Source organism: Mesocricetibacter intestinalis (genome assembly GCF_004363295.1).
Taxonomy (GTDB): Bacteria; Pseudomonadota; Gammaproteobacteria; order Enterobacterales; family Pasteurellaceae; genus Mesocricetibacter; species Mesocricetibacter intestinalis.
Window position 1 is genome coordinate 1 of record NZ_SNYQ01000004.1, and the last position, 115,343, is coordinate 115,343.

Consider the following 115,343-nt stretch of genomic DNA (forward strand, 5'->3'; position numbering starts at 1 on the left):
GATTGCTGCGGTTAAAGTTGTTTTACCATGGTCAACGTGGCCGATTGTTCCCACGTTTACGTGCGGTTTTGTACGTTCAAATTTTTCTTTAGACACGATTAAGTTTCCTTGTTGTAAACCCCGAGAGAATATTCTCGCGGGGATTGTTTGTTAAACAGAATTATTTTTTACGCGCTTCGATAATAGCGTCGGCAATATTTTTCGGCGCTTCTGCGTATTTTAACGGTTCCATTGAGTAGGAAGCACGACCCTGAGTCTGTGAACGCAGGTCTGTCGCATAACCGAACATTTCGGATAACGGAACCTGAGCACGAATCGCTTTACCCATACCCACATCGTCCATACCTTCAACAATACCGCGACGACGGTTTAAATCACCGATAACATCACCCATGTATTCTTCAGGGGTTTCCACTTCCACTTTCATAATCGGCTCAAGCAACACCGGATTGGCTTTGTTAAACGCCGCTTTAAATGCGATGGAAGCCGCAAGTTTAAAGGCTAACTCGGAAGAGTCCACATCATGGTATGAACCGAAGTGTAAACGAACACCGATATCCACTACCGGATAACCAGCCAACGGACCGGATTTAAGCTGTTCTTGAATACCTTTGTCAACGGCAGGAATATATTCGCCCGGAATCACACCGCCTTTGATTTCGTTTACGAACTCATAACCAGGACCTTCCGGCTCTAACGGATATAAGTCGATAACCACATGACCATACTGACCGCGACCACCGGATTGTTTCGCATGTTTACCTTCCACGTCGTTAGCACGAGTACGGATGGTTTCGCGATAAGATACCTGAGGTTTACCTACGTTGGCTTCCACTTTGAATTCGCGACGCATACGGTCAACGATAATATCTAAGTGTAATTCACCCATACCGGAAATAATGGTTTCGCCGGATTCTTCATCGGTGTGAACACGGAATGAAGGGTCTTCCTGAGCAAGACGACCTAATGCGATACCCATTTTTTCTTGGTCTGCTTTAGTTTTAGGTTCTACCGCTACGGAAATTACCGGCTCAGGGAATTCCATACGCTCAAGGATAATAGGTGCGCTCTGATCACAAAGGGTATCACCGGTACCTACATCTTTCAAGCCGATAGCAGCGGCGATATCGCCGGCGCGGACTTCTTTGATTTCTTCACGTTTGTTAGCGTGCATCTGTACGATACGACCGAAACGTTCACGTTTTTGTTTAACGGAGTTCATCACCGTATCACCGGAATTAATCACACCGGAATAAACACGGAAGAAGGTTAAGTTACCTACAAACGGGTCGGTGGCGATTTTGAACGCAAGAGCAGAGAAAGGTTCATCATCGCTGGCATGACGTTCGCCTTCGGTTTCGTCCAGATTGATCCCTTTAATTGCCGGAATATCTGTCGGGGCAGGCAAGTAGTCGATTACAGCGTCAAGCATCGCCTGAACACCTTTGTTTTTAAAGGCTGAACCGCAAGTTACCAGAATAACTTCTGTCGCTAACACGCGCTGACGTAAACCGGCTTTGATTTCTTCCTCGGTTAATTCTTCACCACCAAGGTATTTTTCCATTAATTCTTCGGAAGCTTCGGCTGCGGCTTCAATCAGATTCTGACGCCATTCTTCGCAGTCCGCCTGCATATCCGCCGGGATATCTTCATAAGTGAAAGTCATACCCTGGTCCGCTTCGTTCCAGTTAATGGCTTTCATTTTGATTAGGTCGACAACGCCTTTGAAGTTATCTTCCGCACCTACAGGAAGTTGAAGAGGAACAGCATTTCCGCCTAAACGGGTTTTAATCTGTTCTACTACGCGCAGGAAGTTAGCACCGGTACGGTCCATTTTGTTCACGAACGCAATACGCGGAACCTGATATTTGTTAGCCTGACGCCATACGGTTTCGGACTGAGGCTGAACGCCGCCCACCGCACAATAAACCATTACCGCACCGTCAAGTACGCGCATGGAACGTTCAACTTCGATAGTGAAGTCAACGTGTCCCGGGGTGTCGATAACGTTGATACGGTGTTGTGGATATTGCTGCGACATACCAGACCAGAATGCAGTGGTTGCTGCGGAGGTAATAGTGATACCGCGTTCTTGTTCTTGTTCCATCCAGTCCATGGTGGCTGCACCATCGTGCACTTCACCGATTTTATGACTTACACCTGTATAGAATAAGATACGCTCAGAGGTAGTTGTTTTACCTGCATCGATGTGAGCACTGATACCGATATTACGATAGCGCTCAATAGGAGTTACGCGAGCCATTAGTATATTTCCTTGTTTGGAATGCTAAATAAATATGAAATTTTAAATATGGATAAGGCTCCACCGCATAAATATGAGATGAAGCCTGAAAAACCTATCGCTAACCTATTACCAACGGTAATGAGCAAATGCTTTGTTAGCTTCGGCCATACGGTGAACGTCTTCACGTTTTTTCACCGCCGCACCTTTGTTTTCAGACGCATCTGACAGCTCGTTGGCTAAACGTAAAGCCATGGATTTATCACCGCGTTTACGGGCGGCTTCAACAATCCAGCGCATGCCCAGTGCGTTACGACGGGTCGGACGAACTTCGACCGGTACCTGATAAGTGGAACCACCGACGCGACGGGATTTAACCTCAACGGTCGGACGCACGTTTTCCAGTGCGGCTTCAAAGGCTTCCAAAGCTTCTTTACCGGTACGCTGAGACAGGGTTTCTAATGCGCCGTAAACGATAGATTCGGCGATAGATTTTTTACCGTCAACCATTAAGACATTAATAAATTTCGCAAGTAATTCTGAGCCGAATTTCGGATCTGGAAGAATCTTACGAGGTTCAATACTACGACGACGTGGCATTGCAATTTCTCCGTTTTTATAATTCAGGATATTCCAAAACTCATCTTGTGCGATAAAATCGCCGTTGACTGGAGTTTAGGTTTAAATATTAATTTAGACGTTTGGCCTTACTTAACGGAGAACCATTAAGCCTTAGGACGTTTAACGCCGTATTTAGAACGACCTTGTTTACGATCTTTAACGCCCGCGCAGTCTAATGCGCCGCGTACGGTGTGATAACGCACACCCGGTAAGTCTTTTACACGACCGCCGCGGATAAGCACAACGCTGTGCTCCTGAAGGTTATGTCCTTCTCCGCCGATATAAGAGGTTACTTCGTAACCGTTGGTTAAACGAATACGGCATACTTTACGTAATGCTGAGTTCGGTTTTTTAGGTGTAGTTGTGTATACACGAGTACACACGCCACGTTTCTGCGGGCAAGCCTCTAATGCAGGAACGTTACTTTTTACAACCTTTTTCACACGCGGTTTGCGTACTAGCTGGTTGATTGTTGCCATTAAATAAGCTCCAGTTCTGAAATGATATTATTCAATAATAATGTTATTAAAGCCCGTCCTATACAAGGACAGACAGCGCATTTTAGAGAGTTAAAGGGATTGTGTCAAGGATTGAAGGGGGATCTTTTAGCCGGATCCGGCAGGGATCCCGGGAGAAATAATGCGAATGACGGATCAATATCCGCTTAATAAGCGAGCTGCGGAAAATATCGTTCAGTCAGTAACACCATCTCTTCTATGGAAATTAAACGCGACTTTGCGGAAGGCGGCAGCAATGGGAGCAGATTACGGGCCGCCACATCTTCTGCCAAAATGTAGCAATGGGAAAACAGTTCGGGATATTTCAGCGCCAGTAACACGCCGTCCTGCCAGAGCAGCAGGGCGTCATTTTCACCGCGGGCATTTAGGCAGTCGGTTAATAAATGCGGCGGGTAATCCGCTCGGGAAAAGGTATAGAGCATAGTAAAAGTGCGGTCAAAAAGTTAAAAGTTTTTCACTGTGCTGCAAACGGCGGCATAATTCTTCCCGCCTAACCGTCTCGCAGTCAATAATCAGATCCCGCGCTTCCAAGCCGTAGCGCTCTAAGCTGTTGCAACAGATATAGCGCTGCTTAATTTCATACAGATCCAACAGTTTAAACGCAGCAATAAAATCTTTTTGTAAAATCAGCGCGGGATTCTGCCCTTTGAGCAGATTGAATACGCCGTCGTCGATAAAATATACGGCAATATCCTCTTCATTACAGAACGCAGTAGCCGCCAGCAGCGCATCTAAGCCCTCGCGGCTGTCGGAAGTGCCATAGGGCGACGAACGGAAAACAAAAGCCAGTTTAGTCATAGGGTTATTACTCGATCGGCACCGGCAACGGCGCTGATAAACTCACCCAAGCCGGCAATAATAAAGCCTGCGGCAAGGTTACAATGCTGCTTATCCGCCGCACTGCTCGTATCTACGACGCCGCGGCGTTGCGAGGCGGCGACGCACAAATGCAGAGGAACATGATATTCCCGCTGCAGTTTTTGCCAGGCGGCGAGCAGATTAAATTCGTCATTGGCGGGGTAAACATAGGCGTTAGCATTACTGACGCCGTTCTGAAAAAAGAAAATCTGGCTAATCTCATGCCCTTTGCGTAACAACGCCGAAGCAAACTGATAAGCCAAATAAGCCCCCTGAGAACCGTAAACCGGTTGTTTTACCGCAAGCACATAACGCATTATTTATGTTCGTCCTGCTTGATCTGACGGATATATAAATAAACCGTATGCCGGGAAATATCCAAACGAGCAGCCACCAGGTTAATGGCATCCTTAATATCAAAGATTCCCTTTTCAAACAGAGATACCACAATCTGACGATTTTTGTTGTTATTGGCGACAAAGCGATCGGCGGAAACTTCCTCAATGGTATTTTCCACCGTCTGTGCCACCAGTTCTTCGACGGAACTGGCAAAATTAACCGCGGAAGTTTCTTCGTGCTGCGGCGGCGGGATCAAGCTCTGTACAAACTGAGAAAGGGGAACGTCAAGATTAATATTAATACAGAGTAAACCAATAATGCGCTGATTTTTATTACGAATCGCAATGGTAACGGATTTCATCAGGCCATTGGTTTTCGCTCGGGTAAAATAGGGCTTAGATACGCTTTCGGTTTTCATGCCGTGCAGGGATTTAAGCGCCAGATCGGTAATCGGCGAACCTTCCTGACGATTGGTATTATGACCGTTAGCAATACAAATGGCGGAACGTTCCAAATCTTCCAGCGAATGCAATACGATTTCGCAATGAGTTCCGATTAAAGCGCTGACCCCTTCAACCACGGCGCGATAAGAATTCAGTATGGTGCGATCTTCTTCAGTAAAGGGGCGTTTATCAGTTAACATGAATTTCTTCCGGAATTAAAGACCGCACTTTTCTCTTGTTTCAAGCAAGATAAAAGTGCGGTAAATTTTTTAATTATTTTTTCGCCTGAGGCATAACGTCCAACACCTCTACCTCAAAATAGAGCGTAGAATTCGCCGGAATTTCACCCATTTCCTGTTCGCCGTAGGCCAGTTTCGGCGGGATTACCAATTCGATCTTGCCGCCTTTCTTCACCAACTGCAATCCTTCGCTCCAGCCCGGAATCACCTGATCCAGACGAAATTCCGCCGGCAGGTTACGCTGACGCGAGCTGTCGAACACTTTGCCGTTCGGAAGTTTACCGGTGTAATGCACCTTCACCTTATCGGTGGCCTTGATGTTTTCACCTTCGCCGGCTTTATCGATGCGGTACAACAAGCCGGAATCGGTTTTCTTCACCCCGGATTTCTTATTGAATTCGGCAGTTAACTTAGCCCCGTCTTCCTGCGCTTGTTTCGCCTGTTCCGCGGCCTTAGCCAAACTTGCCGCCTTTAATTTTTCATCGACGCCTTGTAAGGTTTCCACCAACTGTTTATCTTTACTTAAATCCGCTTTTCCTTTCAGCCCGTCAGCCACTCCGGCCAGCAATTTTTCCTGATCATATTTAATCACCTCTTGCTGCGCTTCGGTCATACCTTTTAAATCCATACCGACCAGAACGCCCAGAGCATAGGAAGGATCTTTCGCTAATGTATTTTCAGATTGAGCCGCCTGTAACGCCGAAACGCTAAAAAAAGCACCCACCGCTAATGCAACCGCCGTCATTTTTTTCATTTTTAACATTATAATTTCCTTTAAAATGGTTGAGAATATTTTAGATCAGTCCGATTCTAACAATCCTTGTTTAAGATAAAATAAACGAAAAAGGGTTTTCAATATACACTTTGTGTGCGATAAGTTAAAGCCAATTTAATAAATCTCCCCCTGTTATTTAGGATTATTATGCAAAAAACGGAAATGCGTCTTGCCGAACTAGAAATGAAAGTAACCTTTCAGGAAAATACTATTGAAGAATTGAACCAAGCCTTGGTGGCTCAGCAGTTCGAACTGGAGAAAATCCAACTGCAGCTGCGCTATCTGGCGCGCAAGCTAAAAGATATGCAGCCCTCGAATATCGCAACCCAAGCGGAAGAAACGCCGCCGCCGCATTATTGATAAGCACATTTATTGCGCGCCCTGAATGCGGCGGCTCGCCGCAATAAAAAAACCGCACCTTGGCGCCCTTTCAACGGGCGGAAAAGTGCGGTCGTTTTTAGCCGAAATTTATTTTGCTGCGAAGTAGGCTTCTAAATCTTCGCTACCGCCCACATACTGGCCGCCGATAAAGACCTGCGGAACAGAAGTTTTACCGGTAATCGCACGCACCGAGATGGTACTTGCATCACGGCCTAGGACGATTTCTTCAAAGGTATAACCCTTAGCTTTTAACAGCGCTTTCGCTTTGGCGCAATAAGGGCAGCCCAGTTTAGTGATAATGGATACGGAAGGTTTGGCACTCCAGTCCGGTTTCAGATATTTAATCATGGTATCCGCATCGGAAACTTTAAACGGATCGCCCGGCTCGTTCGGTTCGATAAACATTTTTTCAACGACACCGTTTTTAACTAACATGGAATAACGCCATGAACGTTTACCAAAGCCCAGATCCTCTTTATCCACCAGCATACCCATACCTTCGGTGAACTCGCCGTTACCGTCCGGAATCACGGTGATATTTTCCGATTCCTGATCCGCCTTCCAAGCATTCATAACGAAAGTATCGTTTACCGACATACAAATGATATCGTCTACGCCCAGCGCTTTAAATTCGCAGGCCAGTTCATTGTAGCGCGGCAGATGGCTTGAAGAACAGGTCGGGGTGAAAGCACCCGGTAATGAGAAAAGTACCACGGTTTTGTTATCGAATAACTGTGCGGAAGTAACATCAACCCAGGCATCGCCCTGACGGGTATGAAACGTAACTTGCGGAACCTTTTTTCCTTCCATATTTGCAGACATAATTTTCCTCTCTTTTTTAACGGGTTGGTTTGTTTTACGGGTTTATTATAGGGAGATTTATGCTATAGTTACAATCAATTAATTCTATGCTTTTAATCGCCTTTTTCTATAATGAGGTAAATATGAATATCCGTGACTTAGAATATCTAGCCGCCCTTGCAGAATATAAACACTTTCGCCGTGCCGCCGATGCTTGTCATGTCAGCCAGCCCACCCTCAGCGGCCAAATCCGCAAACTGGAAGACGAACTGGGGATCACCCTGCTGGAACGTACCAGTCGTAAAGTGTTGTTTACGCAATCGGGTCTTATTTTAGTCGAGCAGGCAAAAAAAGTTTTGCGGGAAGTCAAAGTATTGAAAGAAATGGCCAGTAATCAAGGCAAAGAAATGACCGGCCCCCTGCACCTGGGCGTTATCCCTACCGTAGGCCCCTATTTACTGCCTTACATCATGCCGATGATAAAAGAATCCTTTCCGGAACTGGAATTGTTCTTGTACGAAGCCCAAACTTCACAGTTATTGGATCAATTGGAAAGCGGCCGTATCGATTGCGCCATTCTGGCCAGCGTACCGGAAGCGGAAGCCTTTATCGAAGTACCTATTTTCCATGAAGAAATGCTGTTGGCGGTTTCCGAGCAACACCCTTGGGCCGATAGCCGCCAAATAGAAATGGAACGCCTGAAAGGTTGTGAAGTACTTATGCTGGACGACGGCCATTGTCTGCGGGATCAGGCGTTGGGCTATTGTTTTACCGCCGGCGCTTCGGAAAATCCGCACTTTCAAGCCACCAGTTTGGAAACTCTGCGTAATATGGTAGCGGCCAACGCCGGTTTAACGCTAATGCCGCAACTGGCCGTACTGAACGAAGGCTCCCGCGGCGGGGTAAAATACATTCCCTGTATCCACCCGGTTCCACAGCGTACCATCGCCCTGGTCTATCGTCCCGGCTCGCCTTTACGCAGCCGCTATGAACGCATTGCCGGCGCAGTAGCGAATATGGTGCAACCTATTTTAACGGCGCAAGGAAAATAATATGGCGGGCATTCGTGCGATTCAGAAAGAAAAAACCCGCCGCGCCCTGGTGGATGCGGCCTTTAATCAATTAACCGCAGAAAAAAGCTTTTCCGGTTTAAGTCTGCGCGAAGTCGCCAGAGAAGCGGGAATTGCGCCGACTTCATTCTACCGGCATTTCCGCGATATGGACGAACTCGGCCTTACCATGGTGGACGAAGCGGGACTCACCTTGCGCCAGCTAATGCGCCAGGCGCGTAAACGCATTGAAAAAGGCGGCAGCGTCATCGCCATTTCCGTCGAAACCTTTTTTGAATTTATCGCCGGCAGCCCGAACGTTTTCCGCCTGCTGCTGCGCGAAAGTTCCGGCACCTCACAGGCCTTTCGTACCGCAGCGGCACGGGAGATCAAACATTTTGTCGACGAGTTGGCGGAATATATCGCCTATAAAAACGACTATTCGCCTTATGTGGCCTACGTTCAGGCGGAAGGCATGGTTACCATTGTGTTTACCGCCGGTGCCAATGCGCTGGATATGAATAATAAGGAACGGGAGCAGCTAAAAGAGCGCTTAATTCTACAGTTGCGTATGCTGGCAAAAGGGGCGCTGACCTATGCCAATGCCGTTAGCGCTTTTGATCGCCTGTAATCGAAAGGGGCGGTGAAACAATGTTTTTGCCGCACCGGATTTACCCTGCTTCCAGCCGACAATCAATCGCTTAAACACCGGGGCAGCCCGCTGCCGAAATCCTCCGGCAAGCCCTGATCACAAATCAATAAATCGAACTGCGCCAACTCGGCGATATAAGCCTGACGCACCTGATTCAACTTGGAATGATCGAACACCAAAATATTCTGTCGACTTTTCGCCATGGCTTTCTGCTTAGTTCTGGCCTCATCCAAATTAAAGCAGGTGGCGCCCTGTTTAGGATCTACGCCGGCGGCGGAGATAAAAGCCTTATCGGTACAGAGCGCATCCAATTCGGTACTGAGCTGAATCGGCGTAATAAAAGAGTTGTTGCGTGAATAATGCCCGCCGCACAGAATCACCTCGCACTGCGGTTTTTCCTGCAACAGCATAAAAGTATTAATCGAGCAGCAAAGTGCGGTAAATTTCAAAGCATTATCAATCTGCGAAGCGATAAAAGGAATGGTGGAACCGCAGTCGAAAAAAACAATATCGTTCTCTCTGATCAAATCGGCAGCCAGTTTGCCGATATGCATTTTTTGCGCAATATTTTTACTTTCCTGCTCAAAAATCTGATAAACGTTTTCAGCGCTTTTCGGCGCCTCTCTAACAATATAACCCCCTAGCAGAATCACCGAACCCGTATGGGCGTTTAAATCCCGTCGTATGGTCATTTCAGATACATTCAGAATTTCCGCCGCATCGCGCAGATGAATTTTATCCATTTGCTTCAGCAAAAATTCCAGTTTTTGAATACGTGATTGAGCTTTTTTGTCCATACTGAGTCCGGTGTGAGGCTTTGTTTAATAACCGCCGTTAGTATCTTGTAAACCGTTAATAATTGCAATCCCGGCACTGGCGCCGATACGGTTGGCTCCGGCTTCAATCATCGCCAGTGCGCTTGCGGTATCACGAACGCCGCCGGAAGCCTTAACCCCGATATCCGGGCCGACGCTACGGCGCATCAAAGCGATATCTTCAACGGTGGCGCCGCCTTTATTAAAACCAGTGGAGGTTTTAACAAAACCTACTTTTAATTCGCGACAGATTTCACAAGCCTTAACAATTTCTTCTTTAGTCAGCAGGCAGGTTTCCAGAATCACTTTCAGGGTAGCGCCGGCAGCGGCATTCAATACCGCTTGAATATCCGCCTTAACAGCCTCCCAGCGCCCGGATTTAATCCAACCCACATTAATCACCATATCCACTTCACCTGCGCCGGCAGCAATCGCCTGTTCGGTTTCGAACACCTTAACGGCTGTCATATTGGCCCCTAACGGAAAACCAATCACTGTGCAAATTTTAACATCGCTGCCCTGAAGCTGCCGCTGTGCCAAAGGAATATGGCAAGGATTGATACAAACCGAAAAAAAATGATGCTGCTTTGCTTCTTCACAAAGCTGAATAATATCTTGTTCGGTTTTTTCCGCAGTCAGTGCCGTATGATCGATAAATTTCGCAATATCTTTAGATTCCATAATGCTAGCCTCTCTGTTAAATAAAAATGAATGAAAATGGTTGATAAACTTTTTGCATTATACATCAATTAATTTCAAAAATTGTGATCTGTGTAACTTTTTTAACATTTTTATTTGTTTATACTCATAACCATAAAATTATGTAACTATTTTAACATTTGTCAGCCTAGGAGATATGTGTATGAGTATTGCTGTAATAGGTTCAAATATGGTGGATTTAATCACCTATATTGAAACAATGCCAAAAATGGGGGAAACCCTGGAAGCGCCGGATTTCAGTATCGGCTGTGGCGGTAAAGGTGCGAATCAAGCTGTTGCCGCCGCTAAATTAGGCGCCAAGGTAATGATGCTGTCAAAAGTCGGTGATGATATCTTTGCCGATAACACCATTGCCAATCTGCAAAAATTCGGGGTAAATACGGATTATGTTGAAAAAGTAACAGGCGTATCCAGCGGCGTAGCCCCGATTTTTGTCGATCCAAGCTCGCAAAACCGTATTCTGATTATTAAAGGGGCGAATAATTATCTGAAACCTGCGGATATCGATCGTGCCGAAGCCGAATTGAAAAAATGTAAATTAATTATTCTACAGCTGGAAATTCCGCTGGAAACCGTATATTACGCCATTGATTTTGCGAACAAACATAATATTCCGCTGATTTTAAACCCGGCGCCCGCCAGCAAAGCGCTGGATATCGATTACGCCTGTAAATGCGATTTCTTCGTGCCGAATGAAACCGAGCTGGAAATTTTAACCGGCCTACCGGTAACTTCCATGCAGGAAATCCGCACCGCCGCCGATACTTTACTGGCCAAGGGCTTAAAAAATCTTATTGTAACCCTCGGCGATAAGGGAGCGGTTTGGCTACGTGGCAACGAAATCACTCATATTGAGCCTTACCGCGTCAATGCAATAGATACCAGCGGCGCAGGCGACGCCTTTATCGGTTGTTTCGCCCATTATTACGTGCAAACCAAAGATGTGGAACATTCAATGCAAATGGCCTCGCTGTTTGCCGCTTACAGTGTAACCGGACAGGGTACCCAGTCTTCTTACCCCGACAAACAGGCTTTTGAAAACTTTCAGCAACAATTTAAAAAATGAGGGACGGAACAATGAAAAATATTCAGCAAATGCCGGACGGCTATCTTAATCGCACGCCGCTGTTTCAGTTTATTCTGCTTTCCTGCCTGTTTCCGCTCTGGGGAGCGGCGGCAAGCCTGAATGATATTCTGATCACGCAATTTAAAAGCGTATTTACCCTAAGTGATTTCGCCAGTGCATTGGTACAGAGCGCATTCTATGGCGGTTATTTTCTGATTGCGATCCCCGCTTCCTTGGTAATCAAGAAAACCAGTTATAAAGTGGCCATCTTAATAGGTCTTACCTTATATATCGTGGGCTGTTCCATGTTCTACCCGGCTTCTCATATGGCGACCTACACCATGTTTCTGGCCGCTATCTTCTCCATTGCTATAGGTCTGAGCTTTTTGGAAACTTCGGCAAATACCTACAGTTCCATGATCGGGCATAAAGACTACGCGACCTTACGCTTAAATATCAGCCAGACCTTTTATCCCATCGGCGCCATCGCCGGCATCCTATTGGGTAAATATCTGATTTTCCAAGAAGGTGCAAGTCTGACCGAACAAATGAGCGGCATGACCCCGGAACAGGTTCACGACTTCAAACTGGCGATGCTACAGCATACGTTGCAACCTTATAAGTATATGATTTTCGTACTTATTGCGGTAACAATCCTCTTCCTGCTCACCCAATTCCCGAAATGTAAAGCGGTAACCAGCGATAACCGTCCGTCGGAGGTAAAATTCAGCGATACCCTGAAATATCTCGCCGCCAACAAAGAATTCAAAAAAGGTATCGTCGCCCAATTCCTGTATGTGGGTATGCAAGTGGCGGTTTGGTCTTTCACTATTCGTTTAGCTCTGAACCTGAGTAATATGAACGAACGGGACGCCTCTAACTTTATGGTTTACAGCTTTATCGGCTTCTTTGTGGGTAAATTCGTCGCCAACTTCCTGATGACTAAATTTAAATCGGATTTGGTTCTGGTTTGGTATTCGGTATTAGGCGTTATTACGCTGGCTTATACCGCCTTCGTACATGATTTCTCCGCCGTATATGCGGCAATTTTCGCCAGCGTACTGTTCGGCCCTTGTTGGGCGACCATCTATGCTTCCGTTCTGGGTACCGTTGCGCAGGAACATCGTGAAGTGGGCGGAGCTGTTGTTGTAATGTCCATTATCGGCGCAGCCGTAGTACCGGCCATTCACGGTTACGTTTCCGATATGGTCGGCTCCCTACAATTCGCCTTTGTAGTGCCGTTACTCTGCTTCGCCTATGTGGGCTATTATTTCTTCGACAAAATGAAAAAGAATAAATAACGGGAGAATTCTATGAAAAGCTATATTTACCTTGATAAAGGGCAGTTCGGCGCAAAAGAACGGGTAATCTGTCAAAACGAAAAATTTAGTGCCGTCGCATTTAAATACGACTCCGGCATCGAAGCGGTTAAACTAAGTAATAGCAAAGGTTCCGTTACCGTATTACCCTTTTACGGACAGATTATCTGGGACGCGGAATTTAACGGCCATAATCTGAAAATGAAAAATATGTTCTCCCAACCGAAACAGGGCGACAATATTATCGACACCTACGGCTGTTTCGCCTTTCACTCCGGGCTGATCCGCAACGGTTGCCCCGCTCCCCAAGACGATCATCCGCTTCATGGTGAAATGCCCTGCGCCCAAATGGATAAGGCCTGGTTGATCATCGATGACAACCTGTTAGGCATCGGCGGACAAACGGAGTACGTTAAAGGCTTCGGCGATCATTATCTGGCCGAACCGGAAGTCGTTTTACGCGCCGACAGTTCATTATTCGATATTAATATGCGGGTAACCAATTTAGCCGGTGTGGAAATGCCTTTGCAATATATGTGCCACATGAATTACTGTTACGAACATGGCGCGGAACTGAGCCAGAATATCCCCGAAAGCGCGGTGCAATTGCGCCGTACCATTCCCGCCCATGTTAAACCGACCCCGGAATGGCTGGACTTTAACCAACGGATCCAACAGGGAGAATATCGCCTGAACAGACTGGAAAACGACGAAATGTACAATCCGGAAATCGTTTTCTTTATGGATAAGCTGAATCAATACCGGGAAATGGCCGAATATCGTATGCAATCGCCGCAAGGACATACTTACCTGACCCGCTTCAGTACCGAACAGTTCAACTATGCTACGCGTTGGATTCTGTATAATCAGGATCAACAGGTCGGCGCCTTCGTACTGCCGGCCACCTGCCGTCCTGAAGGTCATTGTGCGGCGAAGGAAAACGGTAGCCTGATTATTATGGCGCCCCATGAAAGCCGCTATTTCTCGGTAACCACGGGCATCGAAGAATAAATATATAAAAATCAAGCGCCGTATATTATTGACGGCGCTTTTTTTATATTCGGAGCCGTCCTTCGCTATCCGACCCTAAGGGCGACTCTAAGTCGAGCCCCCATAAAAAAACTTAGCGATTTTTCACCGCACTTTTAGCACATCCTTTTAAAATCCATTACAATAGCTCAATCTTTTTAACCAACATAAGGACGGTATTATGATTATTGTAACCGGCGGTGCGGGATTTATCGGCAGTAATATTGTAAAAGCGCTGAATGATATGGGGCGCAAAGACATTCTGGTGGTAGATAACCTGAAAGACGGTACTAAATTCGTTAATTTAGTGGATCTGGATATTGCAGATTATTGCGACAAGGAAGATTTTATCGCTTCAATAATTGCCGGCGACGAATTAGGCGAAATCGATGCGGTATTTCATGAAGGCGCCTGTTCCTCCACCACGGAATGGGACGGCAAATACATTATGCATAACAATTACGAGTATTCAAAAGAATTGCTGCATTATTGTCTGGATCGCCAAATTCCTTTTCTGTATGCCTCCAGCGCCGCAACCTACGGCGATAAAACCGAATTTATCGAAGAACGTCAATACGAAGCGCCGTTAAACGTTTACGGCTATTCAAAATTTCTGTTCGATCAATATGTGCGTGAAATTCTTCCTCATGCGGATTCGCCGGTATGCGGTTTCCGTTATTTCAATGTTTATGGCCCGCGCGAGCAGCACAAAGGCAGTATGGCGAGCGTCGCCTTCCATTTAAACCGGCAGATTTTAAACGGAGAAAGTCCGAAACTCTTTGCCGGCAGCGAAAGCTTCCGTCGTGATTTCGTTTATGTGGGCGATGTCGCCGCAGTCAATATCTGGAGCTGGCAGAATAAGATTTCCGGTATTTATAACCTGGGTACCGGCCGAGCGGAAAGCTTTGAAGAAGTGGGTAAAGCGGTTATTAAATTCCATGGCCGAGGCCATCTGGAAACCATTCCGTTCCCGGCCCATCTGAAAAACCGTTATCAGGAATTTACTCAGGCCAATCTGAGCAAATTACGTGCCGCCGGTTATGACAAAGCCTTTAAAACCGTAGCGGAAGGCGTGGCGGAATATATGGCCTGGCTGAATCGTAAATAAGCCGATAGAATAACAAGTGCGGTGGCTAATCCGCACTTTTATTTTCTCTCTATTAGGGATAATGGGCGGCACAACCCGGATTAAACCGCCTGCATATTGACACAACATATTCTGTATTATAATAAAAGGTCAAAATCTCACAGCGAGCGGATACTCCCTTATGAATATTCTGATTATCGGCCCTTCGTGGGTCGGCGATATGGTAATGTCGCACAGCCTGTACCAAACTCTGAAGCAAGGCTATCCCGATGCGAATATCGACGTACTGGCACCGGAATGGTGTAAGCCGTTGTTGGCACGGATGCCCGAAGTACGTCAGGGATTAAGTATGCCGATCGGACACGGCAGCCTTGCCCTGAGCGAACGCTATGGCATAGGTAAATCCCTGCGCCACCGCTATGATATGGCGATAGTATTGCCGAATTCCCTGAAATCCGCCTTAATCCCGCTTTTCGCCCGTATTCCTCTGCGCCGCGGCTGGAAAGGAGAAAGCCGCTACCTCCTGCTAAACGATCTGCGTACCAATAAAAGGGATTACCCGATGATGGTACAGCGTTATACGGCGCTGGGCTACGAACGCGGCCATATTCCCGACGCACAAAATCTGCCGATTCCTAAGCCTTATTTAAACACTCAGGCGGCGCAAATCGCACAGACTAAACAGTTATTCGCTGCTCAGTTAGCGGCGGCGGAACAGCGTCCCGCCATCGGTTTTTGCCCGGGGGCGGAATTTGGCCCGGCAAAGCGCTGGCCCCATTATCATTACGCGGAACTGGCACGGCGCTTAATCGATATCGGCTATAGCATACGCCTGTTCGGTTCGGCTAAGGATCAGGCCTGCGGCGAACAAATTCGCCAGGCCTTATCCGATGCTCAACAACCCTATTGCCTGAATCTGGCCGGCCAAACCACATTGAATCAGGCGGTGGATTTAATCGCCGACTGCCATGCCGTAGTCAGCAACGACAGCGGATTAATGCACATTGCCGCCGCCCTGGATCGCCCGTTGGTCGCGCTCTACGGCCCCACCAGTCCGCAATATACGCCGCCCCTGTCCGATAAAGCGGAGATTATCCGTTTAATTGAAGGCGATTTAATTAAAATCCGTACCTCTTCCGACAGTAAAGAAGGCTATCATCAGAGCCTGATCGATATTAATCCGGAAAAAGTGCTGGATAAACTGAGCATATTGCTAACCGAGGCCTAGGCGGAGCCGCACCGGTCATCGCCGCTGCGCTCCCTGAAATTTATCTCCATATAACGAATAACATAATATGAAAGTCTGCCTGGTAAAAACCTCTTCCATGGGCGATATACTGCATAGTCTGCCCGCCTTGACCGATGCTCGACGGGCGCTGCCCGAAATTCGTTTCGATTGGGTAGTGGAAGAAAATTTTGCTGAAATCCCGCGCTGGCATTCTGCGGTAGAGCGGGTGATTCCGGTGGCAATTCGACGTTGGCGTAAACAGCCCTTTTGCTCTCAAACCCAAAAAGAATGGAAAAACTACCGCACTTTACTACAGGCTGAAAATTATGCGGCGGTTATTGATGCTCAGGGACTGATTAAAAGCGCCTTACTGGCAACCCGTTTGGCGAAGGGCGAAAAATACGGTTATGATCGTCATTGCGCCCGCGAACCGCTGGCGGCATTCTTTTACCAGCACCGCTTTTATATTGATTATCAGCAACATGCCGTAGAGCGAATCCGCCGCCTATTCGCCCTCAGCTTAAACTATCCCCTGCCGCAGGAACAGGGCGATTATGCTATCGCCTCACATTTCCCGCCTCCAAATACAGAGTCCGACTATATTATTTTTATCCATGCGACCACCCGAGCCGACAAACACTGGCCGCCGCAAGAATGGAAAAAACTAGCGCAAGAACTGACCGCTCTTTTCGGCCGCAGACTACAGATACGTCTACCCTGGGGCAATGCACGGGAAAAAAGCCGGGCGCAATATATTGCCGAGGGTATACCCGATGCAATAGTACTGCCCAAACTATCGCTGACCGAACTGGCCGCTCAGATCGCAGGCTGCCGGGCGGTGGTTTCGGTAGATACCGGACTGGCTCATCTCAGCGCCGCCCTGGATAAACCCAATATCACCCTGTATGGTCCGACCGATCCGAAACTTATAGGTTGCTACGGAAAAAATCAATTTCAGCTGAAACGGGAACAAATGGCGCAGATATCGGCACAACAGGTACTGGATTTACTGCTGCCGCAGCTAGGAATGCTGTAAGGCCCGCCCCAGATGTCCCCTATTATGCGCCAGAATGCTAGCGGCCTGTTGTTTATCCAGCCCGCTTAAAATCATCATAATAGCTAATTTTGCCTGATTATCCGCCAGCCGCAGCGCTTGTTGCGCACAATCCTGATCGCATTCCGTCGCCTGCATCACAATACGCACCGCACGGGCACGCAATTTTTCATTTGTGGCCTGCACGTCCACCATCAGGTTCTGATAGCATTTTCCGGATAAAGCCATACTCGCCGTACTTAACATATTCAACACCATTTTCTGCGCACTGCCCGATTTCATTCGGCTTGAACCTGTCAATACTTCCGGTCCCACCGGCGTTTCAATGGCAATATCCGCCAGCCGGCTCATGGCGGAGCCGGGATTGGAAGCCAGGGATACGGTAACCGCCCCCAGCCCCCGCGCATATTCCAATGCGCCCAGTACATAGGGCGTACGCCCGCTGGCGGCAATCCCCACCAGTACATCAAGGGCATTAAAATCAATCTCCCGTAAATCCCGTATTCCCGCCTGCGGATCATCTTCCGCACCTTCCACCGCATGACGCAAAGCCCCCTCTCCGCCGGCAATAATCCCCTTAACCTGCTGTGCGGAAACACCGAAAGTCGGCGGACATTCGGAGGCATCCAATACCCCCAAACGACCGCTGGTACCTGCACCTATATAAATCAGGCGACCGCCTGCGGCAAAAGCCGCACTGATTTTTTCAACCGCCTGCGCCACCTGCGGCAAACATTGTTCCAGCACTTTAGCCACCTTCTGATCCTCCGCATTAATCAGGCGTACCAGTTCAAAGGCGGAAAGACTATCCATTTGCAAAGAAGCGGGATTGCGCTGTTCCGTAATTAAGGTATTTAATGTGGTAAGCAAATTTGGTTCTGTCATAAAGGTTCTCAGTTCGGATAAATAACCCCTAAACTGACCGCGCGTTGCGCACCGGTAACGCCGGGCAGATTAGAAGGAAGATTGTGAATCCGGCAGTAAGCCAACCAAGCAAAAGCGGCCGCCTCCATATAATCGCCGTCAAAGCCGTATTCATCGGTGGCGGCGACCCGCCATTGCGGCAACAGTTCGCTCAAACGCCGCATTATCAGCGGATTTTTGGCCCCGCCGCCGCAAACCAGCAACAGATTCTCACCTTTATCCCGTTGCAACCGATGCAGCTGCTCCCGGATACAATGGACGCTGAATTCAATCAGGGTGCGCTGTACGTCTGCGGCAGAAAGTGCGGCGAAGTTTTGCAGCTTTTTATCCAACCAGTCAAGATTAAACAATTCCCGCCCGGTGCTTTTCGGCGCCTTAAGACGCAGGAAAGGCTCCTCTAACAGATGGCGCAACAAGGGTTCGCACACCTTTCCGCTCTGCGCCCAACAGGCATTTTTATCATAATTCAAGCCGAGATGACGCCGGATCCAGAGATCGGAAAGGGTATTCCCCGGACCCACATCATAACCCAGCGTATCTCGGGGCGGATGCAAAATCGAAATATTACTGATACCGCCGATATTCAGCACCACGGTAAGACGCCCTTCGCAGCTAAATAGCGCCTGATGAAAAGCCGGAACCAAGGGAGCGCCCTGCCCGCCGTAGGCCATATCCTTGCGTCGGAAATCCGCAATCACCTGAATACCGGTTTTAGCCGCAATAAGGTTAGCATCGCCGATTTGCATGCTGAAAGGGAAGTCTCCCCGCGGCGCATGCCACAGCGTCTGCCCGTGGCAGCCTACAGCAACGATTTGATTTGCCTGCAGCCCGATTTTACCCAAAAAATTCTTAATACAGTCGGCATATAGCAGCCCCAAACGATGATCCAGTTCGCCGAGCTGCGATAATGAGGTTTCACCGCTGCATAAAAGTGCGGTCAGTTTTTGCCGGAGTTTTTCCGGCATCGGAGTAAAATCGGCGGCAACCAGTTGCCAGGGGCGACGAGAAAAGTCCATCAGAGCCAAATCCACCCCGTCTAAACTGGTTCCCGACATAACGCCGATATAATATTGCGCGCTCATTCTAATTTCCTGTTCCAACGAAAAAATAAAGCCCGTTCATTGTAACAGAGGAACAGGGGCGCTTGACAATTCATTCTTAGCCTAAGCGGGCAAGCTTGGGAGAGAAAAAACGGTATTTTATCAGACCGATTCAGGCTAAAATAACAAAGTTTTGTTAGATGCGCCGAATACTCCGGCGTATCCGAGCCTAAGCAGCATATTTTCAACGGGATTTTATATGACCAAACTAAGCGTAGTAATTCTTGCCGCCGGCAAGGGAACCCGAATGTATTCCGATTTACCTAAAGTACTGCATCCCATCGCCGGAAAAGCGATGGTAAAACATGTGATAGATACGGCCAATGCCCTAAATGCACAACATATTCACCTGATTTACGGCCATGGTGCGGATTTACTCAAAAAACATCTGGCCGACGAGAGCCTCAACTGGGTTTTCCAAGCCGAGCAACTGGGCACCGGGCATGCGATGCAGCAAGCCGCCCCTTTCTTTGCAGAAGACGAAAACATTCTAATGCTATACGGTGATGCGCCTTTAATCACGGCGGAAACCCTACAAAAGCTCATCGCCGCTAAGCCGGAAAAAGGTATCGCTCTGCTCACCGCCAAACCCAACAACCCGACGGGTTACGGTCGCATCATTCGGGAAAAGGGTAATGTTGTCGCTACTGTCGAACAAAAAGATGCCGACCCGCAGCAATTAAAAATCGATGAAGTAAATACCGGCGTACTGGTCGCCGACGGCGGCAGTCTGCGTAAATGGCTGGCGCAGCTGGACAATAACAATGCTCAGGGCGAATACTATATGACCGATGTTATCGCCTTGGCCAACCGGGACGGTTGCATGGTAAGGGCGGTACAGATTGAGGATCCGATGGAAGCGGAGGGTGCCAATAACCGTCTGCAACTGGCGGCATTGGAACGCTACTATCAGAATAAGCAGGCGGAAAAACTGCTGTTGGCGGGACTGAGCCTAAGGGATCCGGCCCGTTTCGATCTGCGCGGCGAATTAATTCACGGTAAAGACGTCAGTATAGATATCAACACCCTAATCGAAGGCAAAGTCAAACTGGGGAACCGCGTACGCATCGGCGCCGGCTGCATACTGAAAAACTGCGAAATCGGCGACGATACGGAAATTAAACCCTATTCCGTAATCGAAGATGCGGTGATTGGCGCAAGTGCGGCGGTAGGGCCTTTCTCCCGCTTACGTCCGGGAGCGGAGCTAGGGCCGCAAACTCATGTGGGAAATTTTGTCGAAATTAAAAAATCCCGTCTGGGGCAAGGTTCCAAAGTTAATCATCTGACCTATATCGGTGATGCGGAAATCGGGCGCGACTGTAATATAGGCGCGGGGGTAATTACCTGTAATTACGACGGTGCCAATAAATTTAAAACCTTGATCGGCGATAATGTTTTTGTGGGTTCCGATACCCAACTGGTAGCGCCCGTTGAGGTGGCGGACGGTGCAACTATAGGCGCGGGCACCACGGTTACCCGCAATGTGGAAAAAGACCAATTGGTCATCAGTCGGGTAGCGCAGCGACATATTCCCAACTGGCAACGGCCGAGCAAGAAAAAATAACCCAATGCGCCCCTAAGGGCGCATTTTTATCTCCTTAAACTCAGCCGCACGCACTATTCAAATTCCAGCCCCAATCCGGCTTCCTGTAATTGAAAGCGCTCCGCCGCCAAATCGTTTTCCAACAGCGGATTATCGCGTAAATAATCCTTTTCGAAGCATAGTCGCCATTCGCCGCCTTGCTCCGCATTCAGGCGGATATCCTCGGTACTGTCCGTCGCCTGACGGGATTTATTCAGTAATACGGCCAGACGCAGTAACCGGATCAAACTCAATACGTCGCGGCTGTCATAACGGGAAAAGGAAGGAATATCCTCGGCACGGAAAGCGCGAATCTGGTATCTTACCAATGCGGATAACAAATGTTGTTGCTCTCTATCAAACCCCGGTAGCTCAATATGCTGCAGAATATAAGCGGAATGGCGTTGCATTCCGTTATGATTAATAACGATCCCCACTTCGTGCAGCAATGCCGCCCAAAGTAAAATTTCCTGCATTTCCTCCGCCGTTCCCTTATTGCGCCAGGCCTTAAACTGGCGAGCCAGCAACAAGGCGCTTTTCCCCACCCGCTCGGCCTGTGAAGGATCGATATTAAACTGCTCCGCCAATCCCTCCGCCGTACGTTGACGAATATTGGCCACCTGAAAGTTATCTTCCAGACTGTACATCACCCCTTCTCGCAAAGCGCCGTCGGAATAGCGCATATTCTGAATTGAGAAAGTTTCGAATACGGCACTTAAAATCGCCAAACCGGAAACAAAAACATCAGCCCGTTCGGGGGGTAATCCCGCCAGGCGCAGCTCGTTAAAATGAGCGGCCTTTAAAGTGCGTTCGATAAGAGTTTCCAATCGTTGTGTATTGATAATACCGTTGGCATCAATTGCGGCGCAGATAACCTGATGGACGGTTTTAATCGTGCCGGAAGAACCGAGTACGGACTCCCAGCCCAGCGCAAGGTAAGAGTCGGCCAAATCTTCAATCCGGCTCAATGCGGCGGCCCGCGCCTGACGAAATCTGGCTTCCGAAATAATACCGCCGGGAAAAAAAGTTTTGGCAAAGCTAACGCAGCCCATATCACGACTGTTCGCCACTAAGGGCTGAAAATTATCACCGATAATCATCTCGGTGGAACCGCCGCCGATATCAATTACCAGCTTACGTCCCTGCTCCGGCTGAGTATGGGCGACACCGGCATAAATCATACGGGCTTCGGTTTCACCGGAAATAATCCGAATCGGATAGGGGAATACCCGATGGGCCTGAGCCAAAAACTCCTCTTTATTCACCGCACTGCGTAAGGTATAGGTTCCGACCACATTAACGTCTTGCGGCGCAAAGCCCTGTAAACGTTCGGCAAACAGCGCCAAACAGTTTACTCCGCGCGTAATCGCCTCCTGACTGAGAACATTGTTCTGATCTAACCCGGCCGCCAGCTGTACCTTTTGTTTCAGACGGGACAAAATCTGAATGGAGCCGTTAACGATACGGGCGATAATCATATGGAAGCTATTCGAACCTAAATCAATCGCAGCGATTTCCCTGATTTCGCCGTGCTTTCTATGCTCTCCCTGCCGATTAAGTGCGGTCGCTTTTTCGCGAAGATTTTCGTTATTCATAACCTACTCTTAAAATTCAAATTGGTATAAAAGATCCACCGCCTGATTCACTCCGGTAACGGACTGCAGATACAACTGCGGAAATAATTTATAACGTACGGTAAATTCCGCCAGCCCGTCAAATAAGCCCACCCCGTATTTTACCTGTAAGCGCGGGGTAATATTACCGCTGACAACCACCTTAGAGCTATCTCCCACGCCGGCGGTACCCAGATTCAGATCCTGAATACCGAAAGCCTGTCCGATACCGCCCACGGCCTTACCGCTTTTCGCCAATCCCATTCCCAGCAATGCGGCACCGATAGAGCCGCCGGAACCGGCTTCGCCGCTGTTTTCCAAGGAGCGCCCGGTCAGAATATAGGATAGCGCCTGATCCTGCGGCATTCCCGGTTCGGAGAATACGGTAACCTCCGGCGCCTCCGCCACACCTATTACCTTCACACCGGCCACTACCGAAGTGTCTTCCATGGCTTCAGGGTTACGAATCGCTTCAATATTCAGCATAGGCTGCGAAGGCAGACCGGAAAAACTGATTTGCCCTTTACGGATAATCAGATCCTGACCGAAGGAAGCATAACGACCGTTCTTCAAATCGATTTGACCGAACAAGCCTAAATCCCCGTTATCCTGGCGCACTGAAAGCAAACCCTGCAGATGCGTATTCAAACCGTAGGCATTCAGCGTAACATCATTACCGATATGGATTTTTAAATCGGATTTAATCGCCATCCCTGAGGATTGCGGTAATTTCTGCGGAACCGCACTTCTTCCCCGATTAGCCTCCAGAATCACTTCATCGCTGCTGACCGATACCGCACTTTCCGGCAGATTATCAATTTCCAATCTTGCCCAAGGAATCTCCGCCAAACCGGAAAGTTCCAGCAGTTTCGGCGAAGCTTTCATTTCTACGTTCGGGCTGATTTTAAGCTTTCCGATAGAAGGAATATCCAGTCTGAACTGATCGGCACGGGCATGAACCCGGGTATTCCAGTTCTCTACGTCCTTCCAGTTTGCTTCACCGCTAAGTTCCAGACGACTGTCGTCATTACGCAGTTCTCCGCGCAAAGAGGAGCTGTTACCCTGAAATTGCAGGGTCAGGCTGCTGTTTTTCAACTCAAAGGGCATAGACTGAATGGATGCGCCGAGGGAAGCGATATCTACAGAACCCTTGAGTAAAGGTTTATTCAGATCACCGCCCAGCGTCAACGCGGAACGGATTTCGCCGGAAACGGACTCCCCGCTTCTGAGCAACTGATTGAGTAACGACAAATTCAGCCGTTCAATTTTAAAGGTACCACCTAATTTACGCCCGCCGGCCAGATCCTGCAGCTTCAAATCGGCGCTGATATTTCCGTTATTGCGAATCCGGATATCGGATTTTACGCCCAGATTGTTATCGGCAAGCTGAGTATTAAGATTGAGTTCGGCAACCTCGAATCTGAAGGTTCGATAATCGACTTTCTGCGCAAAACCGAGATTGCTGCCCTGAACCTGCATATCAAAACGCAGCGGCTTATCGCTAAACCATTGAACCTTACCTTTACTTTGTAAACGGCCTTTTAGCGTTTCCTGTTCGATAAGCTTATTTACCAGCGCCAAATCCGCCTTTTTAATTTCAAAGGGAACACTGCCCTCCAAACCGGCGTTAAAGGACTGCGGGAAGCAAAATTCGACATCGGGATTCGTCCAACAATGGGCGGATACTTCGGCGTTAATCGCTTTGTGGTCGTAATTGATACTAACCTCATTGTTTTTAAAACTTCCGGCGGGAGAAAAAATCTCCGTTTGGCTTAACTTACCTTTCCAGCGCTGACTCGCACGATCAAAACTGCCGTTTAAATCAAGGCGGGCGGCCACAGGTTCGCCCTCGGAACGCAAATGCAGTTCATGTTGCCCTTCATTTCCCTTTGCGCTCAATTTAGCGCTGTTCAGTCGGATATTTTCGCCATAATTCAGCGCCTCCAGAGCAATATCCAGATTACCCTGAATCTGCCCCGCCGAGCTGATATTCCCCTTTGCGGTAAAGGCATTCAGACGCAGATCTTGAAAACGAATATTCGTCCCCTTAAGATCAACGGCCAGATCCGGAGCGCTCAACTCTCCGTTCAGAGAAGCCTTACCGTACAAGGAAGCATTCAGGGTCGGTAGCAATCCTTGCAGATTCGGCGCATCCACATTTAGGTTAAAGGCGGATGCCCGTCCCAGCACACCGCCGGCACTGAGTTTATTATTGCCATAGTTCAGCACAAATTCGGGGACATTTAACAGGGTTTCGCTGCCGCTGCTGAGGGCGCCTTTCAGATTCAGGGGTTTACCGCTGACACTGCCCTGAATATCAATCAGCGGAAAATCCGCCTGCCATCTATTATTAGCCTGCATACCGGAAGAAATAATCCGACCTGACAGCAACGCCGGGAAATCCTTTACATAAGCGCTTAAATTCAGTTTGTTCAAATCTGCCTGCGCCTGCCAGCCTACGCCTTCCCGCCATTGCACCTCGCCTTTCAGATCAATACTGCCCTTCAGTGCATTAAGCCGGAGCTTTTCCAGCTCGGCACGATAAAGTTTTCCCGTTGCGGTTAAATCCAGCTGCGAAGGTGAAATCCCCATACCCTGCGCCTTGCCCTGCAAAGCAAGACGATAATCGATTAAATCGCCCTCAATATCCAGTTTCAGATCATTGATTTTCAGGGGATCGACGGAATCGAAAGGATAACTGGCGCGTTCCACCCTAAGTTCGAGCTTTAACGGCATTTTCTCTTCGGCCAGCTTCACCTGCGCATTTAATTGCGCCTGCAAAGCACCCGTTATATGGAGCTTCAATTCGGTTTGTCGGCGTAATTGCCCGGCCAGATCCAGTTCAAGCCGGGTTGCCGGCAAGAGTAGTTCATCGGCATATTTCAGCTCCCGAATATCCGCATCAAGTCTGAATGCTAGCGGTGATTCGCTATCCAGCCGCCAATTTCCGACGGCGCTAATATCGCCCGCAGAACTGTTCAGGCTCAACTCATTCAGGCGTACCTGATTATCCGCCGCATCGGCCTGAATTTTGAGCTTGTTCAGATGAATTTTCTGTACCGTTTTTTCATTAACAATATTCTCGTACAACCAATCCTTGGCCTGTAAATCACGGATATGTATATCCAGCGGTAAAATCAGTTCTCTTTCTTGAGTAAGGAACGGCTTAGTTAAATTCCGTTCCAGCAAATCCCAGTCAATCGGAGCGGCGGCTTGTTCCTGCACAGGAAGAGATTCCGCTTCCTTATTGTGAGTAACCGCTTCCTTCTCGCTATCCGAACTCAACTGCTCAATTTCCTGCTTGATCTGCCGGGCCTTCGCCTCTATTTGCGCCGCACTCATTTGATTTTTTCCCGCGGCATCGCTCTGCTCGAGCATCAGTTCCTCATCTGTTTCCCGACGGACGAAATGCAGCTTATCAATGGTCGTCGGCAACAGGGTCAGACCCTTTTGATTATCTAAGGTCAGTGCGGTTTTAAACTGTGCCAGTGCGATTTGATTATTGTCGATATCGAGATGGAGATTTTCCACCGCAAGATTATCCAGACCAACGGCAATAGGTAAAGAAATGCGCCGTAACGGGCCGCTATCTTGAGTTTCCGCTTCATCGGAAGGGGGAATTTGGGTGGTATCGATTGAAATTACCGGCTGATTCAGGCTGAAATCCCCGATACAGAGGCGAGCCCGCCATAAACAGGAAAAATCCAGTTGCAAACGGGTATTTTCCACCAGAACATCAATACCCGGCGATTGAAAACGCAGATTATGCAGCTGCAACCCCCGACCTAAGTTACCGCTAACCTGTTCGATTGAAAGCGCCTCGCTGAATTTATCCGCCAGACGGATCAGCCCCTGCTGTCCGCTCTGGGTACTCAGCGTTAGGACTAAGGTTAGGACGGGAATAATAACCAATACCGCCACACCCCATAAAATGCGGCCATATAGTTTCTTCTTCGGTTTGCGCGTTTGTGTTGTCTGTTCCGTACTCTGTTGCTTTTCAGTCATTATCCAATCGTATTCCTGTCTTTTTACGCCAAGCCGCTAACCTGAACTAACGGCAAAATATAAAATTATAATTCCGAACCCAGGCCGATATAAAACTGTAGGTTTTTACTGTTATCCTTATCCCGAACCGGCGTGGCGACATCCAATTTCACCGCACCTACCGGCGATGCCCAACGAACGCCGATACCCGCACCGTAACGTAGCTGATCGGTAGAATAACTGTCGGCGGCAAGTCCGCTATCGACAAAAGTCGCCAACCACCAGTCGGGAATCACCTGGTACTGGTATTCCAGAGTCGCCGTAGCCAAACGTGAAGCGCCGACATATTTTCCCTTATGATCCTTAGGCGAGATTTTTTTGTAGCCATAACCTCGTACGCTGCGATCCCCCCCGGCAAAGAAACGCAGGGCCGGCGGAATACGCTTTAATTCATTCGTATGCAAATAACCGATTTCGGCACGGGTAAGAATGCGATGATTGTCGGCAAAGGTTTTAAGCCAGCCGGCGTTGACCCGAATGCGGTAAAAATCCACATCGGAAATAAAAAACTTTTTCGCATAATCAAAGGTAGCGGAAACAGTGTCCGCCCGGCGCGGGAACAGCCCGCCGGATAAACGGGAACGGGTTACCGAAGCTGTAGGATAAAACAGCAGGGTCTTATCTTCCACGTCCGCCTGGGTAAATTTATCATAGCGTACGCGCGCACCGAAAGAATACTGCCAGCCGGTAGGATGATTCCAGTAACGCAATGCGGCGCCCGTAGCCGCTAAAGATTTGGTATCGTTTTTATTTTCGTTTTCCACCCCGGCCGCATATTCATAATAATAACGGGTCGGGTTTTTCAGCAGGGGAATTTTATAGGTCGCTTCAAAGGTTTGTTTCGGTGAAGATAAATACAGGTCGGAACGCAAACTATGTCCGCGGCTGTTAATCCAGGGGCGCACCCAACCGAGTTGTAAACGGGGGCCCACATCGGAGGAATAACCTATCCCCACTTCCATGCTGTTTTTCTTTTTCGGATAAGTCAGCAGTTTTAAATCCACGGTTTTGCTTTCAGCATTCAGCTTCGGCTCCACCAGCACCGACTGAAACCAGCCGCTGGAGGTATAAATATTGGTCATAGCCGAAACCTCATTAATCAAATAAGGCTGCCCGGATTGGATATTCAGCATATTACGCAAATAATCCGTGCGGATTTGAGAATGGCCGAAACTGATTTCGCCGTAACGGTAGCGTGTTCCGCTATCGAAACCGATTCGCCACCAACCCTGATTGGTGGAAGGCATCACTTCCAGCTGATGGAGGAAAAAATCCGCATCGAAATAACCGCGCTGAGCCGCCAGCTTTTGTAAACCGCTTTTATAATCCTCGTATTCCTGATGGGTTAAAATAGCCCCGGATTGAGGAATTTTCTTATTTAGCTGATGAAAGGCTTCGTCTTTTTCGGCATCGCCGCGGATTTCCACATCCGTCGCTTCGATTCTGACCGGCTGACCGGCGGCCACATCGGCAATCAACAGTCCCTTACCCTTACCGCCGGGCTGTAAATTAAAATTCACGCGAATATTATAGTAGCCGTAAACCCGCAAGGCTTTATCGATAGCCTCGCCGACCAGTCGCTGGTAACGCTCGGATCCGTCCGCTTCTTCTTTATCTATGGCAGCCAGATAAAGGCGAACGTTTTTATTCGCATTTTCACCTTTAATCCCGGTAACTTTTAATTCGACCTGTTGTGCGGCAAAACCATTGGTGGCAATAAGACTCAGTGAACATAATATGCCCAGGTTTGCAGCTAAGCGGATTATTTTATCGCTGAAAGTTTTCACACCTGTTTCCTTAATTAAAATGGCTTTAGTTTACCTGTTAAAAGCGGGTTTTAGCAATGCAACGGACAATAAAATTTAGCGGGAAAAAACAGGCTTGCGGTCGAAAAAAAATGCAAAAGAAAATTTCAACTCCGCCGCCCGCCGTAAAAAAGTGCGGTACTTTTTTACGGATTTTTTCAGCCGGCTCTTCGTGCTTGATTTAAATAGAAAAAAACCGCACCCTTAGGCACGGTTTTCCGCTGTTATAGCCGCAATATCTCCGCTTTACCCCTTGTATTCCAGATACAATACGGTAGCGGCGACGCGGGAATGAACATTCAGCTTACGCAATAAATTCCGGATATGTACCTTCACGGTTTCTTCCGAAATAAATAACTGTGCGGCAATTTGTTTATTCGATAAACCGGTAGCAATAAGCTGCAATACATCCATTTCGCGATCGGTCAGACTATGAATCGGATTTTCGCAGGCGTGCTGCTGTAACAGCAGGTTTTTAATCGAATCGCTTAAAATAACTTCCCCTTGTGCCACACTGCGGATTTGCTCCAGCAGCGTATCGGGTTCCGTATCTTTTAACAGGTAGCCGTCCGCACCTGCATCTATTAATGCGTAAACATCGGCTTTCGAATCCGATACGGTCAGGATCAGGATTCGCGCGTCCACTCCCTCGCGGCGTAAGGCTTTCAAGGTGTCCAAACCGGACAACCCTTTCATATTCAGATCAAGAATTATCAGATCGGGCGACATCCGCAACGCCAGTGCAATACCTTCATTACCGTTACCGGCATCGCCGATGGTTTCAAAACTATCGTCCAGTTCTATCAGTTGCTTAATGCCGCGCCGCATCAAAGGATGATCATCAATGATTAAAACTTTTGTTTTTTCTGTCATGACATTGACTCCCTATAGCCTTTACCCCTGCTCAGGGGAAAAATAGTCGGAACGGTGGGTAATTTTAAGCAATAATGCAAGCTAAGACAAATGATTCGCTGCACTTATTCCGTTCCATTACTTTGAAATAAGCTAATCCGAGTTTCCCGCCCTTCTTCCGTCAGGCGGTAAAACTGCGGATAATTGAAATCTCGCTGGATAATTTTATAGGGATTATTGTTCCTATCAATACCCGAAGCATTATAAATACGATTGATTTCGCGGATTTTCTGCTCTTTCACCCCATCGCAGTTACGATAGATCTCTATGCGATTCGCCTCGTCCAGTAAATACACATTAAAAGAACCGTCGGGATTATCTTCAAAGAAAAACTGCAGAAAACCTTCGCTGGCAAAGCTGTCAATTTCCGCCGGATAGCGCTTGGAAGCGGAGTCCGTGCTTGTTGTCGGCGGCGGAGATTGCGGCGGTTGCGGCGTTTTTTCCTCAATGTTACGATGCAAAGCGGAATCCAGGGCGCGTTCCTGCGGCGCGCTGACCTCATCGATTTCCTGCAAGCTGATCCCCCGTTCCTCAAAGAAAAACGCCCAGTTTTTACCCGCCACCCGCAGCAAATTATTCGTATGCGAAGGCTGGCTGGTACCCAATTGAATACTGATACATTTATTCACCAAAATCGCCACAATATTACGCAATGCCCGCCGATAATGCTGGCTGTAGCAAACTACATGCACGGACTTCGGCGATGCCGCCCCCTGATAGATCTTATTGGACAACACTTTCAGCGCAAGCAAAATAGCATTCTGCCCGGTAAAATGCAGGGTACGCACCTCATTCCATAAATTCCGGTAAATCAGATCAATGCTGCCCACCAAATTTTCCTCTTCCGGACCGAAATTAAACAGATCCCTCTGTTGCAGAGAGCCTTTCTGCTGGAGCAGATTTTTGGTCGGATCCGAAACCAGATTAACCGCCACAATCAGCTGACGGATTTCACAGGGGTGATTTAATTCTTCATTGGTAGCGGGCGGTACGCTGACCGGAAAGAACAAACGTAAGTCCGTTACAAATTCCCGTAGGGTTTCTTGGCTGATATTGGCGCTGAAAATATGCAATTCGGTATTGGCGGTAAGCAAACCGTTAAAATAAGCCCAAGCAACCAGTTTGTGCAAATTGGGATTATATTCGGTATAACGACTTTGCCCCATTTCATCTATGCTCGGCGCACGATTAACCACATACCAGCCCGGCTTCAAGGCCGAAGAACCGCCCTTTTCCACTTCGATAAAGGTAAGATGGGGTTCGGAAAGATCGATGGAAATCTGCGGATTCAGTAGGGTAACCTTCCCCGGCAGTTCTTCAAAGGCAATGTAGAGTTTTCGGGTCAGAATGCTGATATCTTTCGGCGCGATGCTGGCATTGACTTTATGTTTACGCGCAAACTGCACCAGATGACGGTAGCTCAGCATCATTACGCGTACCAAACTATCATAGGCGGCCTTCACCTGCTTTATTTTCCACAAGGGCCGGTGATTCAGCTCCTCAACCAGCGCCGGCGACCATTGCCAGCTGCGCACAAGATCCGCCAACATATCCAGACGCCAGCTCGGCTTCGGGTTATACCATAAATCTTCGGTGGCTTTAATGTAAAAACAGCGTCGGATAAATTCCAGACGCTTAAAATCCTTCTGGTGCAGCAAATAGGCGGTCGTTCTTTCCAGCATGGCCAGATAAGGATCGAATAAATGATTTTCAGTACGATCGGTAAGCAGATGATATTTGAAATCACAGGCGATCAAATGGGTATTCGGATATTCCCAGGAATAGGACTCAAGTAACAGAATCTTTATCGCCGCCTTATAGGGAGCGTCTATCCCCTTGTACAGTTGCCAAAGGCTGGCACCGAAATATTCATTGGCGGAAAAAGAGCCTAGCCCGCCGAAGTCGACCCATTGTTCGGGATCTATAATTTTTTCCCCTATTAGGCGGGTCACCTCCGCTTCGTAATCCTTTTCATTTGTTACCAACAGGTGCATCCATAGCAGGGGTTTCCCCGCCAGGCGAATAACGGAACGATAAAACTCGTCCAGCAACAGCATATATTGTGCCGAACCGCAGTTTTCCGCACTCATTTGATCCGCATAGCGGAAGCAACGAAAGCGGTTTTGATCCATCGGGAAAAAATTAATTTCAACATCCTGACCTTTAGCCCAGGCTTTTAAAGCCTCGGCTTTCTGTTCCAACAGCTGTAATTGAACTGCGCTTAAATCCGCGCGATGGCAAATCCAGATATCGATATCCGAAGAGGCGGTCTGAGTAATGGAAGAAATACTGCCCATACTGTACACCCCGTGAATATCCGCTTGCCGCTCGGATAAAAGCAAACTCGCCGCCTTATCCATAGGGAGAGAATTCAGATAATTCTGATGATAAGGGGATAATTCAAAGTTACAAATACCCGTAGGCGCATCAGGGATATAACCCGGTAAATGCGGCGTATTGAAATGTAAAAGCAAGCTGATCAGCTGAAATACATGCTGAAATTCTTCCGATGCGCCCGATAACGCGCGAATAGTGCGAAACCGGTCGAGATCCGACACTTGCTGTTTGGCGAATTCAAGGTCGTACTTCAAAAAATATTCCAAAAAGATGAGGCACTCAAAGGGCATACTCTACCACTAGCACCGGGTGAAAGCAAACCCGAAGCGCCGCCGCCTTTTCCCTGCAGCAAAGGATAAAAATAAGCCACGGAAAAGAGATTAGAAAGAACGCGGACAGAAAAAATCGGGCATAAAACGACCGCACTTCCGCCCCCATATTACCTAGGATTCCATGCAATTAGCGCCTGACATTCAAAACCAATAATGATAGGATAAGCCTATTTAACGAAAATCAAGGGCTTACCCCATATGAAGAATAACAGCCTGAAAATCGCAACCCGTCGCAGCCCGCTGGCACTGTGGCAGGCAAATCACATCCGCGAACTTTTGCTCCGACATTATCCGAGTTTAAAGGTAGAACTGGTTCCTATGGTTACCAAGGGCGATATCATTTTAGATACCCCCCTAGCTAAAATCGGCGGCAAAGGCCTGTTTGTCAAAGAACTGGAACAGGCATTATTAAACGAAGAAGCGGATATCGCCGTACATTCCATGAAAGACGTACCTATGCAGTTTCCCGACGGGCTTGGCCTAGGCGTTATCTGTCGGCGCGAAGATCCGCGCGATGCCTTTGTGTCCAATCAATACCGCAGTTTTGAACACTTACCTCAGGGGGCGGTAGTGGGAACCTCCAGTCTGCGCCGTCAGTGTCAGCTAAAACAATACCGCCCCGACTTGGATATCCGCTCTTTGCGCGGTAACGTAGGCTCCCGTTTAAATAAACTGGATCAAGGGGATTATGACGCCGTTATTCTGGCCGCCGCCGGGCTTATTCGCTTAGGTATGGCGGAACGTATCGCCGATTTTATCGCCCCGGAAGTTTCCTTACCCGCAGCGGGGCAGGGCGCAATAGGGATTGAATGTCGCAGCGATGATCAAGAAGTACGGCAACTACTGGCTCCCCTGGCGGATGCCGAAACCGCCGCCTGCGTTAGCGCCGAACGAGCAATGAATAATCATCTTCAGGGCGGTTGTCAGGTACCTATCGGTGGTTACGCCCAGTTGCATAATAATGAAATCTATCTGCGCGCATTGGTGGGAACCACAGAGGGTTCACTTATCCTTCGGGCCGAAGGGCGCAGCCCGATACAGGATGCGGAAGGCTTAGGAATCCGCATTGCGGAACAGTTATTACAGCAGGGGGCCGATAAAATTCTGCAAGCCCTTTATCAGGATTAATTATGGCTGTATTGGTTACCCGTCCCGGTGAACAAGGTGAAACGCTGGTAAAAATGCTGAATAATATCGGCATTGCCGCTCTGCACCTGCCATTGTTCAACATCAACAGCGGCGAGCAACTAAACCAATTACCAAATAAAATCAGTGCGCTGAACGCCGGGGATTATGTGTTTGCGGTATCTAGAAATGCGGCGGATTATGCCGCTCAAACCCTAACCAATGCAGGGTTCCGCTGGCGCGAAGATTTAGTCTATTTCAGTGTCGGACGGCAAAGCGCCGCCCATTTATCCGCCCTTAGCGAACAACCGGTACATTATCCCTGCGGGCAGGAAAGCAGCGAAGGATTACTGGCTTTAAGCGCCATGCAACGGCTAGAGGGTAAACGCATTCTTATCCTGCGCGGTAACGGCGGACGAGAATATTTTGCCGAACAAGCCGCTTTACGCGGCGCACAAACGGAAACACTGGAATGTTATCGTCGCCAACCGATAGAATATGATAATATTCAGCAGACCAGTATTTGCAAACGTGCCGGTATTCAAACCCTGATCGTTACCAGCGGCGAAATTTTAAACTCACTGATAGCCTTTGTACCCGAAAGCGAATACGATTGGCTGAAACAATGCCGGTTGATTACCGTCAGCCGCAGAATCGAACGTGAAGCAATCGCTTTCGGCTGGCATAATACGATTATCGCCGCAGGCGCGGATAATAACAGTCTGCTGCAAGCCGTTTTAACGGCAAGCTAAACTATTTTCCGGCCATTGCGGGAATAATCACTTAACAGATCCTATTTCAGAAGGTTATGAACATGACAGACAAGCAAACAGAAAATGCGGATATCCTGCCAGATGAACAAGGGCAGACCCCCGAAGTTCCTGAAACCGGCACGGCAACCGCAACGGAAAAGGTGGTGGTGAAACGTAGCGGTACGGGATTAAGCCTGCTGGCATTATTAGTCGCCTTAGGTATCGGCGGCGCAGGTTTTTACCTCGGGCAGCAACAAGTAACGAAAATCGAGCAAAAACTGACCGCACTTGAAAGCGGCAACCACTCTAGCGGCGATATCGATTTAACCCAGGAACGCGAGCAGCTCGCCCGTTTACTGGAAGAAAACCGTGCCGGTAACGCCAAAATTGAAAATTTTGAACGCCAACTGGCAGAAAAAGAACAAACCTTGGCGGAGCTACGTACTCAAATCGACAAGATACGTAATAGGGTCAAAGCCGAACAACCGAGCGACTGGTTATTATCCGAAGCGGATTTTCTGCTGACCAGCGCCCTGCGTAAAATCGTACTGGATAACGACGTAGATACCGGTATTTCGCTGCTAAAAGTTGCTGACGAAGTGTTGGAAAAAGTTTCCGATTCCCGTGTGGTTCCGGTGCGTGCGGCAATTAATAACGATTTAAAACAGCTGCTGTCGGTAAATAACGTGGATCAGAATGCCATTATGCAGCGTCTTTCCCAGCTTGCTAACACAGTGGACGAACTGGCGGTAATGAATGTAAACTTCGCCGAATCGACCCAAGAGGACAGCCAAGTATCCGACTCGGTTACCGACTGGCAGTCAAACCTGAAAAAAAGCGCGGCTTCATTCCTCGATCATTTTATTCGCATTAGTCCGAAAACGGCGGACAGTAAAGAATTACTGGCGCCGAATCAGGATATTTATTTGCGCGAAAATATCCGTCTGCGCTTGCAAATCGCTATTCTGGCGGTGCCGCGTCAGCAAAATGAATTGTATAAACAGTCGCTGGAAACCGTGGCTTCTTGGGTCAGAACCTATTTCGACACCAATACCGAAGTGGCGCAGGGCTTTCTGAAAAGTATCGACGAACTGGCGGAACAGTCCGTCTATATTGACGTACCGGAAAAACTAACCAGCCTGAGCGCACTGGATAAGGTATTAAACAAACCGGAAACGGAAGTGAAAAAAATATCATTGTCGGCGGACAAAGGATTAAGCGAAGAACATCCGGCTCCTGCTGCGGCGGAACAACCGGCCGAAGAACAGCTGCCTGCTCCGGCAGAACAACAGCCTGCCGACACTAAAGCGCAATAATAAGGAATAAACCATGTTTAGAACATTATTTCTGATGCTGGTGTTATTAGCCGGCTTGGTCGCCGGCCCCTATCTTGCGGGCAAACAGGGCTACGTATTAATTGATACCGGCTCCTATAAAATTGAAATGGCAATTACCACATTGGTAATTCTGTTCGTAGCGGCAATGGCACTGGTTTATGCGGTCGAATGGATTGTAGTGCGTTTTTGTCGGTTAAGTAACAATACCTATAGTTTTTTCTCGCGCAGAAAACGTAGCCGCGCTCAGAAACAAACATTGGAAGGTCTGATGCGAATGAACGAAGGAGATTATTCCAAAGCGGAAAAACTCATAGGTAAAAACGCCAAACATTCGGACAAACCAATCCTGAACTTTATTAAAGCGGCGGAAGCCGCACAGCAGCGCGGCGATGAATTCAGCGCCAACCGCTACCTTATCGAGGCCACCGAACTGGCCGGCAGCGATAATCTGTTGGTGGAACTGGCCAGAACCCGCATTTTATTACTGCAAAATAAATTACCTGCCGCACGCAGTTCCGTTGACAGCTTGCTGGAAATGGCAGCGAAAAATATCGAAGTGCTGAAACTGGCGGTAGAAATTTATTTAAAATCAAAAGCCTATGCGGCACTGGATAAAATTCTGGACAATGTTGAACGTAGCGGTCTGTATTCCGGCAAAGAATTTCAGGCTCTGCAGCGCCAGGTTGAAGACGGGCTACAAGATGAGGTGATGAATGAAGAAGGCGCCGACGGTCTGCTTAACTGGTGGGAAAATCAACCCCGTAAACGCCGTAACGACGCCTATGCTAAAGTCGGACTGATCCGTCGTCTGATCGATTGTAACGATCATGAATCCGCCTACGAACTGGTACTTGAAACAATGAAAAAAGCGCCGGAAGAACAGGCGGTCAGCCAGGTACTGTTCGCACAGATTACTCGCTTGCAGCCTACCGACAGCAGCAAACTGGTAAAACTACTGGAAAAACGTGCCGCATCCGCTGCGGCGGACAGTCAATGCTGTATTTACCGCGCACTGGGATACTTGTTTGTACGCGCCGACAATTTCAATAAGGCCAGTGAAGCCTTTAAAAAAGTTCTGCAAAATAAAGAACAATTATCTCCAAACGACGCTACCATGGCAGCCTATGTATTCGAACAGGTAAATGACCACGAAGCGGCGCAGCAAGTGCGGGAAGAAAGTCTACAGAAAGCGATGGAAATCAGCAAAGCGCCGTCGGAGGAAAAGGATACCGACCCGATTCAGCCCCTTGGCTTGGAAGATAAATCCAATTAAACTTTGCTTAGCTATCTTATCAATACCGGTCTGCTTTATCAGGCCGGTATTTTTTGCCCGTTTTATTTAGAAAGGCAAATATTGCCCCCCTATCGAATTAAATTTTTGCGCGGGAAAAACCTTATTGTAGAGGCGCCATACCTCCCTATTGAGGAAAACCCAATCCCCTTTAAAGCATAAAAGTGCGGTGGTTTTCAAGCGAGTTTTTTTGGCAAAAAAGAAAGACGCTATATTAGCGCCGATTTATTTTTACCTCCGTTAGTTTGGAAGGCTATGCCGACATCCTTATTAAAATCCAATCCCCTTTAAGGTATAAAAGTGCGGTGGTTTTTAAGCGAGTTTTTTTGGCAAAAAATATAGGGGCGTCGATATTAATCGGCGCCCCTGCTTTATTAAGATCAGAGAATAAAGCGGCTTAAATCTTCATTCTCAACAACATCGCCCAAGGCTTTATTAACATAAGCCTCATCAATCAGAATTTTCTGACCGCTCATTTCACTGGCATCGAAAGAAATCTGATCCATCAGGCGTTCCATTACGGTATGTAAACGACGGGCGCCGATATTTTCGGTTTTTTCATTTACCCGGAAAGCCGCCTCGGCGATTTTGCCGATAGCCTGTTGGTTAAATTCGATTTCTACCCCTTCCGTTGCCATCAGCGCCTTATATTGCTCGGTTAGCGAAGCGTGCGGTTCGGTTAGAATCCGTTTAAAATCTTCCGTACTCAGCGCGGACAATTCTACTCGGATCGGTAAACGTCCTTGCAGTTCAGGAATCAGATCCGAAGGGCGGGCCACCTGAAAGGCGCCGGAGGCGATAAATAAAATATGGTCGGTTTTCACCATACCATGTTTAGTATTTACGGTAGAACCTTCCACCAGAGGCAGTAAATCGCGCTGCACGCCTTCGCGCGAAACATCGGCGCCGCTGTATTCGCCTTTTTTACAGATTTTATCAATCTCGTCGATAAATACGATACCGTTCTGCTCCACCGCATCAATGGCTTTTTGTTTCAGCTCCTCGGGATTGATCAGCTTCGCCGCTTCATCTTCAATCAGCGCCTTCAGCGCCTCTTTTACCTTCAGCTTGCGCCGTTTGGTCTGCCCACTGGAAAGATTCTGGAACATGGACTGTAACTGGTTGGTCATTTCTTCCATACCCGGCGGTGCCATAATCTCTACGCCCATGGATACGCCCGCAACATCGATTTCAATTTCTTTATCGTCAAGCTGACCTTCACGCAATTTTTTACGGAAAACCTGGCGGGTATGGCTCTGGCTGTCGCTTGATTCCGTCTGTCCCCACTGGTTTTTCGCCGGCGGTAACAATGCGTCTAGAATCCGTTCCTCCGCCGCTTCTTCCGCACGGAAACGATTTTTTTCAATTTCATTCTGGCGAACCAGCTTCATAGCGCTATCGGTCAGATCACGGATAATGGAATCCACTTCCTTGCCCACATAGCCCACTTCCGTAAACTTGGTGGCTTCCACTTTAATAAAGGGCGCATTGGCCAATTTGGCCAAACGACGCGCAATCTCGGTTTTACCGACCCCGGTCGGGCCGATCATCAGAATATTTTTCGGCGTTACCTCATGACGTAAAGGTTCCTGCAACTGCATTCTTCTCCAGCGGTTTCTTAATGCAATGGCAACCGCTCTTTTCGCACCGGATTGGCCGATAATATGCCGATCCAGTTCGGAAACAATTTCGCGAGGGGTCATTTCTGACATAATTTATTCCTTATTGAGCCGCGCGAAGCTAACCCCGGCGGCCTATATTGATTATAGGGGGATTATAGTTCTTCGATAGTATGATTCAGATTGGTGAACACACAGATATCACCGGCGATTTTCAGCGATTTGCTCACAATTTCGCGAGCCGAGAGTTCGGTATTTTCAATTAATGCGCGCGCCGCGGATAAAGCATAGTTACCGCCGGAACCTATGGCTAAAATCTGATCTTCCTCCGGCTGCACCACATCACCGTTACCGGTGATAATCAGGGATTCGGTTTTATCCGCCACAATAAGCATGGCTTCAAGCTTGCGCAATGCGCGGTCGGTACGCCATTCTTTGGCCAATTCCACCGCACTTTTCAGCAAATGTCCCTGGTGCATTTCAAGCTTACGTTCAAATAATTCAAATAGGGTGAAGGCATCCGCCGTACCGCCGGCAAAACCGGCCAGCACCTGATCCTTATACAAACGGCGGACTTTACGCGCATTACCTTTCATTACCGTATTACCGAGGGATACCTGCCCGTCTCCGCCCACAACCACTTTTCCGTTGCGGCGTACGCTTACAATCGTAGTCATAACGCTTTCCTTTGTTTAATCGAGATAGTGCAATAGATTGGGATAAAAAAGCGATTTTCAAGTAAAAGGGGAGATAAAAATCCGCCGCCCGGAAGGACGGCGGAGAGAAAACTAGGGGACAGGATTATTTACTGATCAAAAGCTGTAGCGCCTGATAAACCGCCTGTGCCTGTTCACCGCTCAAGGCTTCTTTATCCTCGTCGGTAATCACCACAGAACTGTATTTACCGCCGTAGGTACTCAGCTGCATATGATATTCGCCTTCTTCCAGCGCCGGTGCGCTGAGGCCTAAGCGTAACCAAACCTGAGGATCGGCGGCTTTATACTCCAAACCGCGATAACCGCGGCCGGGATTTTCCTCTTCAATCTCGAATCCGATCGCCGGCAACGCATCCGCCAGCTTTTGCCAAGACAGATTAAAATCACTGCTCATCGCCAGTGCGGTATGGCCGTTCGCATCGGTAACCAAGGCGGTTTCCACCAAGGTTCCCTGCGGCAATGTCGCCACTTGCTGCAACTGGGTACGATAACTCTGATTCAGCTTGCCGATTAGGCTGTTTAACCGATCGGAAGTATAGCGCTGCTTATCCGTTGACTTTGGAGTAAACACAATATCGTTACGTTTGGCCTGCAGTACGGATACCACCAAAGCATTGGCTTTAGCGGTATTTATTTCTTCAATCAGATAACGGATTTGCAGATCGCCGACCTCATCGCTACGTCCGCTGGCGGCCCAGTCGGTTTCGATTTGCTTACCCTGTGTGCGGAAGGAAATATTTTCCTCGCCCAATAGACGTCCGATTTGGGTTAAATTATACACGCCGCTTTTTTCCGCCGGATAAACGATTGAAGCGCGTTCGCCGTCAAACTGAGCGACGGAATTACCGATAATCGACATGGGAATCGAAGGGGGACGAATATCGACGGCGGGTCCTTTACTGATCTGATCGCTGCTCGGCAACTGGTAAGTGTTATCCTGGCCAAAAATAGTAACGCCGCCGGTATTAAGCGGCGCGAAATTCGGGGTGTCTCCGTGTTTTTGGTAACTGTCATTGGCGACCTGGCGGCTTTCGTTACTGGCGGAACAGGCGGTCAATGCAGTCAAAAGAGCAAAGGGGACAAACCATTTTTTCATAAATTATCCTTGACGACTTTGAAGTAAAAAAATATGCGCATAATAATACCGCACTTTTAGCGCCCATGCAGGAAAACCAAAAGTGCGGTCAAAAATTACAGTAAACCGGCGGCGCTCAGCGCTTCCGTAATCTTAGGTTGAGCCTGTTCGCTTAAGGTGGTGAGCGGCAAACGTAACACCGGCTCTTTAATAAATCCGAGTTTATAAGCCGCCCATTTAACCGGAATCGGATTGGATTCCACAAACAGATTAAGGTGCAACGCCATTAAACGCTGATTAATAACTTCCGCCTCATCGAATTTACCCGCTAATGCCAGGCGGCACATTTCCGCCATATCCGCCGCCGCAATATTATTGGTTACGGAAATCACACCCTGTGCGCCGGCTTTCATGGCTTCCAGTCCGGTTGCATCATCACCGCTGAGAACGATAAAATCATCGCCCGCCAGGGATTTAATTTGCTGTACCCGTTCCACTTCGCCGGTGGCCTCTTTAATACCGACGATATTCTCGATTTCGGCCAAACGCGCTACGGTCTGCGGCTTCATATCACTGCCGGTACGTCCGGGAACATTATACAGAATCTGCGGCAATTCGGTGCAGGCGGCAATGGCTTTAAAATGCTGATACATTCCTTCCTGAGTCGGTTTATTGTAATAAGGTACTACGGAAAGAAAACCGGCCACCCCGCTGTCATTCAGTAATTTCGTCATGGTAACCGCTTCGCTGGTGGCATTGGCACCGGCGCCGGCAATCACCGGAATGCGCCCGTCGGCAAATTCCACCGTTTTTAAGATGGTTTTAACATTTTCCTCAATGCTCAGAGTCGCCGCCTCGCCGGTGGTTCCCACCGATACGATGGCATTGGTGCCTGCGGCAATATGGTATTCCACCAGTCGCTTCAGTTCGTCGTAATTCACTTCGCCGTGGTTATCCATCGGAGTAATAAGCGCCACAATGCTACCGTAGAATAAAGGATGACTGGAAGACATAGAAACCTCTCTTATTTATTATCATTATGTGTCTGCTTGGAAAATATTCATTAGGATTGCTAAAATACCCCTAATTTGCAAGAAGTTTTTTTAATTTTATTGATGAAAAATGATTTTACGAGGAAATCTTATGGAAACCTTAAAGAAAGGGGTAGCGGCCCCTCAATTCAACCTGCCGGATCAGAATGGAGAAAGCGTAGCGCTCAGCGATTTTAAAGGTCGCAAAGTACTGGTTTACTTTTACCCGAAAGCGCTAACGCCGGGCTGCACTACGCAAGCCTGCCATTTACGCGACAGCAAAAGCGAACTGGAAGAAATGGGCGTAACCGTTCTCGGCATCAGCCCCGACAGCCCGAAAAAGCTACAGAATTTCATCCAGAAAAAACAGCTGAATTTTACCCTGCTGGCGGACGAGGATCATCAGGTGGCGGAAGCCTTCGGCGTTTGGGGAGAGAAAAAATTTATGGGGCGCACCTTCGAAGGTATTCACCGCATCAGCTTTCTAATTGATGAAAAGGGGAATATCGAACAGGTTTTCGATAAATTCAAAACCGGCGAACATCATCTGCGGGTACTGGAATATTTACAACAACAGGCAAAATAATCCCCCCCTTAACGGAAGTTGGTTTTAAGCCTAGCAGTCGCGCTCTCTTTGCATGGCAGCTCAAAAAACTCGGTCGAAAATAACCGCACTTTTATACCCTTTACGAGATGGCATCGCTCCGCCGCGATAAGGTTAAATAAGCGGGAAACAAAAATACCGCAGAAATCCATATGGCGTCTTTGTCTGTAGTGGCGAAAGGATTTCCATTGCCCATATGTAAAAGCCCCCTTTGTCAGGGGGCTTTAGCTTTAAGGTTAATGGGTGCTGGTACTGGTCGTGGTACGGTTGGCACGTTTACGATCGGTTTCGGTCAGCAGTTTTTTCCGCACTCGAATAGACTGCGGCGTAACCTCTACCAATTCGTCGTCATCAATAAACTCAATGGCCTGTTCAAGGGTCAGTTTCACCGGTGTAGTCAGCGCAATGGCGTCGTCTTTTCCGGAAGCGCGCATATTGGTAAGTTTTTTACCCTGCAAACAGTTTACGGTTAAATCGTTGGAACGGCTGTGAATACCGATAATCTGTCCTTCATACACTTCGGTTCCGTGATCGATCATCAATTTACCGCGTTCCTGTAAGCCCCATAAGGCGTAAGCCAGCGCCTTACCTGTGGCGTTGGAAATCAATACGCCGTTTTTACGCTGCCCGATTTCACCCGGTTTTACGTCGTCATAATGACTGAAGCTGGAATAAAGCAGCCCCGTTCCCGAGGTCATGGTCATAAATTCGTTACGGAAGCCGATTAAACCGCGGCTCGGAATAACATATTCCAGTCGGGTGCGGCCTTTGCCGTCCGGTACCATATCCTTAACTTCGCCTTTACGGATCCCCAGTGCTTCCATTACCGCACCCTGGTGCTGTTCTTCAATATCTATGGTTACCTGCTCAAAAGGTTCCTGTTTGCGACCATTAACTTCTTTGTAAATAACCTTAGGACGGGATACCGCCAGTTCATAGCCTTCGCGCCGCATATTTTCAATCAGTACGGATAAATGCAGTTCGCCGCGGCCGGAAACACGAAATTCGTCCGGGTTCGGGGTTTCTTCCACACGCAGGGCCACATTATGCACCAGTTCTTTATTCAAACGTTCCAGAATCTGACGCGAAGTAACGAATTTACCCTCTTTACCGCAGAATGGGGAAGTATTAACGCAGAAGAACATGGTTACGGTAGGTTCGTCTACGCTCAGCGCAGGAAGCGCTTCCGCATTATTAATATCACATAGGGTATCGGAAATATTCAGTTCCCCCAAGCCGGTCAGCGCAACAATATCGCCGGCCTGCGCCAAATCTTCTTCATAGCGCTGTAATCCCAGATGGCCGAGCACCTGACCGATTTTACCGTTACGGGTTTTACCCTGGCTGTCGATAATAGTTATGCTCTGATTCGGTTTAACGGTACCGCGTTTAATCCGTCCGATACCTATAACACCGACGTAATTATTGTAATCCAACTGAGAAATCTGCATTTGGAAAGGGGCGTCCAGTTCTACTTTCGGCGCCGCCACATATTTAACGATGGCTTCGAACAAGGGGGTCATATCCGCCGCCAGTTCTTCGTGTTCCAAGCCCGCAACCCCCATCAGCGCGGAAGCATAAATAATCGGGAAATCCAGCTGTTCGTCGGTAGCGCCGAGATTTACAAACAGATCGAAAACCTGATCCACCACCCAGTCCGGACGAGCGCCGGGACGATCCACTTTATTAATGACAACAATAGGTTTTAAACCGTGCGCAAAGGCTTTCTGAGTAACAAAACGAGTCTGCGGCATAGGGCCGTCAAAGGCGTCCACCACCAGCAATACCGAATCCACCATGGACAGTACGCGTTCCACTTCGCCGCCGAAATCCGCATGCCCCGGAGTATCAACGATGTTAATGCGATAGCCGTTCCAGTTAATGGCGGTATTTTTCGCCAAAATGGTAATGCCGCGTTCTCTCTCCAGATCGTTTGAATCCATGACGCGCTCGTCGGAATCGCCGTTGCGAGCCGCTTCTAAAGTACCGGATTGCTGTAACAGTTTATCAACCAATGTGGTTTTACCATGGTCAACGTGCGCGATAATAGCGATATTGCGTAGTTTATTAATATCTAATTCTGCCATTTAAAGTATCTTAACGTTATAAAATATAAAGGAATGATGATTTCGGAAATTTCGTATAACGATGATGCGGTGTACGAAAGGTCGCCGATTATACAACTTTTTATATGAGCGAGCTATTAAATAATGGGTAAAAATAGGATAAAATCCCCTCTTTGAACCCCAACCCAATAAAATTCGACTTTATTTACGCCCATTTAAGAGGATTTACTCAATGACAAATGCAAACGCCATCGCGAAGGTTTCCGAATTGATTGAGGAAAACGATATCAAATTCGTTCTCCTACGCTTTACCGATATAAAAGGCAAGGAACACGGAGTTTCCTTACCGGTCAGCTTAGTGGGAGAAGATCTGGAAGAATTATTTGAAGAAGGAAAAATGTTCGACGGCTCTTCCGTAGAAGGCTGGAAAAGCATCAGTAAAGCGGATATGCTGCTGATGCCTATTGCCGAAACCGCCGTTGTAGATCCTTTCGCTCAAATTCCCACCCTTTCCATTCGCTGCAGTATTTATGATCCCAACACCATGCAAAGCTATGATCGCGATCCGCGTTCAATAGCTATTCGTGCAGAAAACTATCTGAAATCCACAGGGATTGCGGATAGCGTACTGTTTGGGCCGGAGCCGGAATTCTTCCTGTTTGACGATGTGCGTTTCAGTACCGATATGAATAACGTCTCCTACAAAATTGATGATGTGGAAGCCGCCTGGAATACTAACCGCCGTTACGAAGACGGCAACAACGGCTACCGTCCGTTGAAAAAAGGCGGTTATTGCGCAGTGGCGCCTATTGATACCGCTCATGATATCCGCTCCGAAATGTGCTTGATTCTGGAGCAAATGGGACTGGTTATCGAAGCTCACCACCATGAAGTGGCGACCGCCGGTCAGAATGAAATCGCCACCCGTTTCAATAGCCTCACCTTAAAAGCGGATGAAACCCAGATTTATAAATATGTGGTACAAAACGTGGCGTTGGAACATGGTAAAACCGCTTGCTTTATGCCAAAACCTTTTGCCGGCGATAACGGTTCCGGTATGCACTGTAATATGTCCCTGAGCAAAGAGGGTAAAAACGTATTTATGGGCGATAAATATGCGGGCTTATCCGAAACCGCATTATATTATATCGGCGGTATCATCAAACATGCGAAAGCGCTGAACGCCTTTACCAACCCGACCACCAACTCCTATAAACGTCTGGTGCCAGGTTTTGAAGCGCCGGTATTATTGGCTTATTCCGCCGGAAACCGTTCCGCCTCCATTCGTATTCCTGCGGTAACCAGCCCGAAAGCGACCCGTATCGAAGCACGTTTCCCGGACCCGCTGGCCAACCCTTATCTGGCGTTCGCCGCACTGTTAATGGCGGGGATCGACGGTATCCTGAATAAGATTCACCCGGGCGACGCCATGGATAAAAACCTGTACGATTTACCGCCGGAAGAATTGAAAGATATTCCTGCCGTATCCTCCTCCTTGGGCGAAGCTTTGGACGCACTGGAAGCGGATTACGACTTTTTAACCCAAGGCGGCGTATTCAGTAAAGAATTTGTCGATGCTTTTGTGGCCATAAAACGTAAAGAAGTGGAACGCGTTAATATGGTGCCACATCCGGTAGAATTCGAAATGTACTATGCCTAAGCGCGCTACAAAATCATATTAAATCCATAGAGCGGTTGTTTTACAACCGCTTTTTTATTCCTCATATTCAGTGTAATCGCTGCCGTTCCGACCTTCTACCCTTTATTAAGTAGCTGTTTTCGATTGGATCAATAAAGTTGCAGTTAATTTTAACTAAGGCTTTTTCCTCCTTTGTAAACATATTACTATGCTCGCAGATTTTCCTACCATTTTGGTCGGATATTTTTCTTCTTTTTATATCAGGAGTGATTATTATGTACTGCGTTCAATGCGAACAAACCATGCGTACCCCGGTGGGTAACGGTTGCAACTATAGTCAGGGAATGTGCGGAAAAACCGCAGAAACTTCCGATTTACAGGATTTATTGATTGCCACGCTGCACAGCCTTTCCGCCTGGGCGTTGCAAGCCAGAGATCTCGGCATTGTAGAACATGAAATCGACGCTTTCAGCGCCAAGGCTTTTTTCGCCACGCTAACCAACGTTAATTTCGACTCTCAGCGCATTATTGATTATGCCAAACAAACCTTGAACTACCGCGATCAGCTGATCCAACGTTGCCGTGCGCTAAATTTCAGTATTGATGCAGACCACCCCTTGGCACATCTTACACTTAACGGCGACAGTATCGCCGCATTAACCGAACAGGCGGCAGAATTCGCACTAAATACGGATCGCGCCGAAAGCGGAGAAGAAGTACATGGGGTTCGTATGCTCTGTCTGTACGGCTTAAAAGGGGCGGCGGCCTATATGGAACATGCTCATGTTCTGGGCAAATACGATAACGAAATCTATCGTCAATTCCATCAGTTTATGGCCTGGTTGGGTACCCGCCCGACGGATTTAAACCAACTGCTGGAAACGGCATTAGCCATAGGTAATATGAACTTCCAAGTAATGGCATTATTGGATCAGGGCGAAACCGAAGCCTTCGGTAATCCGACCCCGGCAACGGTGAATGTTAAGCCGGTCGCAGGTAAATGTATCCTGATTTCCGGTCATGATCTGAAGGATCTGAAAGCGCTGCTGGAACAAACCGAAGGTACGGGTATTAATATTTATACCCATGGCGAAATGTTACCGGCACATGGCTATCCCGAATTGAAAAAATATAGCCATCTGGTTGGTAACTACGGTAGCGGCTGGCAAAATCAGCAAAAGGAATTCGCAAAATTCCCGGGGCCTATTGTGATGACCTCTAACTGTATTATTGATCCCAATGTGGGGAATTATGCCGATCGCATTTTTACCCGCAGCATTGTCGGTTGGCCGGGCGTCGCGCATATTGAAGATCGCAATTTCAGTACGGTTATCGAAAAAGCTCAGCAAATGGCGGGATTCCCTTATTCCGAAATCGAACACCGAATTACCGTCGGCTTTGGTCGCCAAACCTTATTGGACGCTTCAGATACGGTAATCAATATGGTGGCCGAGAAAAAATTGCGTCATGTTTTCTTAGTCGGCGGCTGCGATGGCAGCAAAGGCGAACGCAGTTATTATACGGATTTTGCCCGTCTGGTACCGGCCGATTGCGCAATTCTGACCCTGGGTTGCGGTAAATACCGTTTTAACAAACTGGATTTCGGCAGTATTGAAGGCTTACCGCGTCTGTTGGACGTAGGTCAATGTAACGACGCCTATTCCGCCATTATGCTGGCGGTAAATCTGGCGCAAAAATTGGGCGTCGGCGTTAACGAGCTGCCGCTGACCTTGGTGCTTTCCTGGTTTGAACAAAAAGCCATCGTCATTTTACTGACCTTGCTGGCTCTGGGGGTGAAAAACATTTACACCGGCCCGAGCGCACCGGCTTTCCTGAACGATAATGTGCTGAATTTGCTCAATGAAAAATTCGGTTTACGCGGCCTGACCACGCCGGAACAGGATATGGCTGAAGCATTGGCAAAATAATTAAACGGATAAAAGTGCGGTCGTTTTTGCACTGTTTTTTTGCAGCGACCGCCTTTTCACGGGAATCTCTATGTCAAATCATTCAAACCCCTTATGTTGCAATGAAATGCAGGTGCATAACATTATCCGCGAAACCGATGATGTTTATACCCTCGAATTAATTGCGCAGGATTATTACCCTTACGAACCGGGTCAGTACGCGCTGGTCAGTATCGCCGACAGCCCTACCATTACGCGCGCCTATACCCTATCTTCCAGCCCGGGACTCAGCCCCTTTCTGACCCTGACCGTACGCCGAATAAAAAACGGCATCGGCTCCAACTGGCTGACCCAAGAGGTGAAAGTGGGGGATCTAATCCGGCTGTCCGATCCCATGGGCGAATTTACCTGTTCCAGAATTCTCGCCGATAACTACCTTCTGGTGGCGGGCGGCTGCGGCGTTACCCCTATTATGTCCATGACCCGCTGGCTGTTAAAACACCGCCCTCAGGTAAATCTCAGGGTAATTTACAGCGTTCACGAACCTAAAGATGTTATCTTCAAACGGGAATGGCAAGCGCTGCAGCAGCAATATCCGCAACTCGAACTGTTCATTAACGCCTCGGTCAATGCCACTGAAGGTTTTATTGCCGGAAGAATCAGCCAAGCGATGTTAGCCCGGCTGATACCGGATATAGCGGATTACAGCGTGCTTACCTGCGGCCCGCAAGATTATATGGATCAGCTAAAAAGCATTGTTACCGCACTCGGCGTAGCGGAAAACCGCTTTTACTCGGAACAGTTCCATTCCTCGGCGGAAAACTGCCTGTTGGATACGGATAAGCAAGCGGTTCTGAGCATCAGCGCTCCTTTAGCGCAAAATTTTAAGGTGCCTGTCGGCATGAGCCTGCTTACCGCCTTGGAAAGCAACGGCGTACCTATTATCGCCGGTTGCCGTACCGGAGTATGCGGTTCCTGTAAAACACTGGTGCTAAGCGGTGAATACGAAAGCGATAACTATGGCCCGCTAACGGAAGAAGAAATCAAACAGGGTTATGTGTTGGCCTGTTCCTGCCGCTTAAAAGGAAATCTGAAAGTCAATATGTTGCCTTAATCTCAATCCCGCCGGAATAAAATAGGACGCCGCAATGGCGTCCGATTTATTTTTACCGCCCTTGTATTTCGGGGGACAAACATGGCCCCGAATTAATATTCAATTCTGTTAACAACTCAAAAGTGCGGTTATTTTCAACCGAGTTTTTTCGCCTACCAATAATCTATTCCGCATGAATACGGGAGCCGTACCGAGGTGCAAAAATATTGTGTATAATTCTGCGCAGCTTAAAATTTTTTGTTCGCGGCAATAATAGGGGCGTGAACAGAAGCAGGAGAAAACAATGAAAGTGGGACTGGTACTTGAAGGCGGTGCAATGCGGGGAATGTTTACCGCCGGCGTGCTGGACGTATTTCTGGACGAAAATATCCCCGTCGATACCATCGTCAGCGTATCGGCAGGCGCCCTATTCGGCGTTAATCTACCTTCCCGCCAGCGAGGACGGGTGCTGCGTTATAACAAAAAATACCTTAGGGATAAACGCTATATGGGGCTGTATAGCCTGATAACCAGCGGAAATATCATCAACCGCGATTTTGCCTTTTATCAGCTGCCTTCCAGTTTGGATCCCTTCGATCAGGCGGCCTTTGCCCGCTCCGGGACAGATTTCTGGCTAACGGCGACCAATATGCGCAGCGGTGCAGCGGAATATTTCAAAATTACCGATGTCTTTAAACAAATGGAGCTATTCCGTGCCACCTCGGCCATGCCCTTTGTATCCCGACCGGTAAATATTGCGGGCCAATTATATCTGGACGGCGGTATCGCCGACAGCATTCCGCTGCATAAATGCCTAGAACTGGGCTGCGACAAAATTATTCTGGTACTGACCCGCCCTGCGGACTATCGCAAAAAACCCTCGAATAACTTATTGTTCCGCACCCTTTACCGCAACTATCCGCAGCTTATCCAACGCTGGCAAAACCGTTATGCGGAATACAACCGGATAACGGAGGAAGTTATCCGCCTCCAACAGGCAGGGCGGATCTTTGTGATTCGCCCCACTGAACGGCTGAATATCAGCCGTCTGGAACGTAATCCGGAAAACCTACAAAAAATGTATGAGCTGGGTAACGCCGACGGCAAAAACGCGATTAAAGCACTAAGGACCTATCTGGCGACAAAATAACATATAAGGGATAAGGGAAAAGCGGAAGGGATAAAAAATAAATCAGGCGACAATCCCTGCCGCCTGATGATTTTATTGCAATCGCCCTCTACAGACGTTTAGCCTCAATAACGTCCTCCAAGGAAGACAAACGTTGCAGAATTTTACTCAGCATCTCCACGTTTTTCAGTTCGATTTCCAAATCCATGGTTGCCAACTGCTTTTTACTGTCCAAACGGGTAGACACGCCAAGTACGCTGATTTTTTCATTGGCCAGTACCGTAGTAACGTCCCGCAACAAACCGCTGCGATCACTGGCGATAATCCGAATACTCAAATGGAAGCCGGCACTATGACCTTCCCCCCAAACGGATTCCACCACCCGCTCCGGATGGGCGGCCTGTAAGTCCTGAAACTGCTCGCAATCGCGGCGATGAATGGAAATACCACGCCCCATAGTAACGTAACCTACAATATTATCGCCCGGAATCGGCTGGCAGCAACGGGCGATATGGTGCATCAGATTGCCCACCCCTTCAACGATGACATATCCTTTCGGCTCGCTTTTCTGTTGCAGATTATTGGCGCTTTTACTGGATACATGGCGCAGAATTTCTTGATCCGTTTCCTGTGCGCTCGGCTTAATCAGCTTATTCTGCAGAAAATTCATCAACTGGTTCAAACGGATATCACCGCTGCCGACGCCATTATACAAATCATCAATATTCTTCAGATTGTAACGGGGCAGGGCATATTGCTCCACCTGTTTTAAACTGATGCCAAGACGGCTGATTTCACTATCCAGCAACTCCTTCCCGGCAGGAATATTTTTATCCCGATCCTGCTTTTTAAACCAGGCCAGAATTTTGGAACGCGCTTTGGCCGTATGGGTAAAACCGGAATTAGGGTTTAACCAGTCGCGGCTCGGGTTCGGATTCTTTTGCGTAATAATATCGACCTGATCCCCCATTTGCAGCTGGTAGGTAAAAGGTACGATTCGGCCGCCGATTTTCGCCCCGATACAACGATGCCCCACATCGCTGTGAATGGCGTAGGCAAAATCCAGCGGCGTAGATCCTGTAGGTAGGTCGATAACTTCCCCTTTCGGCGTAAACACATAGACCCGATCGTCAAATACCTGGCTGCGCAATTCCCCCATAATTTCGCCGGAATCGGTAAGATCATTCTGCCAGGCCAACAGTTTGCGCAACCAGACGATTTTTTCCTCATAGGCGGACATCGAGCCGGTAGTCCCTTCTTTATATTTCCAATGTGCGGCTACGCCCAGCTCCGCATCATCATGCATTTTTCGGGTGCGAATCTGTACCTCAATCGGCTTATCGCCCTTACCTAACACCACCGTATGAATGGACTGATAGCCGTTCGGTTTCGGATTGGCGACATAATCATCGAACTGATCGGGTAAATGGCGGAAATGGGTATGCACAATTCCCAATGCGGAATAGCAGTCCTGTAGTTTAGGGACAATAATTCTGACCGCGCGTACATCATACAATTCGTCAAATTTCAGGTGCTTTTTCTGCATCTTACGCCAGATGCTGTAAATATGTTTAGGTCGCCCGTAAATTTCTACCTGTTCGACGCTTTCCTGTAAATAACCGTTTAATTCCGCGACGAAATCATTAATATAGCGCTCGCGATCCAGCCGGCGTTCATGCAGCATATTGGCGATATGCCGGTATTGATCCGGCTGTAGATAACGGAAGCAATAGTCCTCCAGCTCCCATTTCAGCTGTCCGATACCGAGGCGATTGGCCAAGGGTGCATAAATATTGGAACATTCTTTGGCGGCGAGCACTTTATCTTCCCGGCTGCAACCCTGCTCGTTGTCGCGTAAAAAAGTAATGCGTTCGGCAAGCTTAATAATCACGCAGCGGAAATCGTCTACCATGGCAAGCAGCATACGACGTACATTATCGATTTGCAGCGTATCGGCAGATTGTGAGGCGTTCAACTGGCGCAGGTTATTCATCGCCATTACCCCTTTTACCAGTTTCCCGATTTTGCTACCGAAATCCTCTTTAATCTGTTCCTGATTGATAATCTTGGCATTGACGCTGGGAAATAACATGGCGGCCAGCAAGGTATCGGTATCCATATTCAGGCTGTGCAGAATCTCCACCATTTCCACGCCATCGCTTAAATACCAATGGCTGTTCTGAAAAAGCTGCTGCGCTTTTTCCTGACAATAATGCCAGGCGCGGACGATTTCTTTTTCCGCCGCTGTGGATAAGCCCAGATTGGCGCACCATTTCTCAATGATAAAATCTTTCGGATTGAGTAAATGGGATCCTCGTACTGCAACCATAGTTTTTCCTCATTCTTTCTTGACAAAAAGCGTCATGCTTTCCAAATGCCCCGTATGCGGAAACATATCGATCATCGCCGTGCGCCGGATAATATAACCCGCCTCCAACAACAATGCGGCGTCGCGCACCAATGTGGCGGGATTACAGGATACGTAAAGAATCCGCCGCGCCTGTAAGCGGCAAAGAGCCTTCAACGCAAAAGCCGCACCGCTGCGGGGCGGGTCTAATAGAATCTTATCAAACCGGCAAGCCGCCCAGGGCTGATCATCAAAGGATTTATCCAAATCCGTCCGATAAAATTTGACATTCTCGCACTGGTTTTGTTCGGCATTAATACGCGCCTTTTCAACCATAGCCTCGACCCCTTCGATACCGATCGCAGACTTCGCCCGACGCCCCAGCGGCAATGTAAAGTTGCCCATACCGCAGAATAAGTCCAACACATTATCGCTTTGGTTCAAATCCAACCAGTCCAGTGCGGTACTGACCATACGGCGGTTCAGTTCAGCGTTAATCTGAATAAAATCGCGAATATCGAAATTAAGCTCCAATGCCGGCGGCAGGCGATAAAGGGGATTAGCTTCAGTGATCCTGCTCAGCTGCCGATCATCTTGCACAAACAGCATTATCCCGCGCTCACGGGCGAAATCCAGCAGTAAAGTGCGGTCTTTTGGGGCTAAGTTTTTATGATGACGCAATAACATGGCAATACCGTTATCGGCGGCCACCAGTTCAATATGTCCAAGCAGGCGGGGAGCGGAAAAGCTGCGTAATAGTGCGGTCAGTTCGGGGAGTAAAAGATTTAATTCGGGAACAATTACTTCACATTGCTGAATATTAACAATCTGAGTACTGTTTTTGCGCCTCAAGCCGATATCCAGACTTTGGCTTTTGGCATTGTACATAATGCTTAAACGCAAACGCCGACGATACTGCCAAGGTTCGCCGCAGATCATCGGCATTACCTCAATAGGCTCGGTCTGTAATTCGGTCAGCTGCTGCACCAGCGCTTGCTGTTTGCTGCGGCGCTGCATTTCGATGGGAATATGCTGCCCCTGGCAACCCCCGCACTGTTCGAAATAGCGACATTTCGGCGCTTGCCGAACTTCGCTGGCACGCAGAATGCGATGGCTGGCGGCAAAACCGTGGCGCCGCTTTTCTTCAATCACGCGCAGCTGCACTTTTTCCGTGGGCAGGGCATTTTCCACAAACCATATTTTGCCGTCGATTTTAGCAATGCCTAAACCCTGATAATCCAGTGCGAAGATTTCGGCGACCGGCATCGACCCGGATTTAGCCGTTTTCTGCGGGGTATAAAGTAAAACCATGCTCTTATTAACTTGCTATTTTAAATACAGAATATTCTGCGTAAACAATTCCCGGCTTTTCAGCGGCTGCCCGCCCAAATAGGGCTTCAGCGCCATACGGGTAAAACGTTTTGCCGCCTGCAGAACTTCAGCGTCGCTGAAATTAAGGCGCTCGAAAGCCAAAAGTTCGCGTCCGTAAAAGGTGCGGTTATCTTTAATCAAAGAAGCGATAAAGCCCTGTTCCTCGCGGTAACGGTAGGTCATATTCTCCTCCACAACCGCCCCGGAACCGGCGCAATGTAAAAAATCCACGCCGTAACCCAAGGTTCTTAACAAACGGAATTCAAAGGTACGCAAGGCCGGCTCCACCGCTTGCGGTGCCGTGGCTAACCCGGTCAGGCATTGCAAATAGTCCTGAAAAAGCTGCGGATAGGCGGTTTCCTGCTCCAATACCCGGCACAATAATTCATTTACATAAAAGCCGCTGTACAGGGCGGTATGCTGTAAAGGCAGCGAAAGTGCGGCGGCTTCCGCCTTAGTCAGGGTTTTCAAGCCGCCCTTCCCGCTCCAGCGTAACAGCAGGGGAGTAAAAGGCTGTAATACGGACTTCAGCACCGAGCGCTTAGCTCTGGCGCCTTTTGCAATCACCGACAGCCGCCCCTGATGTTCGGTAAACAGATCAACCAGTAAACTCGTTTCTCCGTGCGCTCTGCAGTGCAGGACAAAACCCCGTTGCCAGTTTTCGATGCCTCGCTCCTCTCTCAACTTTTTCACCCAATCCTTTCGAGCGGCATTTTAACAGACCCGCAGCCAAAATCATAACCTTTAGGCGAAATATCCCGTCCCTGTGTTTTTCACATATTCCGCCGCTCGCTTTTCTGTTATGATTCGAAATAAACTTTCCTGTGAGGCATTATGAGAATTCCCCGCATTTATCATCCCGAACCCTTAACCGACGCCCGTTTCTGCCGCCTGAGCTCGGAGGCCGCCAATCATGTAGGCCGTGTTTTACGTATGCAGGCGGGAGAAATGCTTGAATTATTCGACGGTAGCAACCATATTTATCCGGCACGCATTACCCAAGCGGATAAAAAAATGGTGGAAGCGGAAATTCTGGAATGCCGGGAGGAAGATCGGGAAAGCCCGCTGAAAATTCATCTCGGTCAGGTAATTTCACGGGGAGAGCGTATGGAATTCACCATACAGAAATCCGTTGAGCTTGGCGTCAGCCTGATTACACCGCTATGGTCGGAACGCTGTGGGGTGAAACTGGACGCCGAACGCATGGAAAAGAAAATTCAGCAATGGCGTAAAATCGCCATATCCGCCTGCGAACAATGCGGACGTAATCTGATTCCGCAAATCCGTCCGATGATGAAACTGCAGGACTGGTGTGCCGAACAGGACGGTACGCTGAAACTGAATCTGCACCCTCGCGCCGAATATTCGGTACGAACCTTACCCCATATTCCCGCACAGGGCGTTCGTCTGCTTATCGGTTCGGAAGGCGGCCTGTCCGCCCAGGAAATCGAACAAACGGAAAAACAAGGGTTTACCGGCGTGCGTTTAGGAAAACGTATCCTACGCACGGAAACCGCTTCGTTAGCTGCCATCTCCGCCTTGCAGCTATTTTTCGGCGATTTATAACCCGTCCTTTTGTTCTCTCGCGTCGGCCACAAAGGTCGGCAAGTTAAGCTATTTGATTGATAAATTACTCGGAAGAAAAAATATGGAACTTCAGGATCATTTTCTTATTGCCATGCCCAATTTGGACGATAGCTATTTTCAGCGTTCGATTATTTATATTTGCGAACATAACGAACAGGGTTCAATGGGCTTGATGTTGAATCAGCCGACGGATCTCAGTATCACCGAATTGGCGGCGAAACTGAACTTTATGATGTCGGACGGGCGAACCTATCCCGAAGGCTATGTGCTGGCGGGCGGGCCGGTAAATACGGAACGCGGTTTTATTTTGCATACGGCGACGGCACAGCCTTTTCAGAACAGCTATAAGGTAACGGATAATCTGAATCTGACCACATCTGCCGATGTGATCGAAACCTTCGGCACGCCGGATTCACCGCAAAAATATCTGGTTGCCCTCGGTTGCGCCAGTTGGAAACCGGATCAACTGGAAGAAGAGATCGCCGATAACGCTTGGTTGGTAGTACCTGCCAGCGAACGAATTTTATTCGATGTTCCCTGCGAACAACGCTGGCTGGAAGCGCAACAGCTACTGGGCTTCCAGTATCATAATTTGGCGGATAAGGCCGGGTACTGCTAATGGCAATTACCGCACTGGCCTTTGATTTCGGTACCAAAAGCATCGGCTGTGCCGTCGGTCAGAGTATCACCGGCACGGCACAGGCGTTACCTGCCTTTAAAGCGCAAGACGGTATCCCGGACTGGAATCAGATTGAAAAATGCCTACGCGAATGGCGGCCCGATGTAATAGTGGTGGGCTTACCGCTGAATATGGACGGTAGCTCGCAAGATTTAACGCTGCGCGCCAAAAAATTTGCCAACCGTTTACAAGGCCGCTTCGGCATTAAGGTTATTCTGCAGGACGAACGACTGACCACCACGCAGGCACGCAGCGAAATTTTCGAACGCGGCGGTTATCGCGCCCTGAATAAAGGAAAAATCGACGGCATCTCCGCCTGTCTGATTCTGGAAAGCTGGTTTGATAATGCCGCTAACGAACTGTGAATAAATAATAACGGGCAATAAGCCCATGGCGAATATCGCCTCAGAAATGCCGAAAGCCCGGATATACCGGGCTTTACGCTTATCTGCCTTCATTTACAACACGTTTAAACAAAATATTATTTTCCGTATGAATATGCATGCTTAAATCCTCTACAAAGGTTTTAATTCCGGCATATAGCGTACGCCAACTGCTACAGGCGTCGGCAGGCGGCGTAAAATCTGCGGTCATATCATATAGGGTCTGAATATGACTGCCGTGTTCATCATGCTCATGTTCCATCACTCTAATGGGCATTGCGGCCATGGCATATTGTCCGGCGCGAATCATCGGAAACAAAATCTGCTCCTCTTTCATCATATGCCGGCCGAGATCATGTTCCACCGCGCGCAACGCCTCGGTCAGCCCTACCGGACAAGCATCATGTTCCCGATGAACCTGTTCCACTTTCTCCGCCAGAACAATCAGCTCCGCCAACTGCTGCCGATGGCATTGGTGATAACGCTGAAGAATATGTGCAATCAGTTCCCCATAGGGTTCGAGATTAGGATCAAGCCCTTTGCTTTGCGCCTCATGCTGAAGTGCGGTCAGTTTTTCCATTATTTTTTCTGCCGCCGGGCCTTTATGTTGAATCACCTCGGCTAAGGTGTTTTCACCGTCCCGATATAAAGATAAGCCTAATTGTTGAAAAAGCGTATTCGCCGCCGGCAGGCTGACGGCAAGATCAATAATAGTACGTTGTGCCAATGACATATTTCCCCCTTGCTGTATCCGCAACAATGAATGCGAACAATAAACCGAGTAAAATACTAGGTTATTTAACAACAATTACAAAGAAGTTTTTTCCGTTCCCACAGGGGTTTATGATTTAAATCAAAACCCCTACCTCATTAAAGGTAAAAAAAGACAGATACTTTGGCGAGTTTAAAAGGTGGAGAGGAGCAAAGCGCCGGCAACAACCAACATTGCGATACCGGAAAAACGACTGACCCCCTTGGCATAGGCGGGGCGGGAAGCCAGTAAGGCACCGGTGCCGAAACCGAAAAAAGAATAAAACAATGCACAGTTGGCGATAAAAATCAGACCCAGTACCAGAATCTGCATCGGCAACGACCAACTAAAAGAAGGACTGGTAAACTGAGGCAGCACCGCCATAAGCAATAATAACCCCTTAACGTTCAAACCGCTGACCAGGGTTCCCTTATAAAACCATTTTCTGCGACTACTCACATTTAAGGCTTTATTTAAATCAATAGTAGCCGGGTGGCGTAAACTCTGAATACCGAGCCAAATCAAATAACCCGCTCCCGCATAGGTCATAGCGGTTAAGATGCCCGGGTGAGCGGCAACACTAACACCGAGTCCGGAAGCAAGCAACAAGGTAATCGCCAGATAACCCACTAAAATACCGCCTAAAGCCGGTAAGGTGGCGCGTTTGATACTGGCGGAAATCAGATAGGCCCAGTCCTGCCCCGGGCTGATTGCCAGCGAGAGGGACAAAATCCAAAAGCTAAGTAAATATTCATGTGCCATACTATTCTCCGGCGGAGAGATTAACTGCCGCCTATCATAATGTCTTTTTAACGGGAAGTTGTTGCGATTTTTTGTTAGAATACGAATTATTTTGGAAGATTATTGCGTATGGATAAGATAGATAAGAAAATTATTGCGCTACTGCAGAAAAACGGCAGAATCTCGCTAACCGAACTGAGCGAGGCGGTAAATATCAGTCTCTCCCCCTGCCAACGGCGGGTAAAATCTCTGGAGCAATCCGGGGTGATTAACGGCTATCAGGCTAATATTAATCCGAGCAAAGTAGGTTTGGGTTTTGCCGCAATTATTTTTGTTACCCTGAAAGAAATGGCCAGCGACGGCGTAAATAAATTTGAAAACGCTCTGTCCGATATACCGGAAATCGTACAGGCGCAACGCTTATTCGGCGATCCCGATTATATGCTGCATATAGTTACCAAGGATCTGGACAGCTTCCAGAAACTCTATGATCACAAACTTTCCGCACTGCCCAACGTATCCCGTCTACGCTCGACGCTGGTTATGAAAAACGTACTGTCGGATCGTACCCTGCCGCTGTAATCTTTATCATCTAAATAGAAGGGCGCTGGCACGGCGTTCCTTCCGTTCGAATCAAATATATTTCGTTCCCCAAAAAACTTGCTCAAAAATCACCGCACTTTTATACCCCAGCGGATTGGATTGATCTCGGACGCCTGCATGGCGTCCCTACAGAGAGGCTCTTAATTTTCCGGAAAGAAGTACGAATCTATTGCCGGGACGCCGTGCTTTGCGCCCCAAACCGACGTACCCGCATACAAGGGGCAATTGGGATTAACGGTATTTATCCAAGAAGCGGTAATAGTTCATTCCCACCAGCGTTGCCGCCCGTTTAATCCATTTACCGCCATACACCACAGGAACTTTCAAACTTTCAAATACACGCAGGCGATGATCGTCGCCCAGAATGCTTTCGGCGATAATCCGTCCCGCCAGGCCGGTAAGGGCAATACCGTGCCCGGAATAACCATGGGCGAAATAAACATTGGGGGCGATACGTCCGAAATGAGGTTTGGCGTTAATGGTCATATCGATAGGGCCGCCCCAGCCGTACTCAATACGCACATCTTCCAACTGAGGGAAAACCTTCAGCATATTACGCCGCATTACCTGTTTCATATTGGCTTTACCGCTCGAATCGCTACCGAACAGCAAGCGGTTATCCGCACTCAGACGGTAGTAATCCAACAACAGGTTATTATCACAAACAGACATACCGTTATTAATCAAACTATCGGCGGTACGTTGATCCAAGGGTTCGGTGGCAATAATAAAACTTTCCACCGGCAACACGGTTCTCGCCGTCCCTTTATGCAGGCGTTTGGGTAATGCCGTAATATAAGCATTGGTAGACAGCACTAGATGATCGGCTCGAACCTCGGCCCGATCGGTTTTTATCCTTACCTTATCGGCGCCAATCCGCATATCCGTTGCCGGCGACTGTTCAAAGATCCGCACCCCCGCATCTAAACAGGCCTTCGCCAAACCCAAGCAATAATTGAGCGGGTGTAGATGACCGGAATTGCTATCGAACAGGGCGCCGCAGTAAATATCGCTGCCTAAATGCCGTTGCAATTGCGCCTTATCCCACAGCTGCATATTCTTATAGCCGAACAGATCTTCCGCCGCCTTTTCCGCCGCAATTAAATCTTGCAGGCGTCGCTCGTTTAAGGCAAGGGTGGCATAGCCTTTTTTCCAGTCGCATTGAATAGCGTATTTCGCCACCCGCTGATCGATAATATCTATGGCTTCCAGGGACATATTCCACAGCTTGCGTGCAGTTTCGATTCCCAATTCGTCCACATATTCATCAATACCGTCTTCAAAACCGTTAATCGCCTGTCCGCCGCTGCGTCCGGAGGCGCCGAAACCGATTCTGGCGCCCTCCAGTACTATAACATTCTTGCCCTGTTCGGCCAGTTCCAAGGCAACGGATAAACCGCCCAAGCCTGCACCTATAACACAAACCTCGCAGCTAAGATTTTCGCGTAACTCCGGCTGACGCAAATAAATATTACGAGTGTGATAATAATAAGTATCTATATGTTCCTGATGTGAAAATGCCAGCATAATAAATTTTTTTTGCTAATTTTGCGCCATCTTACTCGCGTAGCCTTATATGTCAATACACTATCGCAACGCCGTGTAACAAAGGGCTATCCGGCGGAAATTAAGCAGAAAAATAAAAAATATGCTATTCTTGCCGCGTGCCGCAATCGGTTTTTCCGTACTTCGCCTGCACAAACGGGCCAGTCCCTAAAAATCACTGCACTTTCAAAGGGTTAAAAATGAAAATACTCAGTCAATCGCTTAAAGCTTTATTTATTTCGGCCAACGCCTTGTTTGCAACCGCTGCACTGGCCGCCGAACAGCTTTATATCTACAACTGGACAGACTACATTCCCTCGGATTTAGTCGCGCAGTTTACTAAAGAAACCGGTATCGAAGTCAATTACTCCACTTTCGAAAGTAACGAAGAAATGTACTCGAAACTTAAGTTGACGACCGATAAATCCGGCTACGATTTGGTTTTTCCTTCCAGTTACTATGTAGCTAAAATGGCGAAAGAAGGTATGTTGCAGCCTCTGGATCAGAGCAAACTGAAAAATTTGCATCAAATTCCGGAAAATCTGCTGAACAAGGATTTCGACCCGGAAAATAAATATTCCTTACCCTATGTGTACGGACTAACCGGCATTGCCGTCAATGTATCTGTAATAGATCCGGAAAGCGTAAAAAGCTGGGCGGACTTATGGAAGCCGCAGTTTAAAAACAAAGTATTGCTAACCGCAGATGCACGCGAAATTTTCCATATTGCCTTATTACTGGACGGTAAGTCGCCGAATACCAAGGATCCTGCCGAAATTAAAGCCGCTTACGAGCGACTGACGAAATTACTGCCGAATGTCGCCGCCTTTAATTCCGATACGCCGGAGCTGCCTTATATTCAGGGCGAGGTAGATTTAGGTATGATCTGGAACGGCTCCGCTTATATGGCCGCCAAGGAAAATCCTGATATTAAATTCGTTTATCCGAAAGAAGGGGCGATTTTCTGGATGGATAATTACAGTATTCCGAAACATGCCAGAAATATTGAAGGCGCCCATAAATTTATCGATTTTATGTTACGTCCGGAACACGCCAAAATTATTATCGAACGCATGGGCTTTTCTATGCCGAATAAAGGTGCCAAAGCACTGCTGAAGCCGGAAGATGTGCAAAATCCGTTATTATTCCCACCGGAAGAAGAAGTGAAAAAAGGTATTTTTCAGGCCGATGTGGGTGATGCGGTGGATATTTATGAGCGCTACTGGAATCTGCTAAAAACGAATTAGAGGCTGCAATAATATAAATAAAGGATTAATCCCTAAGGATTAATCCTTTATTTTTTAACTTAACGACCCTTAGCGATAGTCCGGCAAAATATCCTCTTTCAGTTGGTCAAAAGAAATTTCTTTTTCAAAGTTAAACACTTTAATCTCCGTATCGTTTTGATCGGAAAAGAAATCATAATCCGCCAGTTCCTGGGTTTGAATCCCCAACCATTGGGCAAAACCATAAATAAATTTCATGCCGCTGCGCCGAACATTTACCTCCCTCCGCCGGGTATCGTCGCTGGAAAGTTTGAAAAAGGGGACTTCGTAATTTTGTTTAAATTCGCAGCCATGATCCAAGCTCAGTTTTTCCTTGGATTCTTTATCTACATAAGATAATCCGTGATCGGAAAAATAAAGTAAGGAATAACTCTCATCTTTCTGCCGCAATAATCCGATTACCTTTTCAATCAGCTTATCGGTTTTCAAAATACTGCTGGCATAGCAGGAAAGAGATTTATTAATAAACTCAATGCTGATCTTATTATTTACCCGATCACAGAAATTCGCATGAGAGCCCATTAGATGCAAAACGAATAACCTGTTTGCCTCCGGGGTTTGGTAAGCCAGTTCCTGTTCCAGCATTTCCACCAATTTATCATCATCAACGCCGCCCATATTAAAGGCACCCACCTTAGTAAACTGATGGCGGTGCGCCGAAGCCCCTATTCTGCTTGCTACGGTATCATATTTTCCCATCCGCCCCTGATTAGATAACCAAACCGTATGAATACCGGCAGCTTTGGCCAGGGTAATAATATTATAGGCATAATTTACTTTCTTCACTTTCGGATCGGTAAAATACAAGGAATAAAGCAGAGAATGGTAGGTTCCGGGAGCGGCGGCAATATACCCGCTGTTAATATAGCCCTTGCTCCCGTCTAAAAACGGGGTGGTGGGTAAATTAAAGCCGTAGCTTGAAATCCAATCCTTTCTGGCGCTTTCACCGATAACCAGAACATAGTTGCGGTATTGTGGATTCACTGCAGAAATTTTCCAGGGTGGGGTAATATGAGTTACATTTTCCAGTTCCTGTTTTTCCTGATAATAACCGGAAATACTGGCGTAAATATTCGCATAAAACGAAACCAGGTTCACCGGCGAATCGGTTAAACTCCACCTTGCCTGTTCCAACCCTTTCTGCTGATTAAAATAAGACTTTATCGGTATCCATACAATACTAAAAATTAATACTACAAATAAAACGCCGTGTAGAATTTTTTTATTATCCTGCGCCGGTTTATTATATTTTTCCAGTCTAAATAAGAGTACGGCGGATAATAAAAATAATAGGGGAATAACAAAATGCGATAAATCCAGTTCTTTAATAAAGGCAAAGGATTCTTCCGGATTGGTTTCGAAAAAAGCCGCCACAATACCGGAATTTAATGAACTGTAGCGTAAATAAACCGGATAATATAAACACAGGCTGAGGGTAATAATCATCACCGCAATAAAGAAAAATCTTTTATTCGCGACATATAACAAATAATACAAAATATAAGTACTTAGCACCGCATAATAAATACTTTTTTCCGGCGAAGTAACTACGGTGAGAAAGGAAAACCACAGTAACCACAGATAGAAAAAGCGCTGCGCTAAATAGCGATAGAATCGTTTTAACATAGTATTAAAGGAGATAGCGGCAAAAAACTTTCCCGAAAATAACCGCTCTTCGGGAAAGGATCTGCCGATGTTAAGGCATTAACGTCTACTGAATTTCGGTTTTTTATTCAGGGAATGGCCCACTTCTTCTTCCAGACCGATAATACGGCGGAAAGCGTCCAATAATTCTTTCTCATTATCGGCACGGTAATAATGTTTACCGACACATTGTAGCCAAGCATCTCTCTGTCGGCCTTCCGGCGGATAACCGAAGGCAACAAAGGCTACGCGACTGCGCCGTTGTGCATATTTAGGATCCTGTAAACTATCCAATTTTTTCTGGATTTTGCTACACATTCCGCCTTCAATCAATTTAGGGGTAATGGAAAGCTCACCATAATCTTTAGTTGCACTTGCATTTAGCTCATCTTTTCCATCCGATAGAATCAATAAAATCCGCTGCGTATTGGTTTTTAATTCGCTAGGCTGCGCCTTAGGATCAGTATTCACATCCATTAAATAATTCGCCCCCACCAAAATACCGGAACTGGCTAAAGTAGCCCCATTCACACTTAAAGAGGAAAATGTATTTTTTAATGAATTTAAATCCTTTTGACCGTACCAATACCTAGTGGTAGCTCGATTATCGTTGAATAGACATCTATCGCCTTTCGGAATACTGAGCGGATAGCTAATCGTTTTACCTGAAAATTTATCAATATTTTCTATGGTTGCCCGATAATCAATACTTTTTTCAAGCAGATAAGGACCATATTGTCCGGCAGCCGAAGAACGCGCATACTCTCGCAAATCACTGTCCGCAACATTGCCGGGACGTTTACTTCTCGGCAAAAGCAGATAAGGCAAATCGCAGTAACTAGAACTATCCTGCTGTGCGCCAAAAGCAAAAGCGGTAAAACCTATTCGGTTATAAGGGCTAATCGCTCTGCCTTCTCTTTCCGCTTTTTTCTCATCCAGTAAATCATCACTTAAATTTCTAACCACCGATTTCAGAATATCTATTTTTGATTTACCATCTTTTCCGCCATTAACATTAAATCTCATAGAACCGGTAAAGTCCGATACCAGCATTAAGTCCAGAGGCGCCACATCATCGCGATTTTTCTGGGCATAAATAGCGCCGGAAGAAATTTTATTGGTTTTTTCAAAAGATAAAGGGGCATCTTTTAAATAGAGCCAGGAAGGACGATCGAAACTCCCCGCAACCTCACAGGCAACGGATCTTCCTTCGGTACCGTCATTACGGAGAACAAAGTCGCATTGATACTGATAATCGTCCTTCACCTTGCTATTACCCGGGCGATAGGTATTGCCCAAATAATAAACCCGCGTTATACCGGCGATTAACTCTTTATTACGTTTATCCTGCCGTTCGCTAAGATTCAACTTTCTATTCGGATCACTCTGGCGTTTGATATCGCTGTGTTCCTTGGTTTCTCGATTGGCGTTATTTTCCGCCACCAATGCTAAGGCCGCCTGCTCCATACCCTGTACAAAGCGAGCTTTATCCAATAGCAGACCGGAACCGTCCACAGCAAGGGCGACCAAGCCTATTAATACAAAGCCGAGCAGCCCCATCAATACGGTATAAACCCCTCGCTCATTTTTGTAGAATTGCCGCCAGGCACGGTAGCATGCGGCGGTGAAATAAAATCCTTTTTTCATTTGATATTCCTTTACTAGATTAACGGGCAACCGCTAAAGAGCTGGAACGCAGCACACCCTTTAACTTAGAAGCGTCTTTTAACAATAATGCCCGGAATAAACCGCTGCCTGTTTCGGTACAAAGGGTAACCTGATAGAGCGGTATCTTACGTTCGCCGTTAATTTCCGAGCGCGGCGACAGATTTTCCAGCCTATTAAGCGGATTCGCCGGCCGACATTTACTGTCATCAGTACCTATCCGGGTATAAAGGGGCCGAGGCTGTCGCCCCGGGCGCACATCGGTAAACGTCAGTTGTTCCAGCACAATCATCACATCGCTGTTACTATCATTATTCAGCATCTTACCCGCCAATCTGCGAAAGGTGATAAAATCGCTGTTATTCAGGGGATCATTGGCGGAAATCGCTTCATCTCCCTCATATAGCTGCTGGCGCTCGCGCAATACGTTCACTAAAGAATAAGAGGCGTTATCCAACTTACCCAGCGTAGAACGCACAAATACCAAATCCGCCATAAAGGCAAAGATAACGGCCAATATAATCAGCATAAATACAAATTCGATAGTTACCGAACCCTGTCTATGCCGTAAAAAACAATTAATTTTGGTATTGAAACTGCGATCTTTCATATTCTTGTACCATAACGATTTTTCTTTCCAGCAGATGATTTGTCCAGCTTCTCGGCAAAAACGGCAGCGGAATCAAGGGGCTATAACCATATTCCAGGGTGTAGAGCGCCAAACTGGCATTACGCCCGCTCGGCGGAACCTGTTGTCCCTTAACAATGCGCGGCTGCCTGAAGTTTTCATTGGCTAAATCCGCCACCGTATCCGCATACTTAACATCAACCTTCAGGCTGTTACGCTTTTCACCCAATAGAGCGATGGTGCCGTTTTCCAAATTTCTACGCTGTTCAAGTAATGTTTTTTCAAATAAGGCGGCATAATCATTATTCGGCGCCCGCTGGTTTTTCACCATGCGGACGCTTTCGGTTACGGCCAAATCCCAATAGGCGGAAATTACCGCAAACCGACTTAATTCGAAAATAATAAACACCACGGTAAAAAAGATTCCGATCGTTAGGGTAAATTCTACGGTCGAAACGCCTTGCGGCTGCCTCAGCATTTGTTTCAGGCTTTTTATCATAGCTAAACTCTGGTTGTTAATTGAGTTATTCACCTATAGGTAAGATGCGTTCCGCCTGTTTTAAGGAGGCGATCAGATCTTCCGGAGAAGTATTTAAACGTTCCTTGCGGATAATATCTAAAGCATAGTCGGTATCGTTATTCTTCACCAAGGCGAAAACCAGGTTATGAATTAAACGCGGATCCTTAACCCCGTTTAGATATTGCGGTAATAAGATTTCCGTGGCATTACGGTAATCGCCGTTAATAATACTCAGCATGGCAAGATTATTAATGGCGGTAACATCATCAATAAATAATTCTCTTGCTTTGATAATGTCATCTTTAGCATTTGCCAAGCGTCCCACTTGAGCAAAAGAAATACCGCGTAAATTATAGATTTCGCCGTTTTTCGGATATTTACCGATTAAACCGTTAGCGGCGGAAATAGCTTTATCATATTCCTGCAGTTGAATCAGGTTTCTGACTTGTAACACCCCGGCTTTTTCTTCCAAGGGATTCTGTGCCGTTAATAACGGCGACAAATACAGCAGGGAAGATTTATTATCCCCTTTCTTATAATAGCTGCTGGCTAATTTATAACGGGTAAGGGGTTCATCATTGGCTTTTAACGCATCACGGTATAAGGAAACCAAACCGCCGTAATTTCTGGTGCTTTCATACAGCTTTTCTTTCGCACTAAAACTATCTTGTGTCGGCGCTTTACCTAAGCCGGAACAGGCGGATAATGAAATAATAAAACCCAGAAATAAAACTTTTTTAACTGATTTAGAAAACATGTGGAAAGACCCTCATTGCACCTGGTGCTAAAATTAAAATAACGATTGGGAACATAATAAAGACAATTAAAGGAATACTCATTTTGGCGGCGAGCGTTCCTAATTTCTCTTCAATGGCCAATAACTGCAATTCACGGATATCCGCAGATAGCTGAGTTAATTGCCCATAAATAGAAGAACCGAAATTCAGACTCTGCTGCAATACGGTACAAAACATACGGACTTCTTTGGTCGGCAAAGAAATCGCCAGATCCTGTAATGCGGCACTAAGACCGATAATTTCGGATTTGCGGATAATACGCATCATTACATAAGACAGATCGGGATTTAGGGTTTCAAAGTCAGCGGCTACGCGTTTCAGCGCCGCATCAATACTCAACCCGGTTTGTACGCAAACTGCAACCAGATCCACAAACCCCGGCAAATCCACCATAATTTTTTTGATTTTTCTCTTTAAAATGGTACCTGTGGATATACCCGGAATAAGAAAAACCGCAATAAAAATTATCGAACCGATCATAACCAATGTAATAAAATCGTCATTACGGTTAAATAAATAATAAATACCCAACAGTAAAAATATTAACAACATTTTTAACTTAAAATTCTTATCCAGAATACCTAAGGTTTTAAGTAGCGGATTATTATTTACCAGTAATAATTCCAGTTCCGCCTGTTGTTTATTCTTACTTTGCTGAATATCTCTGCTGTTTTTTTCTTTCGGTCGTTCGCCGTTCAGAAACTCTTTATTTTTTTCCAGTTTCTTTTTGGCCGAAAGTGCGGCGGTTAAAATCAGAATTCCGGATAAAATCACCGCAATATAGAATATAAATAAATTCCAGGTCATGTGGATTTCCTCATTAACCACCAGATAATTAACATGCCTAAAATTTCACTGCCGAGTACGTAATAAAGAATAATGCGTCCGTTCGGATCATTAATAACGTAATCGAAATTCTCCGGCATGGTAAATTTCATTATGATAGAAAAGATTAGCGGGAAGGCACCGACAATCATGGCGGATATACGGGCTTCCGAGGTCATCGCTTTCTTTTTCTTATCCATTTTCTTACTGTCGGCGATTACCCGACCTAAACGGGTAATAACTTCACGTACCTGTCCGCCCTTATCCAAATTTATGCGGATAATGGTGATAAAGAAATAGAACTCTTTGTAGGGATAACGGCTATAGCTGTCTTCAAATACCGAATGAGGTTCTTCACCAATGGCCAAACGGCGGTGAATATTTCTAAACTCTTCACCCAGTTGCCCGGTAATGTCCCGACCGCAATGCCCCAATGCCTGTAGCAAACCGGCACCGGAGGAAGTGGCCGAATTCAGAATCTGAATAACTTCGGGAAACTTATCTTCAAAGATTTTGCGGTTACGGCGTTGCCCTTTCTTCCAAATAAAAACCACAAAGAGCAACAGAAAGGCTGCTAAAAAGATCATCCGATCCAATTGGATAAATTCCTGGTTCAAAAAGAAGCATACAAAAAAGAGCATAATGCTGATCAGTATGTTTCTACCCAGATTCTTGTTATCCCCCGAAACAAAATAATAGCGCCAGAGTTTTAAACGAAATTTTATTCCGTTCCAGAACCCTGTCAGACCGCGGTTAAAGGCATCTTCACGCTGGTGAATTTTTTTACGCGTCGCAAAAAAATTACTCGCCGTATAAATAAGTAATAATACGCCGAAGCCGAAGATCAAATAGTAAAAGAGGGTCATTCAACCTCCTCAAAAATACTCTGTAATTCTGAACTGAGATTAAAGATCTGAGCATTTCGGCTAACAGCGGAACGGTTCAATAAGCCGTGCGACATAAACTTACCGATAATGCGCCCTTCCATATCGCGATATTGGCTCGGCTGATAAGTAAAGATATCCTGCAATACCACCTGGCCGTTTTCCATACCCATTAACTCGGTAATATTGGTTATCTTTCTGGAGCCGTCATTTAAGCGGGAAGCCTGTACGATAATATTAACCGCAGAGGCAATATTACGCCGTATGGCTTCCAGCGGTAACGATGCATTCGACATCATTACCATGCTTTCCAAACGGGCAATGGCATCGCGCGGACTGTTTGCGTGCAGCGTTGACATGGAGCCGTCATGCCCCGTATTCATGGCCTGCAGCATCTGAAAAGCTTCCGCACCACGACATTCCCCGACGATAATTCGCTCCGGTCGCATACGCAACGCATTGATTACCAAATCCTGCATGGTAACTTCGCCCGTATGTTCCACCCCGGCCAGACGGGTTTCCAGACGTACCACATGAGGCTGCTCCAAACGTAGCTCGGCGGTATCTTCCAGAGTAATTACCCGTTCCTGATGAGAAATATAATTGGACAGCGCATTTAATAAGGTGGTTTTACCCGAACCCGTTCCCCCGGACACAATAATATTGACTCTTGATCTGGCCGCAATAATTAAAAAATTAGCCATCTCACGCGACATAGAACCGAAATCCACCAGTTCCTGCAGGGATTTTTTCGACTTACTGAATTTACGAATCGAAATGGAAGTTCCGTCCAGTGCGATAGGTTGTACCACCACATTCAGACGGCTGCCGTCCGGCAGTCGGGAATCCACCAGCGGTGAAGCATCGTCAATACGTCGACCGACTTTAGCCACCAGACGCTTGGCAATATCGGTCAACTGCTCATTGCTGATAAAGGTTTTATCGGTTTTCTCCAGAATACCGGCTCGTTCCACCCAGATATTATCGGGGCCGTTTACCAGAATATCGTTAACGCTTTCATCGTTCATCAACTCGCGTAACGGCCCGTAACCGTCGATTTCATCGGCGATCATCGATGCCATAAAGTGTGCATCGACGGAAGTAATATAGATATTATTGGAACCGGAAACCTGATAAACGATTTGAACAAGCTCGTCAATCAGCTTATCCCTTTCACTTTGAATCTTATCCAGTTTTTCTATATCCAGATTACTTAATAGCTCGTTTCTGAAAAAGATCTGTTGCTCTTTTGTTAACATAGTGCTCGCTACCTACTTATTATTTAAATAAAGTACGGCTAATTGAAGAGAATAATCCTTTATTTTCACTACGTTTCGAAGTACGCGAAAGTACGCCGATCACCTTCATTGATAAAGTGTTTATTTCTTTTTGCCCGTTTCGGCCTAAATTCACTGAAATAACATCCTTGCTTTCAGTTTGTTTTAGGAAAGGAATCACCGCATCGACGGAGCAGCCCAACAACGCCTCGATATCCGCTTTCGCGATTAATTTGGATTTTTCCAGCGAAGTGTCGGAAACACAGATAAAGGTACGAATCGGCTTGCCCGTTGTATTGCGGATTCGTTCGCATTGTTCTAAGAACTGCTTGGCTACACGCAGTGAAGAAATACGACGATCGACCACTAAGATAAAACTATTGCTGTAGTCGAAAAATTCGCCGAAATGATCCTTATCCACATTAAAAATCGGCTGATCATAGACGATAAAGTTATACTTATCCGTTACCGAACTTTCCAAACTTACGGGCTCGCCCTTAAACAAATCCAAATTCGGCATATATTCGACGATATCGCCTTGAATTTTTTTATCAAACAGCAGATCCAAATCCTGTGAACCCTTAGGACCCTGCGCCAATAAAATAGGCACCTTTTTATTTAAGGCGATCTGATTGGCGATATGAGAAGAAATAAAGCTTGCGCCAATTCCGCCCTTACAGCCGAGAACGCATATTTTGATGGTATGTCTGGTACGCGGGATATTAATCCCGGAAGAAATGATTTTCTCCACCATCTGTCTGAGCTGCGAATCCGAGTTGAAATATAAGATACCGTCATTCAGCAACTTCTGCGCCATTGCGATGGAATCGCAGGTACCTACAATGCAGCACCACATATTTTGCGGCACAATGGCGTTCACCCGCTCGGAAACGACGGAAATCGCCGTTTCGTTTTTGATATCCGCAATAACTCCGACAGTTTCTTCCGCCGAAAACGAAATATTATCGTCAGATAAGAAATCCGCACTGATAATTTCGATATTCTCTAAACCGCGCGTACGCAATAATTGCGCAATCTGCATCTGCAGATCTTCCCGGTCGGACAGGATAATAATCTTGCGTGCGCTATCCGTAATCGCACTTTCTTTATCAAGTAATAACATAGCTAATCCGTGCCTGCTGTTTTATTAATTTTTTAGCTGAATTCTGTAGTTATTTTTTGTCGCACAAGGATTATAACTGTCAAAACTCATCATATCTTCCGCAGTATCAAAGCGACAATCTACAGTTCTTGCCCCGAAATGCTGCACTTCCACGAACAGCGGGTAAACCATCGCGCCTTTACCGGCATTGGCCACCATACGAATATTTTTTATTCCTTTGGCCGCCAGTGCGTTACGAACGCTTTCCGCATACAGTCTTTGTGCTTTATCCGCCCAGATAATCTTCACCTGTTTGGATTTATCCGACCCCATATCCCGTACCACATCACGCACGAGATTATGTAAACCAAGTTCGCTTCTTTCCTTCAACGCATAGCGATTCACCGATAAAAAATGCGGTGCGTCTTTACTCTGATAAGGTTGAACGATATTAATATCTTTCACCAGTTCGTCCATTGCGGCAAACGCAGGAACGGATAAAGCACTCAGGAGCCATAAGGCTAAAAATTTTCTCATTGAATAAATCCTCCGTTTTTCAGGAAATTAGAGGTAAGTGTTTTCTGATACACTTTTTTAAACGGGGTTAGGTTAAAGAAACGCTCCATGGTTCCGGTTTGTTCAAAGCTCGGATACACAATTTGATTTTCATTTACCGGCTTAACCAGATTTACCGTCGCTACAATCACCAATTCTCTGCTTTCCCGCGAGGTTGAAGCATTGCGGAAAAGTGAGCCCAAAATCGGAATATCACCTAAAACCGGAATCTTTGATAAACCTTCTATATCATCTTTACTGAGTAAGCCGCCGATAATAAAGCTTTCTCCGTCTGCAATTTCAAAGGTGGATTTGGAACGGCGCGTATTAAAAAACGGAACGCTGCCGATTCGCTCATACTGATAGTTTCCGGCAATGGTACTGACTTCCTGAGCCAACAATAACCGAATCCGGTTGTCTTTCTGCAATTTGGCACCCACTGCCAGTTTAATCCCGAAATCCTTATAGATAATGGAAGGGTTACCGTCTCGATCGCGCTGTGCGAAAGGAATTTCTCCCCCCACTAAAATATCCGCCGTTTCTCCCGATAACATGGAAATATTAGGTTCCGCCAGGATCTTACCGTTATTCTGGTTATCCAAGGCATTAATAAAGATGCTTAAACCGTCTGCATTAATCAGGGATAGCGAACCGCCGGAGGTGCCACCGAAAGCAGCCGAACCGGAGAAGCTTTTACCTAGGTTTCTCAACAGATTACCGCCGGCATTATTCCAGTTAATGCCCAAGGCATCGGAAAATCTTTTACTGATTTCCACCACGGTTAGTTTCACATTAATCTGTACGTTATCTTCGACCTGTGAATTATTGATTACATCGTCGTAGCTGTATTTATCCAAAAAAGGAACTCTCTCATCATCGGCACCGTCGCGTTTTAAGGTATATTCGGTAACCTTAGGAGCGGAACCCAATGAAGCGCCCACAATACGGTTTACTTCATCACGTTCGTGTGCGGAAGCGGCTTTCCCTTCCACCACATAGGCTTTACCGACTTTTTTCACCGAAAGTCCGGTATTCGGAAATCTTGCCTTAATCTGACGATTGGTATCGCTGATATTGTTTAATGCATCATTGACTTTTACCGTATCCGAACTCAGTTCCCGTCCTTGGGCGTCAAAGGCGGTAATTTCCGAAGTCCCCTCGCCCTTGGCATAAATCATAAAACTGTAATCATCCAGAATTTCATAGTCCGCCACTTCCGGTGCGGAAACGAATACCGTATCGATTTTGGTTTTCGATTCGACTAAACGGCTCTGCCCCTTTTCCAGATTAAAGGTTTGTGCAAAAGCGTTATATGACGCAAATGCCAATGCCATCCCGATCAGGGTGGACATCCATGTCTTTTTCGTATTCAGCATCCTATTGCCCTCTTAATTTTCGAATAAACATACCGCGATGATTGACCGAATCCTGTTGTTCGCTCGGCAATACAATTAATTTTGCATCCTTAACCACGGAGTAAAGTTTCTGTACCTGTGCGGCATCCGCTTTCACCGTAATATAACCGACGGTTTCTCCGTCGCCGGCAGCCTTAGCTTCCTCATCGGAAAAAGCTTTACTATATAAAACCGAAACCTTATCAATCACCTTGATTAATTCGTTTCTGTCGGCACTGTCCACTCCCTTGGCGGTTTGCTGGGAAAATACCGCCACATTGTCGGCAACACGTACCGTATCCAATAAATAAGCGTCCGCAGAGGCAATATAGATACGGTAAGCCACTTCGGTTTTCGGATCTAAGGTAGATAGCAGAAAACGAGGATCTTGCGGAGAAATCAGGGTATTTTTAGATAACAAAGATCCCTGTGCCATATTTTCATTAAGCAGAAAACCCTGCACCGACTGATTGCCGGCGGCATCCAGCATTTGTTTTAAATCATTTTCCACCAACGGATTATCCTCATCCACGCTTAGTTCGGACAGGGCGTAATCTTCCGCCTGCAATAGGCTGCCTTTGCTCAGATCACGGGTAAGCACGGCGGTGGTAATTAATTTCTGTGGCTTTGTTTCCTGCACCGGGGCTTCGGCACTTTGGTTCGTATTCGCCGTATCGGTATTTTCCGAGGAAGACGGCAGGAAAAATAATCCGCCCAGTCCGACGCCGAGAATAAGAAACGAAATTAGAAAGAGAACTCGGTAGTTCATTTTCAATCCTTATTTAAGTTAATAAAATCTTAATATGACGGGAATATTATTCCGGTCATTAAGCGAACAACAGGGCATTTGTCAGAAAACCAAGACTAATGGCGACCCCGTAAGGCAGACCTTTTTCACGAATGGATTTACGGTAGAAAAGCCAGCCCATAACAATAAGTAATAAACCGGAAAATGCGGTAAAAAAGAAAAAGGGCAATATCTGTTCATGCGGAAGCGACAGCATCAGCACCGCGATCAATTTAACGTCGCCGGCACCGATAACGCCCAAGTTAAACAGAATAAAACCGATAACTAACGCCACCAGCGCGGGCAATACAAAAATCTGCTGATATTGCAGCCAGGCCAACGGAATTAATAAAGCGGATAATAAAACGACGATTTTATTACTGATAATTCTGTATTTAATATCGGACCAGGAAAGGCGCATCAACAAAAAAACAATAGCGATATAAAGAAATGTTACTAATAATGTTTTTACCATTGATACCCTACTACCATATAACCCTTCAACAAATAAAGAACCGAAGTCCGATTAATTACGCCAATCCGATTTAAGTAAAAAACAGCTAAATACAATTGTATTTAGCTGTTAGTGTTAAATTATTAGCTTACAACAGCGCTAGCGATAGTTTTACCTAAATCACTGAATTTTTTAGATAATTGAGAAATAAAACCACCGTCTTTGTAGAATACCGCAATAATAAATACGGCGATAACAATAGCGATCAGACCGTATTCAATAGCGGTTACACCCTGTTGGTTTTCTTTAAATTTACGTAAACCTTCGGTGGCAGCAATATAAGCTTTAGTCGTTAATGTAGATAACATCTTAATTTCCTTATTAAGTAATAGATTGGATTTTATATTCGGGTATAGCTCCGAATATGGATAAAAAGCTACTATTTGTCGGATTACCGGAGCGCGGTAACGCTATCGCCCAATTGATTTAATTTAGAGGATAGCGTAACAATAAAATTATCGTCGCCATAAAGGACGGCAACAATAAAAACCGCAACAGCAAGAGCGATCAAGCCGTACTCAATGGCGGCTACGCCGTGCTGATTGTTTTTAAAGTCGCTTAAAGTTTCGGACATTGCAGCATGCACATCAAAATGAGCATTGCTGATTGATGCTGATAACATTACCAATTTCCCTATTCAGTTTTGTCAATTGAAAAGTGTAGTATCTAACATATTAAAGTCCAAATCCCTGGCCTTTCAGTAAACTGTCAAATAATAACAAATTAGCTTAATCGGAGATCAGTAAGCTAACTTGCCGGGCTATAGTAATGAAAAAATAAAAAAAGTAAATAAATTTTAAAAATTTACCGCACCTGGTCGGAGGAGTGAATACAAAGCGGACTTATAAAGGATAAAACTAATACAAAAATAGCAATGCAATCATAAAAATTTAATTAAATCTTAACAATAATAAGAGTATTTACAGGTTTTATACCTCAGGGAAGTTTCAAATTTCCCATATAAAAATACGATGGCAAACTATCAATAATTTTCTTTTTTAATCATTACAAAAAATTATATGCTCATTTATATAAATAAAAACGGAGCCTATATGCTCCGTTTCCAATATTAACAATTAATAATTAGGCACCGACAAATCCGATTGCCTGATAGACCTTATCCAAGGTGGCTCGCGCACGGACACGGGCTTTTTCCGCCCCTTCGCGGGCAATTTGCAGTAACAGTTCTTCATTACTGCGGTAATGATGAAAACGTTGCTGTAACTCGGTTAGCATTGCACATACTTCATCGGCGACCGCTGTTTTCAAATGGCCGTACATTTGGCCGGCGAACTGCGCTTCCAACTCGGCCACGGACTTGCCGCTGACGGCGGAAAGAATATCAAGCAAATTGGATACGCCCGGCTTATTCTGTACATCGTAGCGAATTTGCGGCGGTTCATCGCCGTCGGTCATAGCCCGTTTTATTTTTTTCGCTACCGCTTTCGGATCTTCCATTAAGCCGATAACATTATTACGATTCTCGTCGGATTTCGACATTTTCTTTTCCGGCTCCAGCAACGACATCACGCGGGCACCGGATTTCGGAATAAAGGCCTGAGGGATAACAAACTGATCTTCGCCATACAACGCATTAAAACGCTGGGCGATATCGCGGGTAATTTCCAGATGCTGACGCTGATCTTCCCCCACAGGCACCTGATCTGCCTGATACAGCAAAATATCCGCCGCCATCAGTACCGGATAGGTAAACAAACCGACATTTATATTTTCCGCATAGCGTGCCGATTTATCTTTAAACTGAGTCATACGGCTCATTTCGCCGAAATAGGTGTAGCAGTTAAGCACCCAGCCCAGCTGGGTATGCTCCGGTACATGAGACTGAATAAAGATGGTACTTTTCGCCGGATCTATGCCGCAGGCCAGATATAAGGCCAATACGTCGAGGGTGGCTTTACGCAGCTTTTCCGGATCTTGACGCACGGTAATGGCGTGTAAATCCACGATACAGAACAGACAATCATAGTCATCCTGCATTTTTACCCATTGGCGCAAGGCACCGAGATAGTTACCGATTGTCAGCTCGCCGGAAGGCTGTACCCCGCTGAGTACGACAGGTTTTTTCATAATATTTTCCTTTTAACGCATTATCTTTTATAAGGCTGGCAGGTGCGGAAAAACATTGTAATTTTTAACCGCACTTTTAAGTGCCTTTAAACAATTTTCAGAATATCGGCGAAATCGTCGAATACCCAGTCCGGTGCGGATTCGGCAATGGGAATATTGTAGTTATAGCCGTACGTCAGCCCCACGGCGGCACAACCTGCGCTATGGGCGGCGATAATATCATTTCTGGAATCACCCACAAATAGAAGCTGACGCGGCGTTAAACCGAATTTACCGCATAAATAGTAAAGCGGGGCAGGATGAGGTTTAATCGCCGGTAAAGACTGGCCGCCAAGAGTTTCGCTGAATAAGCCGTCGATACCGAAAGCTTGTAGCACCGGCAGTACATGGCGGGTAGGTTTATTGGTTACCACCGCCAAAATAAAGCCCTGTGCTTTCAGTTGCTGCAGCGTTTCTTTTACATTGGGATACAGGCGGCTGATATTACACAGGTTTTCGCCGTAATAGCGGTTGAAATTCTCTTTTAAACGGGCGACGTCTTCAGGTTCCAGACTTTTACCCGATTGAGCTTTGGCCCAGTCCAAGGCGCGGCTGATCAGAATATCGGCACCGTTACCGATCCAAGTCAATACCAGTTGTTCCGAAGCGGCGGGCAAACCGAAATCCGCGAGTGCGGAATTGACCGAAAGCGCCAAATCCGGCAGGCTGTTAACCAGAGTACCGTCTAAATCAAATCCGATTAATTTAAATTGCGAACGCATTATTTCTCCTGAATGCTTTAATAATTATTTTTCCTAACGATTTACCGTTGCAAGCTGGGCGCGCATTTGGCTAATCACCTGCGCATAATCCGGCTGATCAAAAATCGCAGAACCGGCAACAAACATATCCGCTCCGGCGGCGGCAATCTGCGCAATATTATTGGTTTTTACCCCACCGTCCACTTCAAGGCGAATATCCAGACCGCTTTCGTCAATACGGCGACGCGCCTGTTTCAGTTTTTCTAAGGTGGAAGGAATAAAAGACTGACCGCCGAAGCCCGGGTTAACCGACATCAGCAGAATAATATCTACTTTATCCATAACATAATCCAGATAACTGAGCGGTGTCGCCGGATTAAATACCAAGCCGGATTTACAGCCCTGATCACGGATTAACTGTAGCGTGCGGTCGATATGCTCGCTCGCTTCCGGGTGAAAGGTAATATAACTGGCGCCGGCAGCGGCAAAATCGGGAATAATACGATCCACCGGCTTCACCATAAGATGCACATCAATAGGCGCCTGAATACCGTATTCGCGCAACGCCTTACATAGCGCCGGTCCGAAAGTCAGATTAGGCACGTAGTGATTGTCCATTACGTCAAAATGAATTACGTCCGCCCCGCACTTGAGCACATCCGCCACATCTTCGCCCAGCCGGGCCAGATCCGCAGAAAGAATTGAAGGCGCAATTAAATAAGGTTGCATAGCTTACTCCCGACCGGTTGTCAAAAACTCGCCCTAGTGTACTACGTTATCGCCGAAGCGTTAAGGCATTATCAGCAATCCGCATAAAAAAACACCCCGCGCCAAAAAGCGCAGGGTGGGTTAAAAACCAACCGCAAAACCGCCCGCAAAGAGCGGTTTGATGGTGGCGAAATTAGATAAGGTTAACCGTAATGCCGTCTTCAACGAGCAATTGAGCGGCTAAAGCCGATTTAGCGGTTACCTTATCTCGGTTCCTTAGTCTTAGTAATATCATTTAACTTAGCGATCATATCAATCGGCTTTTTAAGAACAAACAGCAATAATATCTTTATCCGTTTGAAGGGCGTTCTTAAACCGACCGCTGAAAATTAATTAGCTTTGTCTGCGCCACATTGGAAAAAAGACGCCGGTAAACGACGTAATAGCTGTTTATTTTCCGTATTTAATTTTCCGCTGTTTTCCCATACGGACTGATCCACGGCAGAAAGCGATAAGCCTTTCGTTGTTCTTTCTACTGCAATATAAGTGGTTTGGTTTTGATTAATGGTGAATGTTCCGGTATTTTCTATACGTCGAATCTGATTGCCCGTATAAGGTAAAACAAGACTGGCTTTCAAGGTATAGTCGCCCCGGCATAAATTCTGATTTACTTGATGAGACGAAGGCAATGCGGCAAGAAATTTATTATTTAATGCGATGCTGATGATTTCGTCTCCCGAATTATTAGGGGTAAAAACGATAAGCTGACCGACATCTTTTCCCTGCGGTTCGATATGAGTTCCCATACCGGTTTTTACACAAGCAGAAAGAGAAACAATTGCCGTCAAAGTTAATGATGTGTTAACTAGTTGTTTAAAGTTCATAGATCACCCTTGTAAATTAAAATTTTCCCTGCCATACAATTATTTGAACATCTTTACCCAAAAGGCCGTAAAACAGGCACACTTAGGCAGGATCCGCTCATTATATGAGTTTGTGTTATGTTGTAAACGCTTGATAAAATTTGTAGAAAATACCGGAAAAAAAACAGATCAAGTATTATTCCATGTTAAAACAATAGGTTAAATAACAAGCAAGGAGAAATTTCATTACATTTATATAACAAAATGAAAAATAGTTTTTACCATTAAGAAATAATAATCATAAAACAACCATATAAAACCAAATAACAATAGATAATTTAATAAGAAATAATTATTTAAAATCAATCTATAACAAATCAACGATATTTTAAGAACAATCTATGCTTAAGCCACAAAATTTAAGCTAAGGGTTTAAAACAAGGAAATCAATAATGGATGCTTTTATACAGGGCTTTTTAGTTTGCGGCGGGTTGATTATCGCTATCGGCGCACAAAATGCCTTTGTGCTGAAACAAGGCCTACTGCGACAACATATTTTAGCGGTGATTCTAACCTGCTTTGCTTGTGATTTTATTCTGATTTCACTCGGTGTATTCGGATTGGGGACATTTATCGCCGCCCATACCACCAGTACTGTGGTTCTGGCAATTATCGGCGCACTGTTTTTATTGGTATACGGAGGGCGGTCATTTCGTGCCGCTTACCGAGGCAACAGTGCATTGCATTGGGAAGAAACAAAGGAACGACGCTCCTCCCTGGGACAGACGATTCTTGCCACCCTCGGCGTAACCCTGCTCAATCCGCATGTTTATCTGGATTGCTTTGCGATTATCGGCGGTATTGCCGGTACCCTGAACGCCGAACAAAAAGGATTTTTTCTGTTCGGCGCTCTCTGTACGTCCGCTCTGTGGTTTTTTAGCCTGGGTTACGGTGCCGGATTTCTACTTCCGCTATTTAAGCGACCGCATACCTGGCGTATTCTGGATACGTTGATTGGGATAATTATGTGCTCTATCGCTTTCGGTCTGATTCGATACGCATTTGCTCTGGGATAAAAAAGTGCGGTCAAAAAGACCGCACTTTTTATAGCCCGCATCAGTCCCTATATACGGGCGCTAACCCCGTGCATAGGCCGCAGCTTCCGCCACCAGGGCATCGTCCGGGCGAACATGAGTATAAAGTTCGAACTGTTCTAAAGCTTGCAATACGGCGACTTCCGCACCTGAAATCACCTGTTTGTTTAATTCCCTCGCCCGTTTAATCAACGGGGTTTCTACCGGTAGCGCCACTACGTCGAACAGGGTGTGCGCCTGTTCAACCATTTCCGCCGGGAAAGAAAGCTCATCTGCTTCTTTTGCACCCGCCATGCCGATAGGGGTTACATTCACCAGAATATCCGCCTGCAGGTTATCCAGTTTATCAATATAAGAATAAGCGTAAAGATCGGCCAGATAGCCGCCGCTGTGCGGATTGCGCGCATATATCTGCAAATTCTCGAAACCTGCATGTTTAAAGGCCGCCACAACCGCTTTTGCCATACCGCCGCTACCATGTACGATTACGGAAGCCTGCTTATGGGTAAGGTATTTGGCAATCAGCTTTTCAATGGCGATATAGTCCGTATTGTAGGCCTTCAGATGGCCTTGCTCATTTACAATGGTATTTACCGACTCAATGGCCCGGGCGGAAGGCGAAAGTTCGTCTAAAAACGGAATGCAACTTTCTTTAAAGGGCATGGATACGGCGCAACCGCGGATACCTAAAGCCCGCACGCCCTTTACCGCATGTTCGATATCCTGAGTGGTGAAAGCTTTATAAATAAAATTCAGCCCCAGTTTGCGATATAGATAATTATGAAATCTGGTACCGAAATTTCCCGGTCTGCCCGCCAATGACATACATAGTTGGGTATCTTTATTGATCATCTCTTACTCCTAGATATTTAATGCGGCGGCATCATCAATAAAATACTGGTTCATATCAAAGGCCGGTTTCGCATCTTTATCTTTACTGATAATTTTGGCCGGAACGCCAGCGGCGGTGGCATATTCCGGTACCGGCTGCAGTACCACGGAATTGGCACCGATTTTCGCATAACGTCCCACTTCAATATTGCCCAATATTTTAGCACCTGCGCCGATCATAACGCCTTCGCGGATTTTCGGATGGCGATCGCCGGATTCTTTGCCGGTACCGCCTAGGGTTACGCCCTGTAAAATAGAAACGTCATTTTCAATTACCGAAGTTTCGCCCACCACGATGCCGGTGGCATGGTCGAACATAATTCCCTGCCCGATACGCGCTGCCGGATGAATGTCCACATCAAAGGCCACGGAAATCTGATTTTGCAGATAAATCGCCAGGGCCTTGCGCCCCTGATTCCATAAATAGTGAGTGATTCGGTAGCTTTGAATCGCATGAAAGCCTTTTAGATACAGCAGCGGCGTACATAATAAATCCACCGCCGGATCCCGCTGACGCACAGCATTAATGTCGTAAGCCGCACTTTCGATAATACTCGGCTGAGCCTGATAGGTATCTTCGATAATTTCCCGCAGGGTAATCGCCGGCATAGTTGCCGTCGCCAGCTTATTCGCCAGAATATAGCTTAACGCACCACTGAGATTTTTATGTTTTAGAATCGTTGAATGGAAGAAGCTCGCCAGCATAGGTTCGCAATCAACCAGTTTCTTCGCCTCGCAGCGGATATTTTTCCACACTTCAGGTAACACTTTGCTATTCTCCCTTACGTTCGCGGCTCAACAGTGCGGTGGCCGCCTCTTTTGCCTGCTTGCCGCAAAATAGAACCTGATACATCTGTTCGGTGATCGGCATTTCCACCCCCTGACGCTGCGCCAGTAAATATGCCTCTTTAGTATTATAAAAACCTTCTACAATCTGACCGATGTCCGCCATGGCCTGCTGAGCCTCGATGCCCTGTCCCAGCATCATACCGAAACGTCGGTTACGGGACTGGTTGTCGGTACAGGTCAATACCAGATCGCCCAATCCCGACATCCCCATAAAGGTTTTAGGATCCGCATTGAGAGAAACACCCAAACGGCTGATTTCCGCAATGCCGCGCGTAATCAATGCGGTGCGAGCATTAGCACCAAAGCCCATTCCGTCGGAAATACCGGCACTGATAGCAATTACATTTTTAAGCGCGCCGCCCAACTGTACGCCGATCATATCCCGATTGATATAAACCCGGAAATGCTTGCTGCAATGGATGCGCGCCTGTAATTCTCGGGCAAACCGCTCATTATCCGATGCCAGAGCAATAGCCGTAGGCATTCCCTGCGCCAGTTCTTTGGCAAAAGTAGGGCCGGATAAAATGGCTAAGGGGTAGCGCTCACCCAGAATTTCCTTTACCACCTCTTGCAATAAACGCCCGCTGTTACGCTCTAATCCTTTGGTCGCCCACACAATACGATGATAAGGACGCAAATGGGGTTTGATCACCTCAATCACTTCACGGAAAACATGGCTCGGCACCACGATCAGAATATCCTGCGAACAGGCCAGTGCAGCAGCTAAATCCGCTTCAATCCTTAATGCTTCGGGAAATGGAATATCAGGTAAAAACCGTTGGTTACGACGCTCGGCGGCAAGCTGCCTACAATGTTGCGGCGAATGTCCCCAAAGGCAGGTGGGAAAGCCGTTGCGTGAAAAGGCAATGGCAAGAGCGGTACCGTATGAACCGGCGCCTAATACGCTAATGGAAGAAGATTGCGGCATTGTCATGAATTACCTCTTAAACGGAGCATAGGTAAAGCGGACAAGAAAATTTTATCCGGAACTGTACAAAACGGCGTTGCGTTCGAAGCTTTGAACAACGGACTGCGCCTTATCTCCCCGCATAGCAACGCCTGAATAAAGAAGGGTTATAAATATCGGGAATCAGGGCATAAAGATAGCACGGGCCTTATGCCCGTGCCAAGATCGGAATGCGCTTAAATTAATGTACGTCGCCTTTGTTTTCCTGATTTTCGGCATTTTCCTCCGCTTCTAAACGGCGCATATGCTCAACAAATAATGCGTCGAAGTTTACCGGAGCAAGGTTCAATGCCGGGAAGGTACCGCGGTTTACCAAACTGGAAACCAGTTCCCGCGCATAAGGGAACAACATATTCGGACATTGCGAAGTCAGACAGTGGGCCATCTGCATATCTTCCAGACCGCTGATGGTAAATACCCCGGCTTGTTTCACTTCACAGATAAAAGCTACATCGCCGCTGTCTTCCAATGTGGTTTCCACGCTGAGGTTAAGACAAACTTCATACAGATCTTCCCCCAGTTGTTTTGCTTCCGTCCCCAAATCGAATTTCAGGTTAGGTTTCCATTCCTGATGGAAAATTTCCGGCAGGTTAGGGGCTTCGAAAGAAATATCTTTCACATAGATACGTTGAATTTGCAATACCGGCTGTTGTTCCGTTGCTTCAGAATTAACTTGATTTTCCTCTGCCATTTGAATTTTCCTTATTTAACTAATGGTAAATTTGCCGCACGCCAGCCCGCAATTCCTTCCTGCAGGGCATATACGCGACTGAATCCTTGTTTTGCCAGTAATTCGGCGGAGGATTGTGCGCTTAACCCGTTGACACAAACCAGTATCACCGGCACGTTTTTATGTTGTTCCAATTTACCCACATTGTGATTTTTAATATCGCTCGGTACGAACTGCAGACTGTTGACAATATGTCCGCGCTTAAATTCGTCGATGGTGCGTAAATCAATAACAACGGCGTCTTCATTATTAATCAGACTGGTGGCCTGCGCATTACCGACCACTTTAATTTTACTGGTCGCCGCTTTAACCAGATGATATACCAGCATCAAAAACACCGCCACCCAGGCGATAACCAGTATGGTATGATTTTTGGCAAATTCGGTTGCCATAGGCATAAATTCTTGCATGTTATTCTCAATAAATGTCGTAATCAAAAACAGGGGTTAAGTATAACCGCACTTTACCGATCTTCCAATAGCCTGCAAGATGAATAAAAGCGGCGGAAAAGGGAAGAAATCCGCATAAACAAACGCCTTTTGCATTGCACAAAAGGCGTTTATCGGTTCGCTGCAAACGGAATTATAAATAACGTTTGCTGATCACTTTAAGATTTTCGTCCAGGGTATAAACCAATGGCTGACCGGTCGGAATTTCCAAATCCATAATACCTTCGTCGGAAATACCTTCGATATGTTTCGCTAAAGCACGCAGGGAGTTACCATGTGCAGCCACCAGAACACGTTTACCGGAAAGAATGGCAGGTGCGATCTGATCTTCCCAAAACGGCAACACACGTTCCAAGGTTACTTTCAGGTTTTCGCAATCCGGAACCACATCCGCCGGTAAATGTGCATAACGGCGATCGTTATGCGCAGAATTCGGATCTTTCGGATCCAACACCGGTGGTAAGGTATCATAAGAACGACGCCAAATGCGTACCTGTTCGTCCCCGTGCTGAGCCGCCGCTTCGGCTTTATTCAGTCCCTGTAAACCGCCGTAATGACGTTCGTTCAAACGCCAGGTTTTAATCTGCGGCACCCACAACTGATTAGACTCTTCCAACACCAGATTACAGGTTTTAATCGCACGGGTCAGTACGGACGTAAAGGCGATATCGAATTCGAAACCGGCTTCTTTTAATTTACGTCCCGCCGCTTTCGCTTCTTCCACGCCTTTTTCGCTTAAATTAACATCTCTCCAGCCGGTGAAAAGATTCAGGGCATTCCATTCACTTAAACCGTGGCGGATAAATACTAATTCCATAAACATCTCCTACTTTATCGATAATATTAAAAAACTCCGCACTTTATAGCAAAAAACGCTCGGGTTTAAAAGCGCAAAGCCAATGTTTTCTGATCTTTCGCAAAAATAATGCTATATTTAACAACCTTTAACGAACCTGACGCCAAGCAAAAAATTGATTTACCAAGGACTCGTTCAGCCATGCCCCTGACTTTGAAAAATATTGCCGGATTCGCTCTGTCGTTATCTATCGCCTTTAGCGCCCTTTCCGCATATGGCGCGGATCTTTCGCAGATTCAGCAGCAGATCAAACGGCAGGAGCAGAAAATCGTCGAGCAGCAGCGGGAAAAAAACAAGCTGCAATCGGCACTAAAGCAGCAGGAAAACAAAATTAATGATGTACTCGGCGAGCTGCGCCAGACCGAATCCGAATTAAAGGAAACCCGTAAACTTATCGCTGAAACCGAGCGCCAAATTAAGCAGCTGAAGCAACAGGAACAGCGGCAAAAAAAACTGTTGGCGCAGCAATTGGACAATATTTATCGTTCCGGCAACCCCTCTTCCGTAATTGAGCATTTACTATCGGATAACAGCACTCAGGCGGAACGAATGAAAGTCTATTACGCCCATATGAACCGCGCCCGTGCCGAGCTGATTCAGGATCTGAAAAATACCCGCGCCCAGCTGTCCGCCCAGAAGGAAACCATGAGTAGCCAGCAAAAGGCGCAGCAGGAACAGCTTTCTTCTCGTAAAAAACAACAGCAGGAATTACAAAAGGTACAAAACGAACGCAGCTATACCCTAAGCCGAATCAATAAAACCCTGGAACGGGATCAGTCTCGGTTGGACAGTCTGAAAGCCAATGAGAACGCCCTACGCCAGGAAATTCAACGGGCGGCGCAGGCGGCTGCGGCTCAGGAACGCCAAGAAAGGGAAGCTTACGCACGTAAAAAAGAGGCGGAAGAAAAGAAAAATAACAAACCTTACCAACCCACCGCCCAAGAACAACAACGCTTGCGTAGCGGTTCCGGCCTCAGCGGAAAATACGCCTATCCGACCGCGGGTAAAGTAATTAACCGTTTCGGTGCGGTACAGGCAGGGGAAGTCCGATGGAAAGGAATTCTTATCAGCGCCGCCGCCGGCACGCCGGTGAAAGCCATTAGCGACGGGCGCGTAATTCTTTCTAGCTGGCTACAGGGCTACGGACTGGTAGTGGTTATCGATCACGGCAAGGGAGATATGTCCCTATATGGTTACAACCGTGCGGTTAGAGTAAAGGCGGGGGATCAGGTACGTGCCGGCCAGACCATCGCCGAAGTAGGCAGCAGCGGCGGACAGGGACGCTCGGCGCTATACTTTGAAATCCGCCGTCAGGGAAATGCGGTTAATCCGCAAAATTGGTTGAGATAAAGGAATGAAAAACGGACTGCAACGCTTCCAAAGTGCGGTATTTTTTAACATACTTTTTATAATTTTATTTCTGCTGTCGCCTTCCTCGGCAACGGCGGCAAAGCTGTCTTATCTGTCCATTGTGATCGACGATATCGGTTATCACCCGAAAGAAGATGCCCAAATCCTGGCAATGCCGCAAGAAATTGCGGTAGCTATTATTCCCGCCGCTCCCTATGCTGCGCAACGTAACCGCCAGGCAAGCGAGCAGGGGCGCGATATACTGATTCATATGCCGATGCAGGCCCTAAATAAGCATAATATCGAAGCGGGCGGTTTATCCCTCGGAATGAGTGCTGCCGAAGTGGAAAAACGGGTGCAGAACGCAAAACAAATCGTCAGTGCCGCCATCGGCATGAACAATCATATGGGCAGTGCCGCCACCGCCGACGAATCCCTTATGAGCCATCTGATGCGCAGCCTGCACAAAAACCGTTTATTTTTCCTCGACAGCCGCACCATCGGCCGCTCGGTGGCGGGAAAAATCGCCAAACAACAGGGCGTCGGCGTACTACAGCGGCATATTTTCTTAGACGACAGCAATGCCTACGCCGATGTTCAGGCGCAGTTTCAACAAGCGATTCGCTATGCCAGAAAACACGGGAATGCGGTGGTTATAGGCCACCCGCGGCGCAATACCGTCGCGGTGCTGCAGGAAGGATTACGCAACCTACCGGCGGATATCCGGCTCATTAGCATCGGCAGCCTGTGGCGTAATGAAAAAGCGGCGCCGCCACAACCTTTCATCTTAATTTTCGGCGACCTGCCGGCCCCCACCTCGGTTCCGCCGTTTAAACCGGTAGCGCTACTGCGCGGTGTACCCGAGTAATTGTTGTAAAGATAACTGCGTCGCTTCTTGGCTACGCCTGATTTATCCGCCCTTGTTGCAAGGAGCTATTGAACAATCCAACGAATGTACAATCCGCATTTGAGTGCTAATCTTCAAATGGGAATTGGGCTACAGGAAACATTAGCTAAATTCATAACATTGTCTTTGACAACAAAAGAGCAAGCCGGAATAATACCGAAACTAAAGGTATTGTTTTACTAAGAGGTAGTGAATTTGAACTCACTAAGGCGCTGGTAAACAATGCCTTTATTCTTTTAAGCATAAGGATAATAATTTTTATCCTTATGATGCCTTAGTCTAAATCAAAAAATTAAAACTTAACGGAAAATAACCGGACAAGGAATATCCTTCAATATCCAACTGATAATTAATGGATTAGAATATAGAAACTGATTAACCGGTTCGGCTTAACTATCGAAAGATATTAGCCTATATTAAAGGAATTATTTAATCGCCATAAAAAGGAGAAAATCATGTCCGACGTATTTCACTTAGGTTTAACTCAGGCCATGTTAGAAGGGGCGAAGATTGCCATAGTGCCGGGCGATCCTGCCCGCAGCGAGCGTATCGCCGCCCATATGGATAAACCCAAATTCTTAGCCTCTAGCCGTGAATTTACTTCCTGGCTGGGCTATCTGAACGGCGTCCCCGTGGTGGTTTGTTCCACCGGTATCGGCGGCCCCTCCGTTTCCATCTGCGTAGAAGAACTGGCTCAGCTCGGCGTACGTACCTTTCTGCGTATCGGCACCACCGGGGCGATTCAGCCGCATATTCGGGTAGGCGATATTCTGGTTACTACCGGAGCGGTGCGTTTAGATGGCGCCAGCCGCCATTTTGCACCGCTTGAATATCCGGCGGTGGCGGATTTCGCCTGTACCAATGCCTTGTATAACGCCGCTTCGGCACTGGGGATTAAACCCTATGTAGGGATCAGCGCCTCTTCCGATACCTTTTATCCCGGTCAGGAACGCTACGATACCTTTAGCGCTAAAATTTATCCCGCCTATCGCGGCACCTTGCAGCAATGGCAGGATCTGCAGGTGATGAACTATGAAATGGAATCCGCCACGCTGTTTACCATGTGTGCCGCTTTAGGTCTGCGTGCGGGTATGGTTTCCGGGGTTATCGTCAACCGCACCCAGCAGGAAATTCCGGACGAAGCCACCATTAAAAGCACGGAGGAAAAAGCTATTTCCGTGGTTATCAAAGCGGTAACATTGCTGAATTCCTAAACATATCTTGCCACGGAGCGGTATAATGCCGCTCCGTATCCTTTCAAAAAAACCTTTGCAATTTCGACCGCACTTTTGGCAAGATAGAGCCTGATTTTCAATGGCATAAGTTAAAAGGAGTTTTTATGGCCGATCCGCATATTAAATCCCCTATGGATATCTGGGATTACATTACCGTTAGCCTTTATCGCTGCGGTTTTATCTTAGCCGCATTGGGTACCGCCTTTTTGCCTTACCGTCCCCTCCCGGCGCAAACCGGACTATTAATAGGTGCGCTGTTGTGCGCTTCCTGTTTACATATTTATCTGAAAAACTTTCGTTTTCCCTTGCAGTTTGCAACCTGGGGCGCATTAATCTGTCATTTGCTCGGTTTCTCCGAACTGGCGCTGGGCGGTGCATTGGTAACCCTGGGCGGGCTTTGCTACAAGGAATACTTTTGTTTCCGCCTGTTCGGACTAAATCTGCAACCCCTGTTGGTGGCCCTGTTATGGCTGAGCTTTATTCTGGATAAAGCCTTGCCGCTACAGATACTAAGCGCCTTATCCGCACTGTTATTTTTGCTGCTTGCGCTGATGAAATGGCGTATGCCGCTGCATTTTGATATCGGTGATAAGGGTAAATATCAGGTTTAAACAAATTTAAAATGAAATAAAAATATTTCAAAATAAAACATTTTTGCATTATTTGTGATTTCAATCACAGATTTTGCTTTCACTTTAAAATAATATAACCCCAATGATTCATCTTAGCAGTTGATCAGAAAAGCCGTTTCTTTCAATTCAGAAATTATGGGGTTGTATTATGGAATACATCACACACGCAGCCGAATGGTTTATCGGGCTGTTCCAGAAGGGCGGAGAAACCTTCGTCGGAATGGTTACCGGAATCTTACCGTTGCTTATTTCTCTTTTAGTCGTTATGAATGCGCTGATCAAATTTATCGGTCAGCATCGTATCGAACGTTTGGCTCAACGCAGTGCGGGCAACCCGATTTCCCGTTATCTGATTCTTCCGGTTATCGGTACCTTCGTATTCTGTAACCCTATGACGCTGAGCTTGGGCCGTTTCTTACCCGAACGCTACAAACCGAGCTATTATGCCGCCGCTTCATACAGCTGCCATTCCATGAACGGTTTATTCCCGCATATCAACCCGGGCGAACTTTTCGTTTATTTGGGTATCGCCAACGGTTTAACCACCCTCGGCTTACCGCTCGGTCCTTTAGCCGTGAGCTATTTACTGGTGGGTATGGTAACCAACTTCTTCCGCGGCTGGATCACGGACTTCACGACCGCATTCTTTGAAAAACGCATGGGCATCACCCTGGATCGCGAAGTTCGCTTATAAACGGAGAGTATTATCATGGCTAAATCAATTTATATCGAAAAAGGTAACGGCGGCTGGGGCGGCCCATTAACCCTGCCTGTGGTGGAAGGTAAAAAAGTGTTGTATATGACTGCAGGCACCCGTCCGGAAATCGTCGACAGACTGGTGGAGTTAACCGGCTGGGAAGCGGTGGACGGTTTTAAGAACGGCGAGCCGCCGCAGGAAGAAATCGGTGTCGCAATTATTGACTGCGGCGGTGTACTGCGCTGCGGTTTATATCCGAAACGCCGTATTCCGACCATTAATATTCATGCAACCGGTAAATCCGGCCCGTTGGCGGAATATATTTTGGAAGATATTTATGTATCTGCGGTAAAAAATGAAAACATTACTCTGATTGATGCCGATTCCGCACCTGTCGCTGCCGTTGCGAGCGCCGAAGCGCAAAGCGAAGCCGCACCGAAAAGCGCAGCTAAAGAATATGACAGTTCGAAAAAAATTACTGAACAGAGTGATGGTCTGTTGGCAAAAATCGGTATGGGCATGGGTTCCGTGGTGGCGGTTTTCTTCCAGGCCGGCCGCGATACCATCGACACCGTACTGAAAACCATTCTGCCGTTTATGGCATTCGTATCCGCCCTAATCGGGATTATTATCGCATCTGGTCTGGGCGACTGGATTGCTCACGGCTTAACCCCTTTGGCAAGCAGCCCTATCGGCTTGGTAACTCTGGCTTTAATCTGTTCCTTCCCGTTATTGTCTCCGTTCTTAGGCCCGGGGGCGGTAATCGCACAGGTTATCGGCGTTCTGGTCGGTGTTCAGATCGGTTTGGGTAATATTCCGCCGCAACTGGCATTACCGGCACTATTCGCTATTAATGCGCAAGCCGCCTGCGACTTTATTCCGGTCGGTCTTTCCATGGCGGAAGCCAAACAAGATACGGTTCGGGTCGGCGTACCTTCCGTATTGGTCAGCCGTTTCCTCACCGGTGCACCGACAGTATTGGTGGCATGGGCGGTATCCGCATTTATCTATCAATAAGATTTTTTCGGGGTGAGCAAAAGCTCACCACCGAAAATTACCAATAGGAAAGCAATAATGAGCATTATTTATCAGACTACATTTAGCAAAATCGGAGAATTCGCTCCCGACGCTCTTACGGAAAATATGCTGATCACCTTTAAGCAGGGAGCTCCGGCGGATTTGGAAGATTATTGTTTTATCCACAGCCATGGCGAATTAACGGCGGATATTCAAGCGGGAGATATCTTGGATATCGACGGAATCTGCTACCCGATTACCGCAGTAGGCGAAGTCGCCAGTTTTAACTTAAAAGAATTAGGTCATGTAACCTGGCGGTTCGATGCCGCCGCCGAAGCGGAATATCCCGGCACGATCCATGTTAAGGGCGATACCCCGAATAAGATTAAAGTGGGTTCGGTTTTAAGCATTAAACGTATTTAACCTTGCTTTCCGAGCCGAATCAGAATGTAACAATCAGTTAAATAAGGAATAAGATTATGAGTAATAAAGTAGCGGTCGTCGTCGGCGGCGGACAAACCTTGGGCGCCTTTCTTTGCGCCGGTCTGGCGCAACAGGGATACCTTGTTGCCGTCGCCGATTTAAACGGCGAGAATGCGGACAAAACCGCCGCTCAAATCAACCAAACAACGGGTAAGGAAGCGGCAAAAGGTTTCCGAGTCGATGCCACCGATGAAGAGAGCGTAATCCGGCTGGCACAGGCCGTTGACGCTGCTTTCGGTCGAGTGGATTTATTGGTGTACAGTGCCGGGGTGGCAAAAGCCGCGCCTATTACCAGCTTTCCGTTAAAGGATTTCGAATTCTCCGTCGCCGTGAATCTGACCGGTTATTTCCTCTGCGCACGCGAATTTGCCAAATTAATGGTACGCGACGGTATCAAAGGCCGGATTATCCAAATTAACTCCAAATCCGGTAAAGTGGGCAGTAAGCATAATTGCGGTTATAGTGCGGCAAAATTCGGCGGCGTCGGATTAACCCAATCCTTAGCACTGGATCTAGCGGATAACGGGATTACCGTCAACTCCTTAATGCTGGGCAATCTGTTAAAATCACCGATGTTCCAGTCTCTGATTCCGCAATATGCGAAAAAACTGGGTATTCCGGAAAACGAAGTGGAACAGGTGTATATCGATAAGGTTCCGCTGAAACGCGGTTGCGACTATCAGGACGTCTTAAACGTACTGCTGTTCTATGCCAGCGAACAGGCTTCTTATTGTACCGGCCAGTCCATTAATATTACCGGCGGCCAGGTAATGTTCTAAGCCGGAATGAGCGGCCCGTCTTTATGGCGGGCCTTTAGCTATCGTTTTTTTATCCTATGCGGAGCGAATCCCTTACAGCTTTATCCGATTCCCGCACTAAAAATTGGCATTTAATAAAAAAACGTTATAATCATGCAGGCTGCGGCCTGATTCTTTACCTGAAAATGAGATAATCTATGCAAAATACAACCAATACGCTTATCCTACTGGCCGCCGTCGCCTGGGGACTGCAGATTTTATTTGGCTGGCTGCAGGTCAATCGCTTCAATAAAGCCTTTGACCTCCTTTGCAAACAGGGAAAAGTCGGGATAGGCCGTACTAAAGGGCGCTTTAAGGCAAAGGTCGTTATCGCCGTCGCATTCGATGAAAATCAGTATGTGGTCGATTCTCTCATTATGAAAGGCTATACGGTTTTTTCCCGCCCGCAGAAAATAACAATATTGCAAGGATTGCATTATAGCGAGATTACGCCGGAAAAAATTTTCCCCACAGACAAAAACGCAAGGGAAGCTCTGGCGGAGGCATTGCAATTAAAATAAATCCGATTGAGGGAGTCAGGATTTTATGAAACCTAAAGAAAGACAGATTGCGATTCTGGATTACTTATCTATTCACGGTAAAACGCCGGTGGAACGTTTGGCCGATTATTTTAATACCACAGGCACCACAATTCGTAAGGATTTAACCGCCCTTGAAGAAGAGAATAAAGTCCTGCGCACTTACGGCAGCGTAATTCTGGCCGCCGCAGCAAATGAAGAAGGCGACTTGCCAATCACCAATAAAACCAATATTAATCTTGAAGTTAAAAAACGTATTGCCGCCGCCGCGGTGGAACTGCTGAAAGACGGCGATTCCATTATTGTCGATTCCGGCAGTACGGTATTGCAAATGGTACCTTTTCTGGCGCGCCTGAAAAACCTGACCATTATGACCAACAGCCTGCATATTATCAATGCGTTGGTCAGTTTGGACTGTGAACACGAACTGCTGATGTGCGGAGGAACCTATCGCACCAAATCCGGCTCCTTTCACGGTATTCTGGCGGAGTCCACCTTCGATAAGTTTTCTTTTGATAAGCTTTTTATCGGTACCGACGGTTTCGATCTCGATCTGGGTCTGACCACCTTTAACGAAGTGCACGGGGTCAGCAAAGCGATGTGCCATGCGGCCAGGGAAATCGTGGTACTGGCGGACTCTTCCAAATTTACCCGCCGCAGCCCGAACGTGGTCTGCCCGCTAAACAAAGTGAATACGATTATTACCGATAAGGGTATCGACCCCGAAATGCGACGGATTCTGAGCGAAGAAAAACATATCCGGGTAATTATCGCCTAAGGAATAAAAACGGCTAAAGAGGGTCCCGCAGGTTTCTCCCTTTTATAGATTGATGCCAAGCGTAACGCCCTTTAGTTCGAATGAAAAAAAGCCCCGTCGGTATAAACCGGCGGGGCATATTTTTATATGCCTGCTAGCCCATATTATGATTTAGGGCCTGCGGCAACCAAGGCTTGACCTTCCGCCGTAGCGGTATATTTTTCAAAGTTTTTAACAAAACGTTCGGCAAGATCCTTAGCTTTTTCGTCCCACTGCGCCGCATCCGCATAGGTATCGCGCGGATCCAGAATAGCAGCGTCCACCCCCGGTAAAGCCTTAGGAATGGAGAAATCGAAAATCGGTAATTTATGCATTTCCGCTTTTTCGATGGAACCGTCCAGAATCGCATCGATAATACCGCGCGTATCTTTAATGGAAATACGTTTACCGCTGCCGTTCCAACCCGTATTCACCAAATAAGCTTCCGCACCGGCGGCCTGCATACGTTTCACCAGCACTTCCGCATACTGCGTCGGGTGCAGCGATAAGAAAGCGGCGCCGAAACAAGCGGAGAAAGTCGGCGTCGGTTCGGTAATACCGCGTTCGGTACCCGCCAATTTGGCTGTAAAACCGGATAGGAAATAGTATTTTGTCTGTTCCGGCGTTAATTTAGACACCGGCGGCAACACGCCGAAAGCATCGGCGGAAAGGAAAATGACCTTGGTGGCATGACCGGCTTTAGAAACCGGTTTAACGATATTCTGAATATGATAAATCGGGTAAGAAACGCGGGTATTTTCGGTTTTTGAGCCGTCCGCATAATCCACATCGCCGTTCGCCAATACAACCACGTTTTCCAATAAGGCGTCGCGTTTGATTGCGCCGTAAATATCGGGTTCGTTTTCCGGTGAAAGATTAATGGTTTTGGCGTAGCAGCCGCCCTCGTAGTTAAATACGCCGTCATCGTCCCAACCGTGCTCGTCATCACCGATTAGCTGGCGTTTCGGATCCGTGGACAGGGTGGTTTTACCGGTACCGGACAGGCCGAAGAATACCGCAACATCGCCGTCTTCGCCCACATTGGCGGAACAATGCATGGAAGCGATGCCCTTCAGCGGCAGGAAGTAGTTCATCATCGAGAACATACCTTTCTTCATTTCACCGCCGTACCAGGTACCGCCGATAAGCTGAATACCCTCGGTAATATTAAAGGCGACGAAGTTTTCGGAATTCAGCCCCTGTTCTTTCCAGTTCGGGTTGGTACATTTAGAACCGTTCATCACCACGAAATCCGGTTTGAAATTCACCAACTCCTGTTCGCTCGGACGGATAAACATATTTTTAACAAAATGTGCCTGCCAAGCCACTTCGGTAATAATACGCACCGCCAGACGGGTATCCGGATTCGCCCCGCAGAATGCGTCCACCACGAACAGACGTTTGCCGGACAGCTCGTCGGTTACGATGGATTTCAGGCTCTGCCAGGTTTCCTGGTTCATCGGTTTATTATCGTTTTTAACTTTTTCACTGGTCCACCAAACCGTATTTTCGGTTTGTTTGTCCAGTACGATATATTTATCTTTCGGCGAACGTCCGGTAAAAATACCGGTATCTACGGCGACCGCACCCTGATTGGTTACCCGCCCTTTCTCAAAACCTTCCAAACCGGATTTGGTTTCTTCTTCATAGAGTAATTCGTAGCTCGGGTTATAGACAACTTCTTTTACGTCATAAATACCAAGTTCGCCAAGCTGCTGAATCAATTTGTTTACATCTGTCATACATCACCTCATCAAAGTTAATATTTAAAATCGAAAGTCTAGGCATTGTATGTGAATTCAGGTTGCAAATATGTTATACGGATCAAATTATTGAAAATAGAAGGGAGTTTTTTGCCATTTTGTGATGTAGTTCAAAGTTTGCAAATAAACAAAGTGGTCAGCCTTGTTTGCTTTAAATCCTCCCGAGCGCAAAGCTGATACCAAGAAAAAGGGAAAAGGAAGAAGAAAAAGAGGAAAAAGGGAAAAGCGGAAGGCATAACGAAAAGATCCGCTATTCCCCCTCAAAATAAGCGAAAATTCTGCTCAGCTCCCGACTGCGCAGCGATTCCCCTTCGAACATTATTTCATGTTTGGCGCCCGCAACCAGCCGATGTTGTCCCTGCGGGAAAAGAGCGCTCAGTTCGGCTAAGTGTTTATTGGATACTATTTCGTCCCGCTCCGCCTGCAATATCATTACCGGTATTTCAATACGGGGAATAAGTTGCGGCAAGCGGCGGATCGCCTGCAAACATAAATGCACCCAACGGAAGGTCGGGCCGCCCAGACGTAGCTCCGGATATTTGCGGTTAATCCGGTTCATCCAGCGGATACGTTCAATATCGGAACTTAGCGGGTTGTGATAAATATCGGCCGCTTTATAGGGGCCTTTTCCGATAACATAGTCTTTCCCCCGACCGAGCAACAGCATCAGGGCGATAATCGCCTGATCCCGTAGCGGACGCGTTAAGGGAACCCCGTAAAAAGGTGCGGATAACAGCGCACGGCTGATGCTGTGATCATAATCGGCCAGATAATGGGTGCTGATTAGAGCGCCGAGGGAATGGGCAAGCAGGTACTGACGTGCATAGGCATAATCGCCGTTGATATGGCGTAGTAGAGAATCCATATCCCGAGCATAATAGCGGAATTCATCGATATAGCCTTTTTCCCCGTTCTTCAACAGGCGTTGGGAATAACCCTGCCCGCGGTGATCAAAGAGTAAGACATCACAACCGCGCCGATAAAACTCATAAGCGGGTTCCGCCCATTTCAGCATATTTTCGGCGCGCCCGTTTACCAAAACGACCAGTTTTCCTTCCCGCCCCGGCAAGCGTTCATGCCGATAATGGCGGTAAGCGATGCGACAACCTTTCGCCCCCGCCATATAACAAATAGGGGCGCTGTAAGCAAAGGGTAAGAGCCGCTCTAAGGCGAAGCGGGAGAAATCGGATTGCGGCGACATCATCATGATACGGAAAAAAAGTGCGGTTTTTCCACCGCACTTTTAAGCTGAAAACCCGACATTAAGCCACCAGCTGTTTCAGGATACGGCGCACAGGTTCCGCCGCCCCCCAGAGTAACTGGTCGCCCACGGTAAAGGCAGCCAGATATTGCGGCCCCATCGCCAGTTTGCGTAAGCGTCCCACTGGTACGCTCAGGGTGCCGGTAACCTTAGCCGGGGTCAATTCGCGTAAGGTGCTTTCTTTATCGTTCGGAATCACCTTAACCCATTGATTATGGCCGGCCAGAATCTGCTCGATTTCCGCCAACGGAATATCTTTCTTCAATTTAATGGTAAAGGCCTGGCTGTGGCAGCGCAGGGCGCCGATACGCACGCACAGTCCGTCCACCGGAATCGGATTATCGCTTAAACCGAGAATTTTATTGGTTTCCGCATAACCCTTCCATTCTTCTTTGGTCTGTCCGCTATCCAATAATTTATCAATCCAAGGGATCAGGCTACCGCCCAACGGCGCACCGAAATTATCCACAGGGAAGCTGTCGGCACGCATGGTTGCGGTAACTTTACGTTCGATATCCAGAATTGAAGCGGCGGGATCCGCCAGTTCCGCTTTTACGCTGTCTTCCAGCCGCCCCATCTGCACCAGCAGCTCACGCATATTCTTAGCACCGGCACCGCTGGCGGCCTGATAGGTTGCGACGGAAATCCACTCCACCAGATCATGTTCGAATAAACCGCCCAGCGCCATTAACATTAGGCTGACGGTGCAGTTACCGCCCACAAAGGTTTTCACTCCGTTTTTCAACCCTTCGCTGATCACCTTCTGATTAACGGGATCCAATACGATAATGGCGTCTTTTTCCATCCGCAATGCCGATGCGGCATCCACCCAGTAACCGTCCCAACCGGCGGCTTTCAGTTTCGGGTACACTTCATTGGTATAATCACCGCCCTGACAGGTTAGAATAATATCCATTTTTTTCAGTTCTTCGATATCAAAGGCGTTTTTTAACAAGCCTGCATCCTTACCGCCGAATACAGGTGCTTTCCGCCCGGCCTGAGAGGTAGTAAAAAAGAGCGGATTAATATTGGCAAAATCCCCTTCCTGCTGCATACGATCCATTAATACGGAGCCGACCATTCCGCGCCAACCGATAAAACCGACATTTTTCATAATGAGTACCTCTTGTTATTAATATTGTGTTTGCATAATCTCTGTTGATAATTACAAAATCATTGGGGCGAAATCAAGTTTTTTGTAAAAAAAACGGCGAAAGTTAAACTTCCGCCGATTTTCCACTATCCAAGCGCTGCTTTTACCGAGGTTTATCTAAAAATTTAATATGCCGGGTAGCCGACAACCAGGCCGAAACATAGCCGATTACGGCACAGATTACCAATAAGAACAGCACTTCGCCCAAACCCAATCCGTTAATATTAAAACTAACGGCAAAAATATCGGTTACGTATTTTACCGCCCCGGTAAAATAACCGATCAGCAGGCTGCTGAAGAAACAGGCAAAAAAACCGCCCAGCACACCGTAGATAATCCCGGTATAGAGGAAGGGACGCAAAATAAACTGTTCCGTCGACCCCAGCAGTTTCATCACTTCAATACCGGCCTGACTGCTGTAAACATCGGAACGTACGCTATTGCCGATAACCAGACAAACCGCAATGGTCATCAGCAAGGTACAGAAAATCGCCACATGGGCAATCAGCCAGGTAAGCGCGGTCAGTTTTTCCGTCCAGTCGTTATCCAAACGAACTTCCTGCACGCCTTTAATTTCTTTTAAATCGGCGTACAGACGCTGGCGTTTTTCCGAGGCCTGATATTCTTTATTCGGTTTAATCATCACCACCGCCGGTAACGGATTGTCATCCAGAATATCCAGTTCTTCGCCGAAGCCGGACCAAGAGCGAAATTCATTCAGACTCTGCTGGCGAGAAATATAATTCAGGCTTTCTATGCCTTCCTGCCGGCGAATTTTCTCCACCACCGCATTGGCATCGTCCTCATTCAGATTTTTATGCAAATAGACGGTCAGCTCGCTGTCCGGATAGAATTGAGTGGCGGCCAGATGAATATTTTTCCACAACAAAAAACTAACGGTAGGAATGGTCAGAGAAACCGCAATCACCAGCACGGTTAAAATAGTGCCGTATTTTTTCCGGGCCAAATCCGTCCATACTTGGCTCAGTACATATTTCATTTGCACCCAGAAAGGCGCCTGTCTTGAACTCATTTTTCCCACCTTAACGTAAATGGCCTTGCTCAAGCACCAGGCAAGGTTTGGGTTTATGTTGAATCAAATTAAGATCATGGGTGGCGATTAGCACCGTCATGCCCATGCGGTTAAACTCCTCAAATAAGCCGAGAATATCAAGGGATAATTTCTCGTCCAGGTTACCGGTCGGCTCGTCCGCCAGCAGCAATTGCGGTTTATGTACCACCGCGCGGGCAATATCCACCCGCTGCTGCTCACCGCCGGATAAATGGGCCGGCAAATGATTGGCCCGCTCGCGCAAACCCACTCGATCCAGAGAAGCCAAAGCGTACTTATGCGCATCTTTGGGGTGAAAACCGGCGATAATTAAAGGCAGCGCCACATTATCCACCACGCTGCGATCGGATAGCAGGCGGTAATCCTGATGCACCATGCCGATCTGACGACGTAAAAAAGGCAGTTCGTAGCGGGATAAACGGGTAATTTCATGACCGTTAAACCAAATCTGTCCCCCGTTAGCGCGTTCCATGCCCATAATCAGTTTCAGCAGGGTGCTTTTCCCTGCGCCGGAATGGCCGGTTAAATAAGTCATGCCGCCTGCCGGCAAGTGAAAGCTTAGCCCCTGTAGGGCAGGCTTTCCGCCGAGATAGGCTTTACTCACATTTGCAAAACGTATCATTTATTTCTCTCTTTAATCTGCTGTCTTTGCCGTCCGCAAAATTCCCGAACGCATATTATGCCCGTTTTAAACATCGGATAAAACTGTTTACGCCATAGCGTAGCGGATAAAAAATCAGAATTTTTAACCGCACTTTTTCCTTATCCTCGGCAATAAGCTCGGCGCCAAAATCAATCGCGCCAGCGTTTAAAAATCAGGGAGGTATTCACGCCGCCGAAGGCAAAATTATTATTCATTACATAATCGGTGTAAATTTCCCGCCCCTCACCGCGAATATAATCCAGTTTGCCGCAGCGCTCGTCAACATTTTCCAGATTCAAGGTGGGGGCAAACCAACCGTCCCTCATCATCTCAATAGAAAACCAGGACTCCAACGCACCACAGGCTCCTAAGGTATGCCCCAGATAACTTTTTTGCGAACTGATGGGCATATTGCTGCCGAAAACCGCTTGCGTCGCCTGGGTTTCGGCGATATCTCCCTGTTCCGTAGCGGTACCATGTCCGTTAACATAGCCGATTTTTTCGGGCCCGATACCCGCATCTTTTAAAGCCAGTTCCATACAGCGTTGCATAGTGGCGCGCTGCGGGCGAGTTACATGACTGCCGTCGCTATTGGCGCCGTAGCCCACAATTTCCGCAATAATATTTGCACCGCGCGCTAGGGCATGCTCCAGTTCTTCCAGAACGAAAATACCCGCCCCTTCGCCGATAACCAGTCCGTCGCGCTCGCGATCATAGGGACGCGGCGTTTGATCGGGGTGATCATTATTACGGCTGGCGGCATATAGGGCATCGAAAACATAAACTTCCGACGGGCAGAATTCTTCGCCGCCCCCCGCCAGCATCATCGGAATCATTCCGTATTTTATCGCCTCATAGGCGTAGCCGATGCCCTGACTGCCCGACGAACAGGCGCTGGACGTGGGAATAATCCGCCCGGTCAGACCGAAAAAAATGCCGATATTGGCCGCAGTGGTATGGGGCATCATACGCACATAGGTATTGGCGCTAAAATTCGATGACTGCCCGCTCAACATCAATTCGCTCAGAGCGCAAACGTCTTTAGTGCTGCCGGTGGAAGAGCCGCTCGCCACGCCAAGGCGGCCGTCTTTCAAATAAGCGGCGATTTCGCCGTCGACAAACAGCCCCGCCTCGGTTAACGCCTGTTGCGCCGCATCCACGCACAACATGGAAACCCGTCCCATACTGCGCATCTGTTTACGCGTCCATTGCGCCGGCGGCTGATAATCGGGAATAGGCGCACCTAAGCAGGCTTCCAAATCCTTGTACAACGCCCCAAAATCCATACTGCGTACGGCGCTTTTCTTATGCTGAAAACATTGCCTGATCGGCGCCCAATGGCGACCGAATGCAGTAACCGCACCGATACCGGTAATAACCACTCTTTTCAATCTATTGTTCTCTTTGTTAAATTAGAATCCTTAATCATCCGCACCCGCCACAGGCACAAATCCCCCGATACGGCACTTTGCCTCTTACCTATCCGTATAAAAAATCCGTGTAAAAAACTTTGCTCTAAATCCACCGCTCTTTTCTTAGCACAAGCCGCCGTTTACGCCGATAACCTGACGGGTAATATAAGCCGCCTTTTCATCCATCAAAAAATCTACGGCATGTGCCACTTCCTGTGCGCTTCCCATACGTCCGGCGGGAATAAGTTTCAGTATTTCGGCAACGGGAACATTTTCATCTACAATTTCGGTATCAATCAGCCCCGGCGCTACGCAATTCACCGTAATTTTACGTTTAGCCAGTTCAACCGCCAGGGCTTTAGCCGCCCCTATCAATCCGGCTTTGGAAGCACTGTAGTTAACCTGGCCGCGATTGCCGATTAATCCGGAAACCGAGCTGATGCAAACAATACGGCCGGCTTTACGGCGCCGAATCATCGGCATCATAATCGGATGAAGCACATTGTAAAAACCGTCCAGATTAGTGCGTAAAACCTTATCCCAATCCTCTTCGCTTAGGGCCGGAAAAGCATTATCCCGGGTTAATCCGGCATTTAGAACAACGCCGTAATAGGCGCCTCGAGCCTCAATATCCTGTGTCAGCACTAGGGCGCTTTGCGCTCGATCCGATACATCGAACTGCAAGACTCTGGCTCGTCCGCCGTTCCGTTCAATCTGGCTTACCACTTCCTGCGCCTGTTCAATCCGGCTGCGGCAATGCACCACTATTTCAAAACCCGACTGCGCCAATTTAAGGGCGATGGCTTTACCTATTCCTCGGCTGGAGCCGGTAATTAATACGCTCTCACTCATATAACTCCCTGATGGTTTATTTCGGGCTGAAAACGTTCAGCGCCCCTTCCAACAACAACTTAGCATTCTCTGCATCAATCAAACGACAATCAAACACGCCGAAACCGGAATTATTATCTTGAATGGACAGATCCACCCGCACCTGCAAGCGAGTACCAAGTGCAATTTTGGCCTGATGAATATGCAGCCGACGGCATCCCAGTAGATAGCCCAGTCGTACTTCTTCGCCGGCCGTTAACGCCTGACAACCTGCCCAGGCGGCAACGCCCTGCGCCATAATTTCGATACCCGCATAGGTATCGAACTCTCCGTTTCTGAGCAAAATGTGATCCGTCCCGATATGGGCTTCGGCCAGTAAAAAATCGGCGCCGAAATCACAAACGCGATCAATAAGTATCATCCGTCCCCTATGCGGCAACAGGGGGGCGACAGATTCTATCGGGCAACGAAGTTCAGGCATTTTTTTCTCCCAGAATCAAAACCGTATTATTACCGCCAAAGGCAAAGGAACTGCTGGCGGCAATACGTCTGCCCGCCGGCCAACGGCTATGCTTATCGGTAATGCGTAAGGGCGCCGATTGAGGATCCGCACATTTATCCCACAACTGCGGCGGCAGGCGGCCTTCCGGGTTGTACGTTCGGCTGATGGCCGCCCACAACATCGCCGCTTCCAAGGCGCCCGCCGCCCCCAGAGTATGTCCGTGATAAGCTTTGGTGGAAGTACAGTAAACATTGGGGCCGAATACTTTATGCACCGCAATACTCTCCATTCGATCATTATGCAGGGTGCCGGTACCGTGCAGATTAATCCAGCCGATATCCTCCCCCTCCAGTGCCGCCGAACCTAAAGCCCGTTCAAAAGCTTCAATCGCTCCCGCCCCCTCCGGATGGGGAGAAGACATATGATAGGCGTCGCTGCTTGAACCATAACCCAAGAAAGCGACGCTATCCCGTTCGGGCATTTCTTTCGTCATGATAAAGACGGCCGCTCCTTCGCCGATATTAATCCCGGCTCGGTTCGCCGATAAGGGATTGGTACGCCGTGCGGAAAGCACCGATAAGGCGCCAAAGCCGCTGACGGTTAAAGGAGAAAGGCTATCCACGCCGCCGCAAATCACCGCATCGCACAGCCCGGCACGCAATAACCTGGCCGCACTAATCAAAGCTCTGGCGCCGGAAGTGCAGGCCGTTGAAATACCGTAGCAAAGCCCATGCAATCCGTATCTGTGCGCAATGAAATCCGCCGGTGCGGAAAAAAGCTGTTGTTGCTGATTAAAAGCAACGGCAGACCAGTCGTTATGCTCGGCGGCATATTTAAACAAGGGAATATTTTCATCCGCCCCCGTAGTGGAAGAACCTATTACCGTCGCGATTCTGGCCGCTCCGTATTTCTCTATGACCCCGTATATTTGCCCTTCAATCTGTTGTAAGGCTTGCCAAAGCAGGTGATTATTACGGCTACGGTGGATTGCAGGAACATCGGTGGGAAAGGGACGTAATTCGGCGGTTATCCGCCCGAGTATCGCCGATTTAGGCGAAATACCCCAACGTCGAAAGGGTTCATCGGTTTCGGCCAGGGGCGAATCGCCGCCGCCCAGTATTCCTTGCCAATGGGAGAGAATTCCTTCCCCCAGGCTGCTGAGCATAGCCGGCGCACTTAAAAATAATGGACTTATGCCTGTCATGGTTATCATTCTTCCTGATCGATTTCTGTTATTCGCCAGCGGCTGCCGTCCGCCAAATCAATATAAAAAATTCCCTGTTGATGCGAAACCCGCCATAGCTCCCGATTCTGCACCCTATAGATCCTTCCCTGTGCCGTTTCCTGCACGGAACTGAAAGCAAAAGGCGGGTGCTGCGGATTAAGCCCGCTGGCTAAAGCGGAAAAAAGCGCAATAGCCTGCTTATTCGGCATAATAAAACCGTCATTCCGCCACCCCTGCGGCGATAAAATCGCTCTGGCTAAGGGCGCGCCGATAAGATTGCTTTGTACCCAGCGCCACTGAGCGGGCCGGTATTCAACCGCCAATAAGCTGGTTTGCACCACAAGATTATGATGATAAGCTTCCACCTTAAACAAACGGCTTGCTCTATCCTGTAAGGGTAGCTCGACCACCTTCAGCCCCGAGGAACATGCACTCAGGGTTAATACCAACAGCAACAGACCAAACTTCTTTAACATTCCCTTAACCTTCTCTTTTTCCTTGTCCTTTTTCTTAGCGGCGGCTTTGCACCGCCCGGGGAAGCCTTGTTAGTTTAGCGTAAAAATTTTAAAGTTGCTAACAGGCTGATCCCGACCCCAATGCTCACACTCAGCCCGAATGCGGCTACCGCCGGCGTGCTGCTGAAACCCAATAAAACGAAAGATAGCATAGTAGTGAGGGAGGCCAGACTAACCGCTGTTCGTTTCGCCGCCAAAGGCGCCCTTACGGTCTGCATATAGGCGGTATAATCAATACTAATGGCGGAAACCAACAACAAGCCGAACATAGCAAACAAACTGATAGGCAACCCCAACCAACCGAACAAGGCGATTGTCGCCACAATGGAAAACAGCGGAATCAGCAGCATTTGTAAGGTTTTCTCCCCACCGAATAGCTTCCACAATAATAATGCCGCCAGGGCAAAAGAAATCAATTTCAGCCAGGCCGCCTGATCCCGGGTCTGCTGAAAGGCTTGGTTCAGCTCGCTAGGTTTGTCCTGCCAGAAAATATCCTTCCGATTCGCCAGTTGCCGTACGGAAGTCATATCCTGAATGCCGCTGACTTTAATCACCGCTCCGATATAACCGGGCCTTAACTCTCCTAAATATAAATTTGCCCAGGCTTGTCCCAACCGGGTATCCAGCGCCTTAGACAGGGCTAACGGCGGCCGCTCAGCGAGTTCCGCTAATGCCCGGTCGATTTTTTCCGCCTCCAAGCCGATTTGCGCTAAGGCGGCATAATCGGCGGGAAGGATATGCTGTTTTAAGCGGACAGCTAGATCCCGTTGGGCGGATTCCGATAAAATCCACTGGCTCAGGGACTGAAACTCCTGCAATTTGCCCTGCTGTCTTAAGCTTTCCAACTGCCGGCTGATTTCTTCGCTTTTATTCAACAGGCTATCCTCGTCGCCGGCCACCAGCAATAAATATTGGCTGCTCAGGTCGGTACCTGTAAGTGCGGCAATTTGCTGCGCCTGTCGTAACAATTCCGGCGGCATCGCCACCCATTGGCGAATATCGTCCTGCCATTGACTTTTATATAAACCGCCGCCGATAAAAAAAATCAGCCCAAAAACCACCGCTCTTTTTACCCCTTTCGCCATATTTAAGGCGGGAATAGGGCGAAAAATACGATAGGAAAGGGGTTTTGTCCGATAATTTTTAAAACCCAGAGGAAGAAACAATAGGGTGGTCATAATTGCCGTCAGTAAGGCCGCCGCCGAAAACAGCGCGGTTTGAGTCAGCACCGGCAAAGGCGTAAAACCGAGCAACAGGTAGCCGAGTAAGGTAATCATCAGGCTAAGCAAAAAGGTCAGGCGTAATTCCTCCATTGCCGCCGCAGGTCGCCAACGTCGCCGAAACAGCGAAGAGGCCAGCCAATGCAGGGGAAAATCAAGCAGCACCCCGATTAAACTGGTACCCACGACCAGAGTTAGCAGGTGGATATGACCGAAAAACAATACCGTTGCCGCTATGCCGGCCAGCATTCCCGCCGCAATGGGCAAAAACAGCCAAAATACGCGCAGGGTTCTGAAAAGAGCAAACAACAATAAGAGAATAAGTCCCAGTCCGCATAGGCTCATAAACAGGCTTTCCCGTTCCGCCCGTTGCTTGGCAGAGGCGGCAAACAGCGCGGTTCCCGTTGCGGAAAACTCTCCGCCCTGCGCCCTTGCCTGGGAAGCGCTTTGTTCCATCAGATTTAACAGGGCGTCCTGTCCGCCAATTAACCGTTCTTGGTGCAGAACCCCATATATCAGCACCCAAGTCATTCCCTGTTGCTGCCGATATAACATACCGCTTCCGCCGTCCCATTGCATATTTCCCGAATGTTGCGAGCGAGCCGGGGTAAAACGGCCGAATCCCAGCCAATCCTGATCCGGCGTTAACAGGGCGTATGCGGCGAAAGGATTAACCAATTGCTGCGCATATTGCTGAAAATAACTTTGCGCATTCTCCAACAGTTGGGTTCGAATATGTTGCGGTAAAACCGCAAAAGCCAACAGCCTGATTTCCTCCGCCAAGGCCTTAATATCCGGATTCATCTGCGCATTCACCTGCCGGAACAAACCACTCTGCCGCCATTGCTCGGCAATTTGACCCGCCAGCGAAAAGGCTCGCGCCCCTTCAGGCAGTGCGACCAATGCCACTAGCTGCCGATTCAGGCGCTGTTCCTGAATTCTATCCGCGGCTGCCTGTAGCGCCGTTTGCCGGTTTTGTTCCGGCAATAGTGCGATAAGATCCGTTTGCAGCCAGCTACCGCGCTGCACGGAAAACATCAAAAAGGCCGCACACAGGCATAAAAAAAGACCAAGGGAAACACGCCCCAAGGAGATTTTTGTTATCTTCATTTTGAAATTCGGTTATTCCAACGCCGCGCGGGCAAACTGATCCAAGGGCTGATCGGTTTTTATTTCGGAAAAACTAATGAGGGTAACGTCCCCCTGTTTTTCGCGCAATTCAATCCGCTTAACCGAATCATCTCCTTGAATTTCAATCCGCTCGAAAATCTGTTGCATCAGTAAACCGCTCGGTTTTAACACTAATGTCCAATTTTGCGGCTCGCCCGATAAAAAGAGATCAAACTGATTTTCCAAGGCGGAAACATTGCCTTCCAACAAGCCCAAGAACAAAGCTATTTGGCGATTCTGGCTCGATTGACCCGCGTTTATCCATTCCGTCCCGTTCCATTGGCTGATACCGTCCGCACGAATCCGTTGGTCGGCGTTAAAAGGTTTTTCCATTCGCCATAACAACCCTTTGTTTTTTACCAAAACAAAACGCCCCGTTACACTAATGGGCTTGGAAAGAGAGGCTAAAAAGCGTTGCTGCATAAAAATGCCTTGGGTATTCTGCGGCCGTTGCAGAGTTTTAATCAGCTCTGCCTGAGAAAAGGCCCAAAGTCCGGGTGAAAACAGCAAAAACGCCGCAAGTAAAAAAATCTTTTTCATGTAACTTTTATCTATTAAGGCAAATCCGAGGGGGTAAAACCGGCGTAGGCTTCAACCGCCTTACACCATGAGCGAGGTGTCTGCAGCTGCATTTCTCCGCTATCGAGCGCTACCGCCACCTGGGTGGTCGCACCTTTAGTCAATCTGCTACCGCTGGCAATATCGATAATATCGTATTCAATGCGCAAACAGCTTTGGTATTCAACCACAGCAAGATTAACCCGGATTTTCTGCCGAAAACGGGCGGGTTTTACATATTTCAGATTAAGCTGCACAATGGGCCAGGCATAACCCTGCTCCCGCATCAGGTCATAGGTATAATTTATATCGGTTAAAAATGCACAACGCGCCATTTCCAGGTATTTAACATAATGGCCATGCCACATAATATCCATGGAATCCACATCGAAAAACTGCACTTCGTAATCGGAACAATGGCGACAGTAAATATGCTTTTTAATTTTCATCGCTTAAGTATAAGGGCCCTTGCCTCGGACAACGGCCCTTATTTCAACCAACAGGATTATTTAACAATATCGCCTTTCAAGGCGACGCCCCCTATCATACGCCCGGCATGGCATTCATACTGGGATTCGCTGCGGTAAGGGTTTTTCTTATAGAAGCTGACAATATTGCTCACCTTTGTCGCCCCCATAGAAGCCGCCCGTTCTTGGAACTGTTTCAGCGCAGATAAAAACGCCCAACGGCAGGCCGCCTCATCGCTTTTTAGCGTCGCATTGGTTTTTTTATTACTCACCAACCCCTGTGCCAGTACTTTGCCCGGCGCATTCTGGGCAAAATACAGTTTAATATTCGGATTCAATACTTTTTTTCCGTCCGCCGAATTTAAGGCGTCGTTAATCGACAAATAATGGGTCGTATCCCGCGGCGCACAGGCTGCCACGGCAAGACCGGCTAAAGTAATCAGAATAAGTTTGGCGGGTTTCATAATATTCTCCTTTTCCGTGAAGAGCTTAAAATAAGGAAAAATGGGATAAAATTAATCCTCATCGTTCCAGAAATTATAAAAATTAAACCATAAAAGCGGATTTTTTGCACATTCTTGTGCCAGTAAATCGGCATATTTTTGCATGGCCAGCAGAATATTTTGCCGACGCCGCATACCGGCACCGCTAATCACCGGCAAAAAAGGCTGCAGTTTTACCCGATAGCGGCCCTTTTCTTTTACACAGAACAATGTATTCAAGGGCGCTTTCAGCAGGGCGGAAAGCAACCATGGCCCCTGCGGGAAATCGGCATTATCTCCCAGAAAGCGAACTTTTTCTGTTTTCGCCCCCCGTATCGGTATCCTATCGGCGGCGATCGCAATCCACTCCCCCTCCTCGATGCGTTTCTGTAACTCAAGCATCAGTTCAATGTTCAGCGTTTCCACCTGAATCAGCGACAGTTTCTCCGCACCGGCCTCCTGCAAGGCTTGATTAAATGCTTGAGCGTGCTTACCGTACACCAGAACGTTCAGGCGAAAATAAGGATGTTTATTGGCAAAAGCCCGGCAGATTTCCACATTACCGAAATGGGAACAAAGTAAAATCTGTCCCCGCCCCTGATTGGGCTTGCGCAGGATATTGAATAACGCTTTGTCGTCTTCTATCAGTAGATCCCGATAACGGATTTTTCCCTGCCAGACCGCGAACCTATCCAACAAGCTATCGCCGAAAGCCATAAATTGCCTCCATACGCTGAGTTGCGGAAGCTTAGGGAAGGTTCGGCGCAGACGATACTGATAACGGGCGATGTTGCGTCGCGCCCGCCGCGATGTGAGATAGAAATATAACACTATTCCGAACAATATCGGTCTGATAAGCCATAGCGGAAAATAAGCCACCAGCCGGCGCATAATTGTCAGCGCCAGAATATTTCCGCGTTCGTTTTGCAATGCCCAATGCCCTTTCTTCATATATTTTTGCCTCGACAAAGACGACGCAGCATACCGAAAAACAAGCGGGCGTGCATTTTACTGATTAACCAATTATCCCTGAGAGCGCGGAAATGAGAAACGCCGCCCGGGTGGTAGCGTACCGGCGTATCAAACCAAATCATCGGGCTGTTTTGCCAATGCAAACGCACCAGAATATCCGTATCAAAATCCATACCATCTCCCACCGGATAACGCTGTATAACCTGGTTTACCGCTTGCAGCGGATACAGGCGAAATCCGCACATTCCGTCGGGAATATCAAAGGAAAGGGTGTTGACGGCGATCCAGAAATTGGTGATTTTACGCCCGTAAAAACGTCCTTTGGGTACATCGCTGCCATAACAGGGGCGACCGCAGATAAGTGCGGTCGGATTGGTTCGAGATTTTTCCAGTACGGAGGGAACATCTTCCAGATGATGCTGACCGTCCGCATCCAGCTGCAAGCCATGACTAAATCCGCTCGCTAGCGCCCGGCGGAAAGCGATTTTCATGGCGGCGCCCTTGCCGCCGTTATGGGGCCGATATACCAACATAACGCCGGGGCATTGTTCCAGTGTTTTCAACAGCGCGCGATTGGTTTGATCGGAACCGTCGTCAACCACTAGCACAGGTAGACCGAAGGCCAGTAAACGTGCAATCACCCCGCCGATTTTATCCGCATGATTATAATGAGGAATCAGCGCGACGGGGCGATAATTTTCATTTATTGCGGAATTTCCCGACATAGGCGTTCAAACTCCTCAGAACTCAGCTTAGATTGACTGTTGCGCGGCAGCTGCGCACAAAATCGCCAAAAACGCGGTACCGCAAAGGATTCTTCATATTGACGCAGGTGGCCTTTCAATTCCGCAATAATATTCTTACGCGCTACGGATAAAATATCCGCTCTTAAGGCGACCCAGGCCACTAACCGCGCCCGTTGCGGATGCAAACCGAGGTAACAGTCCGTTACCCAAGGGTGAGCCAATAGATTCTGTTCTATTCGAAGCAGAGAAATGCGTTGATCATGTAATTTTATAATTCGATCGGCACGGCCGAGTAACTCAAACCCCGAAGCGGATATTTGAACAATATCCTCGGTCTGCTGCAGGCCGTCCGACCATGGGCTTTGTACCCACAGAGCATCGCGCTGATCGACGCCGATACGGCAATCCTCCAGAGCCTGCCAGATTTCCTCTCCGCAGCGATAAGCAATTACTCCGGTTTCGCTACTACCGTAAATATCAATAACCGGGCAACCGAACTGTTGCTGAAAACGGGAAGTCAATTCGGGTCTTAACAATCCGCCGGCGGAAAACAGTGCAAGGGGAGCGCTGCAATCCGCTTGTTGCTCAAAATGCAGATGCTGCAGCAAAGTCGGGCTACAAATCCAAAGGCAGTTATCCCCCTTACCTGCCGCTAACAGCTCAAGGGCATCAAGTTGCTTGCGTCCGATTTGCCAACCTCGGCTGCAAGGCAGCATAATACGAAAACTCAGCCCGTACAGATGACGGGGACTGACCGAGCCCAGCACCCGTACCTCCGTACCTAATTGAAAGCGCGCCTCCAACATTCGCCCCAGAGCCTCGGCCTCCCCCCACATTTGTCCGGCGGTTTTAACAATACATTTGGCACGTCCGCTGCTGCCTGAGGTTTTCAGCCAGATTTCGCTGTCCTCATGCAGGCTTAAACGGGTTGGAAAATTCGCAAGTTTTTGCCCTAGACCGTAATCCTGCAATACTTCATCGGTAAAGATAAAATCCGCATTCTCATCGACCCAAGCCTGATTTTCCGACAGCAAATTAGGCGGTAGTAGCACACGTACCTTCGCCTGAAAACAGGCCAGCAGGGCACAGGCAAAAAAGACGCCGTCCTGCGCACATAATGCGACGGCATTAATATTATCAATCCGTAATTGAATGGCTATTTGCTGCGCTCTATTCATAAAATCCTGCCAGCGCCAGTCGGGCGCGCCGGCCATCAATTTATTCGCAGGGGGAGAAAAGATTCTAATCATTGAGGATAATCACTCCGCTTGCACATATTCCCTGTTCGGATTGAAGCCGGAACACAATGCGTCCTTTGGCTTTTTCCCATTGCAATATCAGTTCGATATTATCGTAAGGGCGCAGAAATTTTTGAAATTTCAGATTATCCACTCGTGCCGCCTGCGGTGATTTACCAATCAGTAAGGCGCTCTGTTCAAATACCCACTGCAATTCGACGACACCGGGTACCAGCGGAAACTCATTGAAATGCCCTTCAAAATAGACTAAATCCGGCGGAACCTCACCGCTCAGCTGCAAGCTGTCCGGCGTTTGGCGACGATTAAACCAAACAGGACCCTCCGCAGGTTGTAAACAGATTTGCTGGAAAGCCTGATCAAAACTCGGCTCTTGCTTGTCTGCCGGCAATGCTTGGCTAAATCGCCATAAATGGAGCAAAGGTGCATGGGCATAAGCCTCGGCAACGAACCTGCATAGTTCATCAACCACATGAGAGCGCCCTTTATCACGCAATGCGGCAATACCCGGCTTATTTAACGCCACCCAAGCCAGCGGCTCCTGCCGGCTCGGATGCAAGCCGATATAGGCGTCCTGCAGCCAAGGGTGAGAAACCAGCCGTTGCCTCAGATCGGACAACCTCGGGGACTTGTCCTCCCCGGGAAGATGGGAGGAAGTAATGGAAATCTTCATATTGCTATCGGTATTTTTTCAGTTTACGGCGGCGTACCAACCATTCCGCCGACATAACTAACGCCATAATAATATAAGAGATAAGGCCGCTGAAAAGAGCCCAGTAATAATATTCATGCAACAGAATCAGGCTTGCGGTAATCAATATATTCAGGATAAATACGGCGCACCACAGCTGCGTTACTCTTCTGGTGTAAAGGATCGCTTCCTGCGGCAAATCCGGCGTTTGTAAGCGGGCCAGACGCTCGACCAGAGAATACCGGCTGAACAGGCTGGCGCCGAATAACAGCAGCATCAGCCCGTTCATTAATACGGGGTACCAGTACATGGCGCCGAATCTTCCGCTCAGGGTGATAATACAGAAAAAAAACCCCACGGCGAAGCTGAAAGAGCGGGGCAAATAAGTCGCTTTGCCCGCAATCAACCCCTGTATAAACCATAGCAACGCCAACACCGGTGCAAGCCCGGCGGCGCCGATCTGATTCTGTTGCGGCGCCATTAGCCAAATCAACGGATAGGCAAGGCTGGTCAGACTTATCAGAATATTAATGATTAACGGAATAAACTTACTGCGCCGCATTCTGACTGAGTTTGAGCACCGCCTGGATGACATCCCGCACGGTACGCACGTTACGAAAATCTTCCGCCTGCAGTTTATACCCGGTCTGACGTTTAATATGATCGATTAAATCAATGGCATCGATACTGTCAATTTCCAAATCTTCGTAAAGATTGGTATCCGCAGTAATTTTGCTTGCATCGGCTTCAAATAAGGATACCAGCGCATCCGTAAGCAACTTCTGAATTTCTTGTTCCGTCATGGGGCTTCCTTAGTTTTGCAGAGAACGAATAAAGGACGCTAACGTCGCAACACTTTTAAAGTGTTCGCGTATATTTTGCTGTTCGGCATCGAACTGCAGCGCAAATTTTTTCTGAACCGCCAGGCCGAGTTCAAGCGCATCCACCGAATCCAACCCTAAGCCTTCATCACTGAATAGCGGCAGATCATCGGCGATATCCTCTAGGCTGATATCTTCCAGCGCCAAACTTTCGATAATCAGTTGTTTGATATGTTGTTCCAGTTCCATAAGTTACCCTTTGTCCTTGGTTTAAGAAATTGTAAATTAACAAACTTCGCCGGCCCTTCTCAACGGATACTTTCCGTAGACGCACTATGCGAATTAAAATAATCTTCCAGATAAGCGTTTAAGCGGCGCGATGCTATCGGCAACGGCTTTTCCGCCAGCCAGAGGCGCGGATCTATATCTTCGCCCACAATTAACTCATAGCGGATTCGCCGAGCCGGGATCCGATACCAGGGCTGGCCTTTTTTAAAATTCGGCGGCGTCATTTTAATCAGCAACGGGGTTATCACCTTGGCACTGCGCAAGCCGATGGATACCGCTCCGCGGTGCAGTTTTACCACAGCGTCCCAACCGGTACGGGTACCTTCCGGAAATAATAATAAAGGTTGTTCGCATAATACCCTGTGAGCCTGTTCCAGTAATTCCTCGGATTCGCTGTTAGGCAGAAAGCCGCAGGCCAGAATCGGACTTTTCATGGCGGGGTTATGCAATAAATCTTTTTTTACGATACAGTTAAAGCGAGGTTCGCGGCTAAAGATCAATACCACGTCCAGCAAGGACGGGTGGTTGGCCAGTACCAACTGTCCCGGTCGGCCCAGGCGCTCAAAGCCATGATACTCCACCTCCAGTACCCCGGAAACCTGCAGATAGCGGACAAAAAACCGCCAGATGCGCGCCACTAGGCGACGAGCCTCCAACTGTTTTTCCGGGCTATTATTAGGGAAATCCGAAGTATAGGGATATAAGCGTATTTTCATTAAAACGCCGACCACCCCGAATAATATAAATCCGAGCAGAGTTGCCAGAAAACGGCGCAACCAGTCTAACTTTTGTACCATTGCCAATGATTCCCCGCGCTACCCGGTGTTTTCCAGGTTTTTTCCTGCAAATACTGATTCCGTACCCAATTCAGTGCGTTATCAGTTTCTCCGTCCCTATAATCGCCGCAATGTAATGCCAACCGGTACTCTTCTCCACCTTCAATTAGCATGGCCAATGCATAAGAAAACGGCTGACGTTCCGCCCCCTTGACATTATATAAGGGGGAAAGCGGAGATTCGGCAATTACCGTTAATACGCGGCGATGACCTTCGTTTAATAACAGGCAGGCTTCGGTTATGGCGCTCTCAAAGCTGTCGCGACGTGCCGTCAAAGCCGTCATTTCCTGGCGTACGCCGCGTAATTCAGACCATTGTCCGATTAAGGCGTTATGTACGGAAAGGCTGAAAGAGGTGGGAGAAATATCCCCTTCCCTTAATAAGCTCAGCCATAGTGCGAAGTTGCGGTTTATCTCGCCGTTCAGAGAAGCATAAACCACAGGTATATTCTGTAGCTGCTCGCTCAGCGGCCAGGCGGCGGCAAAGAAAAGGCGGGCGGGTTGGCTTAAACGGCGGCGTTTCAGCGGCGCTAAAAAATCCAGGCACGGGCTAAAATCCTGCCATTGTTCGGCTGCTCTAATCCAGTGCGCCGGTCCCGCTTTCCAGTCTTCGGGCGATATCAGTTTATCGCAGACCATATTCCAAGCGGCTACCCGAAAACTTAAATCACAAATTTTGCTATCCGCAGCTCCCTGCGCTCTCATCTCCGCTACCTCTGCACTAATCCGCAATAATTTGCACTAAATCCGCCCGCTCTCAGATAAAGATACAAAGCGTAAAAATTTAGGGCGGAAGAGATTATCTATCTCAGCGCCACTAAAATTAGCCTTCATCCTGTATAAACAGGGCGTCGATAAATTCCTCGGCATTAAAAGGCCGTAAATCCTCGATTTTCTCCCCTACGCCGATATAACGAATGGGTAGGTTAAACTGATCGGCGATGGCAAAAATCACACCGCCTTTTGCCGTACCGTCCAGTTTAGTCAGGCAGATGCCGGTCAGCCCCGCCGCCTGATGAAACAGTTTGGCCTGACTGAGCGCATTCTGACCCGTACCTGCATCCAGGGTCAGCATAATCTCATGCGGTGCGCTTTCATCGTATTTTTTCATGACCCGAACGATTTTCTTCAGTTCGTCCATTAAATTATTTTTATTCTGCAGGCGCCCTGCCGTATCCGCAATCAACACATCAATATTACGGGCGGCGGCGGACTGCATGGCGTCAAAAATAACCGAGGCGGAATCCGAACCCGTACTCTGCGCCACCACCGGAATATGATTACGTTCGCCCCAAACCTGCAGTTGTTCAACCGCTGCCGCACGGAAAGTATCGCCGGCTGCCAACATCACCGATTTGCCTTGTTGTTGGAACTGACGCGCCATTTTGCCGATGGTCGTGGTTTTACCGACTCCGTTCACTCCCACCATCAGAATAACATAGGGCTTTTTCGTACCATCTATTTCAAGGGGTTGCTGCACCGGCTTTAAAATTTCCGCCATTTCCTGTTTCAGTTGCTGATACAACAAATCCGCATCCTTTAACTGGGCGCGACTGGCATGCCGGGTCAGGTTATCGATAATTCTGCTTGTGGTGGGAACACCTATATCCGCCATCAGCAACTGTTCCTCCAGTTGCTCAAACAGCTCATCGTCAATTTTCTTGCCGGAAAACAGACTGCGGAATCCCGCCCCGATATTTTGCTTGGTTTTCAGCAGACCTTTTACCAAACGACCAAAAAATCCGCCTTCGCTCGGTTTGTCGCGGATTTCGGTCAGATTATCGGCTGAGGCGGCAATATGCTGTTCCGCACCTTTAATCTGTTCTTCCCGGGAATGATTCCGAACCGATAAAGATTCGGCCGCTTGCGGATCGGAAGCCGCCACAGAACCAGGGGGATCTTGAAAATCTTGTGCCGGCGAAAAAACTCGGCTAAAAACCACCGCACTTTTTTCATCTTCCGGCGGTGGTAGGCTATCGGGTTGTGCCGAGGTTCGAGCTTCCCTTTGAGGGTATTCCACTTGGCTATTTTTATGCTCGAAGCCTTGAGCATCTTCATCACCGGATTCCTCTTCCCGCCCGGTCGGAAGATTTTGCGCCGTTATGCTTTCACTATCCGATACGGAGGCTAAATCCCGCTCCGTATCCGGTACGGATAGGCTTTGTTCAGCCGTTTCAGCCGTTTCAGCCGTTTCAGCCGTTTCAGCCGTTTCAGCCGTTTCAGCCGTTTCAGCCGTTTCAGCCGTTTCAGCCGTAGGCATCATATCATCTGCGGACGGCAGGTCTTTATCATTATTTTCAAGTTCGGCCGAGGTATCCGTCGGGGCTTTTTGTTTGTCTTTACCTAATCCCAACCAGAACCAAAAGCCTTTTTTCTTCTCCGTTGCCATAAATTTCTCTGTATTTTCTGTTAAACTGACAATAACTTGTTGTAGTGTATCATTATTCCGTTAAATTCTATATGAAAAAAAACATTAATTCTCCCCTACCGGCAACGCGGGGAAAAGGCGAAGTACGTATTATTGCAGGGCACTGGCGCGGGCGGAAACTGCCCGTGCTGAACGCGCCGGGTTTGCGTCCTACCGGAGATCGAATTAAAGAAACCCTGTTTAACTGGCTTATGCCTCATATTAGGGACTGCACTTGCCTGGACGCTTTTTCCGGCAGCGGCAGCCTCGGCTTTGAAGCCCTATCGCGCGGGGCGAAACAGGTTACCTTTCTGGAACGGGATAAAGCGACGGCGAAACAGTTGCAAGCAAATCTCGAGCGCCTGAACTGTCCGCCGACGCAGGCAAGGGTAATTCAAAGGGACAGCTTGGCGTTTCTTGCTCAAGCCCCGAATCAAATGCTCTTCGATCTGGTGTTTTTAGATCCGCCTTTTCATTTCGGACTGGCGCAACAAAGCGCGGACTTGCTGGCATCTTATCAATGGCTGAATCCCGAGGCATTCATTTATGTGGAAACGGAAAAAGAAGCCGACTTCAGGGCGCCGCAGCAATGGGCTTTATTAAAGCAAAAATCCGCCGGTCAGGTCTGTTGCAGGCTGTTTCAATACGGAATTACGGAAACGGAGAAAGGGGAATAAAAATAAGGAGCCGAAAGGCTCCTTGTTTAAGGCATTAACCGACCTGCATAAAGAAATCACGGATTCCCAGCAGCATATTGTTCATTGCCACCGCCGCCAGAATCAACCCCATCACTCGGCTGATAACCGCCGCCCCCGTATTACCGATCCAGCGCTGAATACTGTTGGCGATTAAAAACAGCCAATAGGTAATCAGTAAGATGGATAGCATAATCAGGGTGGTAATCAGCTGATCGGAAAAGCTGAAACGATGGTTATCCGTCAACAATACGATGGCCATCATCGCCCCCGGAGAAGCAATGGAAGGAACCGCCAAGGGGTAAACCGCCAGCTCGCTTAAATTGGTGGTCAGCCTGATTTCCTGCTCCGGTTTGCTTTCACCGAAAATCATGGTTAACGCAAATAATAAAAGTACCAGCCCCCCGGCAATCTGGAAGGCGGATAGGGGAATTTGCATCGCTTCAAGCAAAGCCTGTCCGGCAACTAAAAAGAAAAGTAAAATCCCGGCGGAAACCACAATGGCTTTTAAAGCGA

Annotated in this window: 116 protein-coding genes (1 of these 116 running past the window's edge); 36 read left to right on the plus strand and 80 right to left on the minus strand. The window is 47.6% G+C overall.

The window, feature by feature from the left end:
* From EDC45_RS06075 to fkpA, 9 genes are all read right to left on the minus strand, one after another.
* Nucleotides 1-96 (minus strand): GTP-binding protein (locus EDC45_RS06075; protein WP_001967706.1); only part of this gene is annotated, 96 nt, incomplete at its 3' end.
* 64 nt (nucleotides 97-160) lie between these two features.
* Entirely contained in the window at nucleotides 161-2,263 is a 2,103-nt protein-coding gene (gene fusA / locus EDC45_RS06080) for an elongation factor G (protein WP_133544525.1), read from the minus strand.
* A 108-nt stretch (nucleotides 2,264-2,371) separates the two neighbouring features.
* A complete protein-coding gene (gene rpsG, locus EDC45_RS06085) occupies nucleotides 2,372-2,842 on the minus strand; it encodes a 30S ribosomal protein S7 (protein ID WP_133544527.1) in 471 nt (156 codons plus the stop codon).
* Between the two features lie 125 nt (nucleotides 2,843-2,967).
* Nucleotides 2,968-3,342 carry a 30S ribosomal protein S12 gene (gene rpsL, locus EDC45_RS06090; protein WP_013745731.1) on the minus strand — a complete coding sequence of 125 codons (375 nt, stop codon included), beginning with the start codon at nucleotides 3,340-3,342 and terminating at the stop codon, nucleotides 2,968-2,970.
* Between the two features lie 185 nt (nucleotides 3,343-3,527).
* Nucleotides 3,528-3,803 carry a DsrH/TusB family sulfur relay protein gene (locus EDC45_RS06095; protein WP_133544529.1) on the minus strand — a complete coding sequence of 92 codons (276 nt, stop codon included), beginning with the start codon at nucleotides 3,801-3,803 and terminating at the stop codon, nucleotides 3,528-3,530.
* Between the two features lie 13 nt (nucleotides 3,804-3,816).
* A complete protein-coding gene (gene tusC / locus EDC45_RS06100; protein WP_133544531.1) occupies nucleotides 3,817-4,179 on the minus strand; it encodes a sulfurtransferase complex subunit TusC in 363 nt (120 codons plus the stop codon).
* The gene (gene tusD / locus EDC45_RS06105; protein ID WP_133544533.1) at nucleotides 4,176-4,556 is read right to left on the minus strand and encodes a sulfurtransferase complex subunit TusD; all 381 of its coding nucleotides are present in this window, start codon (nucleotides 4,554-4,556) and stop codon (nucleotides 4,176-4,178) included. The genes tusC and tusD overlap by 4 nt, the downstream gene beginning before the upstream one ends.
* A complete protein-coding gene (locus EDC45_RS06110; RefSeq protein WP_133544535.1) occupies nucleotides 4,556-5,221 on the minus strand; it encodes a helix-turn-helix transcriptional regulator in 666 nt (221 codons plus the stop codon). Before EDC45_RS06110 ends, tusD begins: the two co-directional genes overlap by 1 nt.
* A 73-nt stretch (nucleotides 5,222-5,294) precedes the next feature.
* On the minus strand, nucleotides 5,295-6,023 hold the full coding sequence (gene fkpA, locus EDC45_RS06115; RefSeq protein ID WP_133544537.1) for an FKBP-type peptidyl-prolyl cis-trans isomerase: 729 nt from the start codon (nucleotides 6,021-6,023) through the stop codon (nucleotides 5,295-5,297).
* Between the two features lie 159 nt (nucleotides 6,024-6,182).
* Here fkpA and EDC45_RS06120 point away from each other — a divergent pair, with 159 nt between their 5' ends.
* The gene (locus EDC45_RS06120) at nucleotides 6,183-6,395 is read left to right on the plus strand and encodes a SlyX family protein (protein ID WP_133544539.1); all 213 of its coding nucleotides are present in this window, start codon (nucleotides 6,183-6,185) and stop codon (nucleotides 6,393-6,395) included.
* A gap of 108 nt (nucleotides 6,396-6,503) precedes the next feature.
* On the opposite strand, the gene EDC45_RS06125 is transcribed toward EDC45_RS06120, so the two are convergent.
* Nucleotides 6,504-7,238, minus strand: coding sequence for a glutathione peroxidase (locus EDC45_RS06125; protein ID WP_424960663.1), 735 nt, complete (start codon nucleotides 7,236-7,238; stop codon nucleotides 6,504-6,506).
* A 122-nt stretch (nucleotides 7,239-7,360) separates the two neighbouring features.
* Here EDC45_RS06125 and oxyR point away from each other — a divergent pair, with 122 nt between their 5' ends.
* Both oxyR and fabR read left to right on the plus strand, forming a co-directional pair.
* Nucleotides 7,361-8,269, plus strand: coding sequence for a DNA-binding transcriptional regulator OxyR (gene oxyR / locus EDC45_RS06130; protein ID WP_133544543.1), 909 nt, complete (start codon nucleotides 7,361-7,363; stop codon nucleotides 8,267-8,269).
* 1 nt (nucleotide 8,270) lies between these two features.
* On the plus strand, nucleotides 8,271-8,897 hold the full coding sequence (gene fabR, locus EDC45_RS06135) for an HTH-type transcriptional repressor FabR (protein WP_133544545.1): 627 nt from the start codon (nucleotides 8,271-8,273) through the stop codon (nucleotides 8,895-8,897).
* A 62-nt stretch (nucleotides 8,898-8,959) separates the two neighbouring features.
* On the opposite strand, the gene deoR is transcribed toward fabR, so the two are convergent.
* A complete protein-coding gene (deoR, locus tag EDC45_RS06140; RefSeq protein WP_133544546.1) occupies nucleotides 8,960-9,715 on the minus strand; it encodes a DNA-binding transcriptional repressor DeoR in 756 nt (251 codons plus the stop codon).
* Nucleotides 9,716-9,739: 24 nt separating this feature from the next.
* Nucleotides 9,740-10,414 carry a deoxyribose-phosphate aldolase gene (gene deoC / locus EDC45_RS06145; RefSeq protein WP_133544549.1) on the minus strand — a complete coding sequence of 225 codons (675 nt, stop codon included), beginning with the start codon at nucleotides 10,412-10,414 and terminating at the stop codon, nucleotides 9,740-9,742.
* Between the two features lie 181 nt (nucleotides 10,415-10,595).
* Between deoC and rbsK the strand changes: the two genes are divergently transcribed.
* The 6 genes from rbsK to rfaC all read left to right on the plus strand — a co-directional run bounded on the left by rbsK (nucleotide 10,596) and on the right by rfaC (nucleotide 17,218).
* A complete protein-coding gene (gene rbsK, locus EDC45_RS06150; RefSeq protein ID WP_133544551.1) occupies nucleotides 10,596-11,519 on the plus strand; it encodes a ribokinase in 924 nt (307 codons plus the stop codon).
* A gap of 11 nt (nucleotides 11,520-11,530) precedes the next feature.
* Nucleotides 11,531-12,820, plus strand: coding sequence for an L-fucose:H+ symporter permease (gene fucP / locus EDC45_RS06155; RefSeq protein ID WP_133544553.1), 1,290 nt, complete (start codon nucleotides 11,531-11,533; stop codon nucleotides 12,818-12,820).
* Nucleotides 12,821-12,832: 12 nt separating this feature from the next.
* The gene (locus EDC45_RS06160) at nucleotides 12,833-13,849 is read left to right on the plus strand and encodes an aldose 1-epimerase family protein (RefSeq protein ID WP_133544555.1); all 1,017 of its coding nucleotides are present in this window, start codon (nucleotides 12,833-12,835) and stop codon (nucleotides 13,847-13,849) included.
* 199 nt (nucleotides 13,850-14,048) lie between these two features.
* Nucleotides 14,049-14,975 carry an ADP-glyceromanno-heptose 6-epimerase gene (gene rfaD / locus EDC45_RS06165; protein ID WP_133544557.1) on the plus strand — a complete coding sequence of 309 codons (927 nt, stop codon included), beginning with the start codon at nucleotides 14,049-14,051 and terminating at the stop codon, nucleotides 14,973-14,975.
* A gap of 160 nt (nucleotides 14,976-15,135) precedes the next feature.
* Entirely contained in the window at nucleotides 15,136-16,182 is a 1,047-nt protein-coding gene (gene waaF, locus EDC45_RS06170; RefSeq protein WP_133544559.1) for a lipopolysaccharide heptosyltransferase II, read from the plus strand.
* A gap of 67 nt (nucleotides 16,183-16,249) precedes the next feature.
* On the plus strand, nucleotides 16,250-17,218 hold the full coding sequence (gene rfaC / locus EDC45_RS06175; RefSeq protein WP_133544561.1) for a lipopolysaccharide heptosyltransferase RfaC: 969 nt from the start codon (nucleotides 16,250-16,252) through the stop codon (nucleotides 17,216-17,218).
* Here rfaC and murQ read toward each other — a convergent pair.
* Nucleotides 17,204-18,121, minus strand: coding sequence for an N-acetylmuramic acid 6-phosphate etherase (murQ, locus tag EDC45_RS06180; RefSeq protein WP_133544563.1), 918 nt, complete (start codon nucleotides 18,119-18,121; stop codon nucleotides 17,204-17,206). The genes rfaC and murQ overlap by 15 nt on opposite strands.
* A gap of 8 nt (nucleotides 18,122-18,129) precedes the next feature.
* Entirely contained in the window at nucleotides 18,130-19,242 is a 1,113-nt protein-coding gene (locus EDC45_RS06185; RefSeq protein WP_133544565.1) for an anhydro-N-acetylmuramic acid kinase, read from the minus strand.
* A gap of 217 nt (nucleotides 19,243-19,459) precedes the next feature.
* Between EDC45_RS06185 and glmU the strand changes: the two genes are divergently transcribed.
* A complete protein-coding gene (gene glmU, locus EDC45_RS06190) occupies nucleotides 19,460-20,824 on the plus strand; it encodes a bifunctional UDP-N-acetylglucosamine diphosphorylase/glucosamine-1-phosphate N-acetyltransferase GlmU (protein ID WP_133544567.1) in 1,365 nt (454 codons plus the stop codon).
* Nucleotides 20,825-20,877: 53 nt separating this feature from the next.
* On the opposite strand, the gene ppx is transcribed toward glmU, so the two are convergent.
* From ppx to EDC45_RS06215, 5 genes are all read right to left on the minus strand, one after another.
* Nucleotides 20,878-22,437, minus strand: coding sequence for an exopolyphosphatase (ppx, locus tag EDC45_RS06195; protein WP_133544569.1), 1,560 nt, complete (start codon nucleotides 22,435-22,437; stop codon nucleotides 20,878-20,880).
* 9 nt (nucleotides 22,438-22,446) lie between these two features.
* A complete protein-coding gene (gene tamB / locus EDC45_RS06200; RefSeq protein ID WP_133544571.1) occupies nucleotides 22,447-26,460 on the minus strand; it encodes an autotransporter assembly complex protein TamB in 4,014 nt (1,337 codons plus the stop codon).
* Nucleotides 26,461-26,525: 65 nt separating this feature from the next.
* Entirely contained in the window at nucleotides 26,526-28,286 is a 1,761-nt protein-coding gene (gene tamA / locus EDC45_RS06205; RefSeq protein ID WP_133544572.1) for an autotransporter assembly complex protein TamA, read from the minus strand.
* 264 nt (nucleotides 28,287-28,550) lie between these two features.
* Nucleotides 28,551-29,177 carry a response regulator gene (locus EDC45_RS06210; RefSeq protein ID WP_133544574.1) on the minus strand — a complete coding sequence of 209 codons (627 nt, stop codon included), beginning with the start codon at nucleotides 29,175-29,177 and terminating at the stop codon, nucleotides 28,551-28,553.
* 104 nt (nucleotides 29,178-29,281) lie between these two features.
* Nucleotides 29,282-31,807 carry a class I adenylate cyclase gene (locus tag EDC45_RS06215; RefSeq protein ID WP_133544576.1) on the minus strand — a complete coding sequence of 842 codons (2,526 nt, stop codon included), beginning with the start codon at nucleotides 31,805-31,807 and terminating at the stop codon, nucleotides 29,282-29,284.
* Nucleotides 31,808-32,083: 276 nt separating this feature from the next.
* Here EDC45_RS06215 and hemC point away from each other — a divergent pair, with 276 nt between their 5' ends.
* From hemC to EDC45_RS06235, 4 genes are all read left to right on the plus strand, one after another.
* A complete protein-coding gene (gene hemC, locus EDC45_RS06220) occupies nucleotides 32,084-33,013 on the plus strand; it encodes a hydroxymethylbilane synthase (protein ID WP_133544578.1) in 930 nt (309 codons plus the stop codon).
* A gap of 2 nt (nucleotides 33,014-33,015) precedes the next feature.
* Nucleotides 33,016-33,762, plus strand: coding sequence for a uroporphyrinogen-III synthase (locus tag EDC45_RS06225; RefSeq protein WP_133544580.1), 747 nt, complete (start codon nucleotides 33,016-33,018; stop codon nucleotides 33,760-33,762).
* A gap of 62 nt (nucleotides 33,763-33,824) precedes the next feature.
* Nucleotides 33,825-35,078, plus strand: coding sequence for a uroporphyrinogen-III C-methyltransferase (locus EDC45_RS06230; protein WP_133544582.1), 1,254 nt, complete (start codon nucleotides 33,825-33,827; stop codon nucleotides 35,076-35,078).
* A gap of 13 nt (nucleotides 35,079-35,091) precedes the next feature.
* Nucleotides 35,092-36,372 carry a heme biosynthesis protein HemY gene (locus EDC45_RS06235; RefSeq protein ID WP_133544584.1) on the plus strand — a complete coding sequence of 427 codons (1,281 nt, stop codon included), beginning with the start codon at nucleotides 35,092-35,094 and terminating at the stop codon, nucleotides 36,370-36,372.
* Between the two features lie 398 nt (nucleotides 36,373-36,770).
* On the opposite strand, the gene hslU is transcribed toward EDC45_RS06235, so the two are convergent.
* The 4 genes from hslU to dapA form a co-directional block, all read right to left on the minus strand.
* On the minus strand, nucleotides 36,771-38,102 hold the full coding sequence (gene hslU, locus EDC45_RS06240; protein WP_133544585.1) for an HslU--HslV peptidase ATPase subunit: 1,332 nt from the start codon (nucleotides 38,100-38,102) through the stop codon (nucleotides 36,771-36,773).
* Nucleotides 38,103-38,164: 62 nt separating this feature from the next.
* Nucleotides 38,165-38,686, minus strand: a complete 522-nt coding sequence (hslV, locus tag EDC45_RS06245) for an ATP-dependent protease subunit HslV (RefSeq protein ID WP_133544587.1) — start codon at nucleotides 38,684-38,686, stop codon at nucleotides 38,165-38,167.
* A gap of 124 nt (nucleotides 38,687-38,810) precedes the next feature.
* Nucleotides 38,811-39,821, minus strand: a complete 1,011-nt coding sequence (gene bamC / locus EDC45_RS06250) for an outer membrane protein assembly factor BamC (RefSeq protein WP_133544589.1) — start codon at nucleotides 39,819-39,821, stop codon at nucleotides 38,811-38,813.
* Between the two features lie 95 nt (nucleotides 39,822-39,916).
* On the minus strand, nucleotides 39,917-40,813 hold the full coding sequence (gene dapA, locus EDC45_RS06255; RefSeq protein ID WP_133544591.1) for a 4-hydroxy-tetrahydrodipicolinate synthase: 897 nt from the start codon (nucleotides 40,811-40,813) through the stop codon (nucleotides 39,917-39,919).
* Nucleotides 40,814-40,943: 130 nt separating this feature from the next.
* Here dapA and bcp point away from each other — a divergent pair, with 130 nt between their 5' ends.
* Nucleotides 40,944-41,417, plus strand: a complete 474-nt coding sequence (bcp, locus tag EDC45_RS06260; protein WP_133544593.1) for a thioredoxin-dependent thiol peroxidase — start codon at nucleotides 40,944-40,946, stop codon at nucleotides 41,415-41,417.
* Nucleotides 41,418-41,671: 254 nt separating this feature from the next.
* On the opposite strand, the gene typA is transcribed toward bcp, so the two are convergent.
* Complete coding sequence (gene typA / locus EDC45_RS06265) at nucleotides 41,672-43,522, minus strand: translational GTPase TypA (protein WP_133544595.1); 1,851 nt, start codon at nucleotides 43,520-43,522, stop codon at nucleotides 41,672-41,674.
* A gap of 211 nt (nucleotides 43,523-43,733) precedes the next feature.
* On the opposite strand from typA, the gene glnA reads away from it, so the two are divergent.
* The 4 genes from glnA to EDC45_RS06285 all read left to right on the plus strand — a co-directional run bounded on the left by glnA (nucleotide 43,734) and on the right by EDC45_RS06285 (nucleotide 49,290).
* Nucleotides 43,734-45,161 (plus strand): type I glutamate--ammonia ligase, encoded by a 1,428-nt coding sequence (glnA, locus tag EDC45_RS06270; RefSeq protein WP_133544597.1) that lies wholly within the window; start codon nucleotides 43,734-43,736, stop codon nucleotides 45,159-45,161.
* 254 nt (nucleotides 45,162-45,415) lie between these two features.
* A complete protein-coding gene (gene hcp / locus EDC45_RS06275; protein WP_133544599.1) occupies nucleotides 45,416-47,068 on the plus strand; it encodes a hydroxylamine reductase in 1,653 nt (550 codons plus the stop codon).
* A gap of 70 nt (nucleotides 47,069-47,138) precedes the next feature.
* Nucleotides 47,139-48,161 (plus strand): NADH oxidoreductase, encoded by a 1,023-nt coding sequence (hcr, locus tag EDC45_RS06280; RefSeq protein WP_133544601.1) that lies wholly within the window; start codon nucleotides 47,139-47,141, stop codon nucleotides 48,159-48,161.
* Nucleotides 48,162-48,444: 283 nt separating this feature from the next.
* Nucleotides 48,445-49,290 (plus strand): patatin-like phospholipase family protein, encoded by an 846-nt coding sequence (locus EDC45_RS06285; RefSeq protein WP_133544603.1) that lies wholly within the window; start codon nucleotides 48,445-48,447, stop codon nucleotides 49,288-49,290.
* Between the two features lie 88 nt (nucleotides 49,291-49,378).
* Here the strand turns inward: EDC45_RS06285 and relA are convergent, their stop codons facing one another.
* Genes relA through recO form a run of 3 tightly spaced genes read right to left on the minus strand, consistent with a single transcriptional unit; the run spans nucleotide 49,379 to nucleotide 53,653 of the window.
* Nucleotides 49,379-51,598, minus strand: coding sequence for a GTP diphosphokinase (gene relA / locus EDC45_RS06290; RefSeq protein WP_133544605.1), 2,220 nt, complete (start codon nucleotides 51,596-51,598; stop codon nucleotides 49,379-49,381).
* Between the two features lie 9 nt (nucleotides 51,599-51,607).
* Entirely contained in the window at nucleotides 51,608-52,927 is a 1,320-nt protein-coding gene (rlmD, locus tag EDC45_RS06295) for a 23S rRNA (uracil(1939)-C(5))-methyltransferase RlmD (protein ID WP_133544607.1), read from the minus strand.
* 15 nt (nucleotides 52,928-52,942) lie between these two features.
* Entirely contained in the window at nucleotides 52,943-53,653 is a 711-nt protein-coding gene (gene recO, locus EDC45_RS06300; protein WP_208107253.1) for a DNA repair protein RecO, read from the minus strand.
* A gap of 168 nt (nucleotides 53,654-53,821) precedes the next feature.
* Here recO and rsmE point away from each other — a divergent pair, with 168 nt between their 5' ends.
* The 3 genes from rsmE to ruvX all read left to right on the plus strand — a co-directional run bounded on the left by rsmE (nucleotide 53,822) and on the right by ruvX (nucleotide 55,618).
* A complete protein-coding gene (gene rsmE / locus EDC45_RS06305; RefSeq protein WP_133544609.1) occupies nucleotides 53,822-54,553 on the plus strand; it encodes a 16S rRNA (uracil(1498)-N(3))-methyltransferase in 732 nt (243 codons plus the stop codon).
* Between the two features lie 82 nt (nucleotides 54,554-54,635).
* The gene (locus EDC45_RS06310) at nucleotides 54,636-55,193 is read left to right on the plus strand and encodes a YqgE/AlgH family protein (protein ID WP_133544611.1); all 558 of its coding nucleotides are present in this window, start codon (nucleotides 54,636-54,638) and stop codon (nucleotides 55,191-55,193) included.
* A complete protein-coding gene (ruvX, locus tag EDC45_RS06315; protein WP_133544613.1) occupies nucleotides 55,193-55,618 on the plus strand; it encodes a Holliday junction resolvase RuvX in 426 nt (141 codons plus the stop codon). Before EDC45_RS06310 ends, ruvX begins: the two co-directional genes overlap by 1 nt.
* 79 nt (nucleotides 55,619-55,697) lie before the next feature.
* On the opposite strand, the gene ytfE is transcribed toward ruvX, so the two are convergent.
* Both ytfE and EDC45_RS06325 read right to left on the minus strand, forming a co-directional pair.
* Complete coding sequence (gene ytfE, locus EDC45_RS06320; protein ID WP_133544615.1) at nucleotides 55,698-56,369, minus strand: iron-sulfur cluster repair protein YtfE; 672 nt, start codon at nucleotides 56,367-56,369, stop codon at nucleotides 55,698-55,700.
* 171 nt (nucleotides 56,370-56,540) lie between these two features.
* Nucleotides 56,541-57,149: a LysE family translocator gene (locus EDC45_RS06325; RefSeq protein WP_133544617.1), complete on the minus strand. Its 609-nt coding sequence runs from the start codon at nucleotides 57,147-57,149 to the stop codon at nucleotides 56,541-56,543.
* A 108-nt stretch (nucleotides 57,150-57,257) separates the two neighbouring features.
* Between EDC45_RS06325 and EDC45_RS06330 the strand changes: the two genes are divergently transcribed.
* The gene (locus EDC45_RS06330) at nucleotides 57,258-57,710 is read left to right on the plus strand and encodes an Lrp/AsnC family transcriptional regulator (protein WP_133544619.1); all 453 of its coding nucleotides are present in this window, start codon (nucleotides 57,258-57,260) and stop codon (nucleotides 57,708-57,710) included.
* Between the two features lie 252 nt (nucleotides 57,711-57,962).
* On the opposite strand, the gene EDC45_RS06335 is transcribed toward EDC45_RS06330, so the two are convergent.
* Nucleotides 57,963-59,258, minus strand: a complete 1,296-nt coding sequence (locus tag EDC45_RS06335) for an NAD(P)/FAD-dependent oxidoreductase (protein WP_133544621.1) — start codon at nucleotides 59,256-59,258, stop codon at nucleotides 57,963-57,965.
* Nucleotides 59,259-59,476: 218 nt separating this feature from the next.
* On the opposite strand from EDC45_RS06335, the gene EDC45_RS06340 reads away from it, so the two are divergent.
* Complete coding sequence (locus EDC45_RS06340) at nucleotides 59,477-60,523, plus strand: extracellular solute-binding protein (protein ID WP_133544623.1); 1,047 nt, start codon at nucleotides 59,477-59,479, stop codon at nucleotides 60,521-60,523.
* Nucleotides 60,524-60,592: 69 nt separating this feature from the next.
* Here EDC45_RS06340 and EDC45_RS06345 read toward each other — a convergent pair whose 3' ends face one another.
* The 19 genes from EDC45_RS06345 to EDC45_RS06435 all read right to left on the minus strand — a co-directional run bounded on the left by EDC45_RS06345 (nucleotide 60,593) and on the right by EDC45_RS06435 (nucleotide 77,574).
* Nucleotides 60,593-62,188 carry a phosphoethanolamine transferase gene (locus EDC45_RS06345; protein ID WP_133544625.1) on the minus strand — a complete coding sequence of 532 codons (1,596 nt, stop codon included), beginning with the start codon at nucleotides 62,186-62,188 and terminating at the stop codon, nucleotides 60,593-60,595.
* 78 nt (nucleotides 62,189-62,266) lie between these two features.
* Complete coding sequence (locus EDC45_RS06350; protein ID WP_133544627.1) at nucleotides 62,267-63,853, minus strand: TadE/TadG family type IV pilus assembly protein; 1,587 nt, start codon at nucleotides 63,851-63,853, stop codon at nucleotides 62,267-62,269.
* A 19-nt stretch (nucleotides 63,854-63,872) separates the two neighbouring features.
* Entirely contained in the window at nucleotides 63,873-64,481 is a 609-nt protein-coding gene (gene tadF, locus EDC45_RS06355) for a tight adherence pilus pseudopilin TadF (protein WP_133544629.1), read from the minus strand.
* The gene (locus EDC45_RS06360; RefSeq protein WP_133544631.1) at nucleotides 64,450-64,998 is read right to left on the minus strand and encodes a TadE/TadG family type IV pilus assembly protein; all 549 of its coding nucleotides are present in this window, start codon (nucleotides 64,996-64,998) and stop codon (nucleotides 64,450-64,452) included. The genes tadF and EDC45_RS06360 overlap by 32 nt, the downstream gene beginning before the upstream one ends.
* 25 nt (nucleotides 64,999-65,023) lie before the next feature.
* On the minus strand, nucleotides 65,024-65,776 hold the full coding sequence (locus EDC45_RS06365; RefSeq protein ID WP_133544633.1) for a tetratricopeptide repeat protein: 753 nt from the start codon (nucleotides 65,774-65,776) through the stop codon (nucleotides 65,024-65,026).
* On the minus strand, nucleotides 65,766-66,623 hold the full coding sequence (locus tag EDC45_RS06370; RefSeq protein WP_133544635.1) for a type II secretion system F family protein: 858 nt from the start codon (nucleotides 66,621-66,623) through the stop codon (nucleotides 65,766-65,768). The genes EDC45_RS06365 and EDC45_RS06370 overlap by 11 nt, the downstream gene beginning before the upstream one ends.
* Entirely contained in the window at nucleotides 66,620-67,507 is an 888-nt protein-coding gene (locus tag EDC45_RS06375; RefSeq protein WP_133544637.1) for a type II secretion system F family protein, read from the minus strand. The genes EDC45_RS06370 and EDC45_RS06375 overlap by 4 nt, the downstream gene beginning before the upstream one ends.
* On the minus strand, nucleotides 67,504-68,784 hold the full coding sequence (locus EDC45_RS06380; protein ID WP_133544639.1) for a TadA family conjugal transfer-associated ATPase: 1,281 nt from the start codon (nucleotides 68,782-68,784) through the stop codon (nucleotides 67,504-67,506). Before EDC45_RS06380 ends, EDC45_RS06375 begins: the two co-directional genes overlap by 4 nt.
* A gap of 19 nt (nucleotides 68,785-68,803) precedes the next feature.
* A complete protein-coding gene (locus tag EDC45_RS06385; RefSeq protein ID WP_133544641.1) occupies nucleotides 68,804-69,925 on the minus strand; it encodes a CpaE/TadZ family protein in 1,122 nt (373 codons plus the stop codon).
* A gap of 24 nt (nucleotides 69,926-69,949) precedes the next feature.
* Nucleotides 69,950-70,441: a protein RcpB gene (locus EDC45_RS06390; RefSeq protein ID WP_133544643.1), complete on the minus strand. Its 492-nt coding sequence runs from the start codon at nucleotides 70,439-70,441 to the stop codon at nucleotides 69,950-69,952.
* Nucleotides 70,438-71,835, minus strand: coding sequence for a type II and III secretion system protein family protein (locus EDC45_RS06395; RefSeq protein WP_133544645.1), 1,398 nt, complete (start codon nucleotides 71,833-71,835; stop codon nucleotides 70,438-70,440). Before EDC45_RS06395 ends, EDC45_RS06390 begins: the two co-directional genes overlap by 4 nt.
* Before the next feature lies 1 nt (nucleotide 71,836).
* Entirely contained in the window at nucleotides 71,837-72,622 is a 786-nt protein-coding gene (locus EDC45_RS06400; protein ID WP_133544647.1) for an SAF domain-containing protein, read from the minus strand.
* A 58-nt stretch (nucleotides 72,623-72,680) separates the two neighbouring features.
* A complete protein-coding gene (locus EDC45_RS06405) occupies nucleotides 72,681-73,115 on the minus strand; it encodes an A24 family peptidase (RefSeq protein ID WP_133544649.1) in 435 nt (144 codons plus the stop codon).
* Between the two features lie 122 nt (nucleotides 73,116-73,237).
* Nucleotides 73,238-73,462, minus strand: coding sequence for a Flp family type IVb pilin (locus tag EDC45_RS06410; RefSeq protein ID WP_133544651.1), 225 nt, complete (start codon nucleotides 73,460-73,462; stop codon nucleotides 73,238-73,240).
* A gap of 83 nt (nucleotides 73,463-73,545) precedes the next feature.
* Nucleotides 73,546-73,776: a Flp family type IVb pilin gene (locus EDC45_RS06415; protein ID WP_243728772.1), complete on the minus strand. Its 231-nt coding sequence runs from the start codon at nucleotides 73,774-73,776 to the stop codon at nucleotides 73,546-73,548.
* A gap of 461 nt (nucleotides 73,777-74,237) precedes the next feature.
* Complete coding sequence (trpS, locus tag EDC45_RS06420) at nucleotides 74,238-75,242, minus strand: tryptophan--tRNA ligase (protein ID WP_133544653.1); 1,005 nt, start codon at nucleotides 75,240-75,242, stop codon at nucleotides 74,238-74,240.
* A gap of 86 nt (nucleotides 75,243-75,328) precedes the next feature.
* Nucleotides 75,329-76,003: a phosphoglycolate phosphatase gene (locus tag EDC45_RS06425; RefSeq protein ID WP_133544655.1), complete on the minus strand. Its 675-nt coding sequence runs from the start codon at nucleotides 76,001-76,003 to the stop codon at nucleotides 75,329-75,331.
* Nucleotides 76,004-76,036: 33 nt separating this feature from the next.
* Nucleotides 76,037-76,711: a ribulose-phosphate 3-epimerase gene (rpe, locus tag EDC45_RS06430; RefSeq protein WP_133544657.1), complete on the minus strand. Its 675-nt coding sequence runs from the start codon at nucleotides 76,709-76,711 to the stop codon at nucleotides 76,037-76,039.
* A 368-nt stretch (nucleotides 76,712-77,079) separates the two neighbouring features.
* Entirely contained in the window at nucleotides 77,080-77,574 is a 495-nt protein-coding gene (locus EDC45_RS06435; protein WP_133544659.1) for a hypothetical protein, read from the minus strand.
* A 431-nt stretch (nucleotides 77,575-78,005) separates the two neighbouring features.
* On the opposite strand from EDC45_RS06435, the gene EDC45_RS06440 reads away from it, so the two are divergent.
* Nucleotides 78,006-78,629: a LysE/ArgO family amino acid transporter gene (locus tag EDC45_RS06440; RefSeq protein ID WP_133544661.1), complete on the plus strand. Its 624-nt coding sequence runs from the start codon at nucleotides 78,006-78,008 to the stop codon at nucleotides 78,627-78,629.
* Nucleotides 78,630-78,689: 60 nt separating this feature from the next.
* Here the strand turns inward: EDC45_RS06440 and EDC45_RS06445 are convergent, their stop codons facing one another.
* From EDC45_RS06445 to EDC45_RS06470, 6 genes are all read right to left on the minus strand, one after another.
* Entirely contained in the window at nucleotides 78,690-79,499 is an 810-nt protein-coding gene (locus EDC45_RS06445; RefSeq protein ID WP_133544663.1) for a shikimate 5-dehydrogenase, read from the minus strand.
* A gap of 9 nt (nucleotides 79,500-79,508) precedes the next feature.
* Complete coding sequence (gene cysE, locus EDC45_RS06450; protein WP_133544665.1) at nucleotides 79,509-80,306, minus strand: serine O-acetyltransferase; 798 nt, start codon at nucleotides 80,304-80,306, stop codon at nucleotides 79,509-79,511.
* A gap of 4 nt (nucleotides 80,307-80,310) precedes the next feature.
* Complete coding sequence (gene gpsA / locus EDC45_RS06455) at nucleotides 80,311-81,321, minus strand: NAD(P)H-dependent glycerol-3-phosphate dehydrogenase (RefSeq protein WP_133544667.1); 1,011 nt, start codon at nucleotides 81,319-81,321, stop codon at nucleotides 80,311-80,313.
* 214 nt (nucleotides 81,322-81,535) lie between these two features.
* The gene (gene secB, locus EDC45_RS06460; protein WP_133544669.1) at nucleotides 81,536-82,045 is read right to left on the minus strand and encodes a protein-export chaperone SecB; all 510 of its coding nucleotides are present in this window, start codon (nucleotides 82,043-82,045) and stop codon (nucleotides 81,536-81,538) included.
* 11 nt (nucleotides 82,046-82,056) lie between these two features.
* Nucleotides 82,057-82,494: a rhodanese-like domain-containing protein gene (locus EDC45_RS06465; RefSeq protein ID WP_133544672.1), complete on the minus strand. Its 438-nt coding sequence runs from the start codon at nucleotides 82,492-82,494 to the stop codon at nucleotides 82,057-82,059.
* 172 nt (nucleotides 82,495-82,666) lie between these two features.
* Nucleotides 82,667-83,350, minus strand: coding sequence for a 2,3-diphosphoglycerate-dependent phosphoglycerate mutase (locus EDC45_RS06470; RefSeq protein ID WP_133544674.1), 684 nt, complete (start codon nucleotides 83,348-83,350; stop codon nucleotides 82,667-82,669).
* A 180-nt stretch (nucleotides 83,351-83,530) separates the two neighbouring features.
* Here EDC45_RS06470 and envC point away from each other — a divergent pair, with 180 nt between their 5' ends.
* From envC to srlR, 10 genes are all read left to right on the plus strand, one after another.
* On the plus strand, nucleotides 83,531-84,739 hold the full coding sequence (gene envC, locus EDC45_RS06475) for a murein hydrolase activator EnvC (RefSeq protein WP_133544828.1): 1,209 nt from the start codon (nucleotides 83,531-83,533) through the stop codon (nucleotides 84,737-84,739).
* A 4-nt stretch (nucleotides 84,740-84,743) separates the two neighbouring features.
* On the plus strand, nucleotides 84,744-85,607 hold the full coding sequence (locus EDC45_RS06480; protein WP_133544676.1) for a divergent polysaccharide deacetylase family protein: 864 nt from the start codon (nucleotides 84,744-84,746) through the stop codon (nucleotides 85,605-85,607).
* Nucleotides 85,608-86,101: 494 nt separating this feature from the next.
* Nucleotides 86,102-86,860, plus strand: a complete 759-nt coding sequence (udp, locus tag EDC45_RS06485; protein ID WP_133544678.1) for a uridine phosphorylase — start codon at nucleotides 86,102-86,104, stop codon at nucleotides 86,858-86,860.
* A 125-nt stretch (nucleotides 86,861-86,985) separates the two neighbouring features.
* Nucleotides 86,986-87,492, plus strand: coding sequence for a DUF2301 domain-containing membrane protein (locus EDC45_RS06490; protein ID WP_133544680.1), 507 nt, complete (start codon nucleotides 86,986-86,988; stop codon nucleotides 87,490-87,492).
* A 166-nt stretch (nucleotides 87,493-87,658) separates the two neighbouring features.
* A complete protein-coding gene (gene srlA, locus EDC45_RS06495; protein ID WP_133544682.1) occupies nucleotides 87,659-88,207 on the plus strand; it encodes a PTS glucitol/sorbitol transporter subunit IIC in 549 nt (182 codons plus the stop codon).
* A gap of 15 nt (nucleotides 88,208-88,222) precedes the next feature.
* Nucleotides 88,223-89,227, plus strand: coding sequence for a PTS glucitol/sorbitol transporter subunit IIB (gene srlE, locus EDC45_RS06500; RefSeq protein ID WP_133544684.1), 1,005 nt, complete (start codon nucleotides 88,223-88,225; stop codon nucleotides 89,225-89,227).
* A 57-nt stretch (nucleotides 89,228-89,284) separates the two neighbouring features.
* Nucleotides 89,285-89,650, plus strand: coding sequence for a PTS glucitol/sorbitol transporter subunit IIA (gene srlB, locus EDC45_RS06505; protein ID WP_133544686.1), 366 nt, complete (start codon nucleotides 89,285-89,287; stop codon nucleotides 89,648-89,650).
* A gap of 56 nt (nucleotides 89,651-89,706) precedes the next feature.
* The gene (srlD, locus tag EDC45_RS06510) at nucleotides 89,707-90,489 is read left to right on the plus strand and encodes a sorbitol-6-phosphate dehydrogenase (protein WP_133544688.1); all 783 of its coding nucleotides are present in this window, start codon (nucleotides 89,707-89,709) and stop codon (nucleotides 90,487-90,489) included.
* A gap of 176 nt (nucleotides 90,490-90,665) precedes the next feature.
* Nucleotides 90,666-91,028, plus strand: a complete 363-nt coding sequence (gene gutM, locus EDC45_RS06515; protein WP_133544690.1) for a transcriptional regulator GutM — start codon at nucleotides 90,666-90,668, stop codon at nucleotides 91,026-91,028.
* Between the two features lie 25 nt (nucleotides 91,029-91,053).
* Nucleotides 91,054-91,824, plus strand: coding sequence for a glucitol operon DNA-binding transcriptional repressor SrlR (gene srlR, locus EDC45_RS06520; protein ID WP_133544692.1), 771 nt, complete (start codon nucleotides 91,054-91,056; stop codon nucleotides 91,822-91,824).
* A gap of 143 nt (nucleotides 91,825-91,967) precedes the next feature.
* Here the strand turns inward: srlR and pckA are convergent, their stop codons facing one another.
* The 24 genes from pckA to ftsY all read right to left on the minus strand — a co-directional run bounded on the left by pckA (nucleotide 91,968) and on the right by ftsY (nucleotide 114,114).
* On the minus strand, nucleotides 91,968-93,584 hold the full coding sequence (gene pckA, locus EDC45_RS06525) for a phosphoenolpyruvate carboxykinase (ATP) (RefSeq protein ID WP_133544694.1): 1,617 nt from the start codon (nucleotides 93,582-93,584) through the stop codon (nucleotides 91,968-91,970).
* 271 nt (nucleotides 93,585-93,855) lie between these two features.
* Nucleotides 93,856-94,806: an alpha/beta fold hydrolase gene (locus tag EDC45_RS06530; RefSeq protein WP_133544830.1), complete on the minus strand. Its 951-nt coding sequence runs from the start codon at nucleotides 94,804-94,806 to the stop codon at nucleotides 93,856-93,858.
* Between the two features lie 61 nt (nucleotides 94,807-94,867).
* Nucleotides 94,868-95,980, minus strand: a complete 1,113-nt coding sequence (asd, locus tag EDC45_RS06535; RefSeq protein WP_133544696.1) for an aspartate-semialdehyde dehydrogenase — start codon at nucleotides 95,978-95,980, stop codon at nucleotides 94,868-94,870.
* A 142-nt stretch (nucleotides 95,981-96,122) separates the two neighbouring features.
* Nucleotides 96,123-97,052 (minus strand): permease-like cell division protein FtsX, encoded by a 930-nt coding sequence (gene ftsX / locus EDC45_RS06540; protein WP_133544698.1) that lies wholly within the window; start codon nucleotides 97,050-97,052, stop codon nucleotides 96,123-96,125.
* A 10-nt stretch (nucleotides 97,053-97,062) separates the two neighbouring features.
* A complete protein-coding gene (ftsE, locus tag EDC45_RS06545; protein ID WP_133544700.1) occupies nucleotides 97,063-97,713 on the minus strand; it encodes a cell division ATP-binding protein FtsE in 651 nt (216 codons plus the stop codon).
* Nucleotides 97,714-97,883: 170 nt separating this feature from the next.
* A complete protein-coding gene (locus EDC45_RS06550; protein ID WP_133544702.1) occupies nucleotides 97,884-99,125 on the minus strand; it encodes a beta-ketoacyl-ACP synthase in 1,242 nt (413 codons plus the stop codon).
* A gap of 144 nt (nucleotides 99,126-99,269) precedes the next feature.
* Nucleotides 99,270-99,998, minus strand: coding sequence for a 3-oxoacyl-ACP reductase FabG (gene fabG, locus EDC45_RS06555; RefSeq protein WP_133544704.1), 729 nt, complete (start codon nucleotides 99,996-99,998; stop codon nucleotides 99,270-99,272).
* A gap of 16 nt (nucleotides 99,999-100,014) precedes the next feature.
* Nucleotides 100,015-100,458, minus strand: a complete 444-nt coding sequence (locus tag EDC45_RS06560; RefSeq protein WP_133544706.1) for a hotdog family protein — start codon at nucleotides 100,456-100,458, stop codon at nucleotides 100,015-100,017.
* Complete coding sequence (locus tag EDC45_RS06565) at nucleotides 100,451-101,674, minus strand: beta-ketoacyl-ACP synthase (protein ID WP_133544832.1); 1,224 nt, start codon at nucleotides 101,672-101,674, stop codon at nucleotides 100,451-100,453. The genes EDC45_RS06560 and EDC45_RS06565 overlap by 8 nt, the downstream gene beginning before the upstream one ends.
* 14 nt (nucleotides 101,675-101,688) lie before the next feature.
* The gene (locus EDC45_RS06570) at nucleotides 101,689-102,180 is read right to left on the minus strand and encodes a hypothetical protein (RefSeq protein ID WP_133544708.1); all 492 of its coding nucleotides are present in this window, start codon (nucleotides 102,178-102,180) and stop codon (nucleotides 101,689-101,691) included.
* Nucleotides 102,181-102,254: 74 nt separating this feature from the next.
* Nucleotides 102,255-104,543: an MMPL family transporter gene (locus EDC45_RS06575; protein WP_424960664.1), complete on the minus strand. Its 2,289-nt coding sequence runs from the start codon at nucleotides 104,541-104,543 to the stop codon at nucleotides 102,255-102,257.
* A gap of 18 nt (nucleotides 104,544-104,561) precedes the next feature.
* On the minus strand, nucleotides 104,562-105,149 hold the full coding sequence (locus EDC45_RS06580; RefSeq protein WP_133544712.1) for a LolA family protein: 588 nt from the start codon (nucleotides 105,147-105,149) through the stop codon (nucleotides 104,562-104,564).
* A 14-nt stretch (nucleotides 105,150-105,163) separates the two neighbouring features.
* Nucleotides 105,164-105,610: an acyl-CoA thioesterase gene (locus EDC45_RS06585; RefSeq protein WP_208107254.1), complete on the minus strand. Its 447-nt coding sequence runs from the start codon at nucleotides 105,608-105,610 to the stop codon at nucleotides 105,164-105,166.
* 62 nt (nucleotides 105,611-105,672) lie between these two features.
* Entirely contained in the window at nucleotides 105,673-106,098 is a 426-nt protein-coding gene (locus EDC45_RS06590; protein ID WP_133544716.1) for an excinuclease ABC subunit A, read from the minus strand.
* Between the two features lie 51 nt (nucleotides 106,099-106,149).
* Nucleotides 106,150-107,067, minus strand: a complete 918-nt coding sequence (locus EDC45_RS06595) for an LpxL/LpxP family acyltransferase (protein WP_133544718.1) — start codon at nucleotides 107,065-107,067, stop codon at nucleotides 106,150-106,152.
* Entirely contained in the window at nucleotides 107,064-107,813 is a 750-nt protein-coding gene (locus EDC45_RS06600) for a glycosyltransferase family 2 protein (RefSeq protein ID WP_133544719.1), read from the minus strand. Before EDC45_RS06600 ends, EDC45_RS06595 begins: the two co-directional genes overlap by 4 nt.
* Nucleotides 107,792-109,084, minus strand: a complete 1,293-nt coding sequence (locus EDC45_RS06605; protein ID WP_243728773.1) for an AMP-binding protein — start codon at nucleotides 109,082-109,084, stop codon at nucleotides 107,792-107,794. The genes EDC45_RS06600 and EDC45_RS06605 overlap by 22 nt, the downstream gene beginning before the upstream one ends.
* A complete protein-coding gene (locus EDC45_RS06610) occupies nucleotides 109,077-109,763 on the minus strand; it encodes an ApeI family dehydratase (RefSeq protein ID WP_133544721.1) in 687 nt (228 codons plus the stop codon). Before EDC45_RS06610 ends, EDC45_RS06605 begins: the two co-directional genes overlap by 8 nt.
* A gap of 4 nt (nucleotides 109,764-109,767) precedes the next feature.
* Complete coding sequence (locus EDC45_RS06615) at nucleotides 109,768-110,343, minus strand: COG4648 family protein (RefSeq protein WP_133544723.1); 576 nt, start codon at nucleotides 110,341-110,343, stop codon at nucleotides 109,768-109,770.
* Nucleotides 110,330-110,584: an acyl carrier protein gene (locus EDC45_RS06620; RefSeq protein ID WP_133544725.1), complete on the minus strand. Its 255-nt coding sequence runs from the start codon at nucleotides 110,582-110,584 to the stop codon at nucleotides 110,330-110,332. The genes EDC45_RS06615 and EDC45_RS06620 overlap by 14 nt, the downstream gene beginning before the upstream one ends.
* Nucleotides 110,585-110,593: 9 nt before the next feature.
* On the minus strand, nucleotides 110,594-110,851 hold the full coding sequence (locus tag EDC45_RS06625; protein ID WP_133544727.1) for a phosphopantetheine-binding protein: 258 nt from the start codon (nucleotides 110,849-110,851) through the stop codon (nucleotides 110,594-110,596).
* A 59-nt stretch (nucleotides 110,852-110,910) separates the two neighbouring features.
* Complete coding sequence (locus tag EDC45_RS06630; RefSeq protein WP_133544729.1) at nucleotides 110,911-111,687, minus strand: lysophospholipid acyltransferase family protein; 777 nt, start codon at nucleotides 111,685-111,687, stop codon at nucleotides 110,911-110,913.
* Nucleotides 111,672-112,430, minus strand: a complete 759-nt coding sequence (locus EDC45_RS06635) for a beta-ketoacyl synthase chain length factor (RefSeq protein ID WP_133544731.1) — start codon at nucleotides 112,428-112,430, stop codon at nucleotides 111,672-111,674. The genes EDC45_RS06630 and EDC45_RS06635 overlap by 16 nt, the downstream gene beginning before the upstream one ends.
* A 118-nt stretch (nucleotides 112,431-112,548) precedes the next feature.
* Nucleotides 112,549-114,114 carry a signal recognition particle-docking protein FtsY gene (gene ftsY / locus EDC45_RS06640; RefSeq protein ID WP_133544733.1) on the minus strand — a complete coding sequence of 522 codons (1,566 nt, stop codon included), beginning with the start codon at nucleotides 114,112-114,114 and terminating at the stop codon, nucleotides 112,549-112,551.
* A gap of 71 nt (nucleotides 114,115-114,185) precedes the next feature.
* Between ftsY and rsmD the strand changes: the two genes are divergently transcribed.
* Nucleotides 114,186-114,809 carry a 16S rRNA (guanine(966)-N(2))-methyltransferase RsmD gene (gene rsmD / locus EDC45_RS06645; protein WP_133544735.1) on the plus strand — a complete coding sequence of 208 codons (624 nt, stop codon included), beginning with the start codon at nucleotides 114,186-114,188 and terminating at the stop codon, nucleotides 114,807-114,809.
* A gap of 34 nt (nucleotides 114,810-114,843) precedes the next feature.
* On the opposite strand, the gene EDC45_RS06650 is transcribed toward rsmD, so the two are convergent.
* On the minus strand, nucleotides 114,844-115,343 hold the 3' portion of the coding sequence (locus EDC45_RS06650) for a MarC family protein (RefSeq protein WP_133544737.1). 118 nt of this gene lie beyond the right edge of the window; the window shows 500 of its 618 coding nt (coding positions 119-618); the start codon falls outside the window, past its right edge; its stop codon occupies nucleotides 114,844-114,846.

Coding starts and splice junctions, on each gene's coding strand:
- tusC (WP_133544531.1), bottom strand. CDS start 4,179: ATGACTAAACTGGCTTTTGTTTTCCGTTCGTCGCCCTATGGCACTTCC.
- rsmD (WP_133544735.1), top strand. CDS start 114,186: ATGAAAAAAAACATTAATTCTCCCCTACCGGCAACGCGGGGAAAAGGC.
- EDC45_RS06325 (WP_133544617.1), bottom strand. CDS start 57,149: ATGGCACATGAATATTTACTTAGCTTTTGGATTTTGTCCCTCTCGCTG.
- EDC45_RS06595 (WP_133544718.1), bottom strand. CDS start 107,067: ATGAAGAAAGGGCATTGGGCATTGCAAAACGAACGCGGAAATATTCTG.
- bamC (WP_133544589.1), bottom strand. CDS start 39,821: ATGAAAAAATGGTTTGTCCCCTTTGCTCTTTTGACTGCATTGACCGCC.
- ppx (WP_133544569.1), bottom strand. CDS start 22,437: ATGAATAACGAAAATCTTCGCGAAAAAGCGACCGCACTTAATCGGCAG.
- hcp (WP_133544599.1), top strand. CDS start 45,416: ATGTACTGCGTTCAATGCGAACAAACCATGCGTACCCCGGTGGGTAAC.
- EDC45_RS06110 (WP_133544535.1), bottom strand. CDS start 5,221: ATGTTAACTGATAAACGCCCCTTTACTGAAGAAGATCGCACCATACTG.
- EDC45_RS06415 (WP_243728772.1), bottom strand. CDS start 73,776: ATGTTATCAGCATCAATCAGCAATGCTCATTTTGATGTGCATGCTGCA.
- EDC45_RS06490 (WP_133544680.1), top strand. CDS start 86,986: ATGGCCGATCCGCATATTAAATCCCCTATGGATATCTGGGATTACATT.
- EDC45_RS06095 (WP_133544529.1), bottom strand. CDS start 3,803: ATGCTCTATACCTTTTCCCGAGCGGATTACCCGCCGCATTTATTAACC.
- EDC45_RS06310 (WP_133544611.1), top strand. CDS start 54,636: ATGGAACTTCAGGATCATTTTCTTATTGCCATGCCCAATTTGGACGAT.
- EDC45_RS06560 (WP_133544706.1), bottom strand. CDS start 100,458: ATGCCTGAACTTCGTTGCCCGATAGAATCTGTCGCCCCCCTGTTGCCG.
- fkpA (WP_133544537.1), bottom strand. CDS start 6,023: ATGTTAAAAATGAAAAAAATGACGGCGGTTGCATTAGCGGTGGGTGCT.
- EDC45_RS06625 (WP_133544727.1), bottom strand. CDS start 110,851: ATGGAACTGGAACAACATATCAAACAACTGATTATCGAAAGTTTGGCG.
- EDC45_RS06235 (WP_133544584.1), top strand. CDS start 35,092: ATGTTTAGAACATTATTTCTGATGCTGGTGTTATTAGCCGGCTTGGTC.
- EDC45_RS06125 (WP_424960663.1), bottom strand. CDS start 7,238: ATGTCTGCAAATATGGAAGGAAAAAAGGTTCCGCAAGTTACGTTTCAT.
- bcp (WP_133544593.1), top strand. CDS start 40,944: ATGGAAACCTTAAAGAAAGGGGTAGCGGCCCCTCAATTCAACCTGCCG.
- EDC45_RS06345 (WP_133544625.1), bottom strand. CDS start 62,188: ATGTTAAAACGATTCTATCGCTATTTAGCGCAGCGCTTTTTCTATCTG.
- gpsA (WP_133544667.1), bottom strand. CDS start 81,321: ATGACAATGCCGCAATCTTCTTCCATTAGCGTATTAGGCGCCGGTTCA.
- EDC45_RS06395 (WP_133544645.1), bottom strand. CDS start 71,835: ATGCTGAATACGAAAAAGACATGGATGTCCACCCTGATCGGGATGGCA.
- EDC45_RS06160 (WP_133544555.1), top strand. CDS start 12,833: ATGAAAAGCTATATTTACCTTGATAAAGGGCAGTTCGGCGCAAAAGAA.
- EDC45_RS06375 (WP_133544637.1), bottom strand. CDS start 67,507: ATGACCCTCTTTTACTATTTGATCTTCGGCTTCGGCGTATTATTACTT.
- EDC45_RS06435 (WP_133544659.1), bottom strand. CDS start 77,574: ATGAACTTTAAACAACTAGTTAACACATCATTAACTTTGACGGCAATT.
- EDC45_RS06465 (WP_133544672.1), bottom strand. CDS start 82,494: ATGCAAGAATTTATGCCTATGGCAACCGAATTTGCCAAAAATCATACC.
- rpsG (WP_133544527.1), bottom strand. CDS start 2,842: ATGCCACGTCGTCGTAGTATTGAACCTCGTAAGATTCTTCCAGATCCG.
- ruvX (WP_133544613.1), top strand. CDS start 55,193: ATGGCAATTACCGCACTGGCCTTTGATTTCGGTACCAAAAGCATCGGC.
- EDC45_RS06370 (WP_133544635.1), bottom strand. CDS start 66,623: ATGACCTGGAATTTATTTATATTCTATATTGCGGTGATTTTATCCGGA.
- EDC45_RS06365 (WP_133544633.1), bottom strand. CDS start 65,776: ATGTTTTCTAAATCAGTTAAAAAAGTTTTATTTCTGGGTTTTATTATT.
- EDC45_RS06570 (WP_133544708.1), bottom strand. CDS start 102,180: ATGTTAAAGAAGTTTGGTCTGTTGCTGTTGGTATTAACCCTGAGTGCA.
- EDC45_RS06285 (WP_133544603.1), top strand. CDS start 48,445: ATGAAAGTGGGACTGGTACTTGAAGGCGGTGCAATGCGGGGAATGTTT.
- EDC45_RS06350 (WP_133544627.1), bottom strand. CDS start 63,853: ATGAAAAAAGGATTTTATTTCACCGCCGCATGCTACCGTGCCTGGCGG.
- srlB (WP_133544686.1), top strand. CDS start 89,285: ATGAGCATTATTTATCAGACTACATTTAGCAAAATCGGAGAATTCGCT.
- ftsE (WP_133544700.1), bottom strand. CDS start 97,713: ATGATACGTTTTGCAAATGTGAGTAAAGCCTATCTCGGCGGAAAGCCT.
- EDC45_RS06630 (WP_133544729.1), bottom strand. CDS start 111,687: ATGGTACAAAAGTTAGACTGGTTGCGCCGTTTTCTGGCAACTCTGCTC.
- EDC45_RS06185 (WP_133544565.1), bottom strand. CDS start 19,242: ATGAGCGCGCAATATTATATCGGCGTTATGTCGGGAACCAGTTTAGAC.
- EDC45_RS06425 (WP_133544655.1), bottom strand. CDS start 76,003: ATGCGTTCGCAATTTAAATTAATCGGATTTGATTTAGACGGTACTCTG.
- srlR (WP_133544692.1), top strand. CDS start 91,054: ATGAAACCTAAAGAAAGACAGATTGCGATTCTGGATTACTTATCTATT.
- typA (WP_133544595.1), bottom strand. CDS start 43,522: ATGGCAGAATTAGATATTAATAAACTACGCAATATCGCTATTATCGCG.
- ftsX (WP_133544698.1), bottom strand. CDS start 97,052: ATGAGTTCAAGACAGGCGCCTTTCTGGGTGCAAATGAAATATGTACTG.
- fabR (WP_133544545.1), top strand. CDS start 8,271: ATGGCGGGCATTCGTGCGATTCAGAAAGAAAAAACCCGCCGCGCCCTG.
- ftsY (WP_133544733.1), bottom strand. CDS start 114,114: ATGGCAACGGAGAAGAAAAAAGGCTTTTGGTTCTGGTTGGGATTAGGT.
- EDC45_RS06410 (WP_133544651.1), bottom strand. CDS start 73,462: ATGTTATCTACATTAACGACTAAAGCTTATATTGCTGCCACCGAAGGT.
- EDC45_RS06400 (WP_133544647.1), bottom strand. CDS start 72,622: ATGAACTACCGAGTTCTCTTTCTAATTTCGTTTCTTATTCTCGGCGTC.
- rbsK (WP_133544551.1), top strand. CDS start 10,596: ATGAGTATTGCTGTAATAGGTTCAAATATGGTGGATTTAATCACCTAT.
- relA (WP_133544605.1), bottom strand. CDS start 51,598: ATGGTTGCAGTACGAGGATCCCATTTACTCAATCCGAAAGATTTTATC.
- fabG (WP_133544704.1), bottom strand. CDS start 99,998: ATGAGTGAGAGCGTATTAATTACCGGCTCCAGCCGAGGAATAGGTAAA.
- EDC45_RS06390 (WP_133544643.1), bottom strand. CDS start 70,441: ATGAGAAAATTTTTAGCCTTATGGCTCCTGAGTGCTTTATCCGTTCCT.
- udp (WP_133544678.1), top strand. CDS start 86,102: ATGTCCGACGTATTTCACTTAGGTTTAACTCAGGCCATGTTAGAAGGG.
- envC (WP_133544828.1), top strand. CDS start 83,531: ATGCCCCTGACTTTGAAAAATATTGCCGGATTCGCTCTGTCGTTATCT.
- EDC45_RS06360 (WP_133544631.1), bottom strand. CDS start 64,998: ATGATAAAAAGCCTGAAACAAATGCTGAGGCAGCCGCAAGGCGTTTCG.
- tadF (WP_133544629.1), bottom strand. CDS start 64,481: ATGAAAGATCGCAGTTTCAATACCAAAATTAATTGTTTTTTACGGCAT.
- dapA (WP_133544591.1), bottom strand. CDS start 40,813: ATGTCTTCCAGTCATCCTTTATTCTACGGTAGCATTGTGGCGCTTATT.
- hslV (WP_133544587.1), bottom strand. CDS start 38,686: ATGACTACGATTGTAAGCGTACGCCGCAACGGAAAAGTGGTTGTGGGC.
- fusA (WP_133544525.1), bottom strand. CDS start 2,263: ATGGCTCGCGTAACTCCTATTGAGCGCTATCGTAATATCGGTATCAGT.
- EDC45_RS06480 (WP_133544676.1), top strand. CDS start 84,744: ATGAAAAACGGACTGCAACGCTTCCAAAGTGCGGTATTTTTTAACATA.
- rfaC (WP_133544561.1), top strand. CDS start 16,250: ATGAAAGTCTGCCTGGTAAAAACCTCTTCCATGGGCGATATACTGCAT.
- EDC45_RS06605 (WP_243728773.1), bottom strand. CDS start 109,084: ATGATTAGAATCTTTTCTCCCCCTGCGAATAAATTGATGGCCGGCGCG.
- deoC (WP_133544549.1), bottom strand. CDS start 10,414: ATGGAATCTAAAGATATTGCGAAATTTATCGATCATACGGCACTGACT.
- secB (WP_133544669.1), bottom strand. CDS start 82,045: ATGGCAGAGGAAAATCAAGTTAATTCTGAAGCAACGGAACAACAGCCG.
- tusD (WP_133544533.1), bottom strand. CDS start 4,556: ATGCGTTATGTGCTTGCGGTAAAACAACCGGTTTACGGTTCTCAGGGG.
- EDC45_RS06470 (WP_133544674.1), bottom strand. CDS start 83,350: ATGGAATTAGTATTTATCCGCCACGGTTTAAGTGAATGGAATGCCCTG.
- srlE (WP_133544684.1), top strand. CDS start 88,223: ATGGCTAAATCAATTTATATCGAAAAAGGTAACGGCGGCTGGGGCGGC.
- hslU (WP_133544585.1), bottom strand. CDS start 38,102: ATGTCAGAAATGACCCCTCGCGAAATTGTTTCCGAACTGGATCGGCAT.
- EDC45_RS06530 (WP_133544830.1), bottom strand. CDS start 94,806: ATGTCGCCGCAATCCGATTTCTCCCGCTTCGCCTTAGAGCGGCTCTTA.
- tamB (WP_133544571.1), bottom strand. CDS start 26,460: ATGACTGAAAAGCAACAGAGTACGGAACAGACAACACAAACGCGCAAA.
- glmU (WP_133544567.1), top strand. CDS start 19,460: ATGACCAAACTAAGCGTAGTAATTCTTGCCGCCGGCAAGGGAACCCGA.
- EDC45_RS06225 (WP_133544580.1), top strand. CDS start 33,016: ATGGCTGTATTGGTTACCCGTCCCGGTGAACAAGGTGAAACGCTGGTA.
- hcr (WP_133544601.1), top strand. CDS start 47,139: ATGTCAAATCATTCAAACCCCTTATGTTGCAATGAAATGCAGGTGCAT.
- rpsL (WP_013745731.1), bottom strand. CDS start 3,342: ATGGCAACAATCAACCAGCTAGTACGCAAACCGCGTGTGAAAAAGGTT.
- EDC45_RS06380 (WP_133544639.1), bottom strand. CDS start 68,784: ATGTTAACAAAAGAGCAACAGATCTTTTTCAGAAACGAGCTATTAAGT.
- deoR (WP_133544546.1), bottom strand. CDS start 9,715: ATGGACAAAAAAGCTCAATCACGTATTCAAAAACTGGAATTTTTGCTG.
- oxyR (WP_133544543.1), top strand. CDS start 7,361: ATGAATATCCGTGACTTAGAATATCTAGCCGCCCTTGCAGAATATAAA.
- rsmE (WP_133544609.1), top strand. CDS start 53,822: ATGAGAATTCCCCGCATTTATCATCCCGAACCCTTAACCGACGCCCGT.
- asd (WP_133544696.1), bottom strand. CDS start 95,980: ATGAAAAATGTCGGTTTTATCGGTTGGCGCGGAATGGTCGGCTCCGTA.
- EDC45_RS06600 (WP_133544719.1), bottom strand. CDS start 107,813: ATGTCGGGAAATTCCGCAATAAATGAAAATTATCGCCCCGTCGCGCTG.
- EDC45_RS06590 (WP_133544716.1), bottom strand. CDS start 106,098: ATGAAACCCGCCAAACTTATTCTGATTACTTTAGCCGGTCTTGCCGTG.
- rlmD (WP_133544607.1), bottom strand. CDS start 52,927: ATGGTTTTACTTTATACCCCGCAGAAAACGGCTAAATCCGGGTCGATG.
- EDC45_RS06330 (WP_133544619.1), top strand. CDS start 57,258: ATGGATAAGATAGATAAGAAAATTATTGCGCTACTGCAGAAAAACGGC.
- murQ (WP_133544563.1), bottom strand. CDS start 18,121: ATGACAGAACCAAATTTGCTTACCACATTAAATACCTTAATTACGGAA.
- waaF (WP_133544559.1), top strand. CDS start 15,136: ATGAATATTCTGATTATCGGCCCTTCGTGGGTCGGCGATATGGTAATG.
- EDC45_RS06340 (WP_133544623.1), top strand. CDS start 59,477: ATGAAAATACTCAGTCAATCGCTTAAAGCTTTATTTATTTCGGCCAAC.
- rfaD (WP_133544557.1), top strand. CDS start 14,049: ATGATTATTGTAACCGGCGGTGCGGGATTTATCGGCAGTAATATTGTA.
- EDC45_RS06635 (WP_133544731.1), bottom strand. CDS start 112,430: ATGAGAGCGCAGGGAGCTGCGGATAGCAAAATTTGTGATTTAAGTTTT.
- EDC45_RS06335 (WP_133544621.1), bottom strand. CDS start 59,258: ATGCTGGCATTTTCACATCAGGAACATATAGATACTTATTATTATCAC.
- srlD (WP_133544688.1), top strand. CDS start 89,707: ATGAGTAATAAAGTAGCGGTCGTCGTCGGCGGCGGACAAACCTTGGGC.
- EDC45_RS06230 (WP_133544582.1), top strand. CDS start 33,825: ATGACAGACAAGCAAACAGAAAATGCGGATATCCTGCCAGATGAACAA.
- EDC45_RS06210 (WP_133544574.1), bottom strand. CDS start 29,177: ATGACAGAAAAAACAAAAGTTTTAATCATTGATGATCATCCTTTGATG.
- ytfE (WP_133544615.1), bottom strand. CDS start 56,369: ATGTCATTGGCACAACGTACTATTATTGATCTTGCCGTCAGCCTGCCG.
- glnA (WP_133544597.1), top strand. CDS start 43,734: ATGACAAATGCAAACGCCATCGCGAAGGTTTCCGAATTGATTGAGGAA.
- rpe (WP_133544657.1), bottom strand. CDS start 76,711: ATGCAACCTTATTTAATTGCGCCTTCAATTCTTTCTGCGGATCTGGCC.
- EDC45_RS06580 (WP_133544712.1), bottom strand. CDS start 105,149: ATGAAAAAGATTTTTTTACTTGCGGCGTTTTTGCTGTTTTCACCCGGA.
- fucP (WP_133544553.1), top strand. CDS start 11,531: ATGAAAAATATTCAGCAAATGCCGGACGGCTATCTTAATCGCACGCCG.
- hemC (WP_133544578.1), top strand. CDS start 32,084: ATGAAGAATAACAGCCTGAAAATCGCAACCCGTCGCAGCCCGCTGGCA.
- EDC45_RS06120 (WP_133544539.1), top strand. CDS start 6,183: ATGCAAAAAACGGAAATGCGTCTTGCCGAACTAGAAATGAAAGTAACC.
- gutM (WP_133544690.1), top strand. CDS start 90,666: ATGCAAAATACAACCAATACGCTTATCCTACTGGCCGCCGTCGCCTGG.
- EDC45_RS06620 (WP_133544725.1), bottom strand. CDS start 110,584: ATGACGGAACAAGAAATTCAGAAGTTGCTTACGGATGCGCTGGTATCC.
- EDC45_RS06405 (WP_133544649.1), bottom strand. CDS start 73,115: ATGGTAAAAACATTATTAGTAACATTTCTTTATATCGCTATTGTTTTT.
- pckA (WP_133544694.1), bottom strand. CDS start 93,584: ATGACAGATGTAAACAAATTGATTCAGCAGCTTGGCGAACTTGGTATT.
- trpS (WP_133544653.1), bottom strand. CDS start 75,242: ATGAAAAAACCTGTCGTACTCAGCGGGGTACAGCCTTCCGGCGAGCTG.
- EDC45_RS06440 (WP_133544661.1), top strand. CDS start 78,006: ATGGATGCTTTTATACAGGGCTTTTTAGTTTGCGGCGGGTTGATTATC.
- EDC45_RS06610 (WP_133544721.1), bottom strand. CDS start 109,763: ATGAAGATTTCCATTACTTCCTCCCATCTTCCCGGGGAGGACAAGTCC.
- EDC45_RS06385 (WP_133544641.1), bottom strand. CDS start 69,925: ATGTTATTACTTGATAAAGAAAGTGCGATTACGGATAGCGCACGCAAG.
- EDC45_RS06445 (WP_133544663.1), bottom strand. CDS start 79,499: ATGATCAATAAAGATACCCAACTATGTATGTCATTGGCGGGCAGACCG.
- EDC45_RS06615 (WP_133544723.1), bottom strand. CDS start 110,343: ATGCGGCGCAGTAAGTTTATTCCGTTAATCATTAATATTCTGATAAGT.